The following is a 115,343-nucleotide window of genomic DNA, read 5'->3' on the forward strand; positions in this document are numbered from 1 at the left end:
GTTACAATGATGTGCTTGCTTACCCAAGTAAATATGCCTCCGTATACGGTTCCTGTTCGTCAGTACCGAGTTTTGTAGTCTCGCTTTCTTCAGATGTAACTTCACAATTACCACCCTTGCGGCTTACTAATGCTTCTAGACGTTACTCCAGCGCATAAGGGACTTGCACCCTCTAGATTAATTAACTACATTTCTGTAGCGTAAAAGATGCCCATACTGGGCACACACAATGTATAAAAAACATAAGGCAGTTTAGGCTTGCCGAAAGGTCTGTGTTTATTTGCTAAGTCGCCAACTATAAAATTTGGCATTTACGAAAAATGATAAAAGCAAAATATTTATATTTGACTTATTATCAAACCGAAACGTATTGCTTGTCACCTGCCCTACGTTTCTTATACGTAACGTTACAATCATTAGCTCAATAAAAAAAAAGCCTTTAATTACAGGTATAAAAAGTTTCCATTTTATTATTTTGTATACATTTGACATCACTAAAACAAAATATATGTGATTAAGATTTTTCTTCCTTAAATGATATTCGAATTCTCGCCCTGAGTGAGGTTTGACCTTTCGAAAATCAAAAACAAGAATCTTAAATTATAATATATTCAGTAATGAAAAATAGCATAAAGCGTTCACCACGCTCAGTTTCTACACTATTACTTTTTTTCTCCTTTTACAGCATTATTCTTAACGTTAGCTGTGATTCCAAAGATGAAGATTGCACAAAAACTGCTGTTGTTAGCGATACTTACTTCTTAAATAATCAACAATACTTCATTGATAAAACTATTGAACTACCCTGTAGTTTTCCTGATCCAGAACCATTAAATCAAATTGACCCACCGGAGTTAGATGGCTTTACTTACGATGTCTTATTTTATGAGTTTACACCTGATACTGGAAATAATACTTCGCGTTGGCGATTTGAAATTCAATTAAATAACCCAAATGTTTACGATGTTACAGGGTTACCTATATTAACCGTAAAGATAGGAGAGCTAACGTCCAGTCAAAGTTATTCAGATAAAACAACCTTACCTTGCTTCCAACTTGGAGCTAAATCCAGTTGTACGTTATTATATGACCAAGAAAGTTCCCTAGATTTAGGTATGATCAATGATATAGAACTTGTAAACGTTCAGTATTTTTTAACTAATTAGAATTTACTTGATTACGAATACAAGAAAGTTAGTTAAAGTCAGATGGACTTTACTAGGGTATAAAAAAGAATAATGTGCTTACACGAACGTATAACTACTGCTTACAACAATAGTAACCGTTACATAAGCTATTTACATGCAAAAAACGGATTCAAATAAGCCTCTTTTAAGGGGCTTATTTTATGTCCGATCAAAAACGGAACTCTAACCTTAGACTTTTTATATATAAGGTAAAAGCAAGTAACCCTGACCCAATTTTTGACCGTTTTTGTTTGGGTTTTTATTCAACCGGTTTGAAGATTATAAAAACATTTTATATTTCTAGCATCTTTTATTTTCCTGCAAATAGTGGTGATATATAAGAACTCACTAAATTACCATCTAAAGAGAGATAGATTTACTAATAAACAAATTTGTACGTTAGCTATAACAAAGAAAATTAAAATGGAAATTAGAGAAGTTCATAGAAATGAGTATACCATTTCAACTGACAAGGATAAATTAGATATTTTGAGTATTCACAAATTCCTTGCAAACGAAACCGATTGGGCCAACGGAATTCCAATCAATACTTTAAAAACATCAATTGAAAACTCTTTAAATTTTGGGCTTTATCATAAAAACAAACAAATTGGTTTTGCTAGAATAATTTCGGACTATTCCACTATTGCATATTTAGGAGATGTTTATGTTCTAAAGGAATACAGAGGAAAGGGATTAAGTAAATGGCTAATTAATGAAATAATGGTACATCCAAATCTTCAGGGCCTAAGACGCTGGATTTTATTGACTAATACAGCTGAATGGCTTTATAAAAAATTTGGGTTCACGGAAATACCTAATCCTGAATTTTATATGGAGAAACATAACCCGAAAGTATATAGCGGAATAGAGAATACTAATGACGTTGCCAATAATAAAAAAAATCGTGTCTAGAATACAATTGTCCCAGATTATAACCAAAAGGCTAATTCTAAATCAACCTAGCTTAAACGATTTGGAAAAAATAAGTTCCATACTGAATGCTAGTGAACTGTACTCAAAAAATACAATTAACATTCCTTTTCCTTACACCCTAGACAACGCAAAATTTTGGGTGAAATTAGCTGATGACGGACTAAAAAATCAAGATCAGTATATCTTCGCCATTCGCTTAAAAGAAAGCAATGAATTAATTGGAGGAATTGACTTGGGAATTGACAAACCGTTTAATAAAGCCGAATTGGGATATTGGCTAGACCAAAAATATTGGAATAATGGGTTTACGACCGAGGCCGTAAAATCAATAATTCAATTTGGTTTTGAAGAACTAAAGTTGAAAAGAATTTTTGCAACTCACTTTACCTCAAACCTATCATCTGGAAGGGTTATGGAAAAAGCAGGAATGAAAAAAGAGGGGATATTAAAGTGCCACACCTATAAAGCTGGAGTATACCAAGACCATGTTTTATATGCTGTTTTAAACGAATAAAAACTGCATGTACTAATGATTGAATATCTAAAATCCTTTAACCTATTTACTGACTACGAAATAGACGATTTTCTAAAGTTGACAGAAACAAAACATATAAAAAAGGGTGATACTTATATGGCTCAAAATGAGGTTTGTAATTCACTAAGCTTTATCAAAAGTGGTATTTTCCGGTCCTTCTACTTTTCGAACAATGATGATGAAATCACCTACTGTTTTTCGTTTCCCAGTAATTTATTAATGGCGTACTCTTCTTTTATTTCCGGTAATAAATCAGAGGAAAACATTCAATGTTTATTAGGTACTTAAATCATCTCGATATCAACAATAGATTTATATAAGCCTCTTTTAAGTGGCTTATTACTTAACAAGAATTAAAACCGCTACGCAGGAGTTCTCATTCATACAGGTGGAAACTTTAAGAAAGTTCTTGAAAAAACAGATAATTCTTATTAAGAGAAAACTAAATCATTTCTCCCATCATCATAACAACATGGGTCATGATATGAGCGATGATTGCAGCCTCCAGTCCCTTTCTCCAATAAAGCCAACCAAAAAATAACCCTGCTATGGAATTGCCTACCATAATATATGTTAGAAATAAAGCGGATGGATTTGCTACTACGCTAAACACCGTTGGAAAATGTCCAATTGCAAATAAAAGACTTGCCAAAACAATTCCGACCCAATACGTTAAATCATTTAAATTCTTGGTGATTTTAAATGCTAACCAAACTAGCAATGTCATAAAGCCAAAACGTACTAAAATTTCTTCGGTAATCCCTCCATATAAAAATCTGGCAATAGGGGTAAATTGGACTTTCTCTTGCATTTTTACAAACTCTTGAGGAATAGATGTTTTTAAAACCAATGTAACTGTGGTTGTCAATATACCAGCGATAATCCCAAATAAGACTCCAAATTTAATTTGTTCCCTGAATGATATTTTAGGGCTTTCAATTTTCAACGCATTGGAAATAGAGGGCACCTGTAAATTGACCTTATCATAAAGCATTATTCCAATAAAAACAGCAATCAATAGCAAAACTGTTGGTTGTATTAATGACAAATACTTAAGGGTTTCTAGCGGTATGGCTTCAACTAGTTCCTTGGGTATCCCATCCTCTGGAAAGGTAACCGTGAGCATTGATAATATACCTAGAATACTCAGGCCAAATAGTGTCAAACCTAGTTTTAACTTATTGTGCATATTTAAGGTTTCAAAAATTATTTGTACATAAGAAGATGGATTCGGTTATCATATCCTAAGCAATGTTTTTTAGTTTCCTGAATAATAAGTACGAATATAAAATTGGAAAAAGACTTATCAAGGTTATTATCCCCAAGCCGAACTTTATGCTAATTTGACCATCTAAAATAGAACTGCCAAGCAGAAGTACCAATCCACCTAAAAACCATAGTTTACCCGTGATTCTGTGTGTTTTTTTCCATACAATTTCGTTTTCTAGAGTCCAAGGAGTTCTGATGCCTATAAAGTAATTAGCTTTTAATGTTTGGAAATAATTACCAAAAATTATTAGAATAACGCCAAGTAAGGGAATTATATAATTTGGGCTAGAGCCAGGTTGGTTTTTTATATTATAAAGAATAAAAATTGATATAATGGACATAAGTAAGGTAATGAACATTTTGAGATGGCCATATTTAGCGCCCATATTTTTAATTTTTCCCTTTGGGTCGATATATGGAACAATAAGAAAGATGACATAGCTTAAAAGGGGTAAAAGAATTGGAATTAATACTAATTCAAACTTGCTTCCATATCTATCAATTTCGCCCTGTAAATTCCAATGTACGGCAACTTTTTGTGGTAGATCATTCCATACATATGCCAAGTATATGAAAGGCAATAAAACCATACTTATTAAAGGAAGTTCTTTATGTATTGAGAATTTCATGTTTATTTTTTTAAGGTTAATATCCAAGCTAGTAAATCTTCCAATATACTCGTGTTTAATGAGTATTGGACAAACTGCCCTTTCTTTTCACTTATTATTAAATCTGCTCTTTTAAGAATATCGAGATGATGTGAAATACTGGGTTTAGAAATGTTAAATTCATCTGCAATTTCCCCTGCATTCATATCCTTATCCTTCAATAGTTCTATAATCCGTCTTCTGGTTTCATCATTAAGAGCTTTGAACAAATAATTCATTTTGTTTAGTTATTTAGACAAATATCTAAATAATTTTTTATATATGTCTTATTTAAAATAATTCTTTTAGAAGCAAACAAAATTTGCTTCCCGTCAGACTAAAAAATAGATTCATATAGGCCTCTTTACGGGGCTTTTTTTTATGCCGTCCTAAAAATTGAAAAATCAATTGTAGAGTAACCCTATCTTTTCAAGGACATCGCAAAATTCAGTGCCTGCGCATTCCAATAGGTCTGTCCGGAACGATTGGGAATTACCAAAAAGTATACAACATATGAAAATCCGTATACGTACTTAAGTTTACGTCTGTCCGACCTTTGCCCTATTATTTTAATCATAAAAAAAAAGGCGATAATGACAACAAATCAGTTTGGTAAAAATGGTTGGACACCGGATAGAATTGAAAATTTAAACGGTAAAACCTTTGTGATAACGGGCACCACTAGCGGAACCGGATTTGAAGCTGCTAAAATACTATTGTCTAAAGGTGCAAAACTGGTAATGCTCAATAGAAACCCACAAAAATCTGCGGATACTATTGCTACATTAAAACAAGAGCTTGGTAACGCTATAGAGGTTACGTCCATAAAAATGGATTTATCAGAACAAGCTTCGGTAAAAAAAGCAGCGCAAGAAGTTCTAAAAACAGTTTCTCAAATAGATGCGCTTATCTGCAATGCCGCAATAGCTCAGGTGCCAAAACAAACACTAACTGTAGACGGTTGGGAAAGTCAAATGGGGACAAATTACTTTGGTAATTTTACACTTCAGGCATTATTGTTTCCGCTCATTGAAAAATCCAAGGGACGTATTGTAACGGTAGGAAGTATGGGCTATGATATGGGAATTAAAACCATAAAATTTGATGATTTAAATTGGAATAAAGAGTATACCCCTAATAATGCCTATAGCCAAAGTAAACTGGCACAGATCATGACTATCTATGAACTACAGGATAGATTGGCAGCAGCAGGTAAAACAGAGGTAAAAGCATATGCTTGTCACCCGGGTTCATCAAGAACCAACTTAATAAATTCCAGTGGTAGTTTTATGATGAAATTTATCTTTAACTTAATGAAATTATCTCCTTTGACACAATCGGCAGAAAAAGGGGCCTACCCACAACTCATGTGTGCCACAGAACCAAATTTGGACCAAAATAGTTTTTACGGGCCAACGGGAAGAAACTTTTGGACCGGTCCGGTTGGAGCTCATAAATTGGAGCCGCATGCCAAAGATAAAGCTGTGGCTTATAGACTGTGGGAACTTTCAGAAAAAGAGACCGGTGTAAAATGGAATATTTAAAGCAAAACAAATGAACGTAATAATTACAGGCGCTACAGGAATGGTAGGCAAAGGTGTTTTGTTAGAATGTTTAGATGATAAAAGAATTAAAAAAATCCTCTTAATAGGTAGATATTCTATAGGCATTAAAAATCCTAAAATAGAAGAAATCATCCATCAAAATTTCACTGATTTTAGTGCCATTCAACATACTTTTGAAGCGTATAATGCCTGTTTTCATTGTATGGGAGTTTCTTCTGCTGGAATGAAAGAAGAACAATACTATAAATTAACCTATACCGTTACAGAGGCTTTGGTCAATGCTACCTATGAAGCCAACCCAAACTTAACTTTCGTTTATGTTTCAGGGGAAGGCACGGACAGGACTGAAAAAGGTAGCACCATGTGGGCAAGAGTAAAAGGTAAAACAGAGAATTATATTTTTAACAAAGGCTTTGAAGATATCTATGCCTTTAGACCAGGAGTTATTTTGCCAAAAAGAGGAATTAAATCTAAAACTAGACTGTACAATATTTTTTACATATTAACACGACCATTTTTTCCTATAATGCAAAGAATGAAATCTGTTACTACTACTATAACCATAGGTAAAGCTATGATTGCTTTAGTAGAAAGGCCTCAAAATTTAAAAATCTTGAGTGGAAGAGCTATTAATGAAGTACTATTGAACTGATTAAAACTATGCAACACTTTAAAACATTAGCATCGTATTTAGATTATTTGGGATTGCCAAGACCCGAGCACCCTATGTTAAGTGTTTTTAACTCTAAAGGTGATGGCTTTTTACCCTGTCCTAGGGAAAGTTCGCCTGCAATTACAAATGATTGTTATTCCATCAGTTTTAAAAAGTTTGTAAAAGGCGAATTAAACTACGGCCGTACCAAATATGATTTTACAAATGGTGCGTTAATATGTATTGCTCCAAGACAAGTGTTACAATGGGATAGCAGCGTGGTCTTTGAGCAAAAAGGTTTTTCTATAAACTTTCATGAAGATTTTATAAAAGGTACGGAATTGGCGCAACAAATAAAAAATTACGGTTTCTTTTCGTATTCCGTGAATGAAGCTTTGCACCTTTCGCCTAAAGAAGAAAAGCAAATAGAACTGCTGGTTGAAAATATTGAAATGGAGTACCAGAACAACCAAGATGCTTTTAGCAAAGAAATTATTGTTTCGCAATTAAGTACCCTTTTAAAGTATGCCAATAGATTTTATGAGCGGCAATTTTTAAATAGAAAAGAATTGTCCAATAATTTATTAGAAAAGTTCAATGCGCAAATAGCTGCCTATTTAGAATCTGGACAATTACAGGAAAAGGGCATACCGAGCATTGAACAAATAGCGGATAAAATGTTGGTGTCACAGCGTTATTTAAGTGATACGCTTAAAAAAGAAACTGGTAAAACCACTACTGAACATTTGCACTTGCATTTAATAGATGAAGCAAAAAATATTCTGTTACAACCTAATAAAAGTATTGCAGAGGTAGCGTATGAACTAGGGTTTGAATATCCGCCTTACTTTTCTAGATTATTTAAAAAGAAACAAGGTATAAGTCCTACTGAGTACAGAGAAAAATATAAACTTAATTAAGATATGGAACTATTAAAATTAGCCACAGAATGGGCAAAGGCCGAGGTTTTTTCAACCCGTTTCTTCATCTTATTTGCCATTTTATTTTTAATAGCAAGTGTTGGTTTTTGGCAATTGGGAAAAACCGACTTAGCAAAGGCTTACATAATTCCAACCTTGGTAGCGGGGCTATTACTCATGACTATAGGTCTCGGTTTATTTTTTACAAATACTTCTAGAATTACCCAATTTGAAAAAGCCTTTAACGCAGATGTCCCTGCCTTTTATAGCTCTGAAATTGAACGTACAGAAAGTACCTTAAAGGAATACACCGTTGTATTCAAGGTCATACCTATTCTCATTATCATAGCGGCACTACTTATTCTCCTTATCCCTACCCCAACGTGGAGAGCCATTAGTATTACAACAATTGCAATGTTAACGGTTATCTTATTGGTTGACGGAACGGCTTACTCAAGAATTGAAGCTTACCATAAAGAGCTGAAGTTGGTGGATATAGAAAATGAAAACAATCGCTAGCAATCCTCCGCCGGTTATTAAGACGATTACACCAGAATAATAGGTCCATATATCTAAAGGCTTTGGCTTATCTATTAAATGTAACAGTAAGAGTGCTTTGTCAATCATCCTTACTCCCAGGTTTTCCAATAAACTCTTTCAGTAATTTTCACAAAACCCTATAACCAAATATTTCTCTTTAACTTACGGTTTTATGACTTTCTTTTATTGATTTAGACTTCTAAAAGCGATACTGCTTTGAGTGTGTAATCAACGATTTCCGTATTTTTACTATACTCAAATAAATTATATTATCCATTAGCCCCATTTATTTTAGCTTTGGATTGACTATCTAGAGTATTAATCTAAAAAGAAAAACAAAATTGATTCATCCGGAAATAATAGAATTAAGAAAAGAGCTTCATTCACATCCTGAATTATCTTGTTTTGAACATGAAACGGCTAAAAGAATCCAAAGGTTTATTAATGAGCATAACCCTACAGAAATTCTTGATGGTATAGGTGAAACGGGGTTTGCCGCTATCTACAAATTTCCTAAAAAAGGAAAATCCATTACTATTAGATGTGAGTTGGATGCATTACCAATTCAGGAAGAGAATCAATTTCTCCATAAATCAAAATACAAAGGAATATCTCATAAATGTGGTCACGATGGCCATATGGCAATAGTTTCAGGGTTACTATTTTGGTTAAAAAAAAGTTCGTTTAGTTCTGGAGAAGTCATTTTACTCTTTCAGCCAGCAGAGGAAAATGGAAAAGGAGCCAAAGAGGTCGTAACCGATGAAAGGTTCAAAAATCTAAACACAGATTATGTATTTGCACTTCATAACATCCCCAAGGAACCTCTTCATAATATTATTGTTATAAATAAAGGGTTTTCAGCAGAAGTACAAAGTTTTAATGTGCGGCTCAAAGGTAAAAAGTCTCATGCATCCGAACCGGAAAATGGCAACAATCCAGCATTGGCACTTTCCAATATTATCAGCCTACTTTCCAGCTTGGAAGTAACCGATCCAGAAGATGAGAATTTTAGCCTAATAACACCCGTGCATATTAACATGGGACAAATTGCTTACGGTATTTCGCCTGAAAATGCAGAATTGCATTATACTATGAGAACATGGTCCGGAGAAAAAACCACTCATCTAAAATCTCAAATAACATCCGTTATAGAAAATACTTGTGAAAAGTATGAGTTGAAGCACGAAATAGAATGGTTAGAATATTTTCCCGCTTCTACAAACCATACAGAAAGTACCAATTATATAATAAAGGCTGCTAAAAAAAACAGTTATAAAATCACCAAAAGATCTTATCCATTTAAATTTGGAGAAGATTTTGGATGGTTTTCAAAAGAATACAAAACGGCAATGTTCGGTTTAGGTGCAGGCATTGAGACACCCGCTTTACACAATTCTGACTATGATTTTCCCGATGAAATTATAGAAACAGGAATTAACATGTTCAGATCCATAATTTCAACTATTTTGGAAGAGTCATAAACTGATTAAAACAACGATTCCTAGTGCTTCAGCTTAAATAAAAGATGGTTCACTTACTTTTATAAAGTCTGCAGACGAACCATCTGCCCTAACATATATCTCAAAAAATGAAAATACACTTTCAATTAACTATTTTAATTATTTCTTTTCTCTTTGTTTCTTGTCAAAAAGAAATTACAAAGGCCGATTTCATCATTAAAAATGCTAACATCTGGACCGGAAATGTAAACCAGCCAAATGCCCAAGCTATAGCTGTTAAGGAGGATTCTATTTTGGCGATTGGTTCTTTTGAGGATATAGAAAAAAGTGTAGGTGATGCTACCAAAATTGTTGATGCTCAAGGAAAATTCATCACCCCAGGTTTTATTGACTCCCACGTACATTTATTAATGGGCGGAAACAGCCTTTTAAGTGTTCAATTAAGAGATGCTGCCACAAAGAAAGAATTCATCAAAAGGATAGCGTCATTTTCAAAAAACCTAAAACCTAAACAATGGATCGTAGAAGGCAATTGGGACCATACCCTTTGGGGCGGTGAACTTCCTACGAAAGAGTGGATAGATGAATTTACGCAAGATAATCCTGTTGCCCTTTACCGAATGGACGGCCATATGATTTTAGCGAATTCAGCAGCTCTAAAAATTGCGGGTATAGATAAAAACACGCCAGACGTAGAAAATGGGGAAATCGTTAAAAACTCAAATGGTGAACCCACCGGAATTTTAAAAAGTGAGGCTATGTATTTGGTTCTGAACAAAATTCCCGCTCTATCCGATTCCCAAAAAGAAAAAGCCATTAAGGCGGCACAGGATTATTTAAATGCCCAAGGTATTACCAGCATTCATGATGTTGATAGCTTAGGTGGTTTTGACATTTTGAAAAAAATTCACTCCAACAAGGAGCTTAAGGTCCGTGTTTATTCTGCTGACCCTTTACGCAATTGGAAACTACTTTCCAACAAGGAAAAAATAGATAACAAATGGCTCAAAAACAGAATGCTCAAAGGATTTGTAGACGGTTCCCTGGGGTCACATTCGGCGGCATTTAAAGAATCCTATTCGGACCAGCCAACGGATAAAGGAATTTTAACCGCTAATTTAGATAGCCTTAAAACATGGATTACAGAGGCGGACAAAAATAATTTACAAATTACGGTACATGCCATAGGAGATAAAGCCAACAATACCCTCCTGAATACTTATGAAACGGTAATACAATCCAACGGAAAAAAAGACCGTAGGTTTAGAATTGAACATGCACAACATTTAGACCGTAAAGATATAGACCGTTTTTCAGAATTAAATGTAATTGCAAGTATGCAACCGTACCATGCCATTGATGATGGTAGGTGGGCAGAAGATTTGATTGGTCCGGAACGAATAAAAACAACTTATGCCTTTAAATTTTTGTTAGATGCCAATACAACATTGGTTTTTGGTAGTGATTGGCCCGTTGTTCCCGCTTCTCCCCTATTAGGTATCTATGCGGCCGTAACGCGTAAAACTTTAGATCATAAAAACCCAAATGGTTGGGTTCCCGAACAAAAAATAAATGTACAACAAGCCCTAACAGCGTATACCAGAGATGCGGCTTATAGTTCATTTGAGGAACGCTTAAAAGGAACCTTGGAAAAAGGAAAACTTGCTGATTTTGTTATTTTAAGTGATGATTTAACCAAGATAGATCCAGAAAAAATAAAGGATGTTAGAGTTTTAGAAACATACGTTGGCGGGCAAAAGGTTTATACAGGTAATTAAAAGTAATAACTGAACTAATTTTAAACAGAAAAACCTTAAAGTCCCTGCTACAAGTGGCCTAATCAAGTTTAACTGTTGTATTTAATAGCATAAAATGAGCAAAATAATTGTACAAGGAATACAATTCGATGAAAAATCTTCATATCAGAAAGGCCCTAAATTAGCTCCTCCTTTGATAAGGGAAGCTTTAAACTGTGGCTCTGCCAATATGTATGCCGAAAACTTGATTTCTATCGAAAATTCAAGAATTGAAGATAAAGGCGATTTTGAAATAACCGAATATTTTGATATTGAGCGAATAACTGAAAAGCACATAGACTCCGGTGCCAAAATCCTTACTTTAGGGGGCGATCACTCCATAACCTTCCCCATAATTAAAGCCCACAGCAAAAAATATCCCAAACTAGACATCCTTCACATAGATGCACATTCAGATTTATACGATAATTACGAAGGCGATAAATATTCCCACGCATGCCCTTTTGCGAGGATTATGGAAAACGGCTTTGCCATAAAATTAGTTCAAGTTGGAATTAGAACATTGAACACACACCAAGCGGAACAAGCGGATAAATTTAATGTTGAAATTCATCAAATGAAGGATTTGAATTTAAACCGAATTCCAAAATTTGAGAACCCCTTATATATTTCTTTGGATATGGACGGATTTGACCCGGCCTTTGCTCCAGGGGTCTCGCATCACGAACCCGGAGGATTAACCTCCAGAGAAGTAATCCATATAATTCAAAATATAAATACCGAAATTATTGGAGCCGATATTGTTGAATATAACCCAAATAGGGATTTTCAAAATATGACCGCTTTTCTAGCTGCCAAAATGATGAAAGAACTAATAGGAAAAATGCTTTAAAGCATGGATTTTTTATACCATATAACTCTAAAAAAATAAACATTTTGTGAGCTATAAATTGTAGTAAAGTCTTACTTAGACTTTATATTCAGAAAGCCTTCCACAGAAAATTTAAAAGCTCTGCAAATAGCCAAAACATAAATCAATGCGTATATGCTTTTAGGCAATTCCTATGTAATACCTTTATGGTAATTTTCGGGTTTAACCAAAGAAATATAGAATGTTTAGACATCAAGGTAAAAGCAGGACTTTAAATCACAATCTGCGTATTGCCACCATTTTGTCATTCGTTGCAGGCATTGTAAATGTTACAGGTTTTTTAGCTTTTCATCAATTAACTACAAACGTAACCGGTCATTTTGCCCTCTTTATAAGCGATGTAGCCAATTTTGAGTTTTGGAAGGGAACAGTTTATTTTTTATATATTTTCTCCTTTCTTCTAGGCTCTTTTTTATCTAGTTTTCTAATTGAAAAGTTTAATGGTAATAAAAAACTTAATGTCTTTGTATTACCCACCGCTATAGAGTGTCTAATTCTTACCTCCATTTCTTTTTTGAGTACTGTAACGGCCATAGAATATCCTAATTTTATTGTTTGCTCCTTACTTTTTGCAATGGGACTCCAGAATTCATTTGTAACCAAAATTTCAAATGCCGTGGTAAGAACAACTCACCTTACAGGATTATTTACAGATTTAGGAATTGAGTTATCACAACTGTTTTTTCCTAAATCACATCCAAATAGAGAAAAAATTAAATCAACTATAAAACTGCGGAGTTATATCATTTGTTTCTTTTTTATTGGTGGAATCTCCGGAGGATTCTTCTATTCCCGATTAGACCTCAGATTGCACACGTTAATCATAGGAGCTGTAATTTTAGCTACAAGCTTATTTTATGATGATTTAAGATATAGGCTAATCAGGACCAAAAGGAAATATAGGCAAAGAAAAAATGCTCATAGACTTGTATAACCCCTTTGCCGCGGTAAACTTTAGTATCTAAACTTTGTCCGCTATAGTTGTACGAAAAACCCAAAAAATTGTTTTCGTATATATTCCTTTTCGGTTACAAATCGCCAAAAACATTGATATCCAAAAATGAATATTGATTTTAAGAATATTGAATATTTAAAATCCGGTACGGAAAGACAACAGCTTGCCCATGCCGAAATCATAAAATATAAGGTCTTTGGGAAACTGAAAAAATACAATCCAATTTTAACCGGTACCATTCCCATTGGTATTGATTTACCTGAAAGTGATTTGGATATAATTTGTGAGTGTAAAAACCATGCCGAGTTCACAATATTTATTACGGAGCAATTTTCCCAAGAAAAGGGTTTCAAGATCTATTCTACGGTTCAAAACGGTACCGAATCCACTATTGCAGAATTCAAAACGGAGCATTTTCTATTCGAAATTTTTGGGCAGAATAAAGCTACCGAAAAACAGAACGCTTACCGGCACATGCTTATAGAAAATAAGATTTTACTTGAAAAGGGAGCAGACTTTAGGCAAAAGATAATAGAATTAAAGTCTAAAGGATTAAAGACCGAGCCTGCTTTTGCTCAATTATTAGGCCTAAAAGGCAACCCCTATCTTGAACTATTAAAATTTGAAGGAAAGTAACAGGGCCAGCAGTTGTAGCTGATGCAGAAGTATTATTAGAAAATGCGAACGATAACTTCAAATAGGCCTTAGCACTGTTTTTTCAAACGGGGGTAACATCATCATCTGTTCTATCATAAACAGTACTAATGGCCTTCCTAAACATCCGACCCATCACGTATCGTCCGCATATTAAAGAACTTAAACCTTAATTCTACTAGTGAATTCTTTGATTTGCTTACTTCAAAATTACAATATACATGTAGTTATTATCCTACAAATTAGACGAATGCCGTTTATCCGTACTCCAATCTTACATATCTGTAGATGAACCGTTTTATCTTCTAAATTTATTTTAGGTTTGTAGAAAAAGGACAGCTCATATTTAGTGAATTCGTTTACTCATAACTTTATCAATCCCCAACCAACATAAAACCTAATGATTAAGACCATACTACCATTTCTCTTCATTATTGCGTTAATGAGCTGTAAATCATCTACTGAACTAACTAGCTATTTTGGACAAAAATACCCTGGAGCCATTCCTGAAATATTTGCTCCGGACGTTATTTCTATTAAAGGCAGATTTGAGCATGGCATTTCATTTACACCTAATACCAATGAATTGGCATTTGGGATTTTGGATAAAAATGGTGTTAGGGGAAAAATCTATTATTCAAAAAAAGATAATAACACATGGTCCGATCCGCAGACTTTTAAGCCACTAGAAAATAGGAGCGTGTTTCTGCCCTATTTTACGCCAGACGGACAAGCGTTGCTCTACGCTCAAAACATACCTGACACCAACAGCTTATACATTACGAACATTGGGAGAGTTAAAAAGATGGATAATCATTGGGGACTCCCTGAAAAACTAGAAACCCCAATAAACTCAACAAGTAGGGAAGCCAGTGCCAGTATGACTTTGGATGGAACCCTTTATTTCTCATCAAATAGAAACTGCCAAGGAAAGGAAAACTGTTTTACGGCAGATTTGTTCTTCTCAAAAGTCTTGGACAAAAAGTATCAATCCGTAAGTGAAATAGCCGACCTAAATTCGGCCAATGATGAAGAAAGTGTATTTATCTCCCCTAATGAAACATACCTTCTTTTTTGCAGATATACCAATGACGAAACTTTTGTAGATTTATATATTAGCTACCGTAACCATAATGGAAATTGGACATCGCCACAAATCCTTGACCCCACTATAAATTCCAAAGATTGGGACCGGAGACCTTTTGTAAGTGCAGATAACAAGTATCTATTCTTTACGCGTTTACAAATTGCCTCAAACGGTTTAGCCGAATCTGATATTTATTGGTCAAACACTTCAAAGGTCTTCCATCCTTTCGTTTACCATCCGCTTGACGCCATTACCATACGAAATGGAGAAAATTTTGAACTACAGCTTCCCCCGGATTATTTTAAAGACATAGATGATACGCAACTGGTTTTGAACACCACGAAGAGTAAATTGAATTGGCTAAACTTTGATAATGAAACCATGACATTGTCCGGACGCCCTACCCTAGACGGAGAATTTGAACTGATTTTTACGGCAACCGATAAAGCTTTAAACTCTACTGAAGACAGATTAAAAATAACTGTTACCCAATAATCTTGCTATTAGAAAAAGTTGTATTACCACAGTTAAGTATTTTTTTGTATTTTAAGCTAACAAACACCTGACTACCAGTCATTAATCAATAAAAAATGGCAACGAACTGGATTTTTGCATTAGCAGTACTTTTTCTGACCACTTTTCTGTTTTGGAAGCTTCTGAGCGCACATTTCAAAAACGAATATGGAGAAAGACTTTGGAAACAATGGGGAACAAGACTCTATTTTTGGCAGGGTGCCATTTACACTAGTACAGGAATTACCCTTCTTGTACTATGTGTTTTAAAATGGGCCAATATTCTAACTTTTTAAAGGAGTAAATTGCCCATCGTATAATTGGACGAAAAGAAAATATAAAATGCGAACGATAGTTTCAACTCGGTCAATTGCCGTTTTTTCAAAAAGGGGGAACATTTAATATCATTCTATCATAAACAACAAAAACTGACCTTTCTCAAACTTCCTGTCAGACATATATCGTCCGCATTTTAAAGAACTAAAAACCAATAGTGATTAAGCGTTTTCTAATTTGCTTACTCCAAAATTACGTCTTCGCTGCTGTTAAAAACCCTCATTTTCGGTCAACTCCGTTTATCTACACATTAATCCCTAAATACCTATAGACGAATGGTTTTTTCGCATAAAAAAAGGGCACTTTTTAAGATGCCCTTTAAAATATATTGTGGAAAACGTTGTAATTAATCCAAACGCTCAGATTGTATACGCTCCATTTGTTTTTTACTTAATCCTTGGCGATAATATACATCCGGTTCATGGTTTACCCTATGGTTTTTCATACCGGGATCATCCAAATCCAAACTCAAATCACAGTCAAACCGGACTAGTTTGGAATGAAATTGGTCCTTGCCACCCAAACTGATAAAATGGGCAAGTCCCCACGTAACTCCACGTCCGTCCGTTGTATTCGTGAAAGCATCGGGCACATAAGGCGCTGCTGCATAAGGCATTAATTCTGTAATGGAAGCTATTTCAAAATTTACCCAATCCTCTGCATATTGAATGGTGTTATGCTCCGGCCCATCTTTATACACTAAGGCCGCAACCCCTTTTCTAAATGGAAACAATGATGTTTCATGTCCAGATGTAATTACCGGGTTTAAAGGGTGCTTTGTAAAAGGACCCAATGGATCGTTGGCTATGGCCAGCCCTTGCATACGTACTTTGTCAGGATCGCCAAAATCCGATTTGTAATAAATATAGATTTTGCCATCGTGTACCAAAGGGTACGGATCATGAATTGAATATTGGTCCCACTCCCCTTTTTTTCCGTTGGGAATAACTATTTTGTTGTACGCTGTCCAAGGGCCATCGGGAGAATCGGCATAAGAAACGGCCACCGGGCAATCATCCCCCCTTTTACCGCTAGCCTCCATAAATCCTTGATAGTATAGGTAGTATTTCCCCTTCCACTCCAAAATATCCGTAGTTGTAACGGAACGCCACCCTACCAAAGGTTTTTCCGGTCTTTCAATAGCAACTCCTTGTTCCTCCCAAGTAATGCCATCCTTAGAAGTGGCGTACCAAATCTCCGCAAGATCCCAATCTGATGATGGAATGGTGTCATTGCTCATATCGGCCCCACGTGGTGGCGTAGAAGTGTTTCTATAAGTGTACCAAACATAATACTTACCATCATGCAAGAGTATTTTTGAGGGGTCTCTTCGGGTAATGGTTCCGTCGTGCCCGTTGTAATCAAACCCCTTAAGTTCAGTATACTTAAATTGACTAAAAAGTTCATTCTTATGTGGTTCGGGAGACTCATAATCCGTGTAAATGCGTTCCATGGCAGCACTCATTTGTCTATTGGGCTTCTCCTCTGGCAACTTAAACGGGAAAACTTCCGTTTGCTCTTTTGCTTCTTCCACCACCTCTTTTGGGGGCTGTTCCTTACATGCGCTCAAAACTAAAAATAGCGCCAGGATTGTGATTATGTTTTTCATTGTTCGGTTTGTTTTAAGGTTTAAAAAAATCTTTTATTATTCACCCAAATATTCAATGTAAGTGTAGTATACTCCAAAGGTTTTCCCGTTTTCAATAAAATCGTTCACCAACATTGTCTTCCCTTTCTGAAGGTTTAATATAAAATCTGCACTCTGCATGTCACCTTCAATAGTTTGCTCTCTAATTTGATTGGCAATTTGGATGCGCACCTTCTCCGGATGCATGGCTTTATAGACATATTGGTCCTTGGGATTTTCCTCTGGAATGCCTAAAATTGGTCCCGGACATTCTTTGGGCCAACGCATACATGATATTTTGTACCTACCTGCTCTTTCTACTTTTATGGGGTGTGTATTGTTATTATTTTTCATTCCTGATGCTACCTGCTCCGGTTTCCAAATACCTCCGTCCTCTCCTATGGCGTGCTGTATGGTTAGTTTTATCTCTTTTTGGCTTTCGTTTCCAACAATACTCACCGGAAATTCCTGATATTCATACCCCGCTTTTGCTTTATCTAAAAAGGATTCGTTACGAGACAGGAGACCATCAACTACCTCTCTGTTTTCTAATGCCACATCCTTATCTTGATGTTTATCCGCCTCAATATCGTAGAGTTCCTTTCCGTTTACCAATCGCCATTTTTCATTAAGAATTGCGGTTTCTTCTTTGTCATGTGGAGTGCGCCAATCTTGACGATTATGAACAAAAACCGTTCTACTACCATCTAGCTTTCCGGTTTTTAGGAGCAAGGGCGAAAAATCGATACCGTCTAACTTCATACTCTCTGGAATTTGAAGATTACAAAGTCCGGCCAAAGTTGGAATCAAATCTACATGAGCAGTTAATTCATTAAGGTCCTTCCCTCCTTTAACCTTACCATCTTTCCACCTAATAAAGAAAGGAACACGATGACCACCTTCTGTGCGATGTCCTTTTTTTCCTCTAAACCCCTTGTTAAACCCTAATTTTCCATCGTTGCTTACTCCTCCTCCGGAGCCGTTATCGGTCATATAGATGAGTATGGTATTGTCAGCCAACTTTTTCTCCTTTAAATAAGCTTCTAGCTTCCCAAAATTTTCATCTATATTGGTAATCATACCATAAAATTCGGCCCCAACAATTTTGTCCCCCACCAAATGCCGATAAGGAGCCGCATACTTTTCCGCGACTATAAAAGGACTATGGGGAGCGTTCGTAGGTAGATACAGAAAAAATGGAGCGTCTTTATTCTCGTCCATAAAGCGCATAGCTTCTTGGAACCAGACATCCGTACAATACCCTGAAAACTGCTTAGGTTCATTATTCACGTAATACACGTCATCATTATAGTTATTGCCCCAATAATCGGATAGTTCTCCTACTCCTCCAGCTTTATGGCGCACGGCTACATCAAAACCGCTATCCGTGGGTCTTGACGGATAATTATCTCCCAAATGCCACTTACCGAACATGGCCGTTCTATACCCATTACTTTTAAATACATCGGCCATGGTAATCGCGTTTTCGGTTAAAGCGTCCCTCCCTTTATAAGTTGCCCAGGTACCGTTATTTACCGGATATCTTCCAGTCATTAACGCTGCACGTGTTGGCGTGCACATAGGGCTAACATGAAAGTCTGTCATACGCACCGCCTGCTTATAAAACATATCTATGTTAGGCGTCTTTATCCAAGGGTTTCCATGACAGCCTAAATCTCCAATTCCTTGGTCATCTGTCATTATTAAAATTACATTGGGCGGTTTCTTTTCTTGTGCGAATAGGTTAGTGACCCATACCGTTAACAAGCACATTAGAAGAAAGTGCTTATACATATTTCCAGACAACTGTAGCGTAATCATATTTAAGTGAAATTTCATTTCCTGTAACATTCCAATGAATTGAATAATCAAACCTCTCAAAACTAACCATAGAAAAGCATAATTGACCAAAAATGTACTTTACAAATATTATACAAGACTAGATTTAAATGCTATTATTGCCATTATCACCCTAATATTTAATATCTTGATTTAACTAAACGAAAAAAATCACAACACACTGTATTACAAACAACTACACATATTATTATTTCTGATTTTTGCTATTGCAACGGGAAATTGCCAAGTTGAAAGCCCAAAATATAATATACAAGACAGTGCTTTATACTATACAGATAGATTTGGGAAAGCGTTGGCCAACTCTAATCTATTTCCTACTGAATCCTATGAGGTCCTAGCAAATTCCAAAGCCTATTTTGAAAGGAAAAAGGATACTTCCAACTTGGTAAAATGTTTGTTGGCCATGGCAGACATTCAAAAGAAAAAAGGAAAATTCAGTACATCTTTTGATCACTTGTGGCAGGCTAAATATTTAAGTGATCAAATTTCAAGTAAAGCCCAGAAAGTTCAAACCCGTGTTAATTTAGCCAGATTGTACGATGAGTTCAACATGGACGAGCAATCCGTTTTGTTTTTAAAGGAAGCCGTAACAATTGCCAAGAAAATTTATGTTCAAGATTCCACAAAAATAGACGACCTTATTTCTAGTTATATGTATTTGGCCGTACGACAACGAAAGATGGGCAACTACCAAAAAGCGCTTCAGTACTTGGATTCTTGTTTTGTTACTCCTTCTATTACCCTGGAAAAAAGTGTAGAAATGCCTTTTTGGGATGCTGAAAAGGGAAAAATTATGCAAGAACTACATCAGTTTAAAAAAGCAAACACATTTTTGCATATTTCCCGAAACCATACGCTTGGAAAAAAACTAAATTATAGACCCAATATATCTATGTATTTGGGCGATTTAAAAAAGGACCTTGGTCAAAAAGACAGCGCTCTTTTCTTTTACAATGAAAGTCTGGCCTTAAGTAAAGACCAAGGTTTTAGAAACGATTTAGAAGCCGAAGTGTTACGAAAGATATCCGAAGTCTATTCTACAAACGGTGATACGCAACTTGCCTACGACTATCTTGTAAAATCTACAAAAAAAGCAGATCAGGTACTACAGGCCAAGAACCAAACCAACAGTGAGCTTTTTCAAATAAAGGACACATATTTAAAATCCATTTCGGAAAAAAACGAACAGTTAGAACAAAAAACACGGACTATTGAAGAGAACAACACCATTCAATTCCGATTAAAAATTATACTCTTTCTATTGGTTCTTTTAGGTCTTGTTCTGGCTATTGTATTTCAAATGCGCTTAAAACTTAAAAAGACCCTTTTACACAAGAGAGAGGCGGAACTTCAAACAAAACTCATAAAGGAAAGAAGCCATAACGAAATAGAACTTAAAAGTAGGGAGTTAACATCATATGCACTGCAATTGATCGACAAGGATAGTGCAATTGATGAACTTTTAGACCTACTAAAAACGGAATCTTCACCTAAATACAAATCGCTTTTCAATAAATATAAAAAGGGCTCCAAAGACCTTTGGAACGACTTTAATCTACAGTTTACTCAAGTAAATTCCGCTTTTTACGACAAACTCAAAGAACTCCACCCCAAACTCAGTAGTACTGAACAGAAGCACTGCGCCCTTATAAAACTAAATCTTAGCACCAAGGAAATGGCGAGAATTCTGAACATAGAACCGCACAGTGTTCATGTATCCCGTTCCCGAATTCGCAAAAAAATGGGGTTAGAACGTTCTGAGAATTTGGAGAGTTATATTGGGGGGATTTAGTGTGATACATAATTTTGACTAATTTAGAAAAATTAACCTCACCTTCTCTCAATAGGAAATTCCCTTTCACATGTTAGTAAGCTAATTAATTATACCATGCCATTAGCTATTCTTTCGCCAAATTTTTTGCGTAATCAGAAAACCTATATGGATATTTGCTTCACCCTATATGAATTTGAAAGTGACCTCTTATACTAAATAGTATAAGGGGCTTTAGAATTTCTTGAACATTTAGCCCAGTCTTTTAAAGTAGACTACCTCCGAGCATTTAATTTAGATTATCGATTAAAAAACTGAATATGCCTATTGTTTTTTTGAGTTGAGACCATAAAAAAAACCGAGGCTTTTGGCCCCGGTTCTGTACTATTTAATTTTGTGATGCTTAATAATCTAAGCCAAAATGATCTATTACTTCTTCGTAAGACATTTTTTCAAAATTCATGCCAGCTGCTTTGCCTGCCTCTGATGCCGCTTGTGGTATAATTACATAACGAAATTCTTCCATCCAATCAAAAGTATAAGAGTTTCCGTTCATAGATGAACCTGTAATATACATATCATAACCAGTCTCACTATTATTTCTTAAAGAAAAATAAAAGTTTCTCGCAAAATTTACATAGGGTGCTTGATAGATACCAACACCATCGGTTAAGTAGACTAGAACGGCCGAATCGTTTATCTCGGCCCTTGTAAGGTTTGGTATTTCTATATCAAATTGCGTAAAAGTAACCGGTGTGTTATCAAAATCCGTATCCATCCAGTCTGATGCAATAACATTGGCATTACCGTCTTCTCCTGGCTCGCCTTGTGCCCCTTGCTCACCCGTGGCACCAGCTTCACCTTGTGCACCGGTTTCACCTGTAAGCCCCATTTCTCCTTCCGGACCTTCTGGGCCTTCGCAAGATGTAAAAGTGATTCCCATTGCTAAAAATAACATTGTAAATAATTTCATAGTTTTCATAATTCTAAAATTTAATTGGTAAAAGTTATTATTGTTTGCCCTTTTGTATGTTTTTAGCTAAAAAAGGTTAACATCTACCAAGAAAAAAAATGAAAAATGAAAAAGAGTGCTTTACATCCCAGAATCCAATTTGCCTTAAAGTTGCAGGACAAATGCTTAATTAATGTTTATAGTATTTGATAAAGAAGTTGAAAAAAGTAGGTACTATTGAGAGTTCTTCTAAAGACAGGGCATGTGACGATAATTCCGAATTAATTGTATTGACCCGTTTGAAGAGACTTTTTCTTATTTTCACTTCGTCTTAGAACTGGAGTTACTGACTGCCTTTACAATCGCATCCGCAATCTCCGGGTAGGTCCACTCCAACGTATTTCTATTGAAAATGGCAAACTCGTCAAGATTTCCATTATCCCACCAAACAGGACAAATGCCTCGCTCAATGCATGCTTTCGCATAAAACTTCGCGTGGGCCAAACGGTCTTGTGGATTATTACTAAATGTAGAACCCCACTCCCCCATTACAACGGCTCTACCTTTCTTTCCAAAAGTATCCTGAACCGTATTCAATTCCTGGGCTAACTCGTTTTTATCAGTCTCTGTACCCCATGTAGGGTCGGTTCCCTCTAGACAGAACAAATACGGAAAATAACTGTGAACGGAAACAATTACATTTTCATCTTCATTGGGAACTTTATAGTCACTAAGAGCATTAGGGGTTGTACTGGCGGCATAGGTAGAGACCATGATTTTTCTGGTGGCGTTGTTGCCTCCGGTAGCCCGGATTGCATCTACACTTACCTGGTGATATTGGTTTACGGCATCACGCCCCTCTGCAGTACCTCCATTCCATTCCTCGGGGCTCTCCTCTAGACGGGGTTCATTCAACGTTTCAAAAATTACATAATCTCCGTAGGCCTTAAATCTATTGGCTATCTGAGTCCACACCTTGGTGAGCTGGTCTTTAACCGCTGGGACCTTTTCATAAGTGGGTATAATCCATGCTTCATCGTGATGAATATTTAAGATAACGTACATGCCATTATCCAATGCATAATTTGCAATTTTCTCCACTTTATCCATCCACTCCTCTTCTATAATATAGTCTGGAGCAGGCCCCATATGAAACCTCCACGTGACGGGCAATCGTAAGGTTTTAAAGCCTTTTTTGGCAATCTCATCAATCATTGCCTTTGTGGTGATAGGATTTCCCCAAGCCGTTTCATCCTCATTTTCGGTATCCATAGCGTTACCAAGATTCCACCCGGCACCCATATCCGTAACAAATTCCTGCGCGGTTATTTCCCGTATATCACCATCCTCCTCTGTCTCATCTGGTATTTCCGTTTCAACAGTATCGGTCGTATTATCCACATCTTTGCTATTATCATTTTCATCCTTATTATTTTGGGCACATCCAAAAAAACTACCCAAAGTAATGCTGAGAACCATGCATACTAGTACTGTATTTTTCATCTGATTTTAATTTTAAAGTGAATTGTACTTGGTTTTAACAAACCTAAAAGCGTTTGACCTTCTGTAAACAGAAGACTTAAATAAGGTACGAAACGAAAGGACAAAGCCGGTTGATTATGAAAAAAACCGGCCCTACCTCTGTAATCATTGACTAACTAAACAACTCAACTCTGTCAAAAAATTACCTTAACTAACTACTAAACTAATAAACTACAACTTTTCCAATTTTACATATTGCACCATAACACCATTGGTCTGGTTTCCGATGTCCAATAAAACACGACCTCCATTTGTGGTCTCTTGTCCCATTACAAATTCTTTCTCATAGGTTTGGTATTCCGTATCTCCTGCCAACCAAACGCCGCCTCCACCATCATACGCTTGCCAGCCATCTCTACCGGTGCCATCCCCAACAGAAAGTGAAAACCAAAAATCTCCTTGTCCTGGATAAGCTTTTACAATAACCGTAAGCTTATACTTAGCTCCTTTCTCAAGTATTATTGAAGGCTTGAACAATTGTACATCCCAAGGGTTAGCGCCTACAACAATATCAGTTGCAACAAGCAGATTATCTTCTGCAAAGAAGTTAACAGAACCGCCCCCATTTTGATTGGCCGCCCAACCATCTTCACCTGCTGAAAAATCAGATTCATAAATGGTCTCCGACCCTAAGGATATAGAAATGGTATCCAGTAAATCCGGATAGGAAACTACAATTTCACTGGTGCCTTCAGTATAAACTTCTCCTTGTGCGGGAGTGGACACAATGCCATAGATATCAAAATCTTCGCTTGCTACAATAAGGTCTTCCTTACCATTGATGGATAATCTAAGAGTCAATCCTTTAAGGTCTATTGTCTCCCCATCTGCATAAAGTGTCTTTTCTGGTTTTGTTTCCATAACCATACCCGTAATATCCAGCATATTTACCGTAATAGGAACGGCAACGGAAACTCCAGAAGAATGTGCAATTTGAACTTCGGTATCCGTAGCTTTCAATTTAGTTTCGTTTGCAGGAGTTGCCATGAGTTCAAAAGCCTCAAACTCTTCAAAAGGAACTACTACCTCTAGACCACTGGTCATTTCATAAGTTATAACAGCGCCCTGTAAATCCAACCGCTCCCCTATCTCATATTCACTTTTAATAGGCGGTGTAGTAACCGTACCGCTTAAAGGAGCAAATGGCAGTACCTGAATTTCCTGTACAACCTTAGCGTTCGTAGAGGCATAAGTAACGGTAATTTCTGCATTGTCTACGGATAAAACATCCCCATTCATTGGAGCTACTAGTATATCCGTATCAAAATCGGCAAAAGCGACATCAGATTTGGTGCCGTCCTCCTTAACTAGCGTAACCACCATGGCGCTCAAGTCCAATTTTTGGCCATTCACATAGTTCTCGCTAGCCTTGTTCTTTACTTCTAAAGCCACCACATTATTGGTTACACTAATAGCCTGAATCAACCCTGTTCCAGATTCCCCAACGGAAATAGTTATTTGTTGGTGAGAAAAATCCAGTACCGTGCCATTGGCGGGGTCCGTACCAATGTTTTCTGAACCAAAAGAAGCAAACGGAACATCTACAATACTCCCGTTTTTATCCATGGAAATAACAATACCGGAAAGGTCCAACGCCTCTCCAAGTACATATGCCACTTTGGGCAAGATTTTCATACGTACCGTGGACCCATCGGCCACCTCAGCATCGTCATCACTATTACAGGAAGAAAATATGAAAACCGTTAATGCCATTAACAGCAATACTATTCTGTTCTGTGCAAAATTTAGAATATATTTCATGTTCCGATCTTATTTTAATTCAATTTCAAACTCTTCAAAAACAGCGGTTCTATCCCGTATGACCAAGGTATCCTTAACGGAATGAGTTTCTGAATTATCCGCATCTGTATAGGTGTAATCCAAATAAATAACATCTCGTGGCTTTCCTCCCCATGTATCTCCTCCTTCTACAAATGTTCCTGTACCACTAACATTATAAGGGTCATCTTTATAGCTAGAAATGGTGCAATTATCTTCTGTAAAAGTTAATTCCATAGCTACGTTTCCGGGACTTGAGTTTTCTCCTCGTCCAATAATATTTTCTAGGTGTACTTTGTTAAAACCGCTAGTAGCCACAAAGGTTATTTCATCATCTACAGTAAACTCTGCATTGTATTCCCTACCTAGAGTGGGTGTTCCCGTAGTAATCATATCAGTTCCTCTTCGGAGATAATTTCCATGAAACCTATTCATGTATTTGATACCAAAAAGCGTGTAGTCTTTAGGAAGAATGTCCCAGTGGTTGGCATTTACCCTATCTAAATCGGTTACACCTTCAAAGCTCACACCTGAATGAATACTGTCTATATTTTCGGCCTGTGTTAGCCTAAGCGGAATTACGTAATTGGTAGTGTTAGTTGCTCCAAAAGATAAGGTGTCATTAAAAAAATCATCGTACAACTGTACCTGAATTCGCGCCTTGGTATCTCCAGAAGGTATGGTTACAGGACTAATGTTCTCAAAAGTATAATAGCTTGCCGGAAGTGGTTTTACGTTTGCAACATTGGCCAATAGACTATTATCTACCTCAAAGTGAATTTTTCTTTCTTCATCGTTAGAATAAACCCCGGTCATTAAAGCCGTAATTTCAAAACGATGGGCATTATCCTCCACATTTATTCCTTGGTCATAATTACCCAGAATTAGGGTTCTTGCCGGTGTTTGGTATGGAAAATAGACGGTTTGCGTATCAAAATCATCAAATTCAGGTTCTGTATTGCTACACGATCCCAAGAATAAGATTGAAAGTATACCAATGAAATATCTTGTGTTCATAAAATGAAAAAATTAAATTAACATTTTGGCCGAAGCTTATATTTATATCCTTTTTGAATGCCTTACCATCCTTGGTTTTGTTCAATTAAATTGAATCGTACGACTTCATTTTGCGGGATAGGCGCATAATTGGCATTAGCATTATAGAGCCTTGGTTCTACCGTAAAGCTTTCGTAGGCGCCCCCATCAAACTGTAACCCTTTAGCATCCGGAGTTTGGTCAAAAAGGTTCCACCTTCTTAAATCGTACAACCGATGGCCTTCAAAGCAAAGTTCTAAACGGCGTTCGTTACGGATCAGGTTTCTCATATCTTCTTGAGAACTTATACTACCTAAATACGCATCTGAATTATCCAGTCCAATACCAGCTCTCTGTCTTATGGCTCCGATGATATTTCTAGCGGACATGCCACCTACCATTTGATCCGGCCCTCCTAATTCATTGGCTGCCTCAGCAAGCATAAGGAACAAATCTGTATACCGTACAAAAACATTTATCTTCTCCGAGCTAGAGATTGATCCATCTGCACTTATTACTACTCTTTGATCTAATAATTTTTTTAGATAATACCCCGATCGTGTTGACCGTTGCGAAATTTGGTCAATACCATCAACACCTCCATCATTAGTAATACTTACCGCTCTCCCATTTAAATCATTACGGTTATAAAGTATGTACCGCTGTAATCTCATATCCCTATTTTCAAAAGGATTGGCTGGGTTATAGTCCGGGTGGGATTCCGAGAATGGAAAACCATCTAACATAGGAAAAGCTTCCACCAAGTTTTGAGATGGGTTAAGTTGACCTTGCCCGTTTAAGGAAGGTGGAAAATGCTGACTTTCTACCCAGGTCATAGAGGTAAAAGCGTTACTTCTCCAAAGTACTTCAGGAAAATTTCGTGTTCCTATGGGAAATTCATAAAAGTTATAATAACCTTCAGGATCAAGTCCGCCAAGACCTCCAATATCATTTAAAAGTTCCGCAAGAAGATTAGCCGCTTCTTGGTAATACCCTCCTTGGCCGTTCATAAAAGCAGGACTTGCCGTCAATAAGTATAACTTAGCTTTATACGCCTTTACGATTCTTCCGTTTATTCTGTTGTCCTGATCTTTGCCGAATACAAATTGATATTTATCATCATCTGAATCATTATACCTAGAAGGTCTTTTGGCCAAATCACCATCATAATCCATAGGTAAGTATTCCAACGCCTCATCAAAATCTGCCACAATTCTGGCTACCGTTTCTTCAAATCCTAACCTAGGTGTGTTGAAATCAGCATCAAATTCATAGAACTCGCTAATGTAAGGTATGCCCAATAATTGCCCTGAAGCACCACGCCCCCCATGCTCCTGAAGAATCCAAAAATGTCTAAGTGCCCTAAGTGCAACGGCTTCACCATACAAACGCTCTTTAAACAATTCATTGGTTTCATCGTCTCGCTTCCATTGTACCTCTTCTATTAAGGTGATAAATTTATTGGCATATAATACTTGCTCATACATACCCCACTTACTTGTATAGGCGTTTTGAGCATTCCATTCTCCCGTGGCCATTCTGCGGTAGCCGCTCAAAAAATTATTTACGGCATCATCTGTTGCAGCATCATTAAAATAGAGTTGATTAACCAAGCCCTCATATGCGTTTAGCAAAACGCCCTCGGCAAAAGCGGGATCAAAATTTAGACGATCTTCCCCCAATAGATTTTCATCTACGGGTTCTACCAAGCTACACGCCATTATGGATGAAAATAACGTGAAAAGGGTTATATTTTTAAGTATGTTCTTCATTTCAATTTTATTTTTCACATTAAAACTTCATTCTTGCCCCAAAAGAGAAATACCGGAACATTGGATCAAAACCTAACTGTAATTCCCTGATATCCTTGTTTTTTGAAAATTCCGCCAAATTAGACACCGAAGTAAACAGGTTTATATCCTTCATTTTTAATTTGTCTACCAATTGATCAGGCAAATCAAACGTTAGCTGTACCCGTTGTATCCTAAAGTTATCATTACTGTACAACCAATAGGTAGAGGGCTTATCAAAATTATTGGTGTTCCCAATAGAGGAAAGCCTTGGAAACGTAGCTGTATCCGCAGTAGCTTCCGTCCATCTGCCCTCAACAACTTCTGAGTATTTGGCGTCTCCTTGAGGTCTGTAATAATCTCCGGACAAGAGTCCGTCCCTACCCACTTCTGCAGTAAAGAGAGCGAATAAAGTAAAGGCTTTGTAAGACCATGTAAAGTCAGACCCAAAACTCCAAGGTGCTCCGTACAATCCAATTTGGACCATATCTTGATCATTTATAACATCATCTCCATTTTGGTTCTTATATTTAATATCACCCGGTTTAACTGTACCATATTGTGTTGGCAAGTCTCCTTTTAGGGTTCCATCCTCATTAAAATCATCCACATCAAATAGTCCTAAAGACTCAAGGCCCCAGATAGCATCTACGGGAGTGCCTTTTCTATTTTGATATTCGTCTTCGTAAATCTCGTCTACTTTTGTTCTTTTTGACTTCGTATACAGTACCCTGGCCCCAATATCAAAAGTTGAGTTCTCTGTTTTTGTATGGTAATTAACACCTACTTCAAAACCTGAATATTGATCCTCGTTAAAATTGCTATACGGTCTAAACGAATTGTAATAATCAGGATATAAGGTAGAAGCCCTAATAACTTTTTCTCCCATTACGGATTGAAAAACATTGGCCTCTAACCAAACCTTTTTGAACATTAATGCTTCAAAACCTAATGTGTAATCCGTTCTTTTCTCAAAATCCAAACCTAAGTTCTGACCACGTAGAATTTTTGTAGATGCATTATAATAGCCCGCTCCATTGGTATCACCCCAATTATAACCTCCACCATCTTGCTGGTAAATAGCGTCGTAAAGAAAATAGTCTTGAATACCCAAATCTGTATATACCACACCAATGGATGATCTTAATTTCAAATAATCCAACCATGATGATTCTTTTAAGGAAGACTCTTCTGTCAATACATATGCCAAGCCTAGCGAAGGTGCAAATTTACCTCTATTGCCCTCTGCCAACTTTACAGAGTTTACGTAGGCCCCACTGAAATTAGCGTATATCTTCTTCTTATAATTGTAATTAAGGCTAAGCGCTACATGACTGTTTTTAGCGGACTGTTTTTCATCTTTTACATAGGTATTGTTGGCAAAGCCGATTAATGATGCATCTATAAAATGGTCATCCTTAATTTGTTTTTCATAGTTCAACAGACCATAAAAACCATACCTGATGGCAAAAACGTTTGTGTTTACACTTTCAACCTGATCTTTAAGGTCGTTATCCCTTACGTTGACCAAATCGATAATTTTGTTCTGATCATTCCAAGTAGGTTGATACACCGCATACTCATTCTGAACACTTAAATTGTAAATGTTGTAAAAATCAAAACTCACATAACTTTTTGCAGACAACCCTTTTGTAATTGCGCTAAGGTCAAAATCTATAGCATTGTTCACCTGACTCATACGAGTCATGTTCGTTTGGTAACCGCCTGCATAAATACTTGCAATGGCACCACCATTGAACACTTGGTTCCCCCCTAAAAGAAAACCATCATACTGGTTAGCCGCGTCAACAACACCGCGTAAATCAGGATTTGCAGAAAAATCAATCTCGCTTATGGGCAGTAATGGAGAATATAAGTTAGGTCGAATAAAACCGCCCGATGCGTAAATATTACTAAGCGATGTTTTATTTTTATCGATTATAGCCACAACATCTAAGCTGCTTTTAATCCAATCATTTACTTTAAAATCTATATTACCGCGTACATTGAACCGTTTTGCTCCTTTATCATTTTCAGGGTTTACCGATTGAAAACTACCATCCGATTTAAACCCGAGATTAATATAGAACTTGGTATTTTCCGATCCCCCGGAAAAATCAGCCGTAACATTGGAATACGGCGTTAATGGATTAAAGTTTCCATCGTCATAAAAATCTACATTTGGGTATCTGTAGGGGTTGACACCGCTTCTGTGGTTTTGAATTTGTTCTGCAGAATATAGTTCGCCCAGACCGTCATTGGCGCGAGCCTCATTAAAATATTCCATATAATCTGCCGAGTTCAAATAATTGGGCATGCTAATAGGTAATCTTACCCCAGTACTGGCACTTATATTAAACTGCTTTTGGGTGGAACCCCTTTTTGTAGTTACTACTATAACACCGTTTCTGGCCATAGAGCCATAGAGGGCAGATACATTTGCATCTTTTAATATGGTGATTTCCTCTATTTCCTCCATATTTAACAAGTCTATATTACGCCCCGGGATACCATCAACTACTATCAAGGCCTCTCCTAACCCACGCACACTGCTACCTCCCGATAAACCGGTAAGTCTTCCCCCAAGGGCATCGCGTACCCATTGTGTAGTATCAAATTTTAAAAAGTCTCCTGGTTTTACGGTAGACGAAGACCCTACAATATCTTTTTTCTCCGTGGTGTGGAAACCCAAGTTTATATCTTCGTTTAAATAAGACTCCAGCCCATTAGGTGCGTTCTCTAAAATAACCGTACTGGTGGAATCTATAGTTTGTGCCGTTACCGACATGCAGCAGAGCATACAGAAGGACCCACCAAGCAGAAGTTTTGTAAGTATATTTAATTGTATCATAAAATATGGTTATTGTCTAGTGGTGAAATAGTTTTAATTACCAACCTGGGTTTTGCGGAAAACCTTCATATATTTCTGTGTCGTTTTTAGGGAAAGGCAACCAATAGTGCTTATCCTCAAAAACTTTGGTTCTTAAGACCCTTTCTACAAAATTTATGGGTTTACCTTCGGCATTACGGTCAAAAATTATTTCTGTTTTAAGCTTATATTTTTCTTGAGTGCCCAATTTCCATCTTCTAACATCCATCCAACGATGAGATTCATAAGACAGTTCTACAGCCCTTTCCCTTCGTATTTCGTCCATAAAAGCATTATCACTAACAAGGTATTCCGGCTTTACGTTTAAACTACCATCCGGAACTGCGCGCTCTCTAATTCTGTTAATGGCATCAAGTGCGGATAGTTCAAAACCTTGTGGTTTTCCATTGATTCCGTAAGCGACCAAAGCAGCTTCCGCATACATTAAATACACATCTGTTAACCTCACATGAAGACGCCATGCAAATACACCTTGATTATCAAAATTGTTGAACCCCACCGGAAACCATTTTTTGGCTACATATCCCGTTCTAGATCCATTTCCTTTGTTAGGATAGCGGTGTGCACCTTCCCTAAAAAACTGGGCATAACGATGCACCTCGTTTTCTCCCGTGGCAGCACCAAGGTTCTCCACCATTTGATCTCCATCTAAAACAATCCATTTGTAAAGTCTTGGATCTCTATCCTCCCAAGGATTGGCCGGGTCATAGAGAGGGCTATCCTCACAGGACAATCCATCGCTCATTCCAAAATTGTCCTCAATATAATTGTGGGTAGGGAACGACGCTAGGTTATTTTGACCAATTGCCCCCAACTGCCAATTCGTAGACAGAAAACTTTGAAACCAGCCTACAGAACCTGCCTGGCTAAAAATATACTCCGAAGAATAGGGATATCTACCTTGTGTTGAATAGAAAACACTTTCATACTCATCCCAAGGTGTAAGGCTGTATCTAGACATTTTAAGTACCTCTGCAAAGGTATCCGCAGCACGTTTTGCCAATTCTACGTCATAATCATAGGTACTACTACTATTTTGCATAAGCGGACTAGCTGCATAGAGCAAGTTCTTTGCTTTTAAGGACAAGGCGGCTCCCTTTGTAAGCCTGAACATATTTTCTCCTCTTGATTTTAATCCAGGCTCAAAATCAGGGTCGTCCCAATCAACCGGTAATAAATCAACAGCTCTTTGAAAATCCTCGTCTATTTTAAGAGCAGTTTCGGACCATTCCGCCGGTCTCTCCAACTTCCAATCATCCTCCAGAACTTGGTCTATATATGGAATGCTTCCCCAAAACTTCATGATTTCATGATGAAAAAATGCCCTGAAAAAATACGCTTGCCCTAAAACCACATCTTTCTCTACTTGATTGGCACCTGTCATTAGGCTGTCCGCATCGGCTATAACAATATTGGATTTACGAATACCCGCCCAACTGCTTGGCCATAGCTTGGCCCGGTCAAAAGGTAATTCGGCATCGGTGTTGGTGTTACCATCAAACATACTTCCCGGACCGCTTCTTTGCCATTCCCAATATCGTCCTTCGTCAATGGCATAATCAAACTGCCATGTATCAATACCAACCGCATCTTCTGCATAACAGTGAAAATGTTGCCAATGTGCCGCCGTACTGTAATCTACGATCATGGCATACATCTCTTCAACGAAGCCTTGGGCACTATCAAAATTTTTAAAGACTTCTTCCTTTGTTAGTTCTGTCTCTATTGATTTATCCAGGTAATCTTCACAAGAGGCGAATATTCCCAGAAAACATATTCCTATTACCAGTTTGAATATTTTACGCATTGTCTACTATATTAAAAGTTAATGTTCAGCCCTATGTTATATCTCTTGAACGTAGGGTAATCACCTCTATATTCAGAGGCCGTACTACCGGTGTTATCCTGTCTGTCATCAGGTAAATCTGACCAGTAAGCCAAGTCGTTACCGCTTACGTAAACCCTATAACTACTTCCGTTTTCAGTTTTAAAAGTATAGGCCAACTCAATATTTTTAAGTCGTACAAAAGAAGCATCGTACCAATTTCTATACGGATCAGTTGCGCCGCCTGTACCCAACCAAGCGGGAAGTACTTCCTCTCCGTCTGGATTATCAACACTCCAATAATCAGATTTCTCCTCAAAGAACAAAGGGGTCTCTAGTATGAAACTTCTATCTTGATAATATTTAGTAGCATTGTTCACTCCATAAAACTGAACCATGAAGGATAGGTTCTTGTACCCAGTTCCCAACGTAAGATTATAGGTATTCTGCGGTCTTACGGTATAACCAAAAGGGACTGCATCATCACTATTTACTACCCCGTCTCCGTTATAATCTATTTCATCGTAGTAACCGGGGCGTCTGGTTTCTTGACTGTTCTCTTGAGGCGTTGCACCGTACACGTCGTCCCAAGACTGTAATATATCTCCCCTAATATTAACCCTAGGTTGACCAATAGCAAAACCTTCTTCTTTTTGATAGCTTTGCTTCAAAAGTGGGTCTTCTTTAAAAATAATCTCGTCTCTTGCCTTGGTAAAAGCGAAATTGGACCAGATATCCCAGTTTTGGGTCAACTGTTTTTTATAGTCCAAGGAAACCTCAATACCCTCAACCGTTGTCTCACCAATATTAAAATCAGCAGGTTGAAAACCGAAAAAGCTAGGAACACTACGGGAATCTGCCGGTACAATTATATCATGACGGTCCTCTTTAAAAACATCGACCTCTAAAGAAAGACTATTTTTAAGAACCGATAACTCAAAACCTATATTCGCTTTTTCAGATGTTTCCCACTGGAGATTAGGATTACCAATTATATCCTCCATCCTAAAGGTATATGGCGAACGCGTGCCATAAGGACTTACATTGTTCAAAAAAGCGCTTCCTCCACTAGACCATTGTGACAGGTAAGCCCATCTTTCTCCGGCACTATCATCTCCAACAACTCCGTAAGAACCCCTTATTTTGAACTTGTCCAACCACGTTGCCGATTCCATGAAGGGTTCATTACTTACCATCCACCCCAAAGCAACTGATGGGAATAGCTCAAATTTATAACCGGGCCCGTACTTCTCCGAACCATTGTAAGCTCCGTTTACATCAAGAAAATAGCGTCCGTCATAATTATATGTAGCACGTGCAACCCAATCCTCGCGATATCTAGGAAACATACTACCAATGGCATATTCCTCCCTATTCATCAACATTAATATGGTTGTATTATGCTTTTCTGCAAACGTTCTGTTATAGTTCAATGAAAGTTGATAAAACAACCGTCTGCTCGTTTCCCAATCTTGTATGGTAAGACCATTACGCTCCCATGGATTCAGTACAAAATCAAACTGATTTGTGCCTACTGGTGAAACCAATTGAGCGGATCCATCTTGGTCGTAAATCTTGTATACTACGTTATCTAAACCAGTGGGATTGTCTTCTACAACTCCGCCCCCACCTCTAAAGTTGTTATCATATGACAAGCGACCGGTAAAACTTAAACCATTTAAAAGGAAATCTAATTTTTGATCTAGGACAAAATCACTGTTAACCTGTACCCTATGGTTTTTTGTTGAACCTTTTGCGGTTAGTATTACGGCAGGATTACTTAACTCAAAATTCTCTGTAATGGCCCTGCCGTAAGTACCGTCTTCATAAATAGGGGTATATAAGTTTGGTGCCAGTGAATAGATACTACTGTACAACAATTGTGGGTCTGCCTGGTTAGAATTCTGAAGCCCATAGTAACCGGACAAGTTAACCGATAAACGAGTTGTAGGCGTAATATCAAAATCTATGTTACTTCTATAATTAAATCTATCATAATTAAAGTTGGGCGCATAATCACGTCCGTTATTGAAACTTCCCGCATCAAAAATATCACCCACGTGCTGGTAAGAAAGTGCTCCAAAATATTTAACGGATTTTGTTCCTCCGGCAACAGAAAAATTAAGCCTATAATCTGTAGCAAAATCCTTTTGCATTACATCTACCCAATCTACATCTGGATAGATACTTCTTTCCAACTCGTTGGCCGGATTACGATATTTTTCAATAATATCTACGGGTGTATAATTTCTCCAAGCTTCTTCGCGAACGGGAACCGTTCTTTCAATGGCCTCATTGGCCACCATTAAACTGTTATAAGAATCATATTTTTCAGGAATTCTAGACAATGTCTTTATTGCGGAACTTGCCGTAAGCGATAGTTGCGCTTTACCTTCCTTACCTCTTTTAGTGGTAATAAGTATTACTCCATTGGCTCCTTTTACACCAAATACTGCCGTTGCGGAAGCATCTTTAAGAACGGAAAGACTTTCAATATCTCCCGCATCTATATCATTCATACTACGCTCAATACCATCTACTAAAATAAGAGGTTGTCCCCCACCGTTCCATGAGCTTTGACCACGAATAAAAATTTGGGGAGATTCATCTCCAGGTCTACCCGTTGAAGATACCGTAGTTACACCGGGCAAACGCCCGGTTAATGCCTGCCCTACCGTAGAAACACCACCAGACTGCATAAGGTCTGCCCCGGTTACCTGCGCAATGGAACCTACAACACTCTCTTTGGTCTGGGTACCATACCCCACAACTACCACCTCATCCAGTTCCGATGCCTCGGACTGCATGATAACGTCTATTTCTGTTCTTCCGGATACGTTAATGGTTTGTCTTGCATAACCTATATAACTGATAATCAATGTTGCATCTTCCGGTACATTAATGGTATAGTTACCATCAAAATCTGTCATTACCCCATTTGTGGTTCCTTGTTGCAATATACTGGCACCAATAATTGGCAAACCGGTATCCGCTTCCGATATATTACCGGTTACCGTAATCTTACTTTGCGGGTAATCATTGGCAGAAAGAATAATAGGAGAAAGCAAAATAAACACTACTAAAACTCTCATCTTCTTTAATAAATGAAAACAAAATATAGACTGTTTTGTACAAGGAATCCGTTTTTTCATACCGCTATAATGTGGGTTGATATTTCTTAATTGAGCTTTGTATAATTATGGTTGGTATAACTTTTTATTATCATCAAAAAGTCCGGTTTTACTTAGACTTTTTGAAACTGGTAAAACAAAGAGCTACTTGAAAATCATAAATAAATCCTAACGACTTTTCAAATTCACAATTGAACGTTAGATAATTGTTAATTTCCTGTTGTAAATGTTAAAAAAAAATCAAATAAACAAAAACAGGGATGATGCCACTAGCCTTTTATTTGTTGCAATTATTCCTCGTTTGATGCACTTTGCAACATTTGTAATTTTTTGTGCAACATTTGTATTCTTGTCGAATAGAAAAACCACGTACCCCTGTCAATCTCATGAATATTTGAACCGATAACATGTGGATTTTAACGGAAAGGGTTATGGAAAAACTAAATAACCAGAGCTGATTTAAGTCTTTTAAAGAAGCTAATAGTACCTAAAAGAACACACTATAAAGTACAGTCAAAAAATAGGGTCCTGGTTTTGTTTCACACTCATAGAACTACTGCAACGGAACAAAGTTTTTGCTAATAAAAAAATCCAAGGGGTTACTGTTTAGAAGGGTGTATTTACCCAGTAAAGGATGGAATAAGCAATGAAGTTTTATGCTTTGTTATTTTGCACATCCATAGGAGCTATTCCGAAATAATCCTTGAATCTTTGGGAGAAATAGGTTGTAGATGAAATACCAACTTTGGAGCAAACATCAGTTAGGTCTTTGTTTCCGTTTTCGAGAAGTTTTTTAGCTATTTGAAGTCTTTGGTTCCTAATAAATTCGTTAGCCGTTTGGTTGGTCAGTCCTTTTACTTTCCGATACAACTGACTCCTACTCAAATTTAAATGCGAGGCCAACGACTCTACCCCTAAATTTGGGTTAGTGATGTTCTCATGAATATAATTCACCGCTTTTTCAACAAAAGCTTTATCCAAAGATGTAATACTGGTATCATCTTGGATCTCTCCCATAGACTTAAAATATTTCTTGTAAATAACCTCCCTGCTATGAATGAGCTGTTTAAGATGTTGTTGTACCAATTTCATATCAAAAGGTTTCTCCAAGTAAACGTCCGCACCCTTTTCAATACCTGATATTCTATTATCCACCTTAGATTTAGCGGTAATCATCATTATAGGTATATGACTGGTCTTAATATCCGTTCGTATGGCTTCACAGAAATCATAACCGTTCATTTCAGGCATAACAACATCCGTCATAATAACATCGGGCAGAAGTTCCAGAGCCAATCGTAAACCTTCTTTTCCGTTTTTTGCAATATGAATTTTGTACTGACTCTTAAACTCCGTTCTCAAATAATTTCGTAGTTCTGCATCATCCTCAACGATAAGTAAGGTTTTTGTTGTTTTTGTTGATGAAGGCTGACTGTTTTCCTCGGGAACAAAACTAGATTTAACTAAACTTTGTCTTGGAGACGACACACTACTGTTTTCGGTTAGAATTTCTGAAGCTTTAAAATGGGCATTTCCTAGTGGAAGTGATACATTAAAGGTTGTTCCCAAATTCAGTTGGCTATTGACCTCTACATTGCCGCTATGGAGTTTCACAAAATTATGAACCAATTCCAACCCTATACCCGTACCGTTATAGAATCCCTTTTTGAAAGGTTCCGCTTGATAAAACCTTTCAAACAATTTATCCTGTTCCCCTTTCTTTAGACCAGGTCCCGTATCCGACACAGAAAACTCTACATGATTTTCTTTTTGTTCAATATTAACGTGAACGGATCCACCTTCTGGTGTAACCTTGAATGCGTTAGACAACAAATTAAAAATTATCTTCTCCAACATACCTTCATCTGCCCATAGCCTAATAACATCTTGGTTTGAACTTACCTTTAGCTCAATATGATTTGAAAAAGCTTCTTCTTTAAAATGGTCTATAATTCCTTTTACAAACGGTACAACATTTAGATTGCTGGCATGAATTTTAATTTTGTCGGATTCTAGTTTACTAAAGTCTAACAACTCATTGATCAAACGAATTAAGCGCTCCGTATTCTTATATATAGTAGCATGCTTGATTTTAAGCCTGCTAGAAAAATTAGTGTTCGGTTCGCTTATAATATCTCTAATAGGGTTCAGAATTAAGGTAAGCGGCGAACTAAATTCGTGGGCTACATTTGTAAAAAACTGAATTCTCTCCTTGTGTAATTCTTCCTCCCTTACCCTTTTTTGGCGTTCGTTTTCAACCTGCTGTTTGTCTATAATTCGCTTTTTCTCAAACTGCCTTAACAGCCCCAGCAAGGACAAAATAATAAGAGCATATACAAACATTGCCCAATTAGACTTCCACCAAGGAGGCAACACCTCTATGTATAGCTTCTTTGGAGTTTCACTCCACACCCCATCATTATTGGCCGCTTTTACCATAAATGTGTAATGGCCCGCATCTAAGTTGGTATATGTAGCACTCCTTGCCTTACCCACAAAATTCCAATCGGTTTCATAGCCATCCAGATAATACGCATACTGGTTCTCTTCGGCTCGTGTATAGTTTATTCCGGAAAATTCTATGGAGAATACAGACTGTTTACTGTTTAACGTAATACTATCCGTTTGTGAAAGCGCTTTTTCCAAAGGAGAACCTTCGGCCGCAGGCTGCACGGTTTCATTAAATAGTTTCAGGTTTTTAAGATAGACCTGAGGAGGTGTTTCCAATATATTTATGCCATTGGGATTAAAATAATCAATTCCTTCTGTTCCCCCAAAATATAACTTTCCATCATTGTCCTTATATAGCGCATTCTTATTATAGTCACTAGAAACCAAACCGTCGTTTTTAGTGAACTTGGTAAATTCATTGGTTTTAGTGTCAAACAATACTAAGCCCGAATTACCATCCAACCATAAATTACCATTGGAATCGCCAATAATTCCGATAACGTTAGGCATACTTAAACCGTTTTCGTTATTATACCAAGTAGTAGAACTATCCCGAGTGTTGAAACGCAATAACCCCATACCCCTAGTTCCTGCCCAAAGAATGTCTCCATCTGCATACAATGATACTATGTCATAATAGGTCAAATTTTCGGTCTTATCCGCAGATATAGAATTGTTCATACGTAACAGTTTATACGAGCCATCCGTATCTTTATCCAATTTGAACAGACCATTAGTTGTTGCTATCCAAATGGTATTTTGAGAATCTACTTCTACTTTATTTATATATTCCCCTGCCAAATCATGAAGCTCAAACGATGAAGGAGTTATATTGGTTTCATTTTTATCATTAAGTTGAAACGAATACAAACCCTGATTAAAGGTCCCAACCCAAATCTTACCGAAATCGTCTTCTGCGAAGCTCATAATAGCGCCGGAGCCTTTTCTGTTTCGTATGACAGGAAATTTGTAATTGACGAATTTTGTAGTTCCCTTTTTTAGAAAATAAAGACCTTTATCCCAACTACCAACCCAAATGTTCTGTTGGCTATCCATAAACAAAGACTGAATATAATCACTGGTCAAGCCCGTGTATTCTGAACGGACACCTGTATTGATATGTTTGAAATAGTTAGTTGCTTTATCCAGCACATCAATACCACCTCCATCCATTCCTATCCATAACTTACCATTATTGTCTCCAATAATTGAGGTTACCGAACTTATTTGCAATGAGTTGGACTTATTATAGATACTTTGAATTTCACTAAACTTATTGTGGAATTTATCATGGACTACGATACCTCTATTGTAAAAACCCATCCATATTCTTTGGTCTTCATCTACATACAAAGACCAAACAGAATTGGATAAAATACTTTTCTCATCATTTTTATCAAAGAGATAGTGGTGAATTACACCTCCATTTTTGTTTAGGCTATAAAGTCCGTCATTTTCCGTTCCAAGTAAAATCTCATCGTATGGCGATTCTGCAATAGCGAAGATGTTATTTGATGTAACCTTAAAATTATCTACAGCAGGTGTTTGGCTATCTGCAGACAACTTTACCCTATAAATACCATTAGAAATAGAACCCGCCCAAATGGTATTATCCGAGTCTATAAACAATGACTGTATGCCCACGGCAATAGTCTTTGCCTCCTTTCCATCTCTGAATAGCGCAAAATCTACCCTCTTGTTTCTTGGGTCTACCTCTAGAAGGCCACCACTGGTAGCGGCATAAATTACTCCAGAACTGGTTAACTTAATCTCATTTACGGCAAGATAAGTATCTGAATTGGGGTTGTTAAAGGCTAATTCCTCAAGCTTTAATGTTTCAAGGTCCATGACATATACCCCTTGTTCCCCGGTTCCAACATACAGGTTGCCCTTACCATCACCTTGCAAACTTATAACCCCTATATTACCGTATTTTGAGTTCTCCTTGGAAATTAATGGTATATGACGAAATTCATCATTATCTCTATCATAGAGCGCAAGTCCAATATTAGTTCCTGCCCATAATCTATTGCGTTGATCTAAATAAGTACAGTATACGAAACTACTGTTCAACGTCTTATGATTAATATCTTTGGGCCTGTAAGAGACATAGTCCATTCCATCATAACGATACACACCCGATCCATGCGTACCTATCCAAACAAACCCGTTGTTATCTTGAGCAATGGTATGCACACCAACCTGAGAAATACCATCCTTAATCTTATAAAAATCTAATTTCTTTCTTTCATCTTGCGCCGTTACCTGCCAGCTTAATATGCTTACGAAGTATATATAAAATAGTAATCTTTTCCCCATAGAAACGAGTGTCCCCCTGTGTTTTTCAATAGTTATACGAGATAAGGATAACCACCTTTATCCGAAAAAAAGTTAAGTTAATAAAAAACCGTTCCAAGTAACTATATGTATATGTTAATTTGATAAATGAATTTGAACGAATAGAATTTAACGCTTTAAGATTGTTATCTGTAAATTCCAATGGATAAACTTTTTAGTGTTTAAAATTCTATTTCTTTCCGATAGACAGTGCGAGCAACCCCCAATTCCTTTACTTTTAACTTTTGTAAAAGAGAAGCGTATTAAATGGAAGATAAATTGAAGAATCCCGTATGGTATTCATTAAATGAAACACATTCACAATTTTCCCATTTGGGAGAAGGTATTGCTTTTTATAAACCAGACTATTGCCCGTTTGGCGGTGCCAACGCCATTGAAAAAGCAACGCAGAGCATTGTAGAATACAGCCAGCATATTAAACAATTCTTTGTGGTAGGTAGTCAACCATTACCATCACCTCTCTATACGCTGCAAAAAGAATATATCTGTGATCAAATGATTTTGAGAGCTCCAATTGATTTGACACTAAAAAACCAAATAACTCCCTTAACCAACAACCTACAGAAGAACGACCTTTACGAGTTGGTTAGTTTGGTACAGCCAGGTTATTTTACAAAAAAGACTGCAGAATTAGGACGCTATTTTGGGATTTATAAAAACAATGTACTTGTTGCGGCGGCTGGTGAACGTCTACAAATGAATGATTTTACCGAGATAAGTGCTGTTGTAACCCATCCTGAACACACCGGAAACGGATATGCAAAAGAGTTACTTAAATATACTTCTAATATTATTTTTAAGTCAGGGAAAACTCCGTTTTTACATGTTTTGGAAATCAATACCCGAGCCATAGGTATATACAAATCATTGGGGTTCCAGACACTCAGAAAAATGAGCTTTAATAATTTAATGGCGACTGATTCAAATCAACATAATTCCGATTAATTCCTAACAACACATGGTCCTTAAAACAATTTGAATAGACCCGTAATTTTTTGTTCTTACACCAGAATTGGGCCTTTACAGACCATGTATTCAACTCTAAATTCAAATGTTCTTAACCAGAAGGAAAGAGCTGCCATTTATTTAGTATTCCCAAAATTTGAAAGCTCTCAATAGAACCAACCCAAACAATTTTGCTAAACCATTAAAAGTGATTTGCAATATCTATTCCAAACAGAAATTATTTCTTTTGGGTCATAAGATTTAAGAATCAATTGCTAAAATTGACTGTTACTTGTTAGATAATTTTAATCGGAGTCTCACTATTTGCATACTAGAATATTTTGCTAGGTTTTAATATTACTTAGACTACTGAGAAAAGTAAATGAAATTTTATGATAGTAAAACACACGTTAACAGGTTGGGAAATTATATCTCAATATGCTCATGGCCTTCTTGCTGGAAAGATAGCATCTCAATTAGAGACAAGCCTAACACAAAGTTTTTGGGTTGATGCCCTAACAGCTATTGTAGAGCATGATGACTATCTTTTAAATTTTGAAGAACATAATTATTTGACACAAAATGGTAGTCCTAAAGATTTTACAATGGATACTAATTCCCCTTCAGATGCTTTAGAACATGCTAAAAGAGTGTTTGAGAACTCCATGCAAAAATCTCAGTTAATCGCGCTTTTAATTGGCCGGCACCTATCCTTCCTTTATGAATCGTTAGCAGGTGATTACGAGCCTTTGAAGCAGTTCCTTTCAGAAATAGACTCTAAGCGCTCAACTCAAAGAAAACTCTATGCAATATCAAAAAAAACTGAAGACGAATTATATAATATATTGCTTTTTTCAGACCGCTGTTCCTTAATTCTAAGTCAAGACAAAATACCGGGAGTTGGTCGTAAAGTAGAAATCAATAAAACTATAAATAACGAAAGGTACTATCTAAGGCAAAAAGAAGATAATTCCATTACCGTAGAACCTTGGCCCTTTAAATCTGATTTCTTTAAAGTCCATTCCGAATACAAAGTCTTGGATACACCTGTTTACAAGGACAACAATCACTTAAAGAAAGTACTTGCAGAGGCAGATTTTAAAATGCGTACTTATATCTTTAAAAAGTAATATACAACGACCACTTCCCCAATAGGCTATTTATTGATTTACAAGCTTAGCCCTCATTCCCATTTATAACATAGAATTCCAAGAACCTCAAGAATGTTTCTATAATTTTTCTTTAAGAAATTCTCTTATGATGGGTCTTTCGAGATTAAAATTCATTTGGGATATTTTCCAATTGCATAAGGTTCATCCTATTTTTTCCCATAATGTAAATTTAATTCTAGAAACGTAAAATTTTAAAATCACACAAAGATTATCTGTTGCTAAATTTCACTTTTATGGTTGTTTACATTAAATAATCTTCGCCAAAATATTGAATCATGGATATACATAAAAACGCTACTAACGCACATAATAATAATAATAATAATAATAATAATAATGAATCTAGAATTGATGATGTGGTCTCTACAATAGATGACCAAATGACCCTTGCCAAAGAAAAGCAGTATAAGCAACCGGGCAACCAACATTCTATGGAAATAACACCCCAAACTATACGCAAGGATTATAAGGGGAGTAATAAATTAGAAGGAAAGGTAGCTATAATTACGGGAGGTGATAGCGGTATTGGTAAAAGTGCTGCAGTACATTTTGCACGAGAAGGTGCTAACGTTGCAATAGTTTATCTGGAAGAAGACCAAGATGCCAAAGAAGTGCAAAACACGGTTGAAGCAGAGGGAAAAAAGTGTCTTTTATTAAAAGGTGATGTACGTGACGAAGAATTCTGCAAAGAAGCTATAGAAAAAACAATTAAAGAATTTGGAAAAATTAATATCGTGGTCAACAATGCCGCTATGCAATTTCCTTCCGAAAATATAGACGATATTCTAACTAAGAATCTACATAAGACCTTTGAAACCAATATCTACTCCTATTTTTATATAGCACAAGCAGCAATACAACATTTAAAAAAAGGTGATGTCATCATAAACACAACATCCATAACGGCATACAGAGGGTCTGAACATTTAATAGACTATTCAAGCACGAAAGGGGCAATTGTAGCCTTTACCAGAAGCCTCTCCAAGAATTTGGCTGCAGACGGAATTCGGGTCAACGCTGTTGCTCCCGGACCAATTTGGACTCCGCTTATTCCCGCTACATTTGATAAAGAAGAACTAGAGAGCTTTGGCAAAGATGTTCCTTTAGGGCGTCCGGGACAACCTTCTGAGCTTGGGCCAGCATATGTATTCTTGGCATGTGAAGATAGTAGTTATATGACCGGCCAAGTGTTACATATTAATGGCGGAGAGATAATTGGGGGGTAATAGGTACACTATTTCCAGCGTACCTGTATCGGTTCAAAAAATTAGATATTAAGAATTGTACGCCTAAAAATTGATGCGGATGCAATTAAAATCTCTTCCTAAAGCTACAGAATGAAAGGGTAAAATTATGATGACAAAACTTGCTACAAAAACTCTTGATGGTCTTATCAATAAGAACATACAGGCCGAAAGAGTTTTTTTTATGGCGTCTAAAAAAGTAACTGCTGAGTCCCTGACCCAATGGTTTGATGTTAGAAAAAATGAAAGAAGAGATTTCAAAATAGAGCTCACCGAGGAAATGAACAGCTGTGATATTTCGGATAAAGATTTACAAAATATGGTGGAAGGTTTAGTATATAATTGGATAGATTTTAAAACTATACAAGCCGCAACTGACGATGAAACTATACTGAAAGAAGCTCTAAGAGCTGAAAAAGCAGCTGTGGATGAATATAATAGCATTCTTTCCAACACGAAATTACCTTCCAGAATTGTGGTGATTCTAAAAAAACATTGTGCAAAGATTGAATACGGGCTAGCTATTCTGAAAGAGCTTGACAGCATTCAGTTTCAAGAAGAATCTTAATTTTAAATATCAGAAAATATATGAACTGCCCTCAACGTCGTAAGCGTATGTTTAGTTTGACTAAAACTCTAAGATGAAAGAAAAATTATACCAATTAATTCAAAAGTTAAGAGGGTTTCTTGAACTTCACTACAAAAAGTACAGTACCTATTTACCCTATATCATTGCTGTTATTTCTTCTACAGCTATAGTAGTTGGTGGCATTAATTTGTTCGTGGAACTTACCGAAGAATTAAAAAACGAAGTCCTAACTGCATATGACACTAGTATTACGGATTATATAATTTCTTATCGCTCACCAAATCTTACCAATTTCTTTGTATTCATTACCCATGTAGGAGACGTATATGGCTATCTGATTATTCTTGGTCTGGGCGTATTACTTTCTGCCGTAGTTTATAAAAATTGGAAATATGTTTCACAGATTACAATTGTTCTTTTTTTAGCTACGATTTCTAATATGGTATTAAAGCGATTTGTTGATAGAGCCCGTCCGGGTATTGAGCACCTGGTTTCGGTTGAAACTTTAAGCTACCCTAGCGGTCATGCCATGAGCGCAATGGCATTTTATGGTTTTCTAATATATCTATGCTCTAAATTAAAAATGGGCCGACTTTTTAAAATCCCTTTGATTATTCTTTTGGTTGCACTCATATTGAGCATTGGAATCAGTAGAATTTATCTGGGAGTTCATTTTCCTTCAGATATTGCCGGGGGGTTCATAGCCGGATTCATATGGGTTATATTTTGCATAATGATATTTAATCTAATAGACATATTCAGAAGAGATCCAAAAACTTAGTTTAGAATTGGGCGAATTAACGGAGTAATTAAAAATCTCTTCACTAAGTTAAATTCCATTAGACAGTCCATTCCATATGAACAATCACAGTTTACTAATCAACTGAGCTAACATTGTTTTTAATAACATCTATCCTTTCTTCATCTGTAGATTAATTTTAGTATAATTAAAATATAGAAACCATGTTAAAAAATATAATAGGTACAACGTTACTCACAATTTGCTTCACAGCGTGCACAAGCACCAAGCAAAAAGCGACAAATAACAACTCCGAGATAGCCCAGAAACAAAATACCGAGACCTCAATTGGCATTACTTCTTCTGATTCCCAAATATCCGGTGGAGCCGTCACCAAAGCTAACGGAGCTACAGGAGCCATGAATAACCTACAAGCCAATGCGCAACACAATCAAATTATTACCTCCGGAGATTCGCAATTGTTTTCACATTTGGATATGACCGAAGAACAAATCAACTCCTACAAATCGGCTATAGAAAATTTCGAAAGTCAAAAGCGAAATATGCCAAACGGCGAGATGCTAGGAAGTTTTGAAAGTGAACGCTCTAGACAAATGAAGAATATATTATCTGATGAACAATTTATCAGATATGAAAAATGGGTAGCTGAAAATGAATAATTCTTATTTAGTAACTCAATATACTATTTAGTTCACAGTTAATCTTTATACATGTCCGGACACCTTGTTCCGTATACATTCTTAAATTTCTTTAGCCATCTTGTATGGATACTGCGTCAACTATAGCAGGGTGCAGGCAAGGATTAAAAACACAAGTTTTTTATAGATAATTTAATCTATACAGTTGCTTAATGCAGTGTATATGCATGAATCGCTGGTGAACAAAGATTTTATTATATTTCCTTTAGTTCTGCAATTTACGCAGGTATTGCGCAACTCGTCCCCTATCAGCTTTCAACTTAATGAATTTTCTTATGAGGCAGAGTCCAGAACAAAATAAATAACACAAAAAACCATTAAAAAGGCAATTACCATAATGATAGTTACCCAAGGAAAACGGGTTCTAGGAACATTGGTAGTCTGGTTTCTTACTGACCCATCATCTTTTTGCTTAGTAGGCATAGGGGCACTTTCACTGGCCTTCATCTCTTCTTTATTAACTCCAGTACTCATAATCAATATTTAAAAGGTTCATTTTACTTAAAAGCTGGAATTTCAATAGAAAATTCCTTCGCCATGTCTTTTCTAAATTCTTCATTTCTACTGGGAGGCCTTATTGTAAATGCGTTTTTTTTTAATACAAAAAGAAGCAAATCAATTTTTTTTAAGCTGTCCTTTTAGGTCAACAACTATTTTGATAGCGTTTAAAAGAATCACCCTATTCACTAAATTGAAACCAGTTAACCATAATCACCTTAATACAATCCTTGAAGCAGTTATTCTTTTTTTCTATTTGCATAGACTAGTAATTAAGATTAGCTCATTCGAAGGAAAAACCAAACCATGCTAAAAAAAATAATATTAGGTTTCGTTGCAATTGCGATTCTGTTTATTACAGTCGTTTATTTTTCTGTATCCACAACTGAAAAAGAATTTAGCACCTGCAAAATTTTGAATATTGACCAGTTAGAATCCGTAAATTTTCGTGATTACGATTCGGTACTTGTAGCTGCAAGCACTTTATACAAAGGCAATTCATTAAAAAAAATAATTCAAGGAGAACAGTACCGTAAGGTATGGGAAACACCTATTAAAGTTCCTATTGCTTTCTTGGATACTTTAAAAGGAGGTCTTACAATTATTGATGAAGGCGGGGGGCAACAAACCCATTCTTTAAAATTAAAAACCTCCAATGGTACTATATTTACCCTACGGAGTGTTACCAAAAACCCAGAACCTTTAATCCCCGAATTTGCACGGATTCTTGGCTTAGAAAATATTATTGTAGATGGAATTTCCGCTCAACACCCATATGCGGCATTGGTTGTCGCGCAGTTGGCTAAAGATGTGGGTATTCCATCAACTAGGCCACAGCTTTTGTTCATTCCCAAACAATCAACACTAGATAAATATAACGCCAAATACGGTAATAGACTATACTTGTTAGAACACGAAGATTCCGGCAATGCAGAATGGAGTGATATACCCAACACTTGGAAAGTGGTAGATACCGAAGAGCTCCAACTTTTGAAACTAGAGTATGGAAAAAATCTGATCATTGACCAAAACTTATTGGTCAGGTCTAGATTATTTGATCTATTAATTGGGGACTGGGACCGTCATGCAAAGCAATGGGGCTGGATTATACAGAAAAAGAACGACAAACTAAAAGCAATACCACTACCCTGCGACCGAGACAATGCCTTTTTCAAAATTGAAGGTATAGTTCCTACTATTATTTCTAACGAAGTATTTATTCCCGATCTTCAAAATTTTGAAAAGGAAATTGATTATCTCCCTGGGCTAATAATGGATTTTGATGTATATTTTTTAAAAGAAATAGATAGGCGAATTTTTGAAGAAGAGGCTAAGTATCTAGAAACCAGACTTACTGATCAGAACATTGCAAATGCTTTTAAAGTTTGGCCTACAGAAATATTCAATTTGGAAGGCCAAGAAATCATAAATAAAATACAGGAACGCAAATCAAATATTCATGAGTATGCCATCAAATTTAAGGGTCTGATTGATGACCAACCCTATCTTGAGAAACCTTTAAAGGGATCAAAAAATGACACCATTCCCTCTCAACTACACAAATGCTTTGCGTGTTGGCCCTAAGGAACAGCTCCAATGAAATGAATATTATAGAAGTAAATTTTTCAAACTTATATTCTATCAAGTCAAATAAAAATTTATTCGGTTACAAAACTTTTGACAACCTTATATATTTTTATAGAATATATTAATCCAGTTTCCATCTATGAAAACATCTACCACAAGATTAGACGATGATTAGTTCTCTAGAAATTGCAAATAAGCCTAGTCTAAGCGATAACCTATGAGCACTTCCATAAATTTTTAACCTTTCAATTTTCATAGTAACGATGAGTGGTAAAACATATAATATATTTCTAACCGATGATGATTACGATGATCGCCAATTGTTTGAGGAAGCCATAAACGATATTGGTATAAATATCGTTTTCAAATCATTTGAAAACGGTGTTGATTTAATGAAAAATTTACTGGATGCCGAAATACAACTACCCGATTGTATTTTCCTAGACTTGAATATGCCCATGATGAACGGTGAAGAATGTTTGAACGATATTAGGCTAGAATCAAATTTTACGCAGATTCCGGTTATTATTTATTCCACCCTTATAGATTCCAAAAAAGTTCTTGAACTACAAACCAAGGGCGCGGACCTTTATCTAAAAAAACCGAATACTTTTGACCAATTAAAACTAGCTCTTACAAAGTGCATTGAGTTTATAGATTTTAAATTTCGTCAGGAAATTTCCTCCAATAATTTCGTTCTCAAATATTAACCTTTATGGAAGCCAAAACGGAACATACTTTTCCATTTATGGAAGGCGGAGGTGAAATGGGAGAACTGACCCGTAACAAAAATTGGGAGACAACCACTTTGGGGGCTCCTAGTACCTGGCCACAGAGTTTACGTACAACATTAAGTATTGTTCTAAATTCAAGATTTCCTATGTATGTCTTTTGGGGTCCTGATTATATTGGGTTTTACAATGACGCTTATAGGGTTAGCTTAGGCAAAGATGGAAAACACCCTTCCATTCTAGGCATGAAAGGCAAGGATGCCTGGCCTGAAATTTGGGACACTATATACCCCCTATTACAGAATGTTTTAAAAGGAAATGGGGCAACATGGAGCGAAAACCAACTTATACCAATCTACAGAAACGGTGCTATTGAAGAAGCTTATTGGACATTTAGCTATAGTCCCATAAAAGAAGAGAAAGGAAAAATAAACGGAATTTTGGTAACCTGTTCCGAAACTACGGCCAGTGTAAAAACAATGCAAAATCTTGAAGAAAGTGAAAGTGATCTTCAGTTTGCCATGGATGCTGCCGAACTTTGTACGTGGGACTACAACCCGCTTACCAATAAATTTAAAAGTAACGAGCGTCTTAAAGAATGGTTTGGCCTGCCTATGGAATTCCATATTCAATTGAATGATGCCATAGCCGCCATACAAAAATCAGATCAAGAACGCGTGTCCAAAGCTATTGCTAGGGCACTAGACTATACCTCGGGAGGCAAGTATGATATATGCTACACGATTCAAAATAAAAAGACCAAACAAACAAGAATTGTAAGGGCAGTTGGCAGAAGCTGGTTTAACAATGAAAATATAGCATATCGCTTTAATGGTATTTTGCAGGATATTACCGATGATAAAAAAGCCCAACAAAAAATTCAAGATAGTGAAAAAAAATTCCGGAATCTTGTTCAGGATGTGCCTGTAGGTATCGCTATAATCAATGCCAAAGACTTTAAGGTTGAGTTAGTAAACGATAAGGCTCTGGATATTTGGAATACAAATAGAAATCTTGCTGAAGGAAGGTCCATTTTTAATGTTTTAACAGAGATAGAAGCAGGTCTTCGTCCCATTTTTGAAAACGTTATTCAAACGCAGACTGCTCAGACGGGTATGGAATACCCATTTAATCTGGTGCGTAACGGGCAGACAGTTACAGCCTATTTCAATTTTATATTTAGCCCCTCAATTGATGACAAAGGTAATGTTGCCACAATCTTATGCGTTGCATCAGAAGTAACGGAATCCGTTATTGCACGTCATCATGTTTTAGAAAGTGAAGCCGAATTTCAGAATTTAGTATTACAGTCACCCATTGCTATGGGAATATTACGAGGCACCGATTTAAAAATCGAGATGGCCAATGAGGTATTATTGAACCACTTTTGGAGGAAAAAAAAGAAAGAGGTTTTAGGCAAAAATCTTTTAGATGTGTTTCCTGAGCTTAATTCTCAAGAATATCCTACCTATCTACGCTCGGTTATTAAGACCGGTAAGCCTGTGTCTGTTAAAGAATCTCATGCCATTGTAGAAAGCAATGGTGTTAGAAAAGAGTATTATGTAGATTTTGATTATATACCTCTTAAAGAGTTAGACGGTTCAATCTCCGGGGTTATGTTAACGGTTACAGATGTAACCAATAGTGTAGCGGCAAGACAAAAGTTAGAAAACTTCTCAAAGGAACTTGAGCAACAAGTACTTGAAAGGACAGAATTATTAAAAAAGGCAAACGAAAAATTAGAAGATACTGTACGAGAGCTGGAGAAGAGTAATGATGAGTTGGAGTCTTTCGCCTATATTTCAAGTCATGATCTTCAGGAGCCCCTGCGCAAAATACAGATGATGAGCAGTCGCATATTAAAAATGGAATCGGAGAATTTGTCTGAGAAAGGTATGCAATATTTTGACCGTGTTATATCGGCTGCAGAACGTATGCGAACCCTTATTGAAGATTTATTGGCCTTTTCAAGAACCTCTAAACAACAAGAAGAGTTTGAAGTTCAGAATTTGACATCATTATTGGAACAGGTAATTGAGAACCTCTCCGAAAAGATTGAAATGACCAATACCCAAATTACGTACGATGAACTTGGTGAGGCAAAAGTAATTCCCTTTCAAATAAGACAAGTTTTTCAAAACCTAATCGAAAACTCAATAAAATTTGCAAAGATAAATACTCCTCCACAAATTGATATCAAAGTAAAAACTATTCATGGTTCCAAAATAAAAAATGTGTTATTGGATTCTGAACTTTCCTACCACGAGCTGAGTTTCCACGATAATGGTATAGGTTTTGAAAAAGAACATGAGGAACGAATTTTTGAGATTTTTAAAAGACTACATGGTAAGTTGGAATACCAAGGAACCGGTATTGGCCTAGCTATTGTTAAGAAAATAGCGCTTAACCACAATGGTGCCGTATCCGCCAATAGCAGCTTAGGTAAAGGAGCTATTTTCAGACTGTACCTTCCGCTTGCTTAAGCCCGCGATATTGAAAAAAAAGATAAGATAATTACAATTTTATTTTCAGCGAGCTTACTAAAAACAATAATATTAAGTTTAGAGAAAATAGAATTGAAATTAAGCAAAGAGAACCTGTCCCATTTGCAAGAACGCGTGTACATACAGCTATGGGATACTGTGAAAACTGGCTAAAATGGAGCTTTACATTGGACGACTCAAAAATTAAAAATAGTATTTTACCTGATTGTGATAATAACGAATGGTTGGAGGTAACCAAAAATAGATTGGCCCTTAATATTATTGATACTGATGGACAGTTAGACATACAACCTCTATCAATATATTCTGCATCTGGATGTCGGGTTGAATATACTCGGGTACAAGTAATAAGTGAAACCCGGTATACCTTTGCCCTTGAATGGTTTGGGGAGGAACATATTGATTTAAGCGATAATATCCTCAGTTCTATTCTTGGTGATGGAAAATTGTCCTTAAAACAATCAATGAGATATGCTGCATTTTTCAAAAAAAAATCAATTACTAAATTTTAGAAAATGTATAGTGTAGGTATAGAGCTACTCCTTCAATTTTCCATTAGTCTTTGCACTATCTATATTTACGGTATCCGCTCCAAGACGTTCTTCGCTTTTCCATTTTTTTTCTCGTTCCATGGCCTCTTGTTGTGTTTCCTTAACACCATCCATACCACTTCCCGGGGTTGACGACTTTTCCGTACTTTCTCTGCATGAAGTTATTAGAAACATAAATAGTGTAAATACATATAGTAGTTTTGGAGTTTTCATGATTACTGTAAGTTATAATTAGACTTTAATACTTACACGAAATTTAATGAGATAGCTTTTTGATGTTTAACTATATCAGGTGGAAAACTATCTGAAAAAATTGTTTGCTATCATTATCATATTGCGAAAAGGGTTTGCCCATACATCTGCTCTAAAATAAAAATAATGAGTTCCAGTTTTAAAGTGAAACAACCTGTTTTACGGCAATCCGAATAGTGTTATATATTTATCGTATATTGTTATAAGAGGCTTACTAAAAATACTACATTTATTTAGTGAGAAATCACAAATACCCCAAAATCACATTTATGAACAACTACAGTGTTTTTAGTCCTTTGGCGTATGCAGATGATGATGAAGATGACAGAATGTTCTTTGCTGAAGCCATGCAAGATATTTTCCCTGAGATAAATATGGAAATATTTCCTAATGGAAAATTACTAATGACCCATATATTGAATACTTTATCTGCGGGTATACTTCCTAAGGTAATTTTTTTAGATTTAAATATGCCCGTAATGGACGGGTTTGAGTGTTTAACACATCTTAAAAAAAACCAATTACTAACTAAAATCCCGGTTGTAATCTATTCTACTTCCTCATCGGAAGAAGACCGACGCAAAAGTTTAGAAATGGGAGCCTTGTTTTTTTTAACAAAAGAGACCTCTATAAATAAAATGCACAATCAATTAAAATTGGTGATAGACGAATTGTTCAAAAGAAAGAAAAATCTAAAATTAGTGTAACTAATAGAAGTCAAGCAGCGGAGTTATCCGTATGGACTTTTATAATATTTCTAACTTTTCGCCATAAGTTTTCAGAGTCTATAGCACTATTGTCCAACTTACCCAAAACATTACTTAGTTCTAAACTCTTGGCACTTCCTTGAATTTGCACATCTAACACACCCTCGTCACTAATTGTTGCCAATGCCCAATTTTTAAATTCCCGTCTTATTTTGTAACCTTTCCACATCACCTTAATATCCTTATGCCTCTCATCGTTCTTGATATTATCAAACAACGTTAGAATATCCTTTTTGGGACCTTCAATAATTTGGAAAAATATATTACGGTGATAAATGATACAGCCAGTTATATTAAATTCGGGGTTTAAGGATCTTGCCGTTTTAATAATAGCATCAACATCCTTTCCGCTAATAGTATCTACAGCTAATGAGCGGTAGCTTATATCAAAAAGTAAATTGGCGTCTTCAAACCTCTTTTTATAAACACTTGGGCTAAACCCGTACATATCCAAAAAAATCTTAGAAAAGTAACTTTTACTTTGATAACCCACCGCAAGACATATCTCCGAGATATTCATTTCGGTTGAATGCATTAACTCCCTGCTGTGTTCCAAACGAAGTTTTGTGAGATATTCATTTGCAGAATACCCATACAGGAAACGAATTCCGCTTTGAAGCTTTTTTGGTGAAATCCGCAAGTGGAGGCTGATATCATCTATGGTAAATTTATCGGCAATACGCTCGATCACATAGTCACCAACATGGGTTATTCTGGAAAGCTCAGATTTAGTTAAAACTGGTCGAAATTCTTCATTATTACGGTCATGTTGATGTGCCTCTAATTGCGAACCCAACATTCTGAGCACAGTGCCTTCCGTAATTAATCTACCAACCACGTCTGTGCGTAAATTTTCAACAATGATTGAGGCGTAAGTTCCAATCCTAGTATCAATATCACCAAAATATCTATACGGGTGTTTACTAGTTTTATTATCAAAATTCGCCTCCAACTCCTTAAGAAGTCTTTTTTTACTAGCTATATTCCCCTCTGCCAATTCCTTAGGATTAATAATAATATAACAGCATTTATATGCAATATTACTTGGCACAATAAATTCTGAGCTAGTATTAGGTTCACTAATAATAATAAAATTTTGCCCCTGCCTTATTTTCTTATGTTCGGGTTCATTAGGAAACTTCTGCAATTGGTAACCTGATACGTTGTACCCAAAGTAATAGGGCCTATCCTCGGAGAAGTTCATATTGATTACTAAATTTTGGGTCAACTCAATATTATACACCCATGCCGTAAGACCTGGCATCAACTCATATAAACTTACGTACCCTTTACCATGCTCATTATCAATTGACATTTTTGCCGCACCCAAATTTTCAATGAGGTCGCCATCATAGTAAACTGAAAATTGACGTAGCATTTCCAAGGGATTATCTTCCCTTAATCTCAACATAATTTTTTCTTTAAAAATAAAATTATTGTTGAAAAAATTTTAACGCTATCGAGAAAAATTAACGTTATTGAGCAATTTAAATGTCAACTTCATATTTATAAAGTGTAAATATAAATCTAGCATATACTCCCTTATGAAAAAAAAAATACCTGAAAATCTTATGCAAAACTACTCTAAATGCATATTTAAATTTAAAATCATCCAAAGTGCTATAAAACCTACTTTATTGAAATAGAGATGTTTTACAAAAAGGGAGAGTAGAAACTTTTTCTCATTAAAAAACAAAAAAAGCCAGTAAAAATTTACTGACTTTTGTGTTTTTACATTAAAATCGTATTTAAACACCTTAATTTGTCGGGATGACAGGATTTGAACCTGCGACCACACGCCCCCCAGGCGTGTACGCTACCGGACTGCGCTACATCCCGAAATTGGATTGCAAAAATATAAAAGTTAAGCAGATATTCTCCTATCTTTTAAAAAAAATGCAATAACTACTCTAGATGCTCCATCCAACCGAACAAAAGCTCTGGCCAAGTTCTTAAATGCACATCTGCCAACCCCAAGGCAAAACCATGTCCGCCGCTAGGAAATATATGTAAAGCGGTCGGCACATTATGATCAACTAATGCTTTGTAAAACGCTAGGCTGTTTTCTACTGGCACGGCTTTATCATCCGTGGCATGTAGTAGAAAGGTAGGTGGAGTATTGGAGGTTACATGTTTTTCATTACTAAAACGATCAACCGTTTCCGGTTTTGGATTATTACCCAACAAATTATTCTGAGAGCCTTTATGTGTAGATGATTGATTAAAAGTAATAACTGGATAGCACAAGGTTAAAAAATCCGGTCTCGCACTTAATTTATCGACTTCATCAATTGCAGTGTATACTTTTTCATCAAAATGAGTTCCTAGAGTAGAAGCTAGATGTCCGCCGGCCGAAAATCCCATAGCACCAATTTTATTTGGATCTATATTGAACTCCTCTGCTTTGCTCCGCACCAGTCGTATTGCTCGCTGGGCATCTATCAAAGGAACATTTTCTTTATGGGTCTGCGATACAGATGATGGTAAACGATATTTGACAACGATACCTGCAATTCCTTTACTGTTCAAAAATTTTGCAATATCTATTCCCTCCCAGTCATATGCTAAAATACGATACCCTCCTCCTGGAAATATAACCACAGCCTGACCATTGGCATTTTTTTTGGAAGGCAGATACACTTCAATCGTAGGGTCTTGCACCTTGCTTATACGCAAAATATCCTCCCTAACATGCTCCTCTTTTTCATCCGAAGCTATATAATTGGGTATCTTATCTTTAGGCCACAACGGTATTATAGTGTCTTGGGAAAAGGCGTTTGTACTCATTATTAAAACGGTAAAGAATAGTAGTCTTTTCATTTTGATTTTTATCATTAATTACAATCCCATTTAAAATTTGCAATAGGATATTTATGCGCCCCTTCTAAATTATAATGCCACCATTCCGTTCTAGTGGACCAAAACCCATGCTTCTCCATAGTTTCTTTTAGCAGTTTTCGGTTATCCAGTATCTCTTTTGGTAGATTAAAATTATCATGATATGCTCGCTTTCCAAAGAAATCAAAGTCGGTTCCCATATCAAGTTCTTCACCTTCCAAGGTTTCCAAGGTAATATCTACGGCTCCACCTTTGTTATGTATGGAGCCTTTTTTTGGATTGGCTACATATTGGGGATTGGGAACTATTTTCCACATTTTATATTGTACTGAATTTGGCCTGTAACAATCAAAGAACTTGATGCGAAACCCATTCTTTTTAAAATCTTCGTTTGCCTTCAATAGCGCCTTAACCGTTATTACCCGGGTATAGCACTCTGCGCAATCATAGACCTTTTCCTTAAGAAAATTATTCTTGGTTGCATAACGTAAGTCATAGGCAAACCCATCACTAAAATCGGCTAAGCGAACAAAGGTGGTATCCGTCAAATCCTTAAATGTCCTGAAAACCTTTTGCGGAGCTGGTTTTTCCTTGACCACCGTATCAATCTGGTCTATACTTACTTCGGTATTTTGCTCTATGTTCTTTTTAGTTTTTGGGTTTTCCCCACATGAAATAAAAAAAAGTATTAGGGTAAGTACAGTATAAAAATTCCTCATAAAAATAAATTATCGGCCTAAACTATATTACATAGGTCTTAGTATAGATTGATGTAAACCGAGTTTCAGATTATATATGCAAGATATTACTTTCTAGCAATTACAATTACCCAATCTTTTTCTTTTTGTCCATTGTAGGCGGATAATTCTACACTGTTGGGTTTAGTAATTTTCCAACCTTCGTTCTGTTTATCATAAAGCATACCTCCTGCTTTTGGGTCATAAAAAGCAATGGTAAAGGCCCCATCACCAATGGCAAGGTCCGTAGTTTCATTTTTCGGAAGGTACACTAGATAAATCTCATCCTTTTTAGCAAAGCAGTACGCCATGTTATTACTTACCAACTCATCATGATTTTGCATGGTATGGAACGGCAAGTGGTCTTCAAAGAACTTTTTGGCATTATTGGTAATATCCCACCAAGCATCACGAGCCCTAAAATCCTCGGCCGAAATATCATTATTGGGTGTATCTTTTCCCCCAAAGTACCAAGAAGTTCCTGCCGCCCCGGACATTAAACTTCCCCACAGACTACTGTGCATAACCATATCATGGTTATTATTTGCTGCAGTGTCCGTTGTTATACCAATATCCCAATGGCCAATTTCATCAAGATATACTACCCAAGGTTTCTTTTTCTTGGCTGATAAATCTATCCACTTCTTAACTTCTTTATGCACTTCTGTAGTGTCATACATCTGTAAAGAAGGGATTTCAAAATTGCGATGCCCCAACATAGGGGTAAACGTTTCCTTAATAGGATCCAAAGGCCTACCCTCTCTGCGCTCTCCAGTAACCCGAACGTGATTATGAACAGCTATAGGGTGATTATAAGGGTCTATTTTACGAATATAATCCGCATAACTTTTTAGTTGTTCCGGACTCCGGTTGGTCTCTTCTCCCAAATTCCAAACAACTCCCAAATGATGACCAAAACGGGCTACGAGTTCTTTATAGAAAAGTTTTCGCTCTAACCCCAGTTCCCCTTTGTTCAATATGGTATCGTTCTCCGTTTCTTGGGTAAAAACGTTCATGGCCATTCCTAGCTGGTCCATGTGGGTAAAAACAACTTCCCACTGATCCAGTTTACTAACATCATAGCGTGTTTGTTCCTTGGGTGCAATCCAAGGCCAGACATCATTTCCATCTCCATTTTCATTCATCATCAAAAAATAAAGACTGTTCATTCCTTTTTCCGATAAATAATTAAGAGCCCCAATTATTCCTTTACCATTGTAGAAACCCCATACCGGATCGGATGTCTTCCAATCATCAATATGTGCTGCATATTCATGAAGGCCATCATTTAATGTTGGTGTGGCCGGACCGCCATTGTCAAATGTTCCATCAAATTCCGAATAGGCCAAGAAGTTTTCCGGGCTACCTACTCCATTTTTCAAAAAAGGTTTTTGGTCCTCACTGCGCTTAAGAAAGTGCGTACCATCGTAAGTCAACTTTCCTGTACTATAAAATCCCTTTGCTGTAGAATCTACGGGCTGTATCTCAAAACTTCCCTTTACATCCCAAATACTTTTATTTTTCTTTGGTAAGGAGAACTGCTTTACGGCAATGTTTTCACCCTCCATCAAATACGCCTGAAACTTCCAATTTCCAACGGTATTGGGAGAAAATTTAACTCGCCATTTATTCCCGGAATCCGCACTTGTATCCGCCGCTTCACCATCTCCTGCAAAATAACCATGTACCATATACGTGGTATCCTTATTTGAAAATTTTGCAAGTAGCGAGTAATCTAAAAAGGGATTTATAGAGTCTGTTTCCGATACTTCAGGGCCATTAAAAGTCAATGTCACGGGCTGCCATTTACGCAAAGAACCCTCCAAAACATAATTTTTGGAAGTTTCCTTATCCGAACAGGAACAGAACAGTAACATAAGGGTACAAAACCCTAGGGGAAAATGCTTAAAAAAGTGGGAATACATAAGTAGTACGTTGAATTTAAATCATCATAATATAAGTATTTTTTTTCATGGAAAAATCTATTTCATGTTCAAATTTCTATTTGGTTTTATCACTATATTCATGAGCTGTTAGGGTTATCTCTAGCGAAAAAAAATAAGCTCCTAACCATATTCTTCTTTTAAACCATACGCATGGTACTACCTCAATTACTCAAAATATCCGTCTTGTGCATACTTAGTTTATCGTTTGTAACGTGTAAGGGTGATTTGAACAAAACTGAAAAAAACACCAAAACCGACCGTTCTACCAAACCTCCCAATATTATTTTGATTGTAGCGGATGACCAAGGTTGGGGCGATTTAAGTAGTAGTGGAAATACCAATCTAGAAACCCCGAATATAGATGCTATTAGCACATATGGGGCTTCTTTTGAGAATTTCTATGTACAACCGGTTTGCTCCCCTACCCGTGCAGAAATACTTACCGGAAGGTATTTTCCTAGAACGGGTGTCTACTCAACTTCATCGGGAGGTGAGCGGATGGATTTTGAAGAAACTACGTTGGCGGAAATCTTGAAAAAATCAGGTTATAAAACTGCTGCTTATGGCAAATGGCATAACGGCATGCAGCCGCCTTACCACCCCAACTCACAAGGTTTTGATGATTTCTACGGATTTGCCTCCGGTCATTGGGGAAATTATTTTAGCCCTATGCTGGAGCATAATGGTGAAATTGTAAAAGGAACAGGTTTTCTTGTAGATGACCTCACCGACCATGGCCTTAATTTTATTGAAACGAACAAGCAAGACCCTTTCTTTCTATATCTACCGTACAACACGCCCCACAGCCCAATGCAAGTACCGGATGAGTACTGGAATCGTTTTACCAAGAAAGAACTCAGTTTATATTCCGATGATAAAACCAATGAAGACATAGATTTTACAAAGGCGGCATTGGCCATGGTGGAAAATATAGATTACAACGTGGGCCGGATTACTGCAAAATTGCGCAAATTATATCTTGATGACGACACTATTGTAATCTACCTTACGGACAACGGCCCAAATAGTTTTAGGTGGAACGGTGGCATGAGGGGTAAAAAAGGTTCAACGGACGAAGGTGGGGTACGGAGTCCATTATATATACAATGGACAGATTCTATCCATCCCGGAAAAAAAGTACCGCAACTTGCCAGTGCCATAGACATCTTACCTACTGTAACCAGCATGCTAAATATCTCTACTGATAAGACCAAACCCATTGACGGTAAGGATCTATCTCCTTTATTGTTCAAAGATGACCCCAGTTGGGAAGACAGACCTATCTTTAACCATTGGAACGGCCATACCAGTGTACGGACTCAAGATTATCGGCTGGACAACGAAAACCGTCTATACGATATAAGAAAAGACCGAGGACAAACCAATGATATTTCAAAACGATTTCCGAAGCTTGTTGATTCATTAATCAAAGCCAAGGAAAATTGGCTAACAGAAGTAAATCCGTCTACTTCAGAAACTGACGATAGGCCTTTTACTCTTGGCCATCCTGATTTTCAATTTACCCAACTACCCGCACGTGATGCTATTGCCCACGGAAATATTAAACGAAGTAATAAGTACCCTAACGACACATTTCTTACCAATTGGAAAAGCAAAAAAGACTCGATTACTTGGGATATTGAAGTTCTTGCCAATGGACAGTTTGAAGTTCAATTATTCTACACCTCTCCAGAAAAACATATTGGCTCCATTATAGAACTTGGTATGGGTAACAGTAAAATTGCCACTAAAATATCCGTAGCTCACGACCCTCCCTTAAGCGGGGAAGAAAACGACCGGATACCAAGAATGGAATCTTATACAAAAGATTTCAAGCCTATGAAATTAGGCACTATGATTCTAAAAAAAGGAAGAGGAACGCTAACTTTAAAAGCTCTAGAAGTTACTGGAGACGAAGTTGCCGATGTCAGACTTTTATTGTTTAAGCGAATAAATTGATTGCATTAAACTCTTTCCGAATCTATAAAAGGGTATTGTTTTACCAAGAAATAAAAAACCCTGCTTAAAAGGCAGGGTTTTTAGTTTATAGCATACTCTTGGCCTTGTTTACTTATCCAAGCTTTTTAAATATTCCAAACTTTGAGGTACCTGTTCAACTACACTAGACGATTCATCCTCAATGAACATATACTCAATACCCAATTCTTTGGCTTCAGCAACGATTCCCGCAATATCTATTTGGCCTTGACCTAAAACCACATTAGTTTCATGGTCTTCCTGTCCTGTATTATTACCCTTTACACCTTTTTCCATATCCTTAAGGTGAAGAAGTGTAAACTTGGATTTATATTTTTTCATCAATGCTAAAGGGTCCGCACCACCGTGTTGCGCCCAAAACACATCCAGTTCAAAAGTATAATCCGTAGCGTTTTGAATCATATAGTCAAACAATGTTCCATCTTTATAAGGTCTAAATTCATACCCATGTGGGTGATAGGCCAAAGTAATACCGTTCTCTTTTAGTATTTTACCCGCTTTATTGAACACCTCCGAAGCATGTTGGGTCTCTTCTAAATCCCATTTATTGTCACCATGTGGAACCCAAGCACACATTACATACTTAGCTCCATATGCTTTAACGTTCTCTATTACTTGTTCTACATTCTTTTCCAAATCTCCAAATTTGGCTCCTACGCTTACTACATCAAGACTATTCGTTTTCAACAACTTCTTGAATTCATCTAAAGACAGACCATACGTTTCACCACCTTCAATTTTGGTAATGCCCCACCCTTGGATGGTTTCCAAAGTTCGGGGCACATCTGTTTTAAACTGGTTACGTAAACTGTACAACTGCAGCCCCACTTCTTGCGCGGATAATGATACCGTAAAAAGAGCAGTTGCAATAAAAACATTTAGTTTTTTCATTTTCTATATATTAGTTGAAAGCTGAAACTTCTAAAGTTTCAGCTTTCCGTTAAAACTCTATTCTACCAACCCCTGGTTAGGTCAATAAATTTCCTTGTTCGTCCCATTCCGCAATATCATTCCTTTTGCTTTGGTCCACACATTTTGCGATCCATTCCGGGTCATATTCCACTCCGTGTTTTTTAAGCACCTCATCCGGCACGCCATCCCATACATTGGGGGAGTTACCTTTATAACCCAAATCGGCAATACCTACTTTGGAAGTATAATAGCCGGTAACCACCAAGTTTCTCATTAATGCAAAAAACTGGATTTCCAACGGCTGGTCGTCTAACGGCACCTCCAAATCGTGGTAACAAATGGTATCTAAAATTTGCTTTTGTTGCTCCAAACTTGCGCTTTTAAACTCTACGCCGTTATCCGTATTGGATTTATGATCTAACCACATTAACCCCCCCAAAAGCGTATTCTGCATTTGAGGTATATCCTTACCAATAAACTCGATAAACTCAGGAACTTCGGCTTCAATAGGGCCTCCGTGTGGTTCTTTTGGAGGAAGGATTACCGTACTTAAAACAGCAATGGTTTCCATTTCATGCGCATTGAACAATTGTTCTGCATTCAACTTCTCTACGCGCTCCAGTTCTTTGGGTGTCCTTCCATAATAATTGGTATCCGTAGTAACGGCAGTTTCCGGTATTGCGGGCTCCGTACCTTCGGTCTTACATCCGTGAAAGGCTATTGCAGAAGCCCCTGCACCCAAAATCATGGTCTGTATACTCTTTCTTCTGTCCATCATTAGAGATTTTGTTGTTTCAGTTGTTCAATAATATAATCCGATGCCCTCCACGATAGGGCTAAAATAGTCCAAGTACAATTTTTATCAGCCTGCGAAACGAATGGTCCCGCATCAACTATAAAAACATTGTCTACGTCATGTAATTGGTTGAACTTATTGGTTACCGATGTTTTAGGGTCGTTACCCATACGGGTAGTACCTACCTCATGTATAATTTCTCCCGGAGCATGAAGACCGTAATCTTTATCTTTACCTGGTTTGTTCAAATAGATTCCGCCCATATTGTGTGAAATCTCTTCAAAAGTATCCTGCATATGCTTGGCCTGACGCACTTCAATATCGGACCATTTATAATTGAACTTTAAAACGGGAATACCATAATCATCTACTGTGGTAGGGTCTATCTCACAATAATTCTCTTTTACCGCTAGACCTTCTCCTCTACCGCCAAATCCTACTATTGCACCATAATACCGCTTAACGTCTTCCCTAAGTTTATCTCCATATCCGCCGGTAGGTTTCCCCACCAGTTTATTGAAGCTATCCTGATCAAAACCAAAACCATAATTAGGTTGTCCCATTCCGCCCCAAACTTCAATATGGTACCCTCTTGGGAACCCTAACTTCTTATTATCTCCCCACCATGGACTGTATACGTGCATACCACCTACACCATCTTCGTTATAGGATACGTCCCTGTCCATTAGGTCCGGCACGAATGCCATACCACTACTACCAGTGGAATCGTGTAAATATTTACCAACAAGGTCACTGCTGTTTCCTAGTCCGTTAGGATGTTGTTTACTTTTACTGTTCAATAAAATTCGTGCAGAACTACAGGCCGAAGCCGCAAGCACCACTACCTTACCCCTTAACTTATATTCCTTTCTATCCTCTTTGTTGATATATGATACACCAGTAGCTCTTCCTTCTTCATTTGTGGTTACTTCACGAACCATGGCATTTACATAGAGTTTTACTTGGCCCCCATTTTTTTGCGCTGGAAAGATTAAACAGCTACCTGCCGAGAAATCTGCATAAACGGAGCATGATCTATTACATTGACCACAATAAAAACATACCCCACGTTCATTGTTAATACGCTTGGTAAGCATTGAAAGTCTTCCCGGAATAACCGGAATACCTGACTTCTTAGCTCCTTTTATGTAGAAAAGTTCATGTAGCCTTGGTTTAGGAGGAGGAAGAAAAAAACCATCGGGATCGTTCTCACGACCTTCATTGGTACCGAACACCCCAATTAATTTATCTACTTTATCATAATATGGTTTTACATCTTCGTATCCAATAGGCCAATCCTCTCCATAACCATCTCGCGTCTTGCCTTTAAAATCCAATGGGCCAAAACGTAATGAAATCCTTCCCCAGTGGTTGGTACGGCCACCGAGCATCCTTGAACGCCACCATTTAAAGGTGGTACCTTCCGCATGTGTATAAGGTTCTCCATCTACATGCCAATCGCCATAGGACATATCCCATTCCCCAAAGGCACGGGTGGTACCCGCTCCACGACGTGGTGAGTCATAGGGGTTTTTCAATTGGGTCATTGTTTTTGGGTCTGCGGGGTCGAAGAAAGGGCCGGCTTCTACTACAGCTACCTTTAGTCCGGCATCTGCTAGTTGTTTTGTGGCCATACCACCACCTGCCCCTGAGCCTACGATGATAACATCGTATTCTTCCGGGTTTTCCTTAATCTGCATAAATTGTTGATTTTTGTTAGTTTGTTGCCACAATTTATAAATAAAAAGTGTTTACCCACCACTTTTTTAACAATCGGCTTGTAAATTCTGGTGATTTAAAAATTCCTCATTTGACCAAGTGCTTCATTTACAGTTTTTACCGGCAATTTACAGGTGGTATTTTGACATACATAAATAAAGGTGCCATCTGCAACATAGCGGTCTTTAAACAGTGGGGAACTACTCTCTGATTTACTTCCGACCACCAAAGCATTTGCCATTGGAATTTCATTTAAGGCCTTTACCAGAACAGGTGCATCCTTGCCCACTACGGCAATCTCAAAATAAGGGTAGGTATTGTTAAGTAACAGTGCGTTCCATTTGGAATAGCTAGGGGCGCTTTCTATAATAGCGGGTACCATTGCGGATAACATCTGTTTGGACTTGTTGGTGAAATCCACATTATATTCTATATGTCCTAACCTAAAAAGATTATATGCCATTACAGCATTAGGGGAAGGCAGCACTCCGTCATCCGTTTTAATTATTTTGGCGATAAGGTCGTTACCCTCATTATAATGGTACATTCCTGAAGTTTCATCAGCAAATTCGGTTTCTGCAATGCGATTTAGCTCTTTGGCAAAGTCAAGATATTGTGTATCCAAGGTTACCCCATACATTTGTAGCGAAGCATCTATCATGAACGCATAGTCTTCTATAAAACCTTCTTTGCGCTGACTTCCTTTTTTAAACGTATGAACCAGCTTTCCGCTTTGATAAGAATTGGATTTTATAAAAGCGAAAACACTTTTTGCCTTTTCTAAAAATTGCTCCTGACCAAAAGCTTTATAAGCATCTACAAAACCGTTTATAAGTAACGCATTCCAAGACGTTATAATCTTATCATCACTCCTAGGGCGCACTCTTTTATTCCTTGCCTCCAACAATTTTTTGTTCCATTCAGACTTTATAAAATTCAGTTTGCTCTGGTCTATATTATGCTCTTTCACGAACACAGCATCATCTGTTTTTCTATGTAAAACATAGTTTTCATGTTCCCAAACAACCTCTTTTTTAATTGTATAATATGCGGAAAAAAGTTCAAATCCATCTCCTAAAACCGACTTTAACTCTTCTTCCTTCCACACATAGAATTTTCCTTCTTCCCCTTCGCTGTCCGCATCCAAAGCAGCATGGTATCCGCCATTTTCATTTTTCATTTCCCTATCCAAAAAATCTACGGTCTCCCAAACAATATTTTTATAACTATCGTCTTTAAAAACAGAATATGCTTTTGAATACAGGCTTAAAACTTGGGCATTATCGTACAACATTTTTTCAAAGTGAGGTACTTTCCAAAAAGCATCTGTACTGTATCTGTAAAAACCACCGCCGATCTGATCATATATTCCCCCCAGAGCCATTTTATCCAAGGTATTTCTAACATGAGTTTTCGCCTTATCGTCATTTGCCAAATCAGCATAATCCAATAAAAAATTTAGATTAGAAGGAATCATAAACTTCTGGACACCCTTTTCACCTCCTTCTTGGGCATCCCAATTCTCTTTCCAATTTGCAACGCTGGTTTTTAAAGCTTCTTTGGTAATGGCATCAAACCCTTTTGCTGGTTCAATGAGATTGGCCTCTGCAATACCGGCAGCTACCATATCCGAATACTCTTCTGCTTTTTTTGGATCGTTTTTATAAAGCTCACTGATTTTCGTTAATACTTTTTCCCATTGGTCCTTGGTGTGATATGTTCCGCCATAAAGAGGTTTACCATTAGGTAAAGTAATCACGTTTAAAGGCCAACCTCCATTCCCAGAAATTAATTGCAATGCGGTCATATATACCTGGTCAACATCTGGGCGTTCTTCTCGATCCACTTTAATATTTATAAAATTATCGTTCATAATTTTCGCGACTTCTTCATTTTCAAAAGTTTCTTCTTCCATGACATGGCACCAATGGCAAGAAGAATAACCAATACTCACCAGGACCAGTTTATTCTCCTTTTTTGCATCATCTAAAGCCTCTTGGCTCCATGCCCTCCAATTTACCGGGTTATGGGCATGCTGTAACAAGTACGGACTCGTTTCCTTTGCAAGGGCATTGGTGTATTTATGTTCCGTTACTTCTTGCTTCTCTTTTTCCTCTTTACAGGATACAACAAAAAACATGGCCAAAGCCATAAAACCGGTCCAAATACTAGAATATCGTAAGGTCATAATATTATTCTTATTCCGTGAGAACTAAATCACAATGGGAGTTATAATTCAAAAAAAGCGGGAGGTCAAAGTTACTCACTTATAAAAGCCGAGGCTGGTAAACCGGCTGCATTAAAGAGATTAGGTTCTGCAATATTGTTCCATGCAAACCTTACTTTTAAAGGTGCTTTCACCTCTTTGGAGCTCAAAATAACCTTATTCCCTTTAATTTTCGCTTTCGCGGGATGAAATAATCCATCTGCCCCCGCAATTTCAAAATAGCTTTCCTTTTTATCGGTAAACATGAGTCCATTTGCATGATCAAAAATCACTTCAATCTTTTTCCATTGCAGGTTTACCTCCTTAAAAAGGGGGCCATACACCTCTCCATCATAACTATCATAGGTTTCTTTGAGTGCCAAATTTGCCAGACGAAGACCTACGTCCTGTTTGTTCGTAGGGTGAATATCGTCAATTGTAGCAATATCGCTAACCACTACCATTCCAGAATTTGGTATGGTTTTCAAAACACGTCTCTGCACATCTCTTATCATAACACCTTGCTCGGGTTCCTTATAATTAAATGGTGCTATCTGCACATAGTAAAATGGAAATTCAGAGCCCCATGCGTTTCGCCAAGAACTTATCATTTCCGAAAAAAGTTTACCATAAACATTGGCTCTACCTCTATTGGATTCTCCTTGATACCAAATTGTTCCCGCAATTTTAAACGGAGTAATGGCATGAACCATTCCATTATATAATTGCGAGGGCGATACAGGGCTCCACGGCGTTTCTTCAAGACCCTCAGCAGAAAGTTTTAAATCTTCATTCGCTTCAAAAACGGATTTTGGAGTCCAGACCTCTGCTGGCGAACCGCCCCATGCATTATCTATTAATCCAATAGGCACATCTAGTTCGCTCTGCAACCTTCTTGCAAAAAAATAGGCTACCGCACTAAAATCCTTCATAGTATCCGGGGTACATACTTCCCAAGACCCTGGAATATTTTCTTGCGGAAAATCTGATGTACGCCTGGCTACCGTAAAAAATCGAATGTTAGGATAATTAGCATTTTTTATTTCTTCTTCGGCATTATCAATACCCTTGTTTGTTGTTGCACTCCATTCCATATTGGACTGTCCAGAAGCTAACCAAACCTCACCAATCATGACATTTTTTAACCCTATTTGATTTTCATCACCTTTAAACGTAATGTTATACGGGCCACCTGCCTCGGGAGTATCTATTTCTAATTCCCATTTGGCATTTATGGTGGTCTTAACCTTATATTCTTTATTATCCCAACTTGTAAAAACAGTTACTTCCTCACCCGTATTTCCCCATCCCCAGAACAAAACTTTTTCATTCCGTTGTATCACCATATTATCAGAAAACAGGTTGGGCAATTCAATTTTCGCCCAAATCGATTGGCATGACAACATCAATAAAAAAGCAACAATAAAAAATCTAAATTTCATAAAAATCGGATATTAGTTAGATCAAGATTTAAATATACTATTTTCTTAAAGTACCCCAATACTATAGTGTTAATTGTAAACATTTAAATATCTTTAGAAAGCAAACCGAACCTAAAAGCTATGTACACAAGAAACAATTCTATAAGCCGGAGAAAATTCATTAAAAATACTTCTAGTCTAATGGCCCTATCTACCTTTGGAGCATACGGACTAGATTTTGCTCATAAGGAAAAAACCTTTAGAGTGGGGCTTATAGGTACAGGTTGGTATGGAAAGAGTGATCTTTTCCGGCTTATGCAGGTTACGAACGTTGAAGTAATTTCCCTGTGCGATGTAGACCGGCGTATGCTGGAGGAAGCGGGTAAACTGGTCGCGCTTCGCCAAAAATCAAAAAAGACTCCCCGTCTGTACACCGATTATAGAAAGATGCTCGCCGAAAAGGATTTGGATATTGTTCTTGTGGGAAGTCCAGACCATTGGCATGCTCTGCAGGGTATAAATGTCTTAAAATCCGGAGCTCACCTCTATCTTCAGAAACCCATAAGTGTAGATGTAATGGAGGGGGAAGCCCTTGTTGCCGCAGCAAACAAATACGGAAAAGTTGTGCAAGTGGGTACGCAAAGAAAGAGTACACCCCATTTGGTAGAAGCTAAAAAGAATATTGTAGATGCTGGATTACTGGGTAAAATCTCTCATGTAGAAATTTGTTGTTACTACCATATGCGAGCCAATGGTAATCCGCCTGTTGTGCCGGTACCTGATTTTTTTGATTATGATATGTGGACAGGCCCAGCCCCCTTGAGACCGTTTGACGGTTTACCTCACAGACGCTGGTGGCGTACTTTCATGGAATATGGTAATGGCATAACGGGTGATATGTGTGTTCATATGTTAGATACCGTACGGTGGATGCTAGATTTAGGTTGGCCCAAGAAAATAAGTGCTACCGGTGGTATTTATGTTCAAAAAGAAGGGAAGTCCAACATTGCAGATACACAAACCGCCGTTTTTGAATTTGATGAACTTGATTGTATTTGGAACCATAGGTCTTGGGGAACACCTGCCGACCCAGAATATCCTTGGTCTTTTAAACTTTATGGAGAGAACGGAACACTCTCCGGAGATGTAAAAAAGTATGATTTTGTACCTCATGGTGATGGTAAGAAAATACATGGCGATGTTATCTACGAAAGAGAAAAGTACCCGGAGGACTTAACCGAAAAAGATATTGAACTACATGCAGCACCGGCCACAAGGGCCCACATGCTAGATTTCTTACAAGCCATAGAGCATAATACACAGCCTGTAGCCAATATTCAAGAAGCCCATATTTCTACTGCTAGCTGTATCTTGGCCAATATGGCCATGGAACTAAACAGGCCATTGGTTTATGACCAAAAACAGTTATCCGTGGTAAATGATCCTGAAGCAACAAAACTTCTTCAGCGTGGTTATAGGGAAGGTTGGGAACATCCGCTTCCAGAGATGTTCAAGGAATAAACGTTTTCCTGATTCCTATAGAAAATCTATATCGGTTACAATTTTTATTATAAAACCGATATCAAAATATGGGTTTCTCAAAGTATACACCTTGCTACCTTAATATCCTTATTTTTAGATAATTTTGAAGCAAATCTTACTTGTCTAAAGATATAATTCTACATCTTTGCCACTATAAATAAAAACCATTAGAACTCAGCATTATGAAAAAATGTTTGATTACAGGAATTACAGGTCAAGATGGAGCATACTTGGCTGAATTTTTATTAAAAAAAGGATATCAAGTTCACGGACTAAAAAGAAGATCTTCTCTTTTTAATACTGACAGAATTGACCATTTATACCAAGACCCGCATGTTGAGGGAAGAAACCTTCATTTGCACTATGGCGATATGACCGATAGTACAAACCTTATACGTCTAATTCAAGAGATTCAACCAGATGAAATATACAACTTGGCCGCAATGAGCCACGTTGCCGTTTCTTTCGAAACTCCTGAATATACTGCAAATGCAGATGGTATAGGTACATTACGTATCCTAGATGCCGTGCGTCTTTTAGGTCTGGAGAAAAAAACAAGAATATACCAAGCTTCAACTTCTGAGTTATACGGAAAGGTACAAGAAGTACCACAATCGGAAACCACTCCGTTCTACCCTCGTAGCCCATATGCTGTTGCAAAAATGTATGCATATTGGATTACCGTAAACTACCGTGAAGCATACGGAATGTACGCATGTAACGGTATTCTTTTTAATCATGAATCCCCTATTCGTGGAGAAACTTTTGTTACTCGTAAGATTACAAGAGCCGCTTCCAGAATTGCATTAGGTCTTCAAGACAAAGTTTACTTGGGTAACCTTGATGCCAAAAGGGACTGGGGCCATGCCAAAGATTACGTTAGAATGATGTGGATGATCCTTCAAGCAGACGAAGCTGAGGATTGGGTAATTGCCACGGGTAAAACTACCACTGTTCGTGATTTTGTGAAAATGAGTTTTGCTCAGGCAGGAATAGAAGTTGCTTTCTCAGGTGAAGGTGTTGATGAAATAGGAACAGTAGTTTCTTGCAGTAACCCGGATTACCAAGTAGAAATAGGAAAAGAAATCGTTGCTGTAGATCCAAGATACTTTAGACCTACGGAAGTTGATTTGCTTATTGGAGACCCAAGCAAAGCAAACAACAAACTAGGATGGACTCCTAAGTACGATTTGAAGGACTTGGTTGAAGATATGATGCAAAGCGATTTAAAATTGATGAAGAAAGACACCTATCTGAAAGATGGTGGCTATCGTATCATGAACTATTTTGAATAGCATGAACAAAGACGCAAAAATTTATATTGCAGGACATAGAGGTCTTGTTGGTAGTGCCATTCTCAAAAAACTGAAAGCAGATGGTTTTTCAAATTTTGTTTTGAAAACACATGCTGAACTTGATTTGACGGATGCTAATGCCGTTGCCACATTTTTTGCCGAAGAAAAACCGGAATATGTTTTTCTTGCTGCGGCTAAAGTGGGCGGTATTGTTGCCAATAACACCTATAGGGCAGATTTTATTTACGCTAATCTTATGATTCAGAATAACGTGGTTCACCACAGTTATTTAAACAACGTAAAAAAACTGTTGTTCCTAGGAAGCACCTGTATTTATCCTAAGGAGTGTCCTCAACCCATGAAAGAAGATTACCTTCTTACGGATACTTTGGAGTACACCAACGAACCATACGCCATTGCTAAGATTGCAGGTATTAAATTGTGCGAAAGCTACAATTTACAGTACGGAACAAACTTTATTTCCGTTATGCCTACAAACCTTTACGGCCCCAATGATAATTTCGATTTAGAGAAATCGCACGTGCTACCCGCACTAATTCGAAAAATGCACTTGGGCAATGCTTTAGAGACACAAGATTGGGCCAACGTTAGAAAAGATTTGAACGAACGTCCAATCGAAGGTGTAGACGGTAATGCTAGCGAATCCGATATCTATGCTATTCTTGAGAAATACGGTGTTAAAAAGACCGGTGACGAGATTAGTGTGGAAATTTGGGGAAGCGGAAAGCCTATGCGCGAATTTCTTTGGTCCGAAGATATGGCCGATGCGTGTATATTTATCATGAAAAGCAGAAATTTTGAAGACACCTATGCCACTGGTGAAAAAGAGATTCGAAATACCCATATCAATATAGGTACAGGTAAAGATCTTTCAATTCGCGAGTTGGCAGAATCAATCAAGGAAATGGTAGGGTTTAAAGGTTCTTTAAATTTTAATGCCGATAAGCCAGACGGCACCATGAAGAAATTAACCGATGTCTCCAAACTACATGGTTTAGGTTGGAAACATAACATTGACCTTAAAGAAGGTATTGAGAAAATGTACAGCTGGTATCGTTCAGCATAACTGCTCAAAATCTATTGATATAAAAATCCCGCTAACCTAATAGGCTAGCGGGATTTTATTTTTTGATAAAGTATGCAAAATTACTTTTCTAAACTAAACCGGTATCTTTCCAACTTTTAGAATTGGCCGAGTTGATTACAGCTTCACAAACTTTTTGTGTCATTAGAGCATTCTCAAAACTAGGTTCACAAGGCTCCCCTGTTTCCAAACTCTTTAAGAAATCGGCTACTTGGTGTACAAATGAGTGCTCGTACCCGATAGACGTACCAGGAATCCACCATTTATCCATATAAGGCTGATCACTGTCTGTAATCAAGATTCTTTTCCATCCTCTTACTATGGCATCATCTGCATGGTCGTACATTTCAAGATAGTTCATATCGTGCAGATCCCACCGTAACGAAGCATGCTCGCCATTTATCTCTAGGGTATTTAGGGCCTTATGCCCACGAGCATAACGTGTTGCCTCAAACAAGCCTAGGGCACCATTCTCAAAATGACAATGAAAAATACATGCATCGTCTATAGTTACTTTTTTTACCTCGCCCGTTCCTTGATGCACACGCTCCTTAATAAATGTCTCGGTTACCGCGGATACATCCTTTATTGGCCCGTTCAACCACATGGCACTATCTATACAATGTGCCAATAAGTCTCCCGTTACCCCGGAACCTGCTGCTTCGGCATCTAAACGCCATAAAGCCTCGCCGCCTTGAGGCAGTTCCGGATTAATGGTCCAATCTTGCAAAAAGTTAGCCCTGTAATGGAATATCTTGCCCAACTTACCGGAATCTACAATTTGTTTAATCAAGGTTACTGCCGGAATACGACGGTAATTATAAAAAACCGTGTTAGCTACGCCTGCTTTTTTAATAGCATCTACCATTGGCTGGGCTTCAGCAATGGTACGCGCCAAAGGTTTTTCACAAAGTACCATTTTACCAGCCTCGGCTGCGGCAATCGCAATATCGGCATGCATATCGTTGGGAGTACAGATATCAACCGCGTCAATATCCTCTCTGGCAATAACCGCTTTCCAATCGGTTTCATAAGATTCAAATCCCCATTGCTCAGCAAAAGCTTTTACCTTTTCCTCAGTTCTGGCACACACCGTTTTTAAAACTGGGCGGTATTCAAGTTCAGGAAAAAAATCACCACTACGTTTGTAGCCATTTGTGTGCGTCCTTGCCATTAAACCAGTTCCTATTAATCCTATACGGAGTTCCTTTTTGTGTGCCATTTGCTGTAATTTTAAGTTTAAAAAATGTTCATATTCATTTATATCAAAGGCCTTAAAACCTCTTCTATGTAAATACCATCTTTTAAAGTAACCCCGTCTGGATCGGTTATTGCAGCGTCACATTCATCCTCTACAATAATCCACCCCTCAAAATCGGTTTCCTTTAAATACGATGTTATTCCCTTAAAGTCAATTATACCATCGCCCATTGCTGCCCATTTTCCATTATCATACATATCCTTGTAATGAACACAGTTTACTAATTCGCGATACTGTTTTATAATAGGTAAGGGATCCATACCCCCTTTGGCCATATGCCCCACATCAGGTGTGTATTTGATCACGTTACTATCCAGACCGTTCAATAGAATTTTATAATCCTCCTCTGTTCTATATATAGAGCCCATTGGAGAATTAGGGTGATACGAACACACCACACCTTCCCCTGCCGCTCTAGTGGCAATTTCATTTACACAGGTCAATAGATTCTGTTGCCGTTCTTGCAGGTGCTCACGGTCTTGCCCTGGCATTTGCACCAGTAACAATATAGCTTCCGGAAAATGTTTCATGAACTCGATCCATTGATCGGCATTTCTCTTTTCCTCATCGGTTTCCTTTGGATTCCTCCAGTCTTCTACATGACATAGAACAGACAATTCAATATTGTTTTTATCTAAGGTCTCCTTGAAAACTTTAGGATCTGTAAACCCGTTCATGAAACCCGTATCAGGCTCAATACCTTTAAACCCCGCTTTAGAGGTTACCTCAATTATATGGTTTAATTTATTTTTATATTTTTCACCGGACATTGCCCAAGTATAGGTTTCGCAACCAATTTTTATTTTTGACATTGCTATATTATTTTTTGTTAGGATTGGATGGGTCATTTATAAAACGATAGGTATTACCCGTAAACGTTCTAAACATAACCTGACTTAATAGTTGGCTTTTAACCAGTTCAACACTCTTGGATTAAAATCGTCCAATTTCTCCCAATGGAAAGCGTGACCTGCATTATCATACAAGTGAAGTTCGCTATTTGGAATCCCATCTGACACTTCACGTACCATCCATTCCGGCACGAACATATCCTGCTTACCTCCTATTACAAGTGTAGGTGATTTAATCTGAGGTAATTGTGCCACCACGTTGTGACTAATACAGGCTTCTGTCTGAGCTTCTAATCCATGTAGGGGTTGTTGAATAGCTTCTAAGGCAGCACCTTTTTGACCACCTAGCAATCCTTCAAATTCGGCATCATCATCAAAAGTGGGCTTGTCAAAAATGAGCAACTGCATAAAATTAGCAAACTGCTCCGGCCTTAGATGCGCCTTTATATGTGTAATGTGCCTAAATATAGCTTCACCCTTTCTATCGCAACTGGCCCAAGGACACATAGCTACCATAGCCGAAACCTTGTCAGGATGCCTAATAGACATCTGCAAGGCTATAGCTCCTCCCATGGAAACCCCAACAACAGCTGCACTAGTTATGTTCAATGCATCTAGAAGCGCCGCACTGTCATCGGCCATTTGAGCCGTGGTATAAGGACCTTCCGGTTTATCGGAAAATCCTACCCCGCGATTATCAAAAAGTATACATTGGTATTCCTTTTCCCAATGCGAAACATGCTTTTCCCAAACTGCAGATGCAGCCGTAATACCCATTATTAAAAGTAAGGGCTTGCCCTCTCCTCTTATTTCGTAATTTAACTGAACTCCGTTAACTGTAACAAATGACATAGTTTTTCTCTTTTTTGTTGTTAGTTAACTCCATCCATGTAATTCGCGAACCTTAATAAGGGTTGCCAAAATATCGTTCCAAGTCTGCTGTTTTAGCATCACATCATTATCAAACATGCAACCATCCCAACAAATATGTTTAACCGCTTTTGTCAATTCGTCATTTCCGTCTCTTAACCAGAAGCCGGCATCCTTAGCAACATCTAATTTACCGTTTGGATCCGTAGCCAAACAATGACGCCCTGTTTTATCATGTGAACCGGTACCATGTACCGTTCCATCATTCTGAGCCACATGAAAATCTATGGTCCATGGTCTTAAAGCATCCGTAACGGTTTTAAGACCCGCTTCTAACGTTTTTCTGTCCGACCAATCAAAATCCTGGGGCAGAATCCTATCTTCTGGCGCGTTATAGCCCAATAGATACAATAAGGTATGAGACATATCTGCTTGAAAACCAATATTGGGTCTATCTACAGCTTCTAAAGTTTCTACCATAGCCTTCCAGCTATGCATTCCCGCCCAGCAAATCTCACCTTCTGCAGCTAATTTCTCATCATAATCCGCAGCAACATCACATGCCTCACGAAAAGTTTTAGCAATCAATTTGGTATTGTTTACTGGATCCTTGGCCCAGTCTTCTGGACTAGAGGCAGAATCTATTCTAATAACACCATATTGTCTTACACCGTGCTCCCTGAAAATTTTTCCAAAATGACACGCACGTTGCACCATAGCTACAAATGTCTTACGGTCCTCATCCGAACCCAAGGTAGGTCCGCCCCAAATAGGTGCGACCAATGTGCCAATATTCAGATTGCGACCAGCAACCTTATCCGCAAGTCTTTTAATGTCATCATCAGAACTATGAATATCAACATGTGGATCAAATAACCCAATATCTATTCCATCAAACTTAATACCGTTAACTTCTGCATTTGCAGTCATATCAAGCATTTGATCAAACGAAATAGGCGGTTCCGAATCTGGTCCTTTACCAACAATACCGGGCCATGAGGCATTGTGGAGTTTTGGAAAAGTGTTGTCTTTCATACTTCTGTTCTTTTAAATTATACGTATTTACTTCTTTAATTTAGCGCAATTTTAAACGTAAAAAATACACTTGCTCTAAAATACGGTTTATTTATAATTTAAGGTCAGGATTTTTTGGTCCAAAATGTTTTAACATTACAATAGGATCGGTTTTACTATGGTTTACGATGGTAACACCTTCTTTTGCTGCTTTTTCAGTTACAAAATATTCATCATGTGTTAATTGTCCGTATCTAATAAGTGATGGGGTCTCTATATCCCAAACACCCATCTTACCATGGCCTTGCATCATAATCATTCCATAACAAGCACTATCCTTAATGGTGACTGTTTGCCCTGGCAGAACCGTCAATTCTTTGGCACTAAAAGCATCGGAACGGTAACAAATCCATTTATCAACATAACCCTCTGCCTCCATTTCCTCCAAAGGTTTCACAGGAATAGGCCTCATAAAACGGGTTTCCAACATGTTGGGGTCCGTATTCAATTCCCAATCTATTACTTCCATAAGCTGGTCAAAATCTCCTTTCCTATCCTCTGGAGTTCCGTTCCACAACAGTTCTTCCGGAATAATAGCTTCATTAACCAAAGATTGGTACATAGCAAACACATCGGATGCTTTTTGCGGTTCGTAGGTACACATACTACCTGGAGCGTGAAGCATTCCCGGCGGCACATCCCAACCCGTTCCTGGTTCCAATCTAAAGGCCGATGAAAAGTTTGTAATCTTGTTATCTCCTTTGGTAAAGTTCTTTAGACATTCTTTTATCTCCTCTTTGGTCGTACCGGGAGTTATCCCGAAGAAAGTGTACGGAAAATCGCCTCCATGGTTATTTACCTGAGGTGGAAAATAATATGCTTCCGGTTTTCCCTTTTGACCAATTTTGGCCGCATGCTCATCATTATGGTGAATGTGATGTGGCAACGGCCCCATATTATCAAAAAACTTGGAATACATAGGCCAACTTTGGTACTCGTTCCACAGACGGTCTCCAATAATCTCACCTTTTAATTCATCAATAACATCTTTTAAGAGAATCTGCACTTCTTTGCCATCTTCTTCAAAAACAACCGGACTTAAACCTTCGTTCTCTCCGGTTAACGGTCCATTTTCCGCAGGTGTCGTTGAAGAAAACCAACGTTCATCTATACCTCCACGCTCCCCTCCCAAAACGTAATAATCATCTGGGTGCAATTTTATCCTTCTACCTGGAACACAAAAAGAACGCGGTACCCATGTTGGTGCCAAACGTAAAATTCCCTGTCCCTGCTCCAAAGCCTTTCTAGCCGATGAATTTGCCATAGTATTCAATATTAATTTTATAAAAAAGAGGTTATAAATGATTCTATTTTTTCCGGTGATAACACTTCCAATTCCAGTGAGTAGCTTCTACTTTCATTGGGTTCCAACAAAATAAGTGTACTATCTTCGCGTGCTTTTCTTTGCCCTACCGGCGGATTTGTTGCCGGCTCTAAGGCCGTAACATATTCATTTTTGCCCCAATGTTGCCAATTGATCAACCAGGGTAATTGTTTTTTAGGAAAACGAAGTGACACGGCCAAATTGAGCTTTTTATTATAAATTCCGCAGTGGCAACTTCCTTCAGTATCCGCTTCTGCATCAATGAAAGCAACATCCTCACCTGTTCCGGAATGCGCCTCTAAGGGCTCTGGGCATTTTCTAAAGTTCACTTCGTCCTTAAACATTTTGCGTTCAGAGTCCGGTGTTGGCGATTCCCAGTTGCCTTTCCAAAGTAAATCCGTGCCTTCATCTACTAAAGGCCACCCAAAATTTACATGGTACAAGAGCATATGTGGCGCCGTTTGGTTCCCGCGATTAAGGACCTCATCATGAACGTGAATTTTAGCTTGCCCCAATTTCCCTGAAATAGTCCGCTTTAATTCCAACACGGGTCCAAAAACCTGAGCTTCCCGAACAATACCGGTGATACTCATTTCCATTTTCCCCGCAATTGGGTCCGGCTGAACAATAGAAATAATTTCTGCAGGCGTATTACTTATAAGGCCATGAAGTCCTCTTACCCCATGTTCATCCTCCTCTGGTCCACCCACATGCGATAGTCCGCAAGTGGTTAAAAGTCCGCCGCCAAAATTCCGTATCCAGCCCATTCCCTTATCCGAAAATCGTTCGGGAGGAACTACTCCGGTTTTGCTCAACCAAGCCAAACTATATTCTTTATAAAAGGCATCCGAAATATCCATCCCACGATCAATAATAACCTTGTACCTTAGTCCCGTTCCTGTATTGACCCATGCAATGCGTGTTCCTCTCCCTAAACCATTATCAAGGACAGAAGTCTCAATACCACCAACCTGAGCGGTATTCCCAATCTTGTCTTTACCTTTATATATAATTTTTTCCGTGAGCATTGCGAATATAATTCTGACTTACCAAATCTCTTATTCCTTAGTAAAAATTTCGTTTTCGGCATCACCACCAGAAATGAGGTACGCCAATAAGTCTTTGACCTCATCATCACTCAAACGATTGATCGTACCTGGCGGCATCAATGAAACCGATGACATTTTAGTACCCAATACCTCCTCTTTGGGAATAGTCCTAAGAACATCAGGCGCATACGGATTCTGAGATACCGTATAGTTTTTCCCTTCCTCACCAATTAATCTACCCACAATTGAGTTTCCATCCTTAAGCATAAAAACCGTGGTGTTGTACTGATCTGAAATTACATCACTGGGGTCAATAATAGCTTTAAGAATATCTTCGGCAGAAAACCGAGTACCGATTTGAGATAACTCCGGGCCTATATTCTCTCCTTCGCCACGCATACTATGACACGTAACACAATTGGTTGCCAAAAACATGTTCCTACCGGTTTCAAAATTTCTGTTCTGCAAACCATCGGCCAATAAGGGTGTTATATCCTTTTCTTCCCATCTCTTACCAGGCCCTTTGGGCTGCACCGCACTGGAAACCAACTCGTTTCCGGATTTACTCAGCAATGAATCTCCTGACATTTGATTGTAGAATTCCTTTTTATTCGCAGCCACGTGGGTCAATGCTTTCTTCCTTGCCTTATCTATAAAACCAATATAGCTACGCCCTGCTTTAAATGAAAAAGCTTTATAAAACCATTTGAAATATTTCTCCCTTAACTCCGGCGTCCAACCTACTGTGGCATCCTGTAATACCAGACCATAATATGTATGCTGTGCCAAAGGCATATTTTTTAGGGTTTCGGCGATGTCCATTCCATACTGCGGATTTCGTAAAATCAAATCTGCCGCATCCGTGGCCGTATTAGCCATTACCGAAGCATTTTCTCCTTCTTCGGATTCTAATAAGGCAAGTGTTTTTGAAATCACCGAAGCGTCATCTACAAATACCAATGTTTTGCTTAACAATTGATTTAACACATCCGTATCTGCTGGATAATGGGTTGAAAGATATCCGCTGATTTTTCTTTTAATATCTGCATTAGGTTTCCCAAAACGCGCTAAAGTAAGCTCTATGGCACGAACCAAATCTACTTGGTTTTGCTCAGAAAGACTTGCATAATCAATATGTACCAAAGAATTCAATAGTTGATCACGCTGACTTTTATCTCCCTGTCTAGCCAAAGCAACGGCTGCATGAATCTTTCTAACCGCATTAGTTTCCGCATAAACTTTTTCCTGCCAAGTGCTTACAGGTTGATGTTCTACAGCAATACGGGCAGCATATTGAATAAAACGGTCTTTACTATTTAAATATGGCCAAGCAAAATCTAAAGCCCCATCCTTAGGAGCTCCGTGATAAGTCTCCAATTTTTTACGGATTTCGTTTTCCTTAGTAGGCTCCAAATTCGCAGCGGCCCCTGTTAGTTCATCTGGATTGTTATAATAAACACGATACAGGTCTGATTCTAACCTACGTCCTCCGGTCATAAAGTACATGGCTCCGTCCGGGCCAATAACCCCATCCGTTAACGGAAGTGGAATTCCAGATAAAAATTCCTCTTTTTCACCAATATAAGATGCACCATTAGCTTTCATTTCAATGGCATAAATAATCCCGAAACTCCAATCAAAAGCAAATACGCTATGTTGATATTTTTCAGGAAACTTAGCTCCATTTCCATGCATTACATTAGTAGGTGACCCTTGACCTATATTAAGTACAGGAGGTACATTGTCAGGATACGCAGCAGACCATTTGCCATTTCCCGTTCGCCATCCAAATTCCGCTCCGCTTGTAACATGGCAAATTCGGGTGGGGCGATACCATGGCATTCCCAAATCCCATTCCATATCCGAGTCATAAACGAACATATCTCCCAATTCATTGAACGCCAAATCAAACGGATTTCTGAAACCTGAAGCCACAAGCTCCCATCGTTTTCCCTCAGGGTCAAGATTTGCCACCCAACCTCCGGGAGCCCCACGGTCATTGGCATGCCCACGAGGGTCTTTAATTTGAGGAAACAAATTGTCATCCTGCCAGTTGTTAGGAAGACGATATCCTTCCATCTCCGGTAGATCTGTATGGTTACCAGCTATAACGTATAGCGACTCCCCATCTGGAGAAAGAACTATACTGTGAGGGCCATGCTCTCCTGCCCCGTCCAAAGCCTTTAAAAGTGTAATTTTATCGTATTGATCATCATTATCCGTATCCTGTAAACGATAAAGGCCACTAGTCTTTTCAAAATCATCACTACCCCTATGGTTTACCATTACATAAAGGCTATTGAAAGCGTACAATAACCCTTGGGCATAACCCATTTGTATTATGGAATCTGCTACTTTCGCTTCCGTTTGAATTTTAAGCTTTTCTATTTTTGGTGTAAGATTGTCCGCTCCTATTGGTGCAACTTCCATTCTGTACAAAGCACCGTATTGATCTGAAGTAATTAATCTTCCCTTATTATCAAAAGTCATGGCCACCCAAGACCCCATATTATTATCTCCAGGACTATATAAATGTTCTGCATCAAAACCTGGCTGTAATTTTAGCTTTGCTATTTTAGGGTTATCGGACTGAACCGTTTCATTTTCATTTTTTTTGTCGGACGTACAGGAAGTTGCTAAAATCAAAACACTACAAAGGAGAAGATTAAGCTTATTAATCCTTAAAAAATTTATAATCATTTTAAGTTTTGTTTAAATAGAATATAGGTTCATTAAAGAACCGATAACTCTATTGAGTTGGGTTGGTGTTTTAAAAACATGGCTATAACTTTACGGTTATTTTTATGTTTCTAAGTCCCTAAAACTAATGAAGCATTTTTTCTTTACTATCCTGTAGTGTACTGCCCAATTTTGCGCTACAAATGTAAAATTGAATTTATAAAACTGAGTGTCATTGAAATAGGTGGGGAAATTCCAAACCAGAGGATAAATATGATTTTATTTTTTCAAGTCTTTCCAATCTACAAGAGTAATATTCCTCTCATCCAAAATTGACCTACACTCTTGGCTTGTAAAATAGTCAAAATCGATTTGCCTCCATTCAGAACCAAAATTTGGATGGTTAATAGTTACAGCTTTCATTTCTGCATCATCAAAGGCAGGGTGAATTAATATAAGATTAACGCCATCAACCAGGTTATCAAAAATACTTCTGTAATATTCCTTTAATTTTCCTTCTTTAAAATATCCAAAATTTCCATAATGTGTTTTGTCAATTACCAAGTCTTCTTCACCTAGGTTCTGGCTGTAATCCAACCCAACCATTTCCATAAGTTCCCTATTCAACAGAACAGGTATATTATATACCCTCCCTAGGTCTTTATAAACTTCAAATAAGTCTGCTCTAGCCCCAAGACTATACATATGTGAATCAATATGACTTGGATTAATACCAAACTTCAACCCTCTCTCTATTTGAGCTATAAGTTCCTTTTTGACTTCGGACACCACAGCATGTTCCCTTAGTAAATCTCGATTTCTATAAAAATAACCGTTCTCATCTACCAAACTTGAAACTTCCGAGACTGGCAAAACGGGCCCAAATTTATATTTTTCCCATTCACAAGTTAGAGTAAGATGAATTCCATAATCGTAAAATGGATTTTCTCTAGCAAATTCCGTCATCTCATAAAACCAAGGACAATTGACCATAATGCTACATGAGTTAACCATGCCCTTTTTGAGAGCCTCCATTGTTGCTCTATTTTCGGACTGACATAGACCAGCATCATCGGCATGAATAATAAGTTTTTTGCTCTTTTTCATAATTAACAATACTAAAGAATAGGGAATTAAATTGAATTGGGAGTTTCCAGTAACTAAGCAGGAATTTAAGAAAAGAATATCAGCTAACATTTATCATATCGAATTGATAAAATTAACCTAACACACCTACACTATTCTACCATTAAAATTAATATTTTATAATATTTGAGGTAATTTTGTATATTTATGAAAATTTATACTCATTAAAAAAATGAATTCTTGAAAATTACGCCTCAAAATTCGTTTTATTATGGGTATCCCTGACGAAAGAAATAGACTATGAAGCTGACGTACAAACAAACCGAAAAACGACCCGAAAATTCCTTTTTAGCTCGGCAAGACCGCTTACCATGTATAGAACAGAACTGGCATTTTCATAAGGAACTAGAACTTATATACTTTATAAAAAGTAGCGGCACACGTTATGTAGGTAATTCTATTGGAAGCTTCTCTCCGGGAGAACTGTATCTCATTGGCAGCAATATTCCCCACCTGTTCCGCAACCATAAGGAGTATTATAACGACCAACAGGAAACCGAAGCGGTTAACCTGATCGTAATAAAATTTGAACCTAACTTTTTGGGAAGCGAGTTTTTAGACCTTACCGAATCCAAGCGGTTAAAAAATCTTTTTCAACAAGCAGAAAGAGGTATAAAATTTTCCGAATCCGCCACCTATATGGTTCACAACCTTATCCTAGGCTTGGTCGGGGACCAAGGTCTTTCTAGCATTGTGGGGCTTCTAAAAGTTCTTGATACACTATCTATAAGTGAAAATTATGATTTGCTCTGCTCAGAAGTAATAGCCAACACTTACAACAGCAATGAAAAGGACAGAATGCGTAAAATCATAAATTTCTTGACCGAAAATTTTGAAAAGAAAATAGAGTTGGAACAAATTGCCTCTATAGCACACATGACGCCAAATGCATTCTGTAGATACTTCAAAAAGAAAACTAGAAAATCCTTTACACAATATTTGAATGAAATACGCCTTAGAAACGCTTGTAAGTTGTTGATTGAGGGAGAAATGCAAATCTCAACCGTTTGTTATCAGTCAGGTTTTAATACGCTCACCAATTTCAATAGACAGTTTAAAGCTTTAATGAACATTACCCCAACCGAGTATATGCAAAAGTATAACGAGAAAAAAGAAGTTGTATAAACTCTTATATATCTAAAAAAGCACAAGTGGGGTTACAATAGTGCCTATAATGGTTAATGTACGCATTTTCACGATGGTATATTTCTGCTATTTTTGTTTGGATAGCCTGTGGCCTACCTAACTTAAAAATGACCTTGTGACCAGCCTAATATTTTTACTCCTTTGCATTGTTCTGCTCATTGTTGCGGTAACTGTATTTAAAGTACACCCTATTCCCGCCTTACTTATTTCAGGGTTGATTCTAGGGTTAACAACAGGGAGCTCTGTAGAGTTGGTAACAGAGAGCTTATTAAGCGGTTTTGGAAATACTCTAAAATGGATAGGACTCATTATTCTATTTGGCACGTTACTGGGTGAAATTCTAGCGCAAACCGGTGGTGCAGATGTCATAGCCAATACCATTATTAATTTATTCGGTACCAAGTACCTTCCTTTAAGTATGGCCGTAATTGGCTTTTTGATAGGAATTCCGGTTTTTATGGATGTGGCCTATCTGACCTTGCTCCCCACCATATTCGCCCTCTCAAAAAAATCAGGCCATTCAGTACTTACCTTAGGACTTTCATTGGCCATTAGTCTTACCGTAGCCCATGCCTTGATTCCACCTACCCCAGGACCTCTTGCAGTAGCTGCCATTCTTGAAATTAATATTGGGGATATGATTCCCATTAATATTGTGGTAGCTCTAGCTGCGATAGCCGGTGGATTATTATGGATAAAATTGAACAAGAAAAATCTTGCCCTGAAACTACCGGACACGAATACGGGCGAAGCATCACAAACCAAAGAACTAACGGGGTTCAAAAAAGTGTTGCCTTTTGCAGCCTTATTAGTGCCATTGTTCCTTATGTCCATAGGCACTATTTTCCCTTCGGAAAACGGATTCATTGCATTTATAAAAAACCCTGTATGGGCACTTCTCATAGGCCTACTTTTTGCATTACCTTTACTTCCTAAAGAGAATTTTTCTACCCGTTTAAATTCATTTTTTACAACTTCGGGAGAAAAATCAGCCATCGTTATTCTTATCACAGGTACTGGGGGTGCTTTTGGACAGGTAATCAAAGACACAGAAATAGTAGGTTCTATGTTTTCCAATGCGGGAGATATTGCTGCAATGGGCATAGTTATACCTTTTCTATTGAGTTTCCTTTTTACGACTGTTACGGGATCAATTACAGTTTCGCTTATCACTACGGCATCTATTGTTGCACCACTGGTTTCCAACGGCACATTGCACCCTACCTTTACCGCCGCGGCTATTGGAGCCGGTTCTCTTGGTATTATTCACGTGAACAGTAGTTTCTTTTGGCTATTTAAAGAAGTACACGAAGTGTCTGTTTCTCGACTGCTAAAATCATTTAGTCTACTATCCGGTGTAGTCGCATTAAGTGGCGGACTTTTAGTATTGGCATTATATTACTTTACACAAATTTAATACAATCACCACTAGGATAAAATAATGTTACACTAGGGTAAAATCCGAGAATCCATCTCCTTTATATTGGATTTTCTTTGTGTCTCATGAAGGTTTAGAACACGATTGCCCCTTCTCATATATTCATCTATAAAATAAAAACAACTCATATGGATACCTATCTACTGGCTATCATTTTAATACTATTTGCAAGCTTTTTTCAAGGAACTTTTGGTCTTGGTATGAAGCATATTGCACCATTAAAATGGGAGGCCTGGTGGTTAGTTCACGCATTTACGGCCATGATTGCATTCCCTATTATCTGGGCCTTGATCGTTATGCCCAACCTATTTGAAATCATTTCCCAAGCAGACAGTCAAACACTGTTCGTAGCTGCGTTTTACGGTTTTCTGTGGGGTATTGGGGGTATTCTCTTTGGGGTTAGTGTGGAAAAAACCGGTATTTCCATTACCTATGGCATTGTTATGGGTCTTGCGGCATCGGTAGGTTCCATTATTCCTCTTTTTCAGATTGATGGGGCCTTTGACCAACCTTCCTTTCCTATCATAATGTTAGGGGTAGCCTTGTTACTGGTAGGAGTTGCTATTACTGCAGTGGCCGGTGTACAAAGAGATAAATTGCACAATAATTCAACCACAAGTACTAAATCCATAAAAATTGGGGTACTGATTGCCGTTGCATCTGGTGTTTTATCCGCTTTTTTAAACGTTGGCTTTTCCAATGCAGCACCAGTTGCAGCTATAGCCGTAAACGATTACGGTGTAGGAACCCAAAATGCAAGTTTGGCTTCTTGGGTGGTTGTTTTACTGGGAGCGTTCGTTATGAACGGAGGGTACGCCATATATCTTTTTATCAAAAATAAATCATGGGGTGCTTATAAAGTCCCCAATAAAGGGAAAGCCTTAAAATGGGCTATTGCAGCCGGTATTTTCTGGTTTGCAGCCTTGGGTGTTTATGGTCAAGGAGCAGCGCTAATGGGAAATCTAGGCCCCGTTGTGGGATGGCCTATACTGTTAGGGCTGGCTTTGATTATTAGTAATATTTGGGGCTTTAGAGAAGGGGAATGGAAGAATGCGAACAAGCCTTTTAAAATTTTACTAACGGGACTTGCCGTTCTTATCATTGCCATTTGTATTTTAGGATACGCCAATTATTAAGCCAACCATTTTTTTAAAACTATAAGCAATTTTATTATGAAAATCCAAAAGATTGAGCCTTTTGTAATTACATACAAACTAGATACCCCCTTCTATTTTTCGCAATGGCAGTATGATACTAGAAAAATATGTATCGTAAAAATAACTTTGGATGATGGCACTTACGGATGGGGAGAAGGATACGGGCCTGCGGAGGTCATTAAATCCGGAATTGACTTTTTCACACCCTTTCTTCTAGGAAAAGACGCATTGGAACATGAAATCCTATGGCAAGAAATGTATAGGCGCTCTATGGATTATGCAAGAAGTGGTGCTTTCCAAGCTGCCATTAGCGCTATTGACGTTGCACTATGGGATATAAAAGGAAAGTTGCTCAACCAACCTGTATCCGTTTTACTGGGAGGCATCAAAAACCCTATTATTGAGCCCTATGCCACCGGACTTTACTTTACACGTTGCGAAAACCTTGAAGAACTTTTAGTAGAAGAGGCTCTATTTTACAAAGCCCAAGGGTTTAAAGCTACCAAGATGAAGGTTGGACTAGGTATTCAACAAGACCTAAAATACATTGCGGCCATACGCAAGGCCATAGGACCAAGTATGCGACTAATGATAGATTCCAACCACGCATATTCCTATAAAGAAGCCATTGAATTGGCCAGAAAGGCCGAAAAGTATGATATCTCTTGGTTTGAAGAACCGGTATCTCCCGAAGATTATGACGGTTACCGCAGATTAAGAGAAAACACAACTATACCTATTTCAGGCGGTGAATGTGAATATTTGAAATTTGGTTTTAAACGACTTTTTGAAAATGACTGTGTAGATATAGCCCAACCGGATATTTGCGCTACAGGAGGGTTAACCGAAGCCAAGCGAATAACAACGTTAGCACAAGCCTATAATAAAGATGTAGTTCCGCATACTTGGGGAACATGGATCGCTATAAGCGCCGCTATTCATTTAGTAGCCAACCTAGACAAGAATCCAGGCAGAATGTACAATGACCTTCCTACTATGGAATTGGATAGAACGGAAAATGCACTCCGCGACGAGGTTACCCTTCATAACGTAAAACTAGAAAACGGACATTTAGAAGTACCCAGAGCACCAGGTTTGGGCGTAGATGTTGACATGGACAAATTAGAATACTATTTAGATAAAGAAATACATAAAGATGGAGCAGTTAAAATTCGGTCATAAGAAATTATATATTGATGGTGAACTTGTTGAAGCCTCAAACCATAAGACTTTTGAGGTAATCTGTCCTGCGGATGAAAAGCCTACAGCTACTATTGCATGGGCCAGTCTGGAAGACACCAAAAGAGCATTGGAATCTGCACAATCAGGTTTCGAGAGTTGGTCAAAACTCCCCATACAAGAACGCTTAAATTGGATCGATAAGCTTAGGAACAAAATAATTGAAAATAGCGACTTGCTACGCGAAAGCATTATGCACGAAATGGGAAAAACTTGGGAAGGTTCGGAAGAAGATCTTACCAGTATTACCAATTCGTTACAGTACTATTCCCAAGAAATACTGAAGCGTAATGACCTTCCTATTGAAGATAAAGAAGGTACTCACGAACATCATTTTGTATCACAACCTTTGGGAGTCGCAGTTGCCTTTCTTGCCTATAACTTCCCACTTTTGAATTTAGGTTTTAAACTAGGTCCTGCACTAGCTGCTGGTTCAAGTATAATTCTAAAGCCCTCGGAATTTTCTCCTTTATCAGCTTATATTATTGGAGAGCTATGCGCCGAAATTAATTTTCCAAAAGGTGTTATAAACGTTATTTGTGGTGATTTGCAGGATGTTGGTATTCCGCTTTGCGAAAGTAAAATACCTAGATTGATAACTATGATCGGTTCTACGGAAACTGCTCAGAAGCTTATCGCACAAAGTGCAAAAACTTCTATAAAAAGATACAGCATGGAATGTGGCGGAAACGCTCCTTTTATTGTGTGTAAAGATGCTGATCTAGAATTGGCCGTTAATATTGGAACCGCTCTTAAAGTTGGCAACTCCGGCCAAATCTGTGTAGCTCCCAACCGCTTTTTTGTTCATGAATCTCTTATAGAGGAGTTTACCGCTGGTATGGTTGCAAAGTTTAAAACTACTAAACTTGGTTTTGGGAGAGAAAACAAACCGGACATGGGTCCTTTAGCCAATAAACAGTCCATTATAAACGTAAAGGGAATCGTAGAAACAGCCATTGCCCAAGGTGGTAAATTGGTATATGGCGGCAATGCGCTTGAGGGTCCTGGTTATTATTTTGAACCAACGGCAATCACATTTGATTCTAATGATGTAGAAATCCTTCAACATGAAGTTTTTGGTCCTGTAGCACTAATTGTTCCATTTAAAACAAAAGAAGAAGTTATTGTACTGGCCAATAATACAGATGCAGGTCTAGCTTCTTATGTGTTTTCCAAGGACAATGAAACCCTTCAATTCTTTGCCAACGCCCTAGAGTTTGGAGAAGTACAGCTTAACGGGGTAAAATATGACATATACTTACCGCATGGTGGTGTCAAAAACAGTGGTATTGGAGTGGATTGCTCTACTTTTGCGCTAGATGATTATCTTGCCAAAAAAAGAGTAACCAAAGCTTTACAACACTAATGAAATTACCCGAAAAGTTTATTAGCTGCGATTGGGGAACAACCAATTTTCGGCTGCGTTTAATTGAAACCACAACGCTCAAAATCCTGTCGGAACACACGACGGATATGGGCATAAAAAAATGTTTTAGTGAATTCAAGGATCAGTCCCATTTATCTCAAAATCAGTTCTTTGAAGCATACCTAAAAGAACAGATTAAAAATTTAGATGGCACAATCAGTAATGATTATGTCATAGTAGCTTCCGGAATGCTCTCGTCCTCTATTGGCATGCATGAATTGGAATACGCCAATATGCCCTTAGCTTTTAATGGTAAGGACTTGATTAGCAAATACATTCCTTTTGATGATATGCCCGACCTATTATTAGTTTCTGGAGCTAAAACCAACGCAGATGTTATGCGGGGCGAAGAAGTTCAGGCAATTGGACTGTCTGCAGAGCTCTCTAAGTATGACAAAGGTGTTCTGTTATTGCCGGGCACGCATTGCAAGCATATTGCTTTTGAAGCAAATGTTTTTAAAGATTTTACCACGTTTATGACGGGTGAACTTTTTGACACCATTAGCAAGCACACTATTTTATCTGCTTCTTTAAGCCCAGCCCCTTGGAATGAATCTTTTAAAGATATGTTCTTAAAAGGAGTGGAAAAAGGATTGGCAGATCAGCAAATGCAATCTTTGTTCTCGATTAGGGCAAATACCCTGATTAACCAAGTTTCTGGTGAGCAAAATTTTTATTTTTTATCCGGCCTAATGATCGGTGGCGAACTAGCCGGTTTAAAGAATAAAAAAGGAACGATTTTTCTAGCAGCAAGCGGTATCTACAATATACTGTATAAACTGGCATTGGAATCGTTTTTACCAGCAGAACGGATTGTTTGCTTTGAAGAGCAAACTTTGGAACAAGCATTATTAACAGGACAACAACAAATATTACAGACGTATGCATAATAAAATATTTTCATGGGATAAATACAATCAAAACCCTATAGTAGGTATCCTTAGAGGTCTTAACACAGAGGAAGTACTTAAACTTATTCCCTCTTATATAAAAAGTGGTTTCTATACTATTGAAATTACCATGAACTCTCCTGAAGTTGCCCGGACCATTTCAACTTTGGCAAAAAAATATCCAGAACTTAATGTAGGTGCCGGTACGGTATGTACCATGCAAGATTTGACCAAAGCTTTGGAGGCCGGTTCTCAATTTATTGTAACTCCTATCATTGATGAAGAGGTAATAAAGCATTGTGTAGCCAATAAAATTCCAATTTTCCCAGGTGCGTATACCCCAAGCGAAATTTACAAAGCATGGTCATTAGGTGCATCTGCGGTAAAAGTTTTTCCGGCAACGCAACTGGGCATTCAATACATTAAAGATGTTTTGGCCCCATTAAACGAGATAAAATTGTTGCCCACGGGAGGCGTTTCCGTAGATAACATTAAATCGTTTTTTCAAGCAGGAGCCGTTGGCGCCGGTATGGCAAGTTCTCTTTTTGACAAAAAAATGCTTCGCGAAGGAAATTACGAAGGTCTTGAAGAGCATTTCGCTAAGATGAAAAACGAAATCAAAGAATTTGTAAAACAATAATTTTTAAGCAAGTGGTAACAAGCTACCCATGCACATATTCGACTAAATCAATTCTTCCAAAAATGAAAAACAATAAAAAAAGAATACAACAAACTATTCTACTTTTAGCAATTACCTGTTTACCTGTATTTAGCGCCTTTGCAATGAATACACAGGGTTCAGACCCCATTGTTTTGGAAAATGAAAAGTTGAACGTTACGGTAGACTCAAAGACCGGCTGTTTTTCGGTTACCGAAAAGACTTCGGGCCACATTTGGAAATCGGACCCGTGGGAAAATGCTGCGGGTCTGTTAACCTTAACTGACTCTAAAGGAAAAAAACATACGATCAACATTTCCAAGAGCAAGAAAATTGAAGTTTCAAAAGCTTCCGATAATACCGTATCGCTTAAATTCATAGACCCTATTCTTGAAGATGGCTCCACGGCAACCGGGGTATCTATCGCCACAGAAATAAAGTTGGATGCAAAAACAGCCCAACTAGATGTAGAGGTTCTAGAGCATAATTCCGGTAATTTTAAACTATTGGACTTGCGTTACCCTGCACGGGCTTTTAGCTTAAAAACGGACGAGGATAAGGGCGCAGCTGTAATCCCACAAAAGCAGGGAGTTATCTGTCCCTCATATATTTTTCCCATGAACGGGGGTCGGTTTTGCAAATGGGACGATGCCACTTACAACAATAAATCACAAGGTTTTTTAGAGTTGTTCAACAACGGCACCGGACTTACCATGCCTTGGTGGGGTACGTATAATGAAAAATCTGCCGTAATGGGTATTGTAGATGAATCTGCCAGACCCCTCATGCAATACAATATCAATAATAACGGACAATACCTTTTTAAAGGAGAAATGTCTACATACCAACGTATTGTTTTTCTTGACCCTATCTGGAAATTGAACGAGGAAAAAGGTAAGATGCGTATGAGCTACCATTTTATTCCGGGTGGCGATTACGTAGATATGGCCAAAGAATATCAGAAGGAAGCTAAGGCCCGTGGGCACTTTGTTTCCTTAAAAGATAAATTAAAAAGAAATCCCAATGTAGATAAGTTACCGGGAGCAATATATTTTGGAATTTACGGAGGTTACCCACATTATGTAAACATGCCAGGTATGGCCTTTACTTTTGATGAGTTAAAAAATACGATCCAGACTATTCATGACGATTTAAAAGTAAATGAAGCTTTTGTGCATGCTTGGGGAACCTTTTCCAACTTTGTTCCACACAACCACCCAATAAGCGAAGCTCTGGGCGGTCCTAAAAAATTGAAGGCCGCAGTAGATTTAGCAAAATCTTATGGGTACTTGTACTCATCATACCACGCCTACTCACCAATGCTGGAGAACGACCCTAACTTTACAACGGACCTTATGCAGCGTGATGCCGAAGGAAAATTGATGAATACCGGAAGTCGTTGGGCACGTGTAGACCCAAAATTTCAAAAAGGACTGGCACAAGAAAATATTGAAAACGAAATCTCATATTTAGGCCTAGAGGCCGATATTACGGATATTACTTTTGCCGCTTATCGCGAAAACGGTAAGGAAAGCCGTATTGAGCTGGCCAAATACATTGACAGCTTTAATCTAGTAAACGGAACCGAGCATGGTCAAGAACAGTGGATTCCTTACTTTGATATGTTTGAAGGAATGACCTATTTGGAAGACCGCCCACTTTCGGTCATCTCCCACCCTGCTCCGCTTTTCAATTTGGTATATCATGAAGCTATAGCCAATTTTGGAAAAATTCAAGACCCGGACAATGAGGTTACCGCTAATGGCGATTTTAGAATCAAAGCCTTAAGAAGTATGCTATTTGGCCGAGGCACCACCATATTCTTTGCACCTTACGAATTTGAAGGCATGCGCCCAATGATAGAAATGGCCAGAGATTTGGTAAGCCCTGTTCATAAGGAAACGTTCTATTCGGAATTAAAAAGCCACGAATACCTAAGTGCCGATTATAAAGTACAGAGAAGTCGCTTTTCCAGTGGCACCGAAGTAATTGCCAACTTAGGCCCGGTAGCCCAAAAGATAGAAGATGGTACTTCCATTCCTGGATACGGTTATAGAATAAAGATGAAAGATGGCAGTGTTAAGACCGGTCACTTTCAGGTGAGCCTACATATGGACTAAAAAGTGTTTTTAAAAACGGAAATAAAATGGTAACAGATATGGAAAATGGTACAATAACATTAAAACAGACCAAATTGAACACCGTTTTATTCCCGTTTTTGTTGGTTACACTACTTTTTAGCAACACTTTTTTACGGGCTCAAGATCGCCCAAACGTTCTCATTATGCTTACCGATGACCAAGGCTATGGCGATCTTGGCGCTCATGGCAACCCTTATTTAAAAACACCAAACATTGAGAAAATAGGTGAACAAGGTCTTGAAATGACCCATTTCTTCTCCTACCCAAATTGTTCCGCCACTAGAGCTGCAATTTTAACGGGCCGCTATCCTTACCGGACTGGAGTTACAGGAGTTACGCAAGTGGATCACTTTATGAATACTTCCGAGGAAACACTAGCCGAGATTTTAGTTGAAAATGGTTATCGCACGGGTATTTTCGGAAAATGGCATCTGGGAGACAATGCTCCCATGCGTCCTACTGACCAAGGGTTTCAAGAAGCTTTGGTTCATAAAGGCGGCGGAATAGGGCAAGCTGCAGGACCTGCAGGAAACACCTATTTTGACCCCATTCTTGAGCATAACAATGAGCCTAAAAAGTATAAAGGGTATTGCGATGATATTTTTACCGATGCCGCTCTGGATTTTATGAGCGCGAGAAGTGATAAGCCATTTTTTACGTATCTAGCTACCAATCTCCCTCATTTTCCGCTAGAAGTACCGGATGAAAAAGCGGAACCTTATAGAAAATTGGGGCTTCATGAAGACAATGCCAAAACTTACGGCATGATAGATAATATTGACGCCAACGTAGGCAGGGTCCTAAAACAATTAAAACAGTTGGGCATTGAAGATAATACAATAGTTATTTTCCTCTCGGATAACGGGCCAAGGAACAGACGTACCAAAAACGACGTTTACCCAGGAAGATGGGTTTCAAATTTACGAGGAACCAAAACAAGTGTATACGAATGTGGCACACGTGTACCTTTCTTTGTTAGGTGGCCAAAAAACATCAAAAAGGCACAACAGAACAGCACAATGGGTGCGGTAATAGATGTATTGCCCACAATCCTGGACGTTTGCAATATTGACGCCCCCCAAAGTATTAAATTAGACGGCACATCATTACTTCCGCTATGGAAAGGTGAGAAAACCAACTTTGGCGACAGGGAATTCATCACCCAAATGCATTACGGGCCAACCGTGTTCAAGTACATGCATTTTGCCGTTCGTACCCAAAAATATAAACTGGTAAGTCCACATGATGACCCACACCACATCCTGTATCAACCTAAGGACGAAGAATTAAAAAAAGTTCTGGCAAACCTAGAATTATACGATGTAGAAAATGACCCAAGTGAGCGTATCAATCTAGCCAATAACCATCCAGATATTGTAGAAAAACTTCTAGCCCGTTATGAAAATTGGTTTGACGAGGTTACCGAAGAAAGAGACTCCAAAGGCATTCAACGTATTTATCTTGGCAGCTCAATGCAGCGCTCAACCAACCTGTCCCAGTTTGATTGGGGCGGCCCTAGGGTAATCTCAAAAAATGACCTAGGCCACTGGCGCGTAAAAACAGAAGCCGGCACATACAACGTAAGCTTAGACCTTCCAAAACTTGATAAAGATGGAATTGCACACTTAAAATACAAAGACGTGCATATAGAGCTTCCTGTGAGCAAGAACCAAGCAAAGGTCTCTTTCTCAAATGTTACACTTCCTGAGGGAACAGGAAACTTTCATGCCTTTATCAAAACCGAAAGACTTGCTAAAGGCCCATTGTTCGTGGATGTTGAGCGGGTTGACTAACCTTTAAAGAGCTTCGCTGCTTCTTCATACACAATATTGCATTATACTCAAGTACCATATTTTAATCAGTTTATTTACAAATAAGGTTAAAATAGTGCTGCAAGCGGATAAAATCTACAAATCTACTTCTAGCCTATTACCTTTTATTTGTATGCTACGCTGCGCTACAGTTTTGTCCATATAGTTACGAATTACTATAAAAATAACGATCAGCGTTCCATTTAAACCATCTGATTATGAAAAAAATAACCCTCTCCATTTGCGTCGTTTTGTACCTGCTTTCTTGCAAGCAAACCGGGCCAGACAAAAACCTTGGCTCAGAAACCATAGAAACTAGAGACTATGCTGCCAACCTTGATACAGGAAAAGGTATTATAAATAATACCAACAGTCCACATGTTCAATTAAAAAGTATTGATATAGGCGATTGTAGATGGACCGAAGGCTTTTGGGCCGATAAATGGAAAGTTGCAGAAGAAACGATGATTCCGCACATGGGTGAAATCCTTAAAGGCGATATAGGTCACGGTTATAATAACTTTAAAATAGCAGCGGGACTTAAAGAAGGTGAACACAAAGGTTTCTGGTGGCATGATGGCGATTTTTATAAATGGATGGAAGCCAAAATGTACATCTACGGTGTAAATAAAGACGAAAAAATTGTTGAAGAATTAGATGAAATCATAGATGTCATTGCGCAAGCGCAACAAGCAGATGGTTACCTCTCTACTCCAGCAATTATTAGAGATGACATAGACCCCTTCACCAACAGAAGGTATCACGAACTATACAATAGTGGACATTTACTTACCAGTGCCTGTGTTCATTACCGCTTAACGGGTAAGACCAACTTTCTGGACATTGCGGTAAAGCATGCCGATTATCTGTACAAATTATTCTCTCCAAAACCAGATCACTTAAAACGTTTTGGCTTTAACCAGACACAGATTATGGGCTTGGTAGAATTGTACCGTACTACCAAAGACAAACGCTACTTAGAGTTGGCCGAGCAATTCATAAATATGCGAGGTACTTATAAAATTGAAGATGATGAGACCACAAAAGGGTATCCTATTGGAGATATGGTACAAGAACGTGTTCCTCTTCGTAAAGAAACCGAGGCTGTAGGTCATGCCGTACTAGCGCTTTATTTCTATGCCGGAGCTGCCGATGTATATGCCGAAACAGGAGAAAAAGCATTAATAGATGCATTGGAGCGGCTGTGGGACAATGTTACCAACAAAAAAATGTACATCACGGGAGCCATTGGCCAAACGCATTATGGGCGTTCTTCCCGTCTAGATAAAATTGAAGAAGGTTTTATTGATGAGTATATGATGCCTAACATGACTGCCTATAACGAAACTTGTGCCAACATTTGTAACTCTATGTTCAATTACCGTATGCTTACCCTTACCGGTGATGCTAAGCACGGCGATATTATGGAACTTGTGTTGCATAATAGCGGACTATCAGGCATTAGTTTGGACGGAAAGAATTATTACTACTCCAATCCTCTTCGGAAAATTGAAGGTGCGCTAGACTATGAAAAAATGAACGTTGAGTTTCCCGAAAGACAACCTTATCTTAAATGTTTTTGTTGTCCTCCAAACTTAGTACGTACCATTGCAAAATCTCCGGGATGGGCCTATAGCAAATCCCAAAACGGAATTGCGGTTAACTTATACGGAGGAAACGAATTGAACACGACCCTATTGGATGGTTCAACAATAAAACTTACGCAAAAGACAGATTACCCTTGGGACGGTGCCGTAAAGATTACAGTTGATGAATGTAAAGCCGATGCTTTTGATGTCCTCCTTCGTATACCTAGCTGGGCAAAAGGAACCCAAATTAAGGTAAATGGAACAAAAGTAGCCGATGCCGCTCCGGGTACATTCGCCAAAATTGAAAGAAAATGGACTGCTGGTGACGAAATTACCATTGATATGCCCATGGAGACCAAGTTCATAGAAGGTCACCCTCGCATTGAAGAAGTTCGAAACCAAGTAGCTCTAAAAAGAGGCCCGGTTGTGTACTGTATAGAATCAGCAGATTTACCCGAAAAAACAGATATCACCAATGTTTATCTTTCGTCCGATAAAAAACTGAATCCTACTTCCAGACCGGATTTCTTGGGAGGTGTTACCACTTTGGAAGGTGAAATTTTAATTAGAAAAGACAAACCCGGTGAAATGTACCAAGAAGTAAGCTCTCCTAAATTTCAATCTTTTAAAACCAATTTTATACCTTACTATGCTTGGAGCAATAGAGGTCAAGGAGAGATGACGGTTTTCCTTCCTGTAATCTGGAATTAGCATCTATAATGGCTCATAACATCTTAACTTAAACTTTTCTTATGGGTTCTTATAAAAGGAATGCTTTTACGTACGCAACTATAGTAGCTATGGGCGGTTTTGTCTTTGGGTTGGACGCCGCTTTAATATCCGGAACTATAAAATTTATTACACAGGAATTCTCGCTTACCGATCTAGAATTGGGATCGGTAGTGGGAGCCCCCGCAATGGGAGTGCTATTGGCACTCGTTTTTGTGGGTTATGCCTGTAACAAATATGGCCGGAGAACCACTTTAATGATTGCCGCTGCCCTCTACCTTGGTTCGGCAGTAGCTTCTGCATTGGCATCCACATACGCATCACTATTAGTAGCCCGTTTTATGGGCGGTTTGGCTTTTAGTTCTATTTCTTTGGCATCTATGTACATTGGTGAAATAGCCCCTCCAAAATGGCGTGGAAAATTGGTATCTATGACGCAAATAAATATTGTTGTAGGTCTTTCCGCTGCTTACTTTATCAATTACCTCATCTTGGGTTGGGCAAACTCGGAAGCTCCATGGGTACAAGAATGGGGATTGGATACAAATACATGGCGTTGGATGCTGGGCACAGAGGTTATTTTTGCCCTGTTATGGTTCATACTTTTGTTTTTTGTTCCTAAAAGTCCAGCTTGGTTATTGTACAAAGGACGTGAACCGGAAGCCATAAGAACACTACAAAAAGTAACCCCGGAAAATGAAATTCAAGCCAAAATAACACAGATGCACTCCAGTCTTGAGAGTAGTAACCAAGACCGCTCCGTAGGCACTCAGATTAAAGAAATTTTTGGTAAACCAATGCGGGTTACCATGATTATTGCAATGACCATTGCCATTGCCCAGCAAGCCACCGGAATAAATGCCATTCTTTTTTATGCCCCTACCGTATTTGAACAATTGGGAATAGGTACGGATGCAGCTTTTGCCCAAGCCATCTATATTGGACTTACCAGTATCGTATTTACAGTTTTAGGGCTGCTCTTGGTAGATAGAATAGGCCGTAGACCAATGATTATTTGGGGCATGCTTTGGATTGTGTTAAGTCTTGGGGTTTGTTTCTACGGATTCAAAACCGCCAACTACACTATTACGGAAAGTGCTATTTCAGATATGTCTTCCATACCTAATGCAGATAGGTTAAACCCATTAATAGACATACCTTATGATAGTGACATAAGCTTTAAAGCGGCACTCATAGAAACATTGGGAGAAACGGATGCCAGAGACTACTCGGGCCTATTGTTGCAAAAAGCGGCAGATATAAATGCCCTTCTTATTTTATTGGGTATTCTAAGTTTTATAGGAGCCTTCCATTTTTCCGTAGGTCCGGTGATGTGGGTGTTATTTTCTGAAATTTTCCCTATTTCCTTAAGAGGTATAGCCATCCCATTTTTCACCTTGATTACCAGTTTTGTAAGTTATTTGGTGCAGAAATTTTTCCCATGGCAATTAGCTACCATGGGCATAAGCTCTACCCTATTATTCTATGCCATTGTAGTAAGCATTGGCTTGGTCATTCTTTATATCTATTTAAAGGAGACCAAAAACATGACTATAGAAGAAGTACAATTAGCACTGGCCACCAGACGAAAAAAATAAACAGAAATGAAACAAGCCACACCCTCAAATATAAATAGCCCGTATACCCAACTAAAGAGTCTGAATATTGGAGATTGCCAATGGACAGATGGTTTTTGGGCCGATAAATTTAAGCTATGTGCCAATGCCATGGTACCTTATATGGCCGATGTATTATGTGGAGATGTAGGCCATGCGCTCAACAATTTTAAAATAGCGGCCGGCGAAAAACAAGGGGAACACCAAGGCATGTTTTGGCATGATGGGGATTTCTACAAATTCATGGAGGCCAAGACCTATGTATACGCCCAAACCCAAAATAATGAACTTTTAAAGGAGTTGGATGAATACATAGAAATCATTTCCAAGGCACAAGAAACAGATGGGTACCTACAGACCCAAATTCAATTGAGAGAAGGCGTAGACCGCTACGAAAACCGCAAGTACCATGAAATGTACAATACCGGTCATTTGCTCATTAGCGCCTGCATTCACTACAGGGTTACCGGTCAACGTAATTTTTTGGATATCGCTATAAAACATGCAGATTTACTGTACACCATTTTTATGCCGGACACCAAACATTATGGTCGTTTTGGCTTCAACCAGACGCAGATAATGGGCTTGGTAGAACTGTATCGTACAGTAGGTGATAAAAAGTATTTGGCTCTTGCCGAAAAGTTTATTGATTACCGTGGGAAATATGAAGTAAAACATCACCCAACTACTGAGGGCTACCCTATTGGCGATATGGTACAGGAACGTACACCTTTACGGGAATCTAATGAAGCCGTGGGGCACGCTGTTCTTGCCCTATATTACTATGCAGGAGCTGCAGATGTTTATGCCGAGACAGGAGAAAAAGCCCTTATTGATGCTTTAGATCGTCTTTGGGAAAACGTTACGACCAAAAAAATGTATGTAACGGGTGCCGTAGGCCAAGCTCATTATGGCGCTTCGGTAAATCGTGATATGATAGAAGAGGGTTTCATAGATGCATACATGATGCCCAATATGACCGCCTATAATGAAACCTGTGCCAATTTATGTAACGCCATGTTCAGTTACCGAATGCTAAATTTAAAAGGCGAAGCAAAATATGCAGATATTGTTGAGCTGGTCCTTTACAATAGTGCCCTATCCGGAATTAGCGTAACAGGAAAGGAATACTTTTATGCAAATCCCTTACGGATGCTAAACAACACCAGAGATTACCATGCGCATGAAAACGTAACGGAAACCCCTAACAGGGAACCCTATCTAAGCTGTTTCTGCTGCCCGCCAAATCTGGTGCGTACCATTGCCACGGTTTCGGAATGGGCCTATAGTCTTTCTGAAAACGGGGTAACCGTAAATCTTTATGGTGCCAATAATTTAGTATCGCAGCTACAGGATGGCTCTCCCATTAAAATTTCGCAAGAAACGGCATATCCGTGGCAAGGAACGGTAAAATTGAATATCGAAGAATGTAAAGCAGATGCTTTTACCATTGGTTTACGAATTCCAAAATGGGCCGAAAACACAACACTCACACTCAACGGAGAAAAACTAACAAACTCATTAACTCCCGGAAGCTTCGCCCAAATTGAACGCAATTGGAAAAACGGGGACGTACTTGTTCTAGATATGCCAATGGAAGTTGAATTTGTAGAAGGTCATCCAAGAATTGAAGAAGTACGCAACCAAATAGCCATAAAACGTGGTCCAATAGTATACTGCATTGAATCGCCAGATTTGCCTGAGAATACAGGCATTCTGGATATTTACTTTAACGGAAATAAAAAGCTGGAACCTACTTATCAACCGGATTTTTTAGGTGGAATTACCACTCTTGAAGGAGAAGTCTTAATCCGAAAAGATAAAGGCGAAGGTATCTACAGAACCGTTCAAAAGCCCGAATGGACACCTTACAAAACCCAACTTGTACCCTATTTTGCCTGGAGTAATCGCGGGCAGGCCGAAATGACCGTATTCATGCCTGTGGTATGGGAAGATTAATTATACAAATCAAAAAAAACACATAAAAACAGACTAGACCGGACCAAATAGGTAAAATAATGCTAATGTCAGTTAACCCGTGTAAATTGAAACATTTGTTTTAGTGCTTTATTTGTGAGACTCAGGGTACTATCCCGAGCAACCATCTCAACTTAACTAGAACATTTATCTTTTTAAAACAGAACTATGAAAAGAACAATTTCACTTGCCGCTGCCTTATTCATATCTATTAGCTGCTTGGCACAGGAACATGGGGTCATGAACAATTCAAAGACCCCGTACATGAACCTTAAAACCATTGATATAGATGACTGCCAATGGACAGATGGGTTTTGGGCCGATAAACTTAAAGCAGCTCATGACTTAATGATTCCTAATTTAGGAAGACTCATGGACGACCCCGAAATAATCCATGCCTATACCAACTTTAAAGTAGCCGCCGGTCTTGAAGAGGGTGAATTTAGAGGATGGTCTTTTACAGATGGAGACTTTTATAAATATGTTGAGGCTTTGGCGTATGAATATGCGATGACCAAAGACGAAAAGATAAACCAACAGATGGATGAGATTATATCTGTAATAGGCAAAGCACAACGTCCTGATGGCTACATTCACACAAAAATTCAAATAGGTCACGGTATCGCTGGTTTTCTTCATGAATCCGCACATCCATTTAAAAGCGATGAAAAACCATATACCAACGGTCCTTCACACGAATTTTACAATTTTGGTCATTTAATGACCGCAGCTTGCGTACACTATAGAATTACAGGAAAAAAGAACTTTCTAGACATTGCTATCAAAGCCAGCGATAATATTTATGACCACTTCAAAAACCCCTCTCCGGAGCTTGCTCGTATTGACTGGAACCCGCCACACTATATGGGGTTAGTAGAAATGTATCGTACCACTGGAGACAAAAAATACTTAGAGCTTACGGAGTCTTTCGTAAACATGCTGGGTACAGCACCAAAAAAACCTGGAGACCATCGTGGTATGGACCATAGCCAAAGAGGTACTTCCGTTAGAGAGGAATCCAAAGCCGTAGGCCATGCCGGCCATGCCAACTATTTGTATGCCGGTGTAGCCGATTTGTACGCTGAAACCGGGGACCAAATCTTAAAAGATTACCTAGAGCGTATTTGGACGAACGTAACCACTCAAAAAATGTACGTGACCGGAGCTACCGGCCCTCACCATTTCGGAACATCCAATCATGCAATTGTTGCCGAAGCTTACGGTAAAGATTATGAGCTTCCCAATATAAAAGCTTATAACGAAACCTGTGCCAATATAGGAAACGCCATGTGGAACTGGCGAATGTTCTTAATGAACGGTGAAGGCCGTTTTGCCGATATTATGGAACTCATTTTTTACAATAGTGCCATTTCAGGTATTTCCTTAGACGGCGAGCATTTCTTTTACACCAACCCATTGCGTTTTATAGAAGGTCACCCACAGAATACAAAAGACGAAGGCAAACGTGGGAAATTTATGTCGGTTTTTTGTTGCCCTCCAAACATCATCCGTACCATTGCTAAAATGCATACCTACGCTTATAGCACTTCAGAAAAAGGAGTTTGGGTAAACTTATACGGAAGTAACGTTCTTGATACCGATTTAGCAGATGGCAGTAACATCAAACTAACACAACAGAGCAATTATCCTTGGGACGGAAATATCAAAATCACTATTGATTCCAAAAAGAAAAAAGAATACGCTCTAATGCTACGTATCCCATCTTGGGCAAAAGGGGCAAATATTAAGGTAAATGGAGAAAAAATACACCAATCTCTAAAAGCGGGTTCCTATGCCGAGGTTAACCGAAAATGGAAAAAGGGTGATATCGTAGAACTAGAATTGCCCATGGCTCCTCTTTTAATTACTGCCGACCCAAATGTGGAGGAAACCAGAAACCAAGTAGCTGTAAAACGTGGACCATTAGTTTATTGTTTAGAGAGTGCGGATTTAGAGAGTGGCACGAGTATAAATGATATTGTAGTGCCTACGAACATTACCCTACAGCCAAAATACGAGGCTAATCTTTTATCCGGTGTTACTATCTTGGAAGGAGAGGCCAATCTCCTACCAAAAGAGGATTGGACCAACCAATTATATAAGCCGTTGGTAAAACCGGAACTTAAGAAAACCCCCATTAAAATGATACCTTATTTTGCCTGGGCGAATAGAGGGGTTAACGATATGACCGTTTGGTTGCCCTTGCAATATTGATTTAAGACCTAAGGAAAATTAAGTAATTTGAAAGAAATGAATCTGTCAAAATGTATCGTTTATTTTTTCCTGCTCGGTCATGTTTTAGGTTGTAATTCTCAAAAAAGTGAATCTGGAAAAGCGCTTACCAAAAAACCAAATATTTTATTTATAGCCATAGACGACCTCAGACCAGAACTGGGGTGCTATGGTTCTGAAATAGCCCAAAGTCCTAATTTGGATAAGCTGGCAAGCCAAGGCTTACAATTCAATAGGGCGTATTGCCAACAGGCAATTTGTGGACCATCAAGAGCCAGCGTTCTTACGGGACTCCGGCCAGAGACCAGTGGCATTTTTCATAATTATTTAAAAATACGGGAACTACACCCGGACATTGTTACTTTACCTCAGCATTTTAAAAACAATGGTTACGAGTCTGCCTATTACGGAAAGATATTCCATCATGGCGATTTGGACGATTCCCTATCATGGAGTCGGGTACCGGATTCACATCCAAAATCCGTGGTAAGTTTTGCCCTTCCTGAAAATCAGCAAATAAAAGAAGAAACCCGAAAAGAAATGTTTTCCAAGTACGGTAATGTAGCAAAATACGGTTTGGCCATGGGACCCGCTTATGAATCTGCCGATGTTCCCGACAACACCTATGCCGACGGATATAATACAGACCTTGCCATTGCGGACATAAAAAAAATGGCCAAGAACAACGATCAACCTTTTTTTTTAGGTCTCGGGTTTCATAAGCCTCATTTAAACTGGGTAGCCCCAAAAAAATATTGGGACCTTTATGATGAATCCAAAATTCCCATGGCATTGGATAGCATCCCTCCACATGACGGGGCAACCATGGGGCTTCACCCCTCTTTTGAATTACGTGTACGTTCGGGCATACCAAAAACGGGTAAATTGCCGTCCAAACTTTCAAAAACCCTGAAACACGCTTACTTAGCCTGCATAAGTTACGTTGATGCCCAAATTGGCCGAGCCATACAAGCACTGGAAGATGCAGGTATTCGTGATAATACGATAATTATTGTTTGGAGCGACCATGGCTACCATTTAGGTGATATGGGCATCTGGGGCAAAGCCACTAACTACGAAATTGCCACGAGGGTTCCTCTTATGATATGGACTCCGGATATACCCCTTGAAAATAAAGGAGCTCAAACCGAAGCATTGGTAGAGTTAATAGATATGTACCCTACCCTTTGCGAACTGGCCGGAATTGAAAAACCAAGTCATGTGGAAGGAAAAAGTTTTGTACCTCTTCTTGATAACCCAAAACAAGATTGGAAAACCGCAGTATTCAGTCAGTTTCCTTCACCGGCGTTACGGGAATGGGGCTCATACCCATTAAGACCTGCTATGCGGGAAACCTACTTTGGAACACTACTTGAAGAGGTAGAACTAAAAATCAAAAAGCAACAAGGAGAAAAATGGGACCGAAAACTATTTGAGAACCAAATTATGGGGTATGCCATGCGAACGGACCAATATCGTTTTATTGTCTGGAAAGACCGTGAGAATTTAGACTCAGAACCAATTTATCTGGAGCTTTATGACCATAGGACAGACCCAGAAGAAACTAAAAACATAGCAAATAACAATCCCAATGTTACCGCTAACCTCTTAAAGCTTTTTAATTCACAACAATCTAAAAACAGAAGTAACTAACATTAAAATTAGCATTAACACAAAATCATTTCAAATGAAAACTCATCTCACACTTCACAAACTATTGTGGCTCATGGTTTGCTCCATATTTGTAAACAGCGCCAATGCCCAAGAAACTCGCCCCAACATCCTTGTTGTTCTCTGTGACGACCTTGGCTATGCCGATGTTGGCTTTAACGGTTCTACGGATATTGTAACACCTGAAATGGACAAACTGGCCAAGGCAGGAGTAATTTTTTCATCGGCCTATGTGGCACACCCGTTTTGTGGTCCTAGCCGTTCCGCATTACTAACAGGTCGTTACCCACATCTTACCGGCACACCTTATAACCTGTTCCACAATAGTAGTGACAAAGACGAAGACAATATGGGGGTTCCGTTAGAGGAAATCTATATGTCCAAAGTGCTTCAACAGGCAGGTTATTATACCAGTGCCATAGGTAAATGGCATTTAGGTTCAGCTCCAAAATTTCACCCTAACAAAAGAGGTTTTGATAATTTCTATGGCTTTTTAGGTGGAGGGCATGACTACTTTCCAAAAACATACATGAAAACCTATACAGAACAGGTAAAAGCCGGTAACAAGAATATTCGTGATTATGTTTTCCCCATGGAACACAACGGAAAACCAGCAAACGAAACCGAGTATATTACCGACGGTTTTTCTAGGGAAGCAAATAACAGTATCAAAACAGCAGCAAATAAAAAACAGCCGTTTTTCATTTATCTTGCCTACAACGCCCCACATGTTCCGTTACAGGCCAAGACCGAGGATATGGCAAAGTTTGCCCATATAGAGGATAAGGACAGACAAACCTACGCCGCAATGGTCTATGCAGTGGACAGAGGCATTGGTTCCATTGTCAAAACCCTAAAAGAAACGAATCAACTGGACAATACCCTTATTGTATTTTTAAGTGATAACGGCGGTAATTTTGATCATGGCGCCAACAACTACCCGCTTAAAGGAACAAAAGGAGATACTTGGGAAGGCGGATATCGTGTACCCATGTTTTTCCATTGGCCAAAAAAACTGGCAGAAAACCAAACATTTGACCATCCTGTTTCTGCATTGGACTTCTACCCTACTTTTGCTCACATGGCCAATGCAAAAATTCCACAGGATAAAAAATTAGACGGTAAAAACATTATAGACCATGTCATAAACAAAACGGAGCCGTACAAAGATGAGATGATTTACTCGTTACGCTATCGTGAAGGTTATAACGATGTAGGTGCGCGCCAAGGAGATTGGAAGATTACGAGAATGGGCAACGAACCATGGAGACTCCATAATGTTACCGAAGACATAGGCGAAGAAAAGAACCTATCCGGTAGATATCCTGAACGCTTAAAGGAAATGATAGCCAAGACTAAAGCATGGACAGATACCTTTGTAAAACCATTGTGGGTGTATTCCAAAAAAGACCTAGAACTATGGGAAAGTGGCCGTATGCCTCAATACGATGAAACGTTTGAAGTAGATAAGCTAGTAGAATCTCCATACGAGAAATAAGACTTATCATTTAGAAAAACGAAAAGAGCCGCATAATGCGGCTCTTTTTTTATATACTTATCAGTGGTTATTTTGCTACGTTCACGGAACGTGTTTCCCTGATTACAGTTACTTTCACTTGTCCTGGGTATGTCATATCCGTTTGAATTTTCTGTGAAATCTCAAAAGACAACTGTGCCGCCTTTTCATCATTCACTTTTTCACTTTCAACAATAACCCTAAGTTCTCTACCCGCTTGAATGGCGTACGCTTTTTGAACACCTCCAAAACCAAAAGCAATCTCCTCTAAGTCCTTTAAACGCTGTATGTACGAATCCAATACTTGTCTACGTGCACCAGGTCTTGCGCCGCTAATGGCATCACAAACCTGAACTATTGGCGATATAAGCGTCTTCATCTCAATTTCATCATGGTGAGCCCCAATAGCGTTACAAACATCTGGTTTTTCACCATATTTCTCCGCCCATTGCATACCTAAAATAGCATGTGGGGTTTCTACCTCCGCCTCGGTATTAGGAACTTTACCTATATCATGTAAAAGTCCGGCACGTTTTGCCAATTTTGGATTTAGTCCTAGTTCGGCGGCCATCACGCCACATAACTTGGCAACCTCTCTGGAGTGCTGCAACAGGTTCTGTCCGTAAGAAGAACGGTACTTCATTCTACCAACTGCACGAACCAATTCCGGGTGCAATCCATGAATACCCAAATCTATTACGGTACGTTTACCTACCTCAACAATTTCTTGCTCTATCTGCTTCTCCGTTTTCTTAACGATTTCCTCAATACGTGCAGGGTGAATTCTACCATCCGTTACCAACTTGTGCAAAGACAACCTAGCTACTTCACGACGTACCGAATCAAAGCAAGAAAGAATAATTGCTTCCGGAGTATCATCAACAATAATTTCTACTCCCGTAGCAGATTCCAAAGCACGTATGTTTCTACCTTCCCTACCAATAATCCTACCTTTAACATCATCGGATTCCAAGTTAAAAACAGATACACAGTTCTCTACTGCCTCTTCCGTTCCTATACGCTGTATGGTGTTGATAACAATTTTCTTTGCCTCCTGTTGGGCCGTAAGTTTTGCCTCTTCTACAGTAGTTTGAATGTAGGCCATGGCATCTGTTTTTGCCGTTTCCTTTAAGGACTCCATCAACTGCCCTTTTGCATCATCTGCGGAAAGTCCGGAAATAACTTCCAATTGCTGTACTTGGTTCTTATGAAGCTTTTCCAGTTCGCTCTGCTTCTTTTCAAGGAATTCCTCTTTATGCGAAACCTCCTTTAACTTAGCATCTAGCTGACTGTTAAGTTTTTTGCTTTTCGCCAATTCGTTACTTACCTGAGACTCCTTATCACGGGTACGCTTTTCGGCCTCACCAATTTTCTTATCCTTGTTAATGATTACTTTTTCATGCTCGGCCTTTAACTCTAAAAACTTTTCTTTAGCTTGAAAAATTTTGTCTTTCTTAATGTTTTCACCTTCCGTCTTAGCGGCACTAATTATGGTCTTTGCCTCGTTTTTGGCATTGGAAAGGGTTTTAGAGGCTTTACCCTTTTCCAAAAATTTTGCGATGGCAAATCCAATCGCAAGGCCGGCAATCGCGGCTATTATAAGTGTTGCACTATCCATATAACTATAAATTTAGGTTTGAACGTGCTTGAGAGGCCAGAGCCCTACATAAGAAAGTTGTACCGCCGCAGTTACTCAAACAAATCCATAAAAAAAGCCCACATCAGAGAAGTTTTGTACAAACTCCAATAAACAGGTTTAGGGCTACAAGACTGATCAAGGATCCCTATACGAGTAGGGCCTGCTTTTACAATCTAAACTCACCCTTTTTAAACAAAATTAATGTTGAGTTTGTCAAAAGGTATTACCAATGTGGGCAGTAACTTATGTATTTTAAAGAACGTATTTATTTTAATCCAAGCTTTGAGGTCACCAGTTCATCTAGCGCTTTTAGACGCTCGGTTGCGTTAAGGGTTCCCTCGGACTGATCAATACCGCGTTGCTCTATTTTAGAGGCAAATTGTAAGGCACACATGGCCAAAACATCTTGTTTGTCCCGCACCGCGTAACTCTGTTCAAACTTTTTTGCCAACTGCTCAATGTTCTTCGCCGCCTTTCGCAAGCCTTCTTCTTGGCTTGGATCAATGGTCAAAGGATACACCCTATCTGCTATGGAAAGCTTAATTTTTAGCTTTTCTGACATGTTATTGTTTGAACATTATTCCGAAAGTTGCGCTATGCAATAGTCCAACTCCCTGATCAATGTATTTATTTTAAGCTTAGCTTCTGTTTTATTCGTATTACTGCCAAGCATTGAGTTTGCGAGCTTCAACGAGTTGTATTTCTCTTCCCACATAGAAACGGAATCCAACACTTTGTCTTTGTCCTCTTTTAGAGCGTTAAGCTCCTCTTGCAATTTAGTGTTGGATTGGTGAAGCACCTCCAACTTATGCAAAAGCTTGCTTATTTTATTCTCTAAAGAGTCTACGACTTTGACTAATTCACTCATAAATCAAACGCAATGCATTTTACACAAAGTTAACATACCTGCCCCTACTTAGCAATACTTTTTTGAATTATTCTTCAAGTAATACTTTAACCCTTTAAATAACGTTGGTTACATAAGAGATATCATTTTTGATGCTCTATATTTTCAAGAATTGAAACCGTTTGGCTAATTTCGTATCTCTGTCCAAAGAATTATGAGAAAACTTTTTACAGGCCTTTTTGCATTTATCAGCGCTGTTGGCATCTCCCAAGAAAAATACCCACAAGATGCCTTTAGATCACCTGTTGATATCCCCTTGATCCTGGCGGGAACGTTTGGTGAGTTACGCTCCAACCATTTTCATTCGGGTATAGATATTAAAACCGAGCAACGTGAAGGTCTGCCCATTTACGCCATTGCCGACGGAAGCGTAACCCGCATTAAAGTCTCTCATTGGGGTTATGGAAAAGTGCTCTACATAGCGCATCCCAACGGTTATACATCCGTTTACGGACACCTTCAAAAATTTTCTCCCAAGATCCAAGAATTCATAAAGAAGCTGCAGTACAAGAAAAAATCATACGAAGTGGAGGATTTTCCCGGGTACTCCGAGATAAAAGTTGAAAAGGGAGAAGTTATCGCCTACGGCGGAAATACCGGAGGATCATCCGGTCCCCACCTTCATTTTGAAATTAGAAGCAGTATTTCCGAAAAGCCCACTAACCCTTTGCTTTACGGCTTTGATGTTCGGGATGCTACCAATCCAATTTTACAGAAGTTATATGGCTTCCCATTGTCCGATGATGCTCAAATCAATCAAAACAAAAACACAACACCCCTTAATTTTAAAAGGCAAAAAGACGGTACTTTCCTGGCAGACCCTATTTATGCCGTTGGCACCATAGGACTTGGATTTGTAGGTTACGACCGTCAAGACCTTGCGGCCAACCACAACGGCGTATATTCCGTTCAGCAAGTGGTAAACGGAAAAGTCTACACAGATTACGACCTGGAGTCCTTCTCCTTTGGCGAAACCAGATACATAAATACTCTTATTGATTATTACCACTACAGCAAATACCGCCAACGTATTCAACTATTGTACAAGGCCCCCGGAAACAAACTTAGCATTTACAACACATTAGAAAATGATGGTAAAATTGATGTTCGTGAAGGACTAAGCTACAAAGTAGAGCTGTTGATAAAAGATTTTGAAGGCAACTTAACAAAGGCTATTATACCTGTTGAAGGCAAAAAAGAACCTGTAAAAGTTGATAAAAAAGAAGAGAAGACAGAAAATTATGTCATTGCTAAAAAGCCTAATAACTATGATTTAGGTGCGGCCAAAGTATATTTCCCGGCAAACACATTTTACGACAATTTCTACATTGATTTAAAGAAAGACGATGACACGGTTAAGATACACAACGCCAGTGTTCCTGCGCACCGTAACTTTACCATTACTTTTGATGTTTCTAAATATCCTGAAGCAGAGCGAAAGCAAATGTTCATTGCAAGACTTGACAGTAAATTGAGACCGTCTCACGCTTCTACCTATAAACGAGGGAATACTTTTACAACGCGCACTAGGAACTTGGGCACCTACACTTTGGCAAAAGATACCGTAGCCCCAAAAATTAGGCCCAAGAATTTTAAGGAAAAACAATGGCTGAACAATTACCACTATCTTAGTGTTCGTATTACCGATGACCTTAGTGGTATAGATACCTATTCCGCTACCATTAACGGAGAATGGATCCTAATGGAGTATGAGCCTAAAACGGCTACGCTTACCTATAATTTTGATGATGTTATCTTAGACAAGAAAGAATGCAAACTTGAAGTTACGGTAACGGACAATGTTGGTAATACTAACACCATGACCAGTACTTTTTACAGAAAATAACACCTTTTTGAAGTGCTCTAAACTTGTTATTCTTTTTTTGATATTCGGTTTTACACTTTACACGAGTGCACAGACCGCTACACTTACCGGCCTTGTTATGAACAGTGCCAACGAGCCTTTAAAAGAAGTGAACATTACCTCTGGCACAATTGGCACCTCTTCCGATACAAATGGATTTTACACCCTTCAGGTTCCCGCAGATAGGGTTATAACCGTTACCTTTTCTCATTTAGGCCATAAAAACGCCGTACTAAAAAACTTGGTTCTGAACACAAACGAAATTTTTGAGTTCAATCCGGTTTTAAGTACAGATGCCATTCAAATTGCTGGAATTACCGTTAGCCCCACAGGAACAAAAACAGTGGAAGGCATTACTACCGTCAGCCCTGAAATTGTTAGGAATATACCCGGTGCCAATGCAGGTGTAGAGAATATTTTAAAATTGCTGCCAGGTGTTTCCTCTAGCAACGAGCTAAGTACACAGTATAATGTTAGAGGCGGCAATTATGATGAAAACTTGGTATATGTAAACGAGATTGAAGTCTATCGTCCTTTTTTGGTTCGATCCGCACAACAAGAAGGAATGAGCTTTGTAAATAGTGATATGGTACAAAATGTGCGTTTTTCTTCGGGAGGGTTCCAAGCCAAATATGGAGATAAACTTTCCTCTGTTTTGGACATCACCTATAAAAAGCCTTCGGAAACCGGTGTACAGTTAGACCTTAGTTTTTTAGGAGCAAGTGCATCTATAGAAACTGTTTCCAAAACCAAAAAGCTAAGCACTATAAGTGGTATTCGTTATAGAAACAATAGCTTATTGGTCAATAGCCAAGAAACCAACACCAATTTCAATCCAACCTTTGCAGATGCCCAAACCTATGCAAGCTACAAGTTCTCCAAAAAGTTTCATTTGGACTTTTTGGGAACTATTTCCATAAACGATTACCAGAACGAACCTCTAAACAGGCAAACTAATTTTGGGACTATAACCGAACCAAAAACTTTGATAGTCTATTATCAAGGTGAAGAAAACAATCGCTACAATACCGTCTTAGGAGCGTTAAAAGGTAATTATTACCTGAATGACAATACGGTCTTGAAGCTCATTGCATCCCTTTACCACACTACCGAAGAAGAATATTCAGATGTAATTGCCCAATACACCCTTGGGAATATAGACAATGACCTTTCCGGAAACTCATTAGGTAATGCAACTAACTTTCGCGGAATAGGTACCCAATTTAACCGCGCCAGAAATGAATTGGATGCCCTAATTTTCAATCTCTCCCACAAGGGAAGCCACACCAAAGAAAACAAAGTATTGGAATGGGGCGCAAAATATACACACGAAGACATTCGCGACCAATTACGCGAGTCGGAATTTATTGATTCCGTTGGTTTTTTTGTTCGGCCACCCTTAACTGAATTCAGCAATAATCAGCCCGAAGAACCTTTTGATTCACCTCTTGTTGCCTATGACGGAGTAAACGCAAGAAATTTTGTAAAAATCGATAGATTTTCAGGTTACCTACAATTCAGCAACCGCATGAACGTGGGAGTACATGATTTTTATTACAATCTTGGGCTACGTGCCCATTATTGGTCCATTAATGACAAAAACAGCAAATCCGTATCACAAGCGGTTATAAGCCCTCGCGGAAAACTTTCCTTTAAACCCAATTGGAAAAGCGATATGGTTTTTCGTCTTTCCGGCGGCCTCTACCTCCAACCTCCGTTCTATAGGGAATTAAGAGACCGTAACGGAACGGTAAACCCCAATGTAAAGGCTCAAGAATCCATTCATTTTGTTTTTGGAAACGAATACTCATTTAACCTCTGGGAACGCCCATTTACCTTAATGAGCGAAGTCTACTATAAAAGATTGAACCATGTAAACACCTACACTTTAGAGGATGTACGTATACGCTACGTAGCCAATAACAATGCCAAAGCTTATGCACAGGGACTTGATTTAAGGCTAAACGGAGCATTCGTGCCGGGTACGGAATCCTGGGTAAGTGTTGGATATCTAAAGACCGAAGAAAATAGCAACAACCGTGGGTACATAGCTAGACCTTCTGACCAAAGGTTAAAATTTGGTATTCTTTTTCAAGATTACATACCTGAATTCCCCAATTTTAAAATGTATCTGAACCTAGTTTATAATACGGGAGTACCCGGCGGTTCCCCGAATTATGCCGACCCATATAATTACAATAACAGATTACCCGATTATAAACGGGCGGATTTAGGAATTTCGCATATTTTTGTTGGCGGAAACAGAACCTATCCCAAAAACCACTGGCTTCACAGATTTAAAGAGCTAAGTGCAGGATTTGAGATATTTAATCTGTTCAACAATCAAAATTCAATAACAAATACGTGGGTGAGGGATGTTGATAGCAAGCAACAATTTGCCGTTCCCAATTTCATGACAAGCCGTGTGTTCAACCTTAGGCTACGCATGCGCTTTTAGAAAACTAACTAATGAAGAAGATTTTTTTTGCCGCACTCTTACTAACATCCGTTTTAGCTAACGCACAAAAGAATATTTACGAAAGTGATAAATTTGATGCCCTGAGCGATTCCCACGAAGTGTTGGCAATTATTCCTTTTTTAGCTAATCTTGAACTTAAGGACGATATTTCAAAAGAAGAATTGAACGATCTTGAACAAAAAGAAGGCTATGCGGTGCAAAACGCCCTTGAAACCTATTTTTCAAAAAGGAAAAAGAAGAAGAAATTTTCGGTAGATTTTCAAGATGTGAAAAACACCAACGCCATATTGGCCCAGAATAAAATTGACTACAATAATATTGATGTCTACACGACCAAACAGTTGAGTGAAATTCTGGGAGTAGATGGTATTATAAGTGGAAACATGGATTTAAACGTACTTCTATCCAAAGGCATACCTACCGAGTTCAGCTTTATGGATTACTTTTCCGGCGATGCCAATTACGGACGAATAGGTGTAAAAATAAGTGATGGTACCAGTGGAAAACTTCTTTGGAAATACGAAAAGAAAATCAATAAAAAGTCGGGAAAGAACACAACGGACCTTATTGACCGCATGATGAAACTGGCGGCACGTAAGTTTCCTTACGACCGCGAAAAACGAAAATACAGGAAACAAAAGTAAAACTGAAAACACTCTTTAAAGGGAGTTTTATTTTTCTACAAACTCCTTTAATGCCTGAATGGTGTATTCCAGCTCCTCTTTGGTGTTATACTTTGAAAAAGAAAACCGCACCGAAGGTTTTTTAAGATCTTCCTCCGATAAAATTTCCGTTAGAACATGGGATCCCAAATCGCTACCGGATTGGCATGCGCTTCCTTTGGAACAAGCTATTCCTTTTATATCCAAATGAAATAAGAGCATTAACGCTTTTTGCGAATCAATGGGTAAACAAACGTTCACCAATGTAAACGTGCTTTTATCCATAGTTCCAGAATGCCCGTTAAACTTGGCTCCGGGAATTTCCTTTTTCATCCTATCAATAAAATAAGACTTTAGTTCGCTAACATAAGCTGTCTCTTCTTCTAAATTATCATAGGCTTCCGTAAAGGCCATTTCCAATCCAACAATATTATGGAAAGATTCCGTTCCGGCTCTAAAACCACGTTCCTGAGACCCACCGGATATGAATGGTTTTAATCCTGAATTTCTTTTTATATAAGCGAAACCTATTCCCTTTGGACCATGAAATTTATGCGCTGCCGCAGTTAGAAAATCAGCAGGTACTTCTTTAACGTCCCAAGCATAATGCCCAATAGACTGTACCGTATCCGAGTGAAAAAGGGCCCCATGGGCATGACATAACGTACAGACCTTTGCAATATCGATCTTATTACCTATTTCGTTATTAACATGCATTAAACTCACCAATTTTTTGGAATCATCTTGTGTTAACAACTTTTCCAAATGAGAAAGTTCAGGGTTCCCGTAAGCGTCCAAATCAACATACGCCACATTTACACCCTTTTCATTTGCCAAATCCTCAACTGTATGGAGAACGGCATGATGTTCAATTTTAGAAGTAATGATAGTCTCCACCCCTAAATCGCGTACGGCACAACGCAAAATCATATTATCCGCCTCAGTACCACCGGAAGTAAAAATAATCTCTGCCGGATGGGCGTTCATATATTTAGCTATGGTTTTTCTAGCACTCTCTACAGCAGTTTTTGCAGAACGTCCAAAACTATGCGTAGATGATGGGTTACCGTAAAAATTAGCAAGTGCCTCCTGCATCTTTACAATAACATTATCACGTACTTGCGTAGTGGCCGCATTATCCAAATAAACCTTTTCCATTACCAAAAAATTCAATTAAGAGCCTCCAAAATTAGCGGAATTAAAGTTAATTTCTCCCTAATTCAGAATAAACTTGTCCTTTATTTCCTTTAAATTTGACACATGAAAAAAATGCTACTTTTAGGTCTATTGGCCATTTTATCTGCTTGCGACGATGGTGACCTACAAATTGAACGTGTGGATTTTGACTCCGTTGCTCTTTCCTCTTGCGGCGATGAAGATGACCCTCTGAACACTACTTTTTTCTTTAAGATTGATGGAGACGAAGCATTTTTGTTAGAATTGGAAAGCGGACTATTGCTTAACGAAAGCTCTACGGAAGGTACGCTAACCAGTACCATAGGAGGTTCTTCTAGTTTGGTTTACCGACTTTTTTCCGATGACGTTTCGTCCGATTATTTTTGCTCTACCATTCCTGTATTGGAACCTACGGTAATTAGTGAAAATACGGCAACCGCAGGAAATATAGCCGTAAACACTAAAGTAACCGCCGTTTCTAAAGATGTAAAAACTTATTCGCACACTATTCTCATAAATGGCTTGGCCTTGACCAATGACCAAAATGAAAGTATTACGGATGCCTCTACATTAACCTATGGTACTTTTAAGACCTCCACACCTACCAGTTTTAAACTTGAGGTTCCTTTTTCCAACTATGAGTCTATAACTGATTTTTCAGAATGTGAAAGTGCTATTGTAGATGGTAGTCTTAGATTGTACAAAATCATAAATGATGAATTTGTTTCTCTTGATATTCCTTTATCGGCTTTAGCAAATGAAGTCACTATGGTAGACGAACCTAGGACCTCTACATTAGAAAATGGTGAATTTAACTATACGGTACTGGATACTATTGTAGCCGATGAAATGGTCTGTACTTCCTCTCCCCTTTCGGAAGAAATCATTAGTCATAATTTTGTTTCCTCTGGAGGAGCCATAAATGTTGAAACAGTAGCCGGGGAACCTGATGGTGCGGGAGCAATTACTTATACGCACACAATTTCCTTAGATGCCACCGTACTTGTATTAAAAGGGAATGGTGATGATGTTGCCGATGTAACACTTACAGCTCTTGACAACTTTGTTCTAGGAACCTATACTACCGTGGGGAACTAGCTATTTTGGTATATGTAGATTTCAGTGGCGCCAAGTCCGTATTTCTGATAATCCGCATCATAATATTTTACATTATCATAGCGTCTAAAAAGGTAATAAAGTTCTTCTTTGAGCACGCCCTCGCCAACCCCATGAATAAACACTACTTTTTGAATGCGCTTGCGCATAGCAAATTCCAGTTGACGTCTTGCCGTGTCTAATTGTAAGTTGAGCATTTCATGATTGCTCATACCTTTGCTAGACCTTGTTAATTGATGAAT

General features: G+C 38.3%; 87 protein-coding genes, 1 tRNA gene and 1 other RNA gene (1 of these 89 cut by a window edge). 49 read left to right on the forward strand and 40 right to left on the reverse strand.

Going from position 1 to position 115,343, the window contains the following annotated elements; all coding sequences use genetic code 11:
* Positions 1–617 precede the first annotated feature (617 nt).
* The 3 genes from KO513_RS19025 to KO513_RS19035 all read left to right on the forward strand — a co-directional run bounded on the left by KO513_RS19025 (position 618) and on the right by KO513_RS19035 (position 2,637).
* Positions 618–1,166: a hypothetical protein gene (locus tag KO513_RS19025; protein ID WP_215914745.1), complete on the forward strand. Its 549-nt coding sequence runs from the start codon at positions 618–620 to the stop codon at positions 1,164–1,166.
* Between the two features lie 444 nt (positions 1,167–1,610).
* Entirely contained in the window at positions 1,611–2,102 is a 492-nt protein-coding gene (locus KO513_RS19030) for a GNAT family N-acetyltransferase (protein ID WP_215914746.1), read from the forward strand.
* A complete protein-coding gene (locus KO513_RS19035) occupies positions 2,095–2,637 on the forward strand; it encodes a GNAT family N-acetyltransferase (RefSeq protein ID WP_371735971.1) in 543 nt (180 codons plus the stop codon). Before KO513_RS19030 ends, KO513_RS19035 begins: the two co-directional genes overlap by 8 nt.
* A gap of 463 nt (positions 2,638–3,100) precedes the next feature.
* On the opposite strand, the gene KO513_RS19040 is transcribed toward KO513_RS19035, so the two are convergent.
* From KO513_RS19040 to KO513_RS19050, 3 genes are read right to left on the reverse strand one after another with little or no spacing between them, the layout of a single operon-like run.
* Complete coding sequence (locus KO513_RS19040) at positions 3,101–3,847, reverse strand: CPBP family intramembrane glutamic endopeptidase (RefSeq protein WP_252735976.1); 747 nt, start codon at positions 3,845–3,847, stop codon at positions 3,101–3,103.
* A 55-nt stretch (positions 3,848–3,902) separates the two neighbouring features.
* On the reverse strand, positions 3,903–4,556 hold the full coding sequence (locus KO513_RS19045) for an SdpI family protein (protein WP_215914748.1): 654 nt from the start codon (positions 4,554–4,556) through the stop codon (positions 3,903–3,905).
* A gap of 2 nt (positions 4,557–4,558) precedes the next feature.
* A complete protein-coding gene (locus tag KO513_RS19050; protein ID WP_215914749.1) occupies positions 4,559–4,813 on the reverse strand; it encodes an autorepressor SdpR family transcription factor in 255 nt (84 codons plus the stop codon).
* Positions 4,814–5,167: 354 nt separating this feature from the next.
* On the opposite strand from KO513_RS19050, the gene KO513_RS19055 reads away from it, so the two are divergent.
* The 11 genes from KO513_RS19055 to KO513_RS19105 all read left to right on the forward strand — a co-directional run bounded on the left by KO513_RS19055 (position 5,168) and on the right by KO513_RS19105 (position 15,904).
* On the forward strand, positions 5,168–6,118 hold the full coding sequence (locus KO513_RS19055) for an SDR family oxidoreductase (protein WP_215914750.1): 951 nt from the start codon (positions 5,168–5,170) through the stop codon (positions 6,116–6,118).
* Between the two features lie 10 nt (positions 6,119–6,128).
* Positions 6,129–6,791, forward strand: coding sequence for an NAD-dependent epimerase/dehydratase family protein (locus tag KO513_RS19060; protein WP_215914751.1), 663 nt, complete (start codon positions 6,129–6,131; stop codon positions 6,789–6,791).
* 8 nt (positions 6,792–6,799) lie between these two features.
* Entirely contained in the window at positions 6,800–7,711 is a 912-nt protein-coding gene (locus KO513_RS19065; protein ID WP_215914752.1) for a helix-turn-helix domain-containing protein, read from the forward strand.
* 3 nt (positions 7,712–7,714) lie between these two features.
* Positions 7,715–8,230, forward strand: a complete 516-nt coding sequence (locus KO513_RS19070; protein WP_215914753.1) for a hypothetical protein — start codon at positions 7,715–7,717, stop codon at positions 8,228–8,230.
* Positions 8,231–8,592: 362 nt separating this feature from the next.
* A complete protein-coding gene (locus KO513_RS19075; protein ID WP_215914754.1) occupies positions 8,593–9,732 on the forward strand; it encodes an amidohydrolase in 1,140 nt (379 codons plus the stop codon).
* Between the two features lie 107 nt (positions 9,733–9,839).
* Entirely contained in the window at positions 9,840–11,489 is a 1,650-nt protein-coding gene (locus KO513_RS19080; protein ID WP_215914755.1) for an amidohydrolase, read from the forward strand.
* A 94-nt stretch (positions 11,490–11,583) separates the two neighbouring features.
* Entirely contained in the window at positions 11,584–12,360 is a 777-nt protein-coding gene (gene speB, locus KO513_RS19085) for an agmatinase (protein WP_215914756.1), read from the forward strand.
* A gap of 220 nt (positions 12,361–12,580) precedes the next feature.
* Complete coding sequence (locus KO513_RS19090) at positions 12,581–13,333, forward strand: YoaK family protein (protein WP_215914757.1); 753 nt, start codon at positions 12,581–12,583, stop codon at positions 13,331–13,333.
* Between the two features lie 126 nt (positions 13,334–13,459).
* The gene (locus tag KO513_RS19095) at positions 13,460–13,990 is read left to right on the forward strand and encodes a DUF4269 domain-containing protein (protein ID WP_215914758.1); all 531 of its coding nucleotides are present in this window, start codon (positions 13,460–13,462) and stop codon (positions 13,988–13,990) included.
* A 418-nt stretch (positions 13,991–14,408) separates the two neighbouring features.
* Positions 14,409–15,590 (forward strand): putative Ig domain-containing protein, encoded by a 1,182-nt coding sequence (locus KO513_RS19100; protein WP_215914759.1) that lies wholly within the window; start codon positions 14,409–14,411, stop codon positions 15,588–15,590.
* A gap of 95 nt (positions 15,591–15,685) precedes the next feature.
* Positions 15,686–15,904: a hypothetical protein gene (locus KO513_RS19105; RefSeq protein ID WP_215914862.1), complete on the forward strand. Its 219-nt coding sequence runs from the start codon at positions 15,686–15,688 to the stop codon at positions 15,902–15,904.
* Between the two features lie 386 nt (positions 15,905–16,290).
* On the opposite strand, the gene KO513_RS19110 is transcribed toward KO513_RS19105, so the two are convergent.
* Together KO513_RS19110 and KO513_RS19115 are read right to left on the reverse strand one after the other, a co-directional pair.
* Entirely contained in the window at positions 16,291–17,553 is a 1,263-nt protein-coding gene (locus tag KO513_RS19110) for a glycoside hydrolase family 117 protein (RefSeq protein ID WP_215914760.1), read from the reverse strand.
* A 36-nt stretch (positions 17,554–17,589) separates the two neighbouring features.
* Positions 17,590–19,410, reverse strand: a complete 1,821-nt coding sequence (locus KO513_RS19115) for an arylsulfatase (protein WP_252735978.1) — start codon at positions 19,408–19,410, stop codon at positions 17,590–17,592.
* Between the two features lie 424 nt (positions 19,411–19,834).
* Here KO513_RS19115 and KO513_RS19120 point away from each other — a divergent pair, with 424 nt between their 5' ends.
* Positions 19,835–21,223: a hypothetical protein gene (locus KO513_RS19120; protein WP_215914761.1), complete on the forward strand. Its 1,389-nt coding sequence runs from the start codon at positions 19,835–19,837 to the stop codon at positions 21,221–21,223.
* Between the two features lie 382 nt (positions 21,224–21,605).
* Here the strand turns inward: KO513_RS19120 and KO513_RS19125 are convergent, their stop codons facing one another.
* The 9 genes from KO513_RS19125 to KO513_RS19165 form a co-directional block, all read right to left on the reverse strand.
* Positions 21,606–22,175 (reverse strand): collagen-like triple helix repeat-containing protein, encoded by a 570-nt coding sequence (locus tag KO513_RS19125; protein ID WP_215914762.1) that lies wholly within the window; start codon positions 22,173–22,175, stop codon positions 21,606–21,608.
* 300 nt (positions 22,176–22,475) lie between these two features.
* Positions 22,476–23,657 (reverse strand): glycoside hydrolase family 5 protein, encoded by a 1,182-nt coding sequence (locus KO513_RS19130; protein ID WP_215914763.1) that lies wholly within the window; start codon positions 23,655–23,657, stop codon positions 22,476–22,478.
* Positions 23,658–23,867: 210 nt separating this feature from the next.
* On the reverse strand, positions 23,868–25,457 hold the full coding sequence (locus KO513_RS19135) for a carbohydrate binding domain-containing protein (protein ID WP_215914764.1): 1,590 nt from the start codon (positions 25,455–25,457) through the stop codon (positions 23,868–23,870).
* 9 nt (positions 25,458–25,466) lie between these two features.
* On the reverse strand, positions 25,467–26,492 hold the full coding sequence (locus KO513_RS19140) for a DUF5627 domain-containing protein (protein ID WP_215914765.1): 1,026 nt from the start codon (positions 26,490–26,492) through the stop codon (positions 25,467–25,469).
* Positions 26,493–26,554: 62 nt separating this feature from the next.
* Complete coding sequence (locus tag KO513_RS19145; protein ID WP_215914766.1) at positions 26,555–28,282, reverse strand: RagB/SusD family nutrient uptake outer membrane protein; 1,728 nt, start codon at positions 28,280–28,282, stop codon at positions 26,555–26,557.
* Positions 28,283–28,301: 19 nt separating this feature from the next.
* Positions 28,302–31,151, reverse strand: coding sequence for a SusC/RagA family TonB-linked outer membrane protein (locus tag KO513_RS19150; RefSeq protein ID WP_215914767.1), 2,850 nt, complete (start codon positions 31,149–31,151; stop codon positions 28,302–28,304).
* 37 nt (positions 31,152–31,188) lie between these two features.
* The gene (locus KO513_RS19155; RefSeq protein WP_215914768.1) at positions 31,189–32,997 is read right to left on the reverse strand and encodes a RagB/SusD family nutrient uptake outer membrane protein; all 1,809 of its coding nucleotides are present in this window, start codon (positions 32,995–32,997) and stop codon (positions 31,189–31,191) included.
* A gap of 11 nt (positions 32,998–33,008) precedes the next feature.
* A complete protein-coding gene (locus tag KO513_RS19160) occupies positions 33,009–36,107 on the reverse strand; it encodes a SusC/RagA family TonB-linked outer membrane protein (protein WP_215914769.1) in 3,099 nt (1,032 codons plus the stop codon).
* 693 nt (positions 36,108–36,800) lie between these two features.
* Positions 36,801–40,916: a two-component regulator propeller domain-containing protein gene (locus KO513_RS19165; protein ID WP_215914770.1), complete on the reverse strand. Its 4,116-nt coding sequence runs from the start codon at positions 40,914–40,916 to the stop codon at positions 36,801–36,803.
* Between the two features lie 285 nt (positions 40,917–41,201).
* Here KO513_RS19165 and KO513_RS19170 point away from each other — a divergent pair, with 285 nt between their 5' ends.
* The 6 genes from KO513_RS19170 to KO513_RS19195 all read left to right on the forward strand — a co-directional run bounded on the left by KO513_RS19170 (position 41,202) and on the right by KO513_RS19195 (position 46,324).
* The gene (locus KO513_RS19170) at positions 41,202–41,900 is read left to right on the forward strand and encodes a GNAT family N-acetyltransferase (protein WP_215914771.1); all 699 of its coding nucleotides are present in this window, start codon (positions 41,202–41,204) and stop codon (positions 41,898–41,900) included.
* Positions 41,901–42,292: 392 nt separating this feature from the next.
* The gene (locus KO513_RS19175; RefSeq protein ID WP_215914772.1) at positions 42,293–43,030 is read left to right on the forward strand and encodes a DUF3891 family protein; all 738 of its coding nucleotides are present in this window, start codon (positions 42,293–42,295) and stop codon (positions 43,028–43,030) included.
* A gap of 422 nt (positions 43,031–43,452) precedes the next feature.
* The gene (locus KO513_RS19180; protein ID WP_215914858.1) at positions 43,453–44,298 is read left to right on the forward strand and encodes an SDR family oxidoreductase; all 846 of its coding nucleotides are present in this window, start codon (positions 43,453–43,455) and stop codon (positions 44,296–44,298) included.
* Positions 44,299–44,425: 127 nt separating this feature from the next.
* Positions 44,426–44,884: a DUF2383 domain-containing protein gene (locus tag KO513_RS19185; RefSeq protein ID WP_215914773.1), complete on the forward strand. Its 459-nt coding sequence runs from the start codon at positions 44,426–44,428 to the stop codon at positions 44,882–44,884.
* 73 nt (positions 44,885–44,957) lie between these two features.
* Entirely contained in the window at positions 44,958–45,686 is a 729-nt protein-coding gene (locus KO513_RS19190; RefSeq protein ID WP_215438793.1) for a phosphatase PAP2 family protein, read from the forward strand.
* A 182-nt stretch (positions 45,687–45,868) separates the two neighbouring features.
* Entirely contained in the window at positions 45,869–46,324 is a 456-nt protein-coding gene (locus tag KO513_RS19195) for a hypothetical protein (RefSeq protein WP_215914774.1), read from the forward strand.
* A gap of 312 nt (positions 46,325–46,636) precedes the next feature.
* Here the strand turns inward: KO513_RS19195 and KO513_RS19200 are convergent, their stop codons facing one another.
* The gene (locus KO513_RS19200) at positions 46,637–46,837 is read right to left on the reverse strand and encodes a hypothetical protein (protein WP_215438791.1); all 201 of its coding nucleotides are present in this window, start codon (positions 46,835–46,837) and stop codon (positions 46,637–46,639) included.
* A 330-nt stretch (positions 46,838–47,167) separates the two neighbouring features.
* Here KO513_RS19200 and KO513_RS19205 point away from each other — a divergent pair, with 330 nt between their 5' ends.
* The 4 genes from KO513_RS19205 (at position 47,168) to KO513_RS19220 (ending at position 52,195) form a co-directional block, all read left to right on the forward strand.
* Positions 47,168–48,445: a hypothetical protein gene (locus KO513_RS19205; RefSeq protein WP_215914775.1), complete on the forward strand. Its 1,278-nt coding sequence runs from the start codon at positions 47,168–47,170 to the stop codon at positions 48,443–48,445.
* Between the two features lie 266 nt (positions 48,446–48,711).
* Positions 48,712–49,158 carry a response regulator gene (locus tag KO513_RS19210; RefSeq protein WP_215914776.1) on the forward strand — a complete coding sequence of 149 codons (447 nt, stop codon included), beginning with the start codon at positions 48,712–48,714 and terminating at the stop codon, positions 49,156–49,158.
* Between the two features lie 5 nt (positions 49,159–49,163).
* The gene (locus KO513_RS19215; RefSeq protein ID WP_215914777.1) at positions 49,164–51,662 is read left to right on the forward strand and encodes a PAS domain-containing protein; all 2,499 of its coding nucleotides are present in this window, start codon (positions 49,164–49,166) and stop codon (positions 51,660–51,662) included.
* Positions 51,663–51,811: 149 nt separating this feature from the next.
* Positions 51,812–52,195 carry a hypothetical protein gene (locus KO513_RS19220; protein WP_215914778.1) on the forward strand — a complete coding sequence of 128 codons (384 nt, stop codon included), beginning with the start codon at positions 51,812–51,814 and terminating at the stop codon, positions 52,193–52,195.
* 24 nt (positions 52,196–52,219) lie between these two features.
* Here KO513_RS19220 and KO513_RS19225 read toward each other — a convergent pair whose 3' ends face one another.
* Positions 52,220–52,447: a hypothetical protein gene (locus KO513_RS19225; protein WP_215438783.1), complete on the reverse strand. Its 228-nt coding sequence runs from the start codon at positions 52,445–52,447 to the stop codon at positions 52,220–52,222.
* 308 nt (positions 52,448–52,755) lie between these two features.
* On the opposite strand from KO513_RS19225, the gene KO513_RS19230 reads away from it, so the two are divergent.
* On the forward strand, positions 52,756–53,193 hold the full coding sequence (locus KO513_RS19230; RefSeq protein WP_215438782.1) for a response regulator: 438 nt from the start codon (positions 52,756–52,758) through the stop codon (positions 53,191–53,193).
* A gap of 10 nt (positions 53,194–53,203) precedes the next feature.
* On the opposite strand, the gene KO513_RS19235 is transcribed toward KO513_RS19230, so the two are convergent.
* The 5 genes from KO513_RS19235 to KO513_RS19255 form a co-directional block, all read right to left on the reverse strand.
* A complete protein-coding gene (locus tag KO513_RS19235) occupies positions 53,204–54,664 on the reverse strand; it encodes a BLUF domain-containing protein (RefSeq protein WP_215914779.1) in 1,461 nt (486 codons plus the stop codon).
* Positions 54,665–55,018: 354 nt separating this feature from the next.
* Positions 55,019–55,092 (reverse strand) — tRNA-Pro (locus tag KO513_RS19240).
* 66 nt (positions 55,093–55,158) lie between these two features.
* Positions 55,159–56,073 (reverse strand): alpha/beta hydrolase, encoded by a 915-nt coding sequence (locus tag KO513_RS19245; RefSeq protein ID WP_215914780.1) that lies wholly within the window; start codon positions 56,071–56,073, stop codon positions 55,159–55,161.
* A 14-nt stretch (positions 56,074–56,087) separates the two neighbouring features.
* Complete coding sequence (locus KO513_RS19250; RefSeq protein WP_215914781.1) at positions 56,088–56,810, reverse strand: M15 family metallopeptidase; 723 nt, start codon at positions 56,808–56,810, stop codon at positions 56,088–56,090.
* 86 nt (positions 56,811–56,896) lie between these two features.
* The gene (locus tag KO513_RS19255) at positions 56,897–58,753 is read right to left on the reverse strand and encodes a DUF5060 domain-containing protein (protein WP_215914782.1); all 1,857 of its coding nucleotides are present in this window, start codon (positions 58,751–58,753) and stop codon (positions 56,897–56,899) included.
* Positions 58,754–58,999: 246 nt separating this feature from the next.
* On the opposite strand from KO513_RS19255, the gene KO513_RS19260 reads away from it, so the two are divergent.
* Complete coding sequence (locus KO513_RS19260) at positions 59,000–60,733, forward strand: arylsulfatase (protein ID WP_252735980.1); 1,734 nt, start codon at positions 59,000–59,002, stop codon at positions 60,731–60,733.
* A 108-nt stretch (positions 60,734–60,841) separates the two neighbouring features.
* On the opposite strand, the gene KO513_RS19265 is transcribed toward KO513_RS19260, so the two are convergent.
* The 5 genes from KO513_RS19265 to KO513_RS19285 all read right to left on the reverse strand — a co-directional run bounded on the left by KO513_RS19265 (position 60,842) and on the right by KO513_RS19285 (position 67,847).
* The gene (locus KO513_RS19265) at positions 60,842–61,663 is read right to left on the reverse strand and encodes a sugar phosphate isomerase/epimerase family protein (RefSeq protein ID WP_215914784.1); all 822 of its coding nucleotides are present in this window, start codon (positions 61,661–61,663) and stop codon (positions 60,842–60,844) included.
* A 76-nt stretch (positions 61,664–61,739) separates the two neighbouring features.
* A complete protein-coding gene (locus tag KO513_RS19270) occupies positions 61,740–62,459 on the reverse strand; it encodes a gluconate 2-dehydrogenase subunit 3 family protein (RefSeq protein ID WP_215914859.1) in 720 nt (239 codons plus the stop codon).
* 2 nt (positions 62,460–62,461) lie between these two features.
* Complete coding sequence (locus tag KO513_RS19275; protein ID WP_215441635.1) at positions 62,462–64,180, reverse strand: GMC family oxidoreductase; 1,719 nt, start codon at positions 64,178–64,180, stop codon at positions 62,462–62,464.
* 95 nt (positions 64,181–64,275) lie between these two features.
* Positions 64,276–66,387: a thioredoxin domain-containing protein gene (locus KO513_RS19280; RefSeq protein ID WP_215914785.1), complete on the reverse strand. Its 2,112-nt coding sequence runs from the start codon at positions 66,385–66,387 to the stop codon at positions 64,276–64,278.
* 71 nt (positions 66,388–66,458) lie between these two features.
* Positions 66,459–67,847 (reverse strand): sialate O-acetylesterase, encoded by a 1,389-nt coding sequence (locus KO513_RS19285; RefSeq protein ID WP_215914786.1) that lies wholly within the window; start codon positions 67,845–67,847, stop codon positions 66,459–66,461.
* A gap of 120 nt (positions 67,848–67,967) precedes the next feature.
* Between KO513_RS19285 and KO513_RS19290 the strand changes: the two genes are divergently transcribed.
* From KO513_RS19290 to KO513_RS19300, 3 genes are all read left to right on the forward strand, one after another.
* Positions 67,968–69,347, forward strand: a complete 1,380-nt coding sequence (locus KO513_RS19290) for a Gfo/Idh/MocA family protein (protein WP_215914787.1) — start codon at positions 67,968–67,970, stop codon at positions 69,345–69,347.
* A gap of 203 nt (positions 69,348–69,550) precedes the next feature.
* On the forward strand, positions 69,551–70,663 hold the full coding sequence (gene gmd, locus KO513_RS19295; protein WP_215441641.1) for a GDP-mannose 4,6-dehydratase: 1,113 nt from the start codon (positions 69,551–69,553) through the stop codon (positions 70,661–70,663).
* Position 70,664: 1 nt separating this feature from the next.
* Complete coding sequence (locus KO513_RS19300; RefSeq protein ID WP_215914788.1) at positions 70,665–71,750, forward strand: GDP-L-fucose synthase family protein; 1,086 nt, start codon at positions 70,665–70,667, stop codon at positions 71,748–71,750.
* An 88-nt stretch (positions 71,751–71,838) separates the two neighbouring features.
* On the opposite strand, the gene KO513_RS19305 is transcribed toward KO513_RS19300, so the two are convergent.
* From KO513_RS19305 to KO513_RS19340, 8 genes are all read right to left on the reverse strand, one after another.
* Positions 71,839–72,990, reverse strand: coding sequence for a Gfo/Idh/MocA family protein (locus KO513_RS19305; protein WP_215914789.1), 1,152 nt, complete (start codon positions 72,988–72,990; stop codon positions 71,839–71,841).
* A 38-nt stretch (positions 72,991–73,028) separates the two neighbouring features.
* Positions 73,029–73,841 carry a sugar phosphate isomerase/epimerase family protein gene (locus tag KO513_RS19310; RefSeq protein WP_215914790.1) on the reverse strand — a complete coding sequence of 271 codons (813 nt, stop codon included), beginning with the start codon at positions 73,839–73,841 and terminating at the stop codon, positions 73,029–73,031.
* 84 nt (positions 73,842–73,925) lie between these two features.
* Positions 73,926–74,732, reverse strand: coding sequence for an alpha/beta fold hydrolase (locus KO513_RS19315; protein WP_215914791.1), 807 nt, complete (start codon positions 74,730–74,732; stop codon positions 73,926–73,928).
* A 24-nt stretch (positions 74,733–74,756) separates the two neighbouring features.
* Positions 74,757–75,785, reverse strand: a complete 1,029-nt coding sequence (locus KO513_RS19320) for a sugar phosphate isomerase/epimerase family protein (protein ID WP_215914792.1) — start codon at positions 75,783–75,785, stop codon at positions 74,757–74,759.
* Between the two features lie 91 nt (positions 75,786–75,876).
* Complete coding sequence (locus KO513_RS19325; RefSeq protein ID WP_215914793.1) at positions 75,877–77,088, reverse strand: class I mannose-6-phosphate isomerase; 1,212 nt, start codon at positions 77,086–77,088, stop codon at positions 75,877–75,879.
* Between the two features lie 17 nt (positions 77,089–77,105).
* Positions 77,106–78,176 (reverse strand): aldose 1-epimerase family protein, encoded by a 1,071-nt coding sequence (locus KO513_RS19330; protein WP_215914794.1) that lies wholly within the window; start codon positions 78,174–78,176, stop codon positions 77,106–77,108.
* 30 nt (positions 78,177–78,206) lie between these two features.
* Entirely contained in the window at positions 78,207–80,897 is a 2,691-nt protein-coding gene (locus KO513_RS19335; RefSeq protein ID WP_215441656.1) for a c-type cytochrome, read from the reverse strand.
* 258 nt (positions 80,898–81,155) lie between these two features.
* Positions 81,156–81,983, reverse strand: coding sequence for a polysaccharide deacetylase family protein (locus KO513_RS19340; protein WP_215914795.1), 828 nt, complete (start codon positions 81,981–81,983; stop codon positions 81,156–81,158).
* Positions 81,984–82,262: 279 nt separating this feature from the next.
* Here KO513_RS19340 and KO513_RS19345 point away from each other — a divergent pair, with 279 nt between their 5' ends.
* From KO513_RS19345 to KO513_RS19415, 15 genes are all read left to right on the forward strand, one after another.
* Positions 82,263–83,147, forward strand: coding sequence for an AraC family transcriptional regulator (locus tag KO513_RS19345; RefSeq protein ID WP_215914796.1), 885 nt, complete (start codon positions 82,263–82,265; stop codon positions 83,145–83,147).
* 136 nt (positions 83,148–83,283) lie between these two features.
* Positions 83,284–84,585, forward strand: a complete 1,302-nt coding sequence (locus tag KO513_RS19350) for a GntP family permease (protein ID WP_215914797.1) — start codon at positions 83,284–83,286, stop codon at positions 84,583–84,585.
* A 149-nt stretch (positions 84,586–84,734) separates the two neighbouring features.
* Positions 84,735–85,742: an L-rhamnose/proton symporter RhaT gene (locus KO513_RS19355; protein WP_215914798.1), complete on the forward strand. Its 1,008-nt coding sequence runs from the start codon at positions 84,735–84,737 to the stop codon at positions 85,740–85,742.
* 36 nt (positions 85,743–85,778) lie between these two features.
* Positions 85,779–86,945, forward strand: a complete 1,167-nt coding sequence (locus KO513_RS19360) for a mandelate racemase/muconate lactonizing enzyme family protein (protein WP_215914799.1) — start codon at positions 85,779–85,781, stop codon at positions 86,943–86,945.
* Entirely contained in the window at positions 86,920–88,368 is a 1,449-nt protein-coding gene (locus tag KO513_RS19365) for an aldehyde dehydrogenase family protein (RefSeq protein ID WP_215914800.1), read from the forward strand. The genes KO513_RS19360 and KO513_RS19365 overlap by 26 nt, the downstream gene beginning before the upstream one ends.
* On the forward strand, positions 88,368–89,318 hold the full coding sequence (locus KO513_RS19370; protein ID WP_215914801.1) for a 2-dehydro-3-deoxygalactonokinase: 951 nt from the start codon (positions 88,368–88,370) through the stop codon (positions 89,316–89,318). Before KO513_RS19365 ends, KO513_RS19370 begins: the two co-directional genes overlap by 1 nt.
* Positions 89,311–89,958, forward strand: a complete 648-nt coding sequence (locus tag KO513_RS19375) for a bifunctional 4-hydroxy-2-oxoglutarate aldolase/2-dehydro-3-deoxy-phosphogluconate aldolase (RefSeq protein ID WP_215914802.1) — start codon at positions 89,311–89,313, stop codon at positions 89,956–89,958. The genes KO513_RS19370 and KO513_RS19375 overlap by 8 nt, the downstream gene beginning before the upstream one ends.
* A 62-nt stretch (positions 89,959–90,020) precedes the next feature.
* On the forward strand, positions 90,021–92,096 hold the full coding sequence (locus KO513_RS19380) for a DUF5696 domain-containing protein (RefSeq protein WP_215914803.1): 2,076 nt from the start codon (positions 90,021–90,023) through the stop codon (positions 92,094–92,096).
* A gap of 26 nt (positions 92,097–92,122) precedes the next feature.
* Positions 92,123–93,910, forward strand: a complete 1,788-nt coding sequence (locus KO513_RS19385; protein ID WP_252735982.1) for an arylsulfatase — start codon at positions 92,123–92,125, stop codon at positions 93,908–93,910.
* Positions 93,911–94,146: 236 nt separating this feature from the next.
* Entirely contained in the window at positions 94,147–96,228 is a 2,082-nt protein-coding gene (locus KO513_RS19390) for a glycoside hydrolase family 127 protein (protein WP_215914804.1), read from the forward strand.
* Between the two features lie 41 nt (positions 96,229–96,269).
* On the forward strand, positions 96,270–97,844 hold the full coding sequence (locus tag KO513_RS19395) for an MFS transporter (protein WP_215914805.1): 1,575 nt from the start codon (positions 96,270–96,272) through the stop codon (positions 97,842–97,844).
* Positions 97,845–97,850: 6 nt separating this feature from the next.
* Positions 97,851–99,821 carry a glycoside hydrolase family 127 protein gene (locus KO513_RS19400; RefSeq protein ID WP_215914806.1) on the forward strand — a complete coding sequence of 657 codons (1,971 nt, stop codon included), beginning with the start codon at positions 97,851–97,853 and terminating at the stop codon, positions 99,819–99,821.
* A 186-nt stretch (positions 99,822–100,007) separates the two neighbouring features.
* The gene (locus KO513_RS19405; RefSeq protein WP_215914807.1) at positions 100,008–102,053 is read left to right on the forward strand and encodes a glycoside hydrolase family 127 protein; all 2,046 of its coding nucleotides are present in this window, start codon (positions 100,008–100,010) and stop codon (positions 102,051–102,053) included.
* A gap of 36 nt (positions 102,054–102,089) precedes the next feature.
* Positions 102,090–103,724 carry a sulfatase gene (locus tag KO513_RS19410; protein WP_215914808.1) on the forward strand — a complete coding sequence of 545 codons (1,635 nt, stop codon included), beginning with the start codon at positions 102,090–102,092 and terminating at the stop codon, positions 103,722–103,724.
* 34 nt (positions 103,725–103,758) lie between these two features.
* A complete protein-coding gene (locus tag KO513_RS19415) occupies positions 103,759–105,240 on the forward strand; it encodes a sulfatase-like hydrolase/transferase (RefSeq protein WP_215914809.1) in 1,482 nt (493 codons plus the stop codon).
* A 67-nt stretch (positions 105,241–105,307) separates the two neighbouring features.
* Here the strand turns inward: KO513_RS19415 and rny are convergent, their stop codons facing one another.
* The 4 genes from rny to KO513_RS19435 all read right to left on the reverse strand — a co-directional run bounded on the left by rny (position 105,308) and on the right by KO513_RS19435 (position 107,765).
* Positions 105,308–106,876 (reverse strand): ribonuclease Y, encoded by a 1,569-nt coding sequence (gene rny / locus KO513_RS19420; RefSeq protein ID WP_215914810.1) that lies wholly within the window; start codon positions 106,874–106,876, stop codon positions 105,308–105,310.
* A 120-nt stretch (positions 106,877–106,996) separates the two neighbouring features.
* A non-coding RNA gene (gene ssrS / locus KO513_RS19425) (6S RNA) lies at positions 106,997–107,107 on the reverse strand.
* A gap of 55 nt (positions 107,108–107,162) precedes the next feature.
* The gene (locus tag KO513_RS19430) at positions 107,163–107,459 is read right to left on the reverse strand and encodes a cell division protein ZapA (protein WP_215441688.1); all 297 of its coding nucleotides are present in this window, start codon (positions 107,457–107,459) and stop codon (positions 107,163–107,165) included.
* A 15-nt stretch (positions 107,460–107,474) separates the two neighbouring features.
* Entirely contained in the window at positions 107,475–107,765 is a 291-nt protein-coding gene (locus tag KO513_RS19435) for a hypothetical protein (protein ID WP_215441690.1), read from the reverse strand.
* A 193-nt stretch (positions 107,766–107,958) separates the two neighbouring features.
* Between KO513_RS19435 and KO513_RS19440 the strand changes: the two genes are divergently transcribed.
* The 3 genes from KO513_RS19440 to KO513_RS19450 are packed head-to-tail and all read left to right on the forward strand — an operon-like array spanning position 107,959 to position 112,791.
* Positions 107,959–109,650 carry a M23 family metallopeptidase gene (locus KO513_RS19440; protein WP_215914811.1) on the forward strand — a complete coding sequence of 564 codons (1,692 nt, stop codon included), beginning with the start codon at positions 107,959–107,961 and terminating at the stop codon, positions 109,648–109,650.
* A gap of 7 nt (positions 109,651–109,657) precedes the next feature.
* A complete protein-coding gene (locus tag KO513_RS19445) occupies positions 109,658–112,126 on the forward strand; it encodes a TonB-dependent receptor (RefSeq protein ID WP_371735987.1) in 2,469 nt (822 codons plus the stop codon).
* 11 nt (positions 112,127–112,137) lie between these two features.
* Positions 112,138–112,791, forward strand: coding sequence for a hypothetical protein (locus tag KO513_RS19450; protein WP_215914812.1), 654 nt, complete (start codon positions 112,138–112,140; stop codon positions 112,789–112,791).
* A 27-nt stretch (positions 112,792–112,818) separates the two neighbouring features.
* On the opposite strand, the gene KO513_RS19455 is transcribed toward KO513_RS19450, so the two are convergent.
* Positions 112,819–113,967 (reverse strand): cysteine desulfurase family protein, encoded by a 1,149-nt coding sequence (locus KO513_RS19455; protein WP_215914813.1) that lies wholly within the window; start codon positions 113,965–113,967, stop codon positions 112,819–112,821.
* 102 nt (positions 113,968–114,069) lie between these two features.
* Between KO513_RS19455 and KO513_RS19460 the strand changes: the two genes are divergently transcribed.
* Positions 114,070–115,083 (forward strand): hypothetical protein, encoded by a 1,014-nt coding sequence (locus tag KO513_RS19460; RefSeq protein ID WP_215914814.1) that lies wholly within the window; start codon positions 114,070–114,072, stop codon positions 115,081–115,083.
* On the opposite strand, the gene KO513_RS19465 is transcribed toward KO513_RS19460, so the two are convergent.
* On the reverse strand, positions 115,080–115,343 hold the 3' end of the coding sequence (locus KO513_RS19465) for a Smr/MutS family protein (RefSeq protein WP_215914815.1). It continues 282 nt past the right edge of the window; only the last 264 of its 546 coding nucleotides appear in the window; its start codon lies beyond the right edge, outside the window; the stop codon is at positions 115,080–115,082. The genes KO513_RS19460 and KO513_RS19465 overlap by 4 nt on opposite strands.

It is taken from the genome of Zobellia sp. B3R18, from assembly GCF_018860715.1.
GTDB classification, from domain to species: domain Bacteria; phylum Bacteroidota; class Bacteroidia; order Flavobacteriales; family Flavobacteriaceae; genus Zobellia; species Zobellia russellii.

Coding starts and splice junctions, on each gene's coding strand:
- KO513_RS19025 (WP_215914745.1), top strand. CDS start 618: ATGAAAAATAGCATAAAGCGTTCACCACGCTCAGTTTCTACACTATTA.
- KO513_RS19030 (WP_215914746.1), top strand. CDS start 1,611: ATGGAAATTAGAGAAGTTCATAGAAATGAGTATACCATTTCAACTGAC.
- KO513_RS19040 (WP_252735976.1), bottom strand. CDS start 3,847: ATGCACAATAAGTTAAAACTAGGTTTGACACTATTTGGCCTGAGTATT.
- KO513_RS19045 (WP_215914748.1), bottom strand. CDS start 4,556: ATGAAATTCTCAATACATAAAGAACTTCCTTTAATAAGTATGGTTTTA.
- KO513_RS19050 (WP_215914749.1), bottom strand. CDS start 4,813: ATGAATTATTTGTTCAAAGCTCTTAATGATGAAACCAGAAGACGGATT.
- KO513_RS19055 (WP_215914750.1), top strand. CDS start 5,168: ATGACAACAAATCAGTTTGGTAAAAATGGTTGGACACCGGATAGAATT.
- KO513_RS19060 (WP_215914751.1), top strand. CDS start 6,129: ATGAACGTAATAATTACAGGCGCTACAGGAATGGTAGGCAAAGGTGTT.
- KO513_RS19065 (WP_215914752.1), top strand. CDS start 6,800: ATGCAACACTTTAAAACATTAGCATCGTATTTAGATTATTTGGGATTG.
- KO513_RS19070 (WP_215914753.1), top strand. CDS start 7,715: ATGGAACTATTAAAATTAGCCACAGAATGGGCAAAGGCCGAGGTTTTT.
- KO513_RS19080 (WP_215914755.1), top strand. CDS start 9,840: ATGAAAATACACTTTCAATTAACTATTTTAATTATTTCTTTTCTCTTT.
- speB (WP_215914756.1), top strand. CDS start 11,584: ATGAGCAAAATAATTGTACAAGGAATACAATTCGATGAAAAATCTTCA.
- KO513_RS19090 (WP_215914757.1), top strand. CDS start 12,581: ATGTTTAGACATCAAGGTAAAAGCAGGACTTTAAATCACAATCTGCGT.
- KO513_RS19095 (WP_215914758.1), top strand. CDS start 13,460: ATGAATATTGATTTTAAGAATATTGAATATTTAAAATCCGGTACGGAA.
- KO513_RS19100 (WP_215914759.1), top strand. CDS start 14,409: ATGATTAAGACCATACTACCATTTCTCTTCATTATTGCGTTAATGAGC.
- KO513_RS19105 (WP_215914862.1), top strand. CDS start 15,686: ATGGCAACGAACTGGATTTTTGCATTAGCAGTACTTTTTCTGACCACT.
- KO513_RS19110 (WP_215914760.1), bottom strand. CDS start 17,553: ATGAAAAACATAATCACAATCCTGGCGCTATTTTTAGTTTTGAGCGCA.
- KO513_RS19115 (WP_252735978.1), bottom strand. CDS start 19,410: ATGAAATTTCACTTAAATATGATTACGCTACAGTTGTCTGGAAATATG.
- KO513_RS19120 (WP_215914761.1), top strand. CDS start 19,835: ATGGCAGACATTCAAAAGAAAAAAGGAAAATTCAGTACATCTTTTGAT.
- KO513_RS19125 (WP_215914762.1), bottom strand. CDS start 22,175: ATGAAATTATTTACAATGTTATTTTTAGCAATGGGAATCACTTTTACA.
- KO513_RS19130 (WP_215914763.1), bottom strand. CDS start 23,657: ATGAAAAATACAGTACTAGTATGCATGGTTCTCAGCATTACTTTGGGT.
- KO513_RS19135 (WP_215914764.1), bottom strand. CDS start 25,457: ATGAAATATATTCTAAATTTTGCACAGAACAGAATAGTATTGCTGTTA.
- KO513_RS19140 (WP_215914765.1), bottom strand. CDS start 26,492: ATGAACACAAGATATTTCATTGGTATACTTTCAATCTTATTCTTGGGA.
- KO513_RS19145 (WP_215914766.1), bottom strand. CDS start 28,282: ATGAAGAACATACTTAAAAATATAACCCTTTTCACGTTATTTTCATCC.
- KO513_RS19150 (WP_215914767.1), bottom strand. CDS start 31,151: ATGATACAATTAAATATACTTACAAAACTTCTGCTTGGTGGGTCCTTC.
- KO513_RS19155 (WP_215914768.1), bottom strand. CDS start 32,997: ATGCGTAAAATATTCAAACTGGTAATAGGAATATGTTTTCTGGGAATA.
- KO513_RS19160 (WP_215914769.1), bottom strand. CDS start 36,107: ATGAGAGTTTTAGTAGTGTTTATTTTGCTTTCTCCTATTATTCTTTCT.
- KO513_RS19165 (WP_215914770.1), bottom strand. CDS start 40,916: ATGGGGAAAAGATTACTATTTTATATATACTTCGTAAGCATATTAAGC.
- KO513_RS19170 (WP_215914771.1), top strand. CDS start 41,202: ATGGAAGATAAATTGAAGAATCCCGTATGGTATTCATTAAATGAAACA.
- KO513_RS19175 (WP_215914772.1), top strand. CDS start 42,293: ATGATAGTAAAACACACGTTAACAGGTTGGGAAATTATATCTCAATAT.
- KO513_RS19180 (WP_215914858.1), top strand. CDS start 43,453: ATGACCCTTGCCAAAGAAAAGCAGTATAAGCAACCGGGCAACCAACAT.
- KO513_RS19185 (WP_215914773.1), top strand. CDS start 44,426: ATGATGACAAAACTTGCTACAAAAACTCTTGATGGTCTTATCAATAAG.
- KO513_RS19190 (WP_215438793.1), top strand. CDS start 44,958: ATGAAAGAAAAATTATACCAATTAATTCAAAAGTTAAGAGGGTTTCTT.
- KO513_RS19195 (WP_215914774.1), top strand. CDS start 45,869: ATGTTAAAAAATATAATAGGTACAACGTTACTCACAATTTGCTTCACA.
- KO513_RS19200 (WP_215438791.1), bottom strand. CDS start 46,837: ATGAGTACTGGAGTTAATAAAGAAGAGATGAAGGCCAGTGAAAGTGCC.
- KO513_RS19205 (WP_215914775.1), top strand. CDS start 47,168: ATGCTAAAAAAAATAATATTAGGTTTCGTTGCAATTGCGATTCTGTTT.
- KO513_RS19210 (WP_215914776.1), top strand. CDS start 48,712: ATGAGTGGTAAAACATATAATATATTTCTAACCGATGATGATTACGAT.
- KO513_RS19215 (WP_215914777.1), top strand. CDS start 49,164: ATGGAAGCCAAAACGGAACATACTTTTCCATTTATGGAAGGCGGAGGT.
- KO513_RS19220 (WP_215914778.1), top strand. CDS start 51,812: ATGGGATACTGTGAAAACTGGCTAAAATGGAGCTTTACATTGGACGAC.
- KO513_RS19225 (WP_215438783.1), bottom strand. CDS start 52,447: ATGAAAACTCCAAAACTACTATATGTATTTACACTATTTATGTTTCTA.
- KO513_RS19230 (WP_215438782.1), top strand. CDS start 52,756: ATGAACAACTACAGTGTTTTTAGTCCTTTGGCGTATGCAGATGATGAT.
- KO513_RS19235 (WP_215914779.1), bottom strand. CDS start 54,664: ATGTTGAGATTAAGGGAAGATAATCCCTTGGAAATGCTACGTCAATTT.
- KO513_RS19245 (WP_215914780.1), bottom strand. CDS start 56,073: ATGAAAAGACTACTATTCTTTACCGTTTTAATAATGAGTACAAACGCC.
- KO513_RS19250 (WP_215914781.1), bottom strand. CDS start 56,810: ATGAGGAATTTTTATACTGTACTTACCCTAATACTTTTTTTTATTTCA.
- KO513_RS19255 (WP_215914782.1), bottom strand. CDS start 58,753: ATGTATTCCCACTTTTTTAAGCATTTTCCCCTAGGGTTTTGTACCCTT.
- KO513_RS19265 (WP_215914784.1), bottom strand. CDS start 61,663: ATGAAAAAACTAAATGTTTTTATTGCAACTGCTCTTTTTACGGTATCA.
- KO513_RS19270 (WP_215914859.1), bottom strand. CDS start 62,459: ATGGACAGAAGAAAGAGTATACAGACCATGATTTTGGGTGCAGGGGCT.
- KO513_RS19275 (WP_215441635.1), bottom strand. CDS start 64,180: ATGCAGATTAAGGAAAACCCGGAAGAATACGATGTTATCATCGTAGGC.
- KO513_RS19280 (WP_215914785.1), bottom strand. CDS start 66,387: ATGACCTTACGATATTCTAGTATTTGGACCGGTTTTATGGCTTTGGCC.
- KO513_RS19285 (WP_215914786.1), bottom strand. CDS start 67,847: ATGAAATTTAGATTTTTTATTGTTGCTTTTTTATTGATGTTGTCATGC.
- KO513_RS19290 (WP_215914787.1), top strand. CDS start 67,968: ATGTACACAAGAAACAATTCTATAAGCCGGAGAAAATTCATTAAAAAT.
- gmd (WP_215441641.1), top strand. CDS start 69,551: ATGAAAAAATGTTTGATTACAGGAATTACAGGTCAAGATGGAGCATAC.
- KO513_RS19300 (WP_215914788.1), top strand. CDS start 70,665: ATGAACAAAGACGCAAAAATTTATATTGCAGGACATAGAGGTCTTGTT.
- KO513_RS19305 (WP_215914789.1), bottom strand. CDS start 72,990: ATGGCACACAAAAAGGAACTCCGTATAGGATTAATAGGAACTGGTTTA.
- KO513_RS19310 (WP_215914790.1), bottom strand. CDS start 73,841: ATGTCAAAAATAAAAATTGGTTGCGAAACCTATACTTGGGCAATGTCC.
- KO513_RS19315 (WP_215914791.1), bottom strand. CDS start 74,732: ATGTCATTTGTTACAGTTAACGGAGTTCAGTTAAATTACGAAATAAGA.
- KO513_RS19320 (WP_215914792.1), bottom strand. CDS start 75,785: ATGAAAGACAACACTTTTCCAAAACTCCACAATGCCTCATGGCCCGGT.
- KO513_RS19325 (WP_215914793.1), bottom strand. CDS start 77,088: ATGGCAAATTCATCGGCTAGAAAGGCTTTGGAGCAGGGACAGGGAATT.
- KO513_RS19330 (WP_215914794.1), bottom strand. CDS start 78,176: ATGCTCACGGAAAAAATTATATATAAAGGTAAAGACAAGATTGGGAAT.
- KO513_RS19335 (WP_215441656.1), bottom strand. CDS start 80,897: ATGATTATAAATTTTTTAAGGATTAATAAGCTTAATCTTCTCCTTTGT.
- KO513_RS19340 (WP_215914795.1), bottom strand. CDS start 81,983: ATGAAAAAGAGCAAAAAACTTATTATTCATGCCGATGATGCTGGTCTA.
- KO513_RS19345 (WP_215914796.1), top strand. CDS start 82,263: ATGAAGCTGACGTACAAACAAACCGAAAAACGACCCGAAAATTCCTTT.
- KO513_RS19355 (WP_215914798.1), top strand. CDS start 84,735: ATGGATACCTATCTACTGGCTATCATTTTAATACTATTTGCAAGCTTT.
- KO513_RS19360 (WP_215914799.1), top strand. CDS start 85,779: ATGAAAATCCAAAAGATTGAGCCTTTTGTAATTACATACAAACTAGAT.
- KO513_RS19365 (WP_215914800.1), top strand. CDS start 86,920: ATGGAGCAGTTAAAATTCGGTCATAAGAAATTATATATTGATGGTGAA.
- KO513_RS19370 (WP_215914801.1), top strand. CDS start 88,368: ATGAAATTACCCGAAAAGTTTATTAGCTGCGATTGGGGAACAACCAAT.
- KO513_RS19375 (WP_215914802.1), top strand. CDS start 89,311: ATGCATAATAAAATATTTTCATGGGATAAATACAATCAAAACCCTATA.
- KO513_RS19380 (WP_215914803.1), top strand. CDS start 90,021: ATGAAAAACAATAAAAAAAGAATACAACAAACTATTCTACTTTTAGCA.
- KO513_RS19385 (WP_252735982.1), top strand. CDS start 92,123: ATGGTAACAGATATGGAAAATGGTACAATAACATTAAAACAGACCAAA.
- KO513_RS19390 (WP_215914804.1), top strand. CDS start 94,147: ATGAAAAAAATAACCCTCTCCATTTGCGTCGTTTTGTACCTGCTTTCT.
- KO513_RS19395 (WP_215914805.1), top strand. CDS start 96,270: ATGGGTTCTTATAAAAGGAATGCTTTTACGTACGCAACTATAGTAGCT.
- KO513_RS19400 (WP_215914806.1), top strand. CDS start 97,851: ATGAAACAAGCCACACCCTCAAATATAAATAGCCCGTATACCCAACTA.
- KO513_RS19405 (WP_215914807.1), top strand. CDS start 100,008: ATGAAAAGAACAATTTCACTTGCCGCTGCCTTATTCATATCTATTAGC.
- KO513_RS19410 (WP_215914808.1), top strand. CDS start 102,090: ATGAATCTGTCAAAATGTATCGTTTATTTTTTCCTGCTCGGTCATGTT.
- KO513_RS19415 (WP_215914809.1), top strand. CDS start 103,759: ATGAAAACTCATCTCACACTTCACAAACTATTGTGGCTCATGGTTTGC.
- rny (WP_215914810.1), bottom strand. CDS start 106,876: ATGGATAGTGCAACACTTATAATAGCCGCGATTGCCGGCCTTGCGATT.
- KO513_RS19430 (WP_215441688.1), bottom strand. CDS start 107,459: ATGTCAGAAAAGCTAAAAATTAAGCTTTCCATAGCAGATAGGGTGTAT.
- KO513_RS19435 (WP_215441690.1), bottom strand. CDS start 107,765: ATGAGTGAATTAGTCAAAGTCGTAGACTCTTTAGAGAATAAAATAAGC.
- KO513_RS19440 (WP_215914811.1), top strand. CDS start 107,959: ATGAGAAAACTTTTTACAGGCCTTTTTGCATTTATCAGCGCTGTTGGC.
- KO513_RS19450 (WP_215914812.1), top strand. CDS start 112,138: ATGAAGAAGATTTTTTTTGCCGCACTCTTACTAACATCCGTTTTAGCT.
- KO513_RS19455 (WP_215914813.1), bottom strand. CDS start 113,967: ATGGAAAAGGTTTATTTGGATAATGCGGCCACTACGCAAGTACGTGAT.
- KO513_RS19460 (WP_215914814.1), top strand. CDS start 114,070: ATGAAAAAAATGCTACTTTTAGGTCTATTGGCCATTTTATCTGCTTGC.